At 62.4% G+C, this 115,343-nt stretch carries 88 protein-coding genes, 4 tRNA genes and 1 pseudogene (2 of these 93 only partly in view); 35 read left to right on the forward strand and 58 right to left on the reverse strand.

Going from position 1 to position 115,343, the window contains the following annotated elements:
- Positions 1-1,758 carry the 3' portion of a 5-methyltetrahydropteroyltriglutamate--homocysteine S-methyltransferase gene (metE, locus tag PG898_RS02545; protein WP_270823462.1) on the forward strand. Its footprint begins 507 nt before the window's first position, so only the last 1,758 of its 2,265 coding nucleotides appear in the window; its start codon lies off the left edge, out of view; it ends in the stop codon at positions 1,756-1,758.
- A gap of 369 nt (positions 1,759-2,127) precedes the next feature.
- Positions 2,128-3,264, forward strand: coding sequence for an HPP family protein (locus tag PG898_RS02550; protein WP_043129811.1), 1,137 nt, complete (start codon positions 2,128-2,130; stop codon positions 3,262-3,264).
- 30 nt (positions 3,265-3,294) lie between these two features.
- On the opposite strand, the gene PG898_RS02555 is transcribed toward PG898_RS02550, so the two are convergent.
- Positions 3,295-5,226: an amidohydrolase gene (locus tag PG898_RS02555; RefSeq protein WP_270823464.1), complete on the reverse strand. Its 1,932-nt coding sequence runs from the start codon at positions 5,224-5,226 to the stop codon at positions 3,295-3,297.
- A gap of 167 nt (positions 5,227-5,393) precedes the next feature.
- Between PG898_RS02555 and PG898_RS02560 the strand changes: the two genes are divergently transcribed.
- A complete protein-coding gene (locus PG898_RS02560; protein ID WP_270823466.1) occupies positions 5,394-6,068 on the forward strand; it encodes a TetR/AcrR family transcriptional regulator in 675 nt (224 codons plus the stop codon).
- Between the two features lie 71 nt (positions 6,069-6,139).
- On the opposite strand, the gene PG898_RS02565 is transcribed toward PG898_RS02560, so the two are convergent.
- From PG898_RS02565 to nrfA, 12 genes are all read right to left on the reverse strand, one after another.
- Positions 6,140-7,393, reverse strand: coding sequence for a D-amino acid dehydrogenase (locus PG898_RS02565; RefSeq protein ID WP_270823467.1), 1,254 nt, complete (start codon positions 7,391-7,393; stop codon positions 6,140-6,142).
- A 153-nt stretch (positions 7,394-7,546) separates the two neighbouring features.
- Entirely contained in the window at positions 7,547-9,067 is a 1,521-nt protein-coding gene (locus PG898_RS02570) for a cryptochrome/photolyase family protein (protein ID WP_270823468.1), read from the reverse strand.
- Positions 9,067-9,210 (reverse strand): DUF2256 domain-containing protein, encoded by a 144-nt coding sequence (locus tag PG898_RS02575; RefSeq protein WP_081934443.1) that lies wholly within the window; start codon positions 9,208-9,210, stop codon positions 9,067-9,069. Before PG898_RS02575 ends, PG898_RS02570 begins: the two co-directional genes overlap by 1 nt.
- 171 nt (positions 9,211-9,381) lie before the next feature.
- Positions 9,382-10,302, reverse strand: a complete 921-nt coding sequence (locus PG898_RS02580) for a serine hydrolase (protein WP_042649767.1) — start codon at positions 10,300-10,302, stop codon at positions 9,382-9,384.
- 353 nt (positions 10,303-10,655) lie between these two features.
- On the reverse strand, positions 10,656-11,108 hold the full coding sequence (locus PG898_RS02585) for an NUDIX hydrolase (RefSeq protein WP_042649768.1): 453 nt from the start codon (positions 11,106-11,108) through the stop codon (positions 10,656-10,658).
- 137 nt (positions 11,109-11,245) lie between these two features.
- Complete coding sequence (nrfF, locus tag PG898_RS02590; protein ID WP_270823469.1) at positions 11,246-12,436, reverse strand: heme lyase NrfEFG subunit NrfF; 1,191 nt, start codon at positions 12,434-12,436, stop codon at positions 11,246-11,248.
- Positions 12,433-13,020, reverse strand: a complete 588-nt coding sequence (locus PG898_RS02595; RefSeq protein ID WP_270823470.1) for a DsbE family thiol:disulfide interchange protein — start codon at positions 13,018-13,020, stop codon at positions 12,433-12,435. Before PG898_RS02595 ends, nrfF begins: the two co-directional genes overlap by 4 nt.
- Positions 13,017-14,978, reverse strand: a complete 1,962-nt coding sequence (gene nrfE, locus PG898_RS02600) for a heme lyase NrfEFG subunit NrfE (RefSeq protein WP_270823472.1) — start codon at positions 14,976-14,978, stop codon at positions 13,017-13,019. Before nrfE ends, PG898_RS02595 begins: the two co-directional genes overlap by 4 nt.
- Before the next feature lie 174 nt (positions 14,979-15,152).
- Positions 15,153-16,106 (reverse strand): cytochrome c nitrite reductase subunit NrfD, encoded by a 954-nt coding sequence (gene nrfD, locus PG898_RS02605; protein WP_270823564.1) that lies wholly within the window; start codon positions 16,104-16,106, stop codon positions 15,153-15,155.
- Positions 16,107-16,196: 90 nt separating this feature from the next.
- The gene (gene nrfC / locus PG898_RS02610) at positions 16,197-16,877 is read right to left on the reverse strand and encodes a cytochrome c nitrite reductase Fe-S protein (RefSeq protein ID WP_270823473.1); all 681 of its coding nucleotides are present in this window, start codon (positions 16,875-16,877) and stop codon (positions 16,197-16,199) included.
- Complete coding sequence (gene nrfB / locus PG898_RS02615) at positions 16,874-17,512, reverse strand: cytochrome c nitrite reductase pentaheme subunit (protein WP_270823474.1); 639 nt, start codon at positions 17,510-17,512, stop codon at positions 16,874-16,876. The genes nrfC and nrfB overlap by 4 nt, the downstream gene beginning before the upstream one ends.
- 51 nt (positions 17,513-17,563) lie before the next feature.
- Positions 17,564-19,006: an ammonia-forming nitrite reductase cytochrome c552 subunit gene (nrfA, locus tag PG898_RS02620; RefSeq protein WP_268424133.1), complete on the reverse strand. Its 1,443-nt coding sequence runs from the start codon at positions 19,004-19,006 to the stop codon at positions 17,564-17,566.
- A gap of 802 nt (positions 19,007-19,808) precedes the next feature.
- Here nrfA and PG898_RS02625 point away from each other — a divergent pair.
- Both PG898_RS02625 and PG898_RS02630 read left to right on the forward strand, forming a co-directional pair.
- Positions 19,809-21,023: pseudogene (locus PG898_RS02625) on the forward strand (retention module-containing protein); the annotation flags it as partial.
- Between the two features lie 1,220 nt (positions 21,024-22,243).
- A complete protein-coding gene (locus PG898_RS02630) occupies positions 22,244-30,313 on the forward strand; it encodes a T1SS-143 repeat domain-containing protein (protein ID WP_270823476.1) in 8,070 nt (2,689 codons plus the stop codon).
- Positions 30,314-30,435: 122 nt separating this feature from the next.
- Here the strand turns inward: PG898_RS02630 and glpC are convergent, their stop codons facing one another.
- The 4 genes from glpC to PG898_RS02650 all read right to left on the reverse strand — a co-directional run bounded on the left by glpC (position 30,436) and on the right by PG898_RS02650 (position 35,340).
- Entirely contained in the window at positions 30,436-31,638 is a 1,203-nt protein-coding gene (gene glpC, locus PG898_RS02635; RefSeq protein WP_270823478.1) for an anaerobic glycerol-3-phosphate dehydrogenase subunit GlpC, read from the reverse strand.
- A 103-nt stretch (positions 31,639-31,741) separates the two neighbouring features.
- Positions 31,742-33,019 (reverse strand): glycerol-3-phosphate dehydrogenase subunit GlpB, encoded by a 1,278-nt coding sequence (gene glpB, locus PG898_RS02640; RefSeq protein ID WP_270823480.1) that lies wholly within the window; start codon positions 33,017-33,019, stop codon positions 31,742-31,744.
- Positions 33,009-34,691, reverse strand: a complete 1,683-nt coding sequence (gene glpA, locus PG898_RS02645) for an anaerobic glycerol-3-phosphate dehydrogenase subunit A (RefSeq protein WP_270823481.1) — start codon at positions 34,689-34,691, stop codon at positions 33,009-33,011. The genes glpB and glpA overlap by 11 nt, the downstream gene beginning before the upstream one ends.
- A gap of 193 nt (positions 34,692-34,884) precedes the next feature.
- Entirely contained in the window at positions 34,885-35,340 is a 456-nt protein-coding gene (locus PG898_RS02650) for a YchJ family protein (protein WP_270823482.1), read from the reverse strand.
- A gap of 129 nt (positions 35,341-35,469) precedes the next feature.
- On the opposite strand from PG898_RS02650, the gene PG898_RS02655 reads away from it, so the two are divergent.
- From PG898_RS02655 to PG898_RS02670, 4 genes are all read left to right on the forward strand, one after another.
- On the forward strand, positions 35,470-37,137 hold the full coding sequence (locus PG898_RS02655) for a methyl-accepting chemotaxis protein (protein ID WP_270823483.1): 1,668 nt from the start codon (positions 35,470-35,472) through the stop codon (positions 37,135-37,137).
- A 104-nt stretch (positions 37,138-37,241) separates the two neighbouring features.
- A complete protein-coding gene (locus tag PG898_RS02660) occupies positions 37,242-38,453 on the forward strand; it encodes an ROK family protein (RefSeq protein WP_218409883.1) in 1,212 nt (403 codons plus the stop codon).
- Positions 38,450-40,033 (forward strand): ATP-binding protein, encoded by a 1,584-nt coding sequence (locus PG898_RS02665; protein ID WP_270823485.1) that lies wholly within the window; start codon positions 38,450-38,452, stop codon positions 40,031-40,033. Before PG898_RS02660 ends, PG898_RS02665 begins: the two co-directional genes overlap by 4 nt.
- Positions 40,034-40,699 carry a response regulator gene (locus PG898_RS02670; RefSeq protein WP_043129832.1) on the forward strand — a complete coding sequence of 222 codons (666 nt, stop codon included), beginning with the start codon at positions 40,034-40,036 and terminating at the stop codon, positions 40,697-40,699.
- A 60-nt stretch (positions 40,700-40,759) separates the two neighbouring features.
- On the opposite strand, the gene PG898_RS02675 is transcribed toward PG898_RS02670, so the two are convergent.
- The 5 genes from PG898_RS02675 to PG898_RS02695 form a co-directional block, all read right to left on the reverse strand.
- On the reverse strand, positions 40,760-42,292 hold the full coding sequence (locus tag PG898_RS02675) for a tripartite tricarboxylate transporter permease (protein WP_043129833.1): 1,533 nt from the start codon (positions 42,290-42,292) through the stop codon (positions 40,760-40,762).
- A 9-nt stretch (positions 42,293-42,301) separates the two neighbouring features.
- On the reverse strand, positions 42,302-42,763 hold the full coding sequence (locus PG898_RS02680) for a tripartite tricarboxylate transporter TctB family protein (protein WP_042649899.1): 462 nt from the start codon (positions 42,761-42,763) through the stop codon (positions 42,302-42,304).
- Between the two features lie 42 nt (positions 42,764-42,805).
- Positions 42,806-43,771 (reverse strand): tripartite tricarboxylate transporter substrate binding protein, encoded by a 966-nt coding sequence (locus tag PG898_RS02685; RefSeq protein WP_270823489.1) that lies wholly within the window; start codon positions 43,769-43,771, stop codon positions 42,806-42,808.
- A gap of 222 nt (positions 43,772-43,993) precedes the next feature.
- Positions 43,994-45,511 (reverse strand): lytic transglycosylase F, encoded by a 1,518-nt coding sequence (locus tag PG898_RS02690; RefSeq protein WP_270823490.1) that lies wholly within the window; start codon positions 45,509-45,511, stop codon positions 43,994-43,996.
- Positions 45,512-45,715: 204 nt separating this feature from the next.
- The gene (locus PG898_RS02695) at positions 45,716-47,401 is read right to left on the reverse strand and encodes an aspartate:alanine antiporter (protein WP_005327876.1); all 1,686 of its coding nucleotides are present in this window, start codon (positions 47,399-47,401) and stop codon (positions 45,716-45,718) included.
- A 427-nt stretch (positions 47,402-47,828) separates the two neighbouring features.
- Between PG898_RS02695 and PG898_RS02700 the strand changes: the two genes are divergently transcribed.
- Complete coding sequence (locus PG898_RS02700) at positions 47,829-48,035, forward strand: hypothetical protein (RefSeq protein WP_005327874.1); 207 nt, start codon at positions 47,829-47,831, stop codon at positions 48,033-48,035.
- A gap of 138 nt (positions 48,036-48,173) precedes the next feature.
- Here PG898_RS02700 and PG898_RS02705 read toward each other — a convergent pair.
- Positions 48,174-48,249, reverse strand: a tRNA-Asn gene (locus PG898_RS02705).
- A gap of 132 nt (positions 48,250-48,381) precedes the next feature.
- On the opposite strand from PG898_RS02705, the gene uvrB reads away from it, so the two are divergent.
- The 3 genes from uvrB (at position 48,382) to PG898_RS02720 (ending at position 51,379) form a co-directional block, all read left to right on the forward strand.
- Positions 48,382-50,394: an excinuclease ABC subunit UvrB gene (uvrB, locus tag PG898_RS02710; RefSeq protein WP_171273767.1), complete on the forward strand. Its 2,013-nt coding sequence runs from the start codon at positions 48,382-48,384 to the stop codon at positions 50,392-50,394.
- Positions 50,391-50,648, forward strand: a complete 258-nt coding sequence (locus PG898_RS02715) for a YkvA family protein (protein WP_043129838.1) — start codon at positions 50,391-50,393, stop codon at positions 50,646-50,648. Before uvrB ends, PG898_RS02715 begins: the two co-directional genes overlap by 4 nt.
- Positions 50,649-50,728: 80 nt before the next feature.
- Positions 50,729-51,379, forward strand: a complete 651-nt coding sequence (locus PG898_RS02720) for a DedA family protein (RefSeq protein WP_171273768.1) — start codon at positions 50,729-50,731, stop codon at positions 51,377-51,379.
- Between the two features lie 319 nt (positions 51,380-51,698).
- Here PG898_RS02720 and dsbB read toward each other — a convergent pair whose 3' ends face one another.
- Positions 51,699-52,220: a disulfide bond formation protein DsbB gene (dsbB, locus tag PG898_RS02725; RefSeq protein WP_270823493.1), complete on the reverse strand. Its 522-nt coding sequence runs from the start codon at positions 52,218-52,220 to the stop codon at positions 51,699-51,701.
- Between the two features lie 86 nt (positions 52,221-52,306).
- The gene (nhaB, locus tag PG898_RS02730) at positions 52,307-53,881 is read right to left on the reverse strand and encodes a Na(+)/H(+) antiporter NhaB (protein WP_270823494.1); all 1,575 of its coding nucleotides are present in this window, start codon (positions 53,879-53,881) and stop codon (positions 52,307-52,309) included.
- A gap of 333 nt (positions 53,882-54,214) precedes the next feature.
- Between nhaB and fadR the strand changes: the two genes are divergently transcribed.
- The gene (fadR, locus tag PG898_RS02735) at positions 54,215-54,928 is read left to right on the forward strand and encodes a fatty acid metabolism transcriptional regulator FadR (protein ID WP_041205666.1); all 714 of its coding nucleotides are present in this window, start codon (positions 54,215-54,217) and stop codon (positions 54,926-54,928) included.
- 60 nt (positions 54,929-54,988) lie between these two features.
- Here the strand turns inward: fadR and PG898_RS02740 are convergent, their stop codons facing one another.
- The 4 genes from PG898_RS02740 to PG898_RS02755 all read right to left on the reverse strand — a co-directional run bounded on the left by PG898_RS02740 (position 54,989) and on the right by PG898_RS02755 (position 62,222).
- Positions 54,989-56,509 (reverse strand): SpoVR family protein, encoded by a 1,521-nt coding sequence (locus PG898_RS02740; RefSeq protein WP_270823495.1) that lies wholly within the window; start codon positions 56,507-56,509, stop codon positions 54,989-54,991.
- 10 nt (positions 56,510-56,519) lie between these two features.
- A complete protein-coding gene (locus PG898_RS02745) occupies positions 56,520-57,791 on the reverse strand; it encodes a YeaH/YhbH family protein (RefSeq protein WP_043129845.1) in 1,272 nt (423 codons plus the stop codon).
- 24 nt (positions 57,792-57,815) lie between these two features.
- A complete protein-coding gene (locus PG898_RS02750) occupies positions 57,816-59,738 on the reverse strand; it encodes a PrkA family serine protein kinase (RefSeq protein ID WP_042649892.1) in 1,923 nt (640 codons plus the stop codon).
- A 561-nt stretch (positions 59,739-60,299) separates the two neighbouring features.
- Positions 60,300-62,222 (reverse strand): RecQ family ATP-dependent DNA helicase, encoded by a 1,923-nt coding sequence (locus PG898_RS02755; protein WP_270823497.1) that lies wholly within the window; start codon positions 62,220-62,222, stop codon positions 60,300-60,302.
- Positions 62,223-62,559: 337 nt separating this feature from the next.
- Between PG898_RS02755 and sstT the strand changes: the two genes are divergently transcribed.
- On the forward strand, positions 62,560-63,810 hold the full coding sequence (sstT, locus tag PG898_RS02760) for a serine/threonine transporter SstT (RefSeq protein ID WP_041205671.1): 1,251 nt from the start codon (positions 62,560-62,562) through the stop codon (positions 63,808-63,810).
- A 760-nt stretch (positions 63,811-64,570) separates the two neighbouring features.
- Here sstT and PG898_RS02765 read toward each other — a convergent pair.
- From PG898_RS02765 to pabB, 3 genes are all read right to left on the reverse strand, one after another.
- A complete protein-coding gene (locus PG898_RS02765) occupies positions 64,571-65,869 on the reverse strand; it encodes an HAAAP family serine/threonine permease (protein ID WP_042649889.1) in 1,299 nt (432 codons plus the stop codon).
- A 191-nt stretch (positions 65,870-66,060) separates the two neighbouring features.
- Positions 66,061-66,651 (reverse strand): CoA pyrophosphatase, encoded by a 591-nt coding sequence (locus tag PG898_RS02770; RefSeq protein WP_270823565.1) that lies wholly within the window; start codon positions 66,649-66,651, stop codon positions 66,061-66,063.
- A 55-nt stretch (positions 66,652-66,706) separates the two neighbouring features.
- Positions 66,707-68,083, reverse strand: coding sequence for an aminodeoxychorismate synthase component I (gene pabB, locus PG898_RS02775; protein ID WP_270823499.1), 1,377 nt, complete (start codon positions 68,081-68,083; stop codon positions 66,707-66,709).
- 209 nt (positions 68,084-68,292) lie between these two features.
- Between pabB and PG898_RS02780 the strand changes: the two genes are divergently transcribed.
- Positions 68,293-69,816: a fumarate hydratase gene (locus PG898_RS02780; protein ID WP_270823500.1), complete on the forward strand. Its 1,524-nt coding sequence runs from the start codon at positions 68,293-68,295 to the stop codon at positions 69,814-69,816.
- A 160-nt stretch (positions 69,817-69,976) separates the two neighbouring features.
- Here PG898_RS02780 and PG898_RS02785 read toward each other — a convergent pair whose 3' ends face one another.
- A complete protein-coding gene (locus PG898_RS02785; protein WP_270823501.1) occupies positions 69,977-70,456 on the reverse strand; it encodes a cell division inhibitor in 480 nt (159 codons plus the stop codon).
- Positions 70,457-70,689: 233 nt separating this feature from the next.
- On the opposite strand from PG898_RS02785, the gene PG898_RS02790 reads away from it, so the two are divergent.
- On the forward strand, positions 70,690-70,887 hold the full coding sequence (locus PG898_RS02790; RefSeq protein ID WP_005323525.1) for a DUF4250 domain-containing protein: 198 nt from the start codon (positions 70,690-70,692) through the stop codon (positions 70,885-70,887).
- Positions 70,888-71,283: 396 nt separating this feature from the next.
- The gene (locus PG898_RS02795) at positions 71,284-73,758 is read left to right on the forward strand and encodes a glycogen/starch/alpha-glucan phosphorylase (RefSeq protein ID WP_171276242.1); all 2,475 of its coding nucleotides are present in this window, start codon (positions 71,284-71,286) and stop codon (positions 73,756-73,758) included.
- Positions 73,759-73,822: 64 nt separating this feature from the next.
- On the opposite strand, the gene PG898_RS02800 is transcribed toward PG898_RS02795, so the two are convergent.
- The 3 genes from PG898_RS02800 to trxC all read right to left on the reverse strand — a co-directional run bounded on the left by PG898_RS02800 (position 73,823) and on the right by trxC (position 76,659).
- Positions 73,823-74,377: a cytochrome b/b6 domain-containing protein gene (locus PG898_RS02800; RefSeq protein WP_005323528.1), complete on the reverse strand. Its 555-nt coding sequence runs from the start codon at positions 74,375-74,377 to the stop codon at positions 73,823-73,825.
- Positions 74,378-74,678: 301 nt separating this feature from the next.
- The gene (locus tag PG898_RS02805) at positions 74,679-76,064 is read right to left on the reverse strand and encodes an SLC13 family permease (protein ID WP_005323530.1); all 1,386 of its coding nucleotides are present in this window, start codon (positions 76,062-76,064) and stop codon (positions 74,679-74,681) included.
- A 154-nt stretch (positions 76,065-76,218) separates the two neighbouring features.
- Positions 76,219-76,659, reverse strand: coding sequence for a thioredoxin TrxC (trxC, locus tag PG898_RS02810; RefSeq protein WP_270823502.1), 441 nt, complete (start codon positions 76,657-76,659; stop codon positions 76,219-76,221).
- A 154-nt stretch (positions 76,660-76,813) separates the two neighbouring features.
- Between trxC and PG898_RS02815 the strand changes: the two genes are divergently transcribed.
- From PG898_RS02815 to PG898_RS02825, 3 genes are all read left to right on the forward strand, one after another.
- Complete coding sequence (locus tag PG898_RS02815) at positions 76,814-79,612, forward strand: response regulator (RefSeq protein ID WP_270823503.1); 2,799 nt, start codon at positions 76,814-76,816, stop codon at positions 79,610-79,612.
- Between the two features lie 143 nt (positions 79,613-79,755).
- The gene (locus PG898_RS02820) at positions 79,756-81,492 is read left to right on the forward strand and encodes an ABC transporter transmembrane domain-containing protein (RefSeq protein ID WP_270823504.1); all 1,737 of its coding nucleotides are present in this window, start codon (positions 79,756-79,758) and stop codon (positions 81,490-81,492) included.
- Positions 81,493-81,601: 109 nt separating this feature from the next.
- Entirely contained in the window at positions 81,602-83,353 is a 1,752-nt protein-coding gene (locus PG898_RS02825; RefSeq protein WP_270823505.1) for an ABC transporter transmembrane domain-containing protein, read from the forward strand.
- 60 nt (positions 83,354-83,413) lie between these two features.
- Here the strand turns inward: PG898_RS02825 and PG898_RS02830 are convergent, their stop codons facing one another.
- A complete protein-coding gene (locus PG898_RS02830; protein ID WP_270823506.1) occupies positions 83,414-84,595 on the reverse strand; it encodes a hypothetical protein in 1,182 nt (393 codons plus the stop codon).
- A gap of 427 nt (positions 84,596-85,022) precedes the next feature.
- Here PG898_RS02830 and PG898_RS02835 point away from each other — a divergent pair, with 427 nt between their 5' ends.
- Positions 85,023-85,496 (forward strand): DUF4442 domain-containing protein, encoded by a 474-nt coding sequence (locus PG898_RS02835; RefSeq protein WP_025327111.1) that lies wholly within the window; start codon positions 85,023-85,025, stop codon positions 85,494-85,496.
- A gap of 72 nt (positions 85,497-85,568) precedes the next feature.
- Here the strand turns inward: PG898_RS02835 and ybcJ are convergent, their stop codons facing one another.
- From ybcJ to PG898_RS02855, 4 genes are all read right to left on the reverse strand, one after another.
- On the reverse strand, positions 85,569-85,802 hold the full coding sequence (gene ybcJ / locus PG898_RS02840) for a ribosome-associated protein YbcJ (RefSeq protein ID WP_005324920.1): 234 nt from the start codon (positions 85,800-85,802) through the stop codon (positions 85,569-85,571).
- 173 nt (positions 85,803-85,975) lie between these two features.
- Positions 85,976-86,380 carry a MaoC family dehydratase gene (locus PG898_RS02845; RefSeq protein ID WP_270823507.1) on the reverse strand — a complete coding sequence of 135 codons (405 nt, stop codon included), beginning with the start codon at positions 86,378-86,380 and terminating at the stop codon, positions 85,976-85,978.
- A complete protein-coding gene (locus PG898_RS02850; protein WP_270823508.1) occupies positions 86,377-88,161 on the reverse strand; it encodes a class I poly(R)-hydroxyalkanoic acid synthase in 1,785 nt (594 codons plus the stop codon). The genes PG898_RS02845 and PG898_RS02850 overlap by 4 nt, the downstream gene beginning before the upstream one ends.
- Before the next feature lie 92 nt (positions 88,162-88,253).
- Positions 88,254-88,604 carry a phasin family protein gene (locus PG898_RS02855; protein WP_270823509.1) on the reverse strand — a complete coding sequence of 117 codons (351 nt, stop codon included), beginning with the start codon at positions 88,602-88,604 and terminating at the stop codon, positions 88,254-88,256.
- Between the two features lie 300 nt (positions 88,605-88,904).
- On the opposite strand from PG898_RS02855, the gene PG898_RS02860 reads away from it, so the two are divergent.
- The 3 genes from PG898_RS02860 (at position 88,905) to pdxY (ending at position 91,512) form a co-directional block, all read left to right on the forward strand.
- The gene (locus tag PG898_RS02860; protein WP_005324927.1) at positions 88,905-89,468 is read left to right on the forward strand and encodes a VC2662 family protein; all 564 of its coding nucleotides are present in this window, start codon (positions 88,905-88,907) and stop codon (positions 89,466-89,468) included.
- A gap of 78 nt (positions 89,469-89,546) precedes the next feature.
- Positions 89,547-90,302, forward strand: coding sequence for a DUF429 domain-containing protein (locus PG898_RS02865; RefSeq protein WP_270823510.1), 756 nt, complete (start codon positions 89,547-89,549; stop codon positions 90,300-90,302).
- Between the two features lie 334 nt (positions 90,303-90,636).
- Entirely contained in the window at positions 90,637-91,512 is an 876-nt protein-coding gene (gene pdxY / locus PG898_RS02870) for a pyridoxal kinase PdxY (RefSeq protein ID WP_270823511.1), read from the forward strand.
- 38 nt (positions 91,513-91,550) lie between these two features.
- Here the strand turns inward: pdxY and PG898_RS02875 are convergent, their stop codons facing one another.
- Complete coding sequence (locus PG898_RS02875) at positions 91,551-91,844, reverse strand: antibiotic biosynthesis monooxygenase family protein (protein ID WP_218409860.1); 294 nt, start codon at positions 91,842-91,844, stop codon at positions 91,551-91,553.
- Between the two features lie 686 nt (positions 91,845-92,530).
- On the opposite strand from PG898_RS02875, the gene nfo reads away from it, so the two are divergent.
- Both nfo and PG898_RS02885 read left to right on the forward strand, forming a co-directional pair.
- Entirely contained in the window at positions 92,531-93,376 is an 846-nt protein-coding gene (gene nfo, locus PG898_RS02880) for a deoxyribonuclease IV (RefSeq protein ID WP_005324932.1), read from the forward strand.
- Positions 93,377-93,450: 74 nt separating this feature from the next.
- The gene (locus PG898_RS02885; protein WP_270823512.1) at positions 93,451-94,440 is read left to right on the forward strand and encodes a Gfo/Idh/MocA family protein; all 990 of its coding nucleotides are present in this window, start codon (positions 93,451-93,453) and stop codon (positions 94,438-94,440) included.
- Positions 94,441-94,518: 78 nt separating this feature from the next.
- On the opposite strand, the gene PG898_RS02890 is transcribed toward PG898_RS02885, so the two are convergent.
- A complete protein-coding gene (locus tag PG898_RS02890; RefSeq protein ID WP_268424160.1) occupies positions 94,519-95,409 on the reverse strand; it encodes a LysR substrate-binding domain-containing protein in 891 nt (296 codons plus the stop codon).
- Between the two features lie 103 nt (positions 95,410-95,512).
- Here PG898_RS02890 and PG898_RS02895 point away from each other — a divergent pair, with 103 nt between their 5' ends.
- The 4 genes from PG898_RS02895 (at position 95,513) to PG898_RS02910 (ending at position 99,901) form a co-directional block, all read left to right on the forward strand.
- Positions 95,513-96,493, forward strand: a complete 981-nt coding sequence (locus PG898_RS02895) for a TDT family transporter (protein WP_270823513.1) — start codon at positions 95,513-95,515, stop codon at positions 96,491-96,493.
- A gap of 225 nt (positions 96,494-96,718) precedes the next feature.
- Positions 96,719-97,708 carry a lauroyl-Kdo(2)-lipid IV(A) myristoyltransferase gene (gene lpxM / locus PG898_RS02900; protein WP_041205691.1) on the forward strand — a complete coding sequence of 330 codons (990 nt, stop codon included), beginning with the start codon at positions 96,719-96,721 and terminating at the stop codon, positions 97,706-97,708.
- 152 nt (positions 97,709-97,860) lie between these two features.
- Entirely contained in the window at positions 97,861-98,856 is a 996-nt protein-coding gene (locus tag PG898_RS02905; protein WP_270823566.1) for an LpxL/LpxP family acyltransferase, read from the forward strand.
- A 184-nt stretch (positions 98,857-99,040) separates the two neighbouring features.
- The gene (locus PG898_RS02910) at positions 99,041-99,901 is read left to right on the forward strand and encodes a PA4780 family RIO1-like protein kinase (protein WP_005324946.1); all 861 of its coding nucleotides are present in this window, start codon (positions 99,041-99,043) and stop codon (positions 99,899-99,901) included.
- A 602-nt stretch (positions 99,902-100,503) separates the two neighbouring features.
- Here the strand turns inward: PG898_RS02910 and PG898_RS02915 are convergent.
- Positions 100,504-101,382 (reverse strand): pirin family protein, encoded by an 879-nt coding sequence (locus PG898_RS02915; protein WP_270823514.1) that lies wholly within the window; start codon positions 101,380-101,382, stop codon positions 100,504-100,506.
- A 43-nt stretch (positions 101,383-101,425) separates the two neighbouring features.
- On the reverse strand, positions 101,426-102,076 hold the full coding sequence (locus tag PG898_RS02920) for a hypothetical protein (RefSeq protein ID WP_270823515.1): 651 nt from the start codon (positions 102,074-102,076) through the stop codon (positions 101,426-101,428).
- Positions 102,077-102,258: 182 nt separating this feature from the next.
- Here PG898_RS02920 and PG898_RS02925 point away from each other — a divergent pair, with 182 nt between their 5' ends.
- Entirely contained in the window at positions 102,259-104,688 is a 2,430-nt protein-coding gene (locus PG898_RS02925; protein ID WP_270823516.1) for a DNA polymerase II, read from the forward strand.
- A 104-nt stretch (positions 104,689-104,792) separates the two neighbouring features.
- On the opposite strand, the gene PG898_RS02930 is transcribed toward PG898_RS02925, so the two are convergent.
- The 5 genes from PG898_RS02930 to PG898_RS02950 all read right to left on the reverse strand — a co-directional run bounded on the left by PG898_RS02930 (position 104,793) and on the right by PG898_RS02950 (position 106,958).
- Positions 104,793-104,869: transfer RNA gene (locus PG898_RS02930), tRNA-Val, on the reverse strand.
- Positions 104,870-104,884: 15 nt separating this feature from the next.
- A tRNA-Val gene (locus tag PG898_RS02935) sits at positions 104,885-104,961 on the reverse strand.
- Between the two features lie 12 nt (positions 104,962-104,973).
- Positions 104,974-105,050 (reverse strand) — tRNA-Val (locus PG898_RS02940).
- Between the two features lie 170 nt (positions 105,051-105,220).
- Positions 105,221-106,600 (reverse strand): MATE family efflux transporter, encoded by a 1,380-nt coding sequence (locus PG898_RS02945; RefSeq protein WP_268434563.1) that lies wholly within the window; start codon positions 106,598-106,600, stop codon positions 105,221-105,223.
- A 151-nt stretch (positions 106,601-106,751) separates the two neighbouring features.
- A complete protein-coding gene (locus PG898_RS02950; RefSeq protein ID WP_005324956.1) occupies positions 106,752-106,958 on the reverse strand; it encodes a YaeP family protein in 207 nt (68 codons plus the stop codon).
- 136 nt (positions 106,959-107,094) lie between these two features.
- Between PG898_RS02950 and PG898_RS02955 the strand changes: the two genes are divergently transcribed.
- On the forward strand, positions 107,095-107,712 hold the full coding sequence (locus tag PG898_RS02955; protein WP_005324958.1) for a riboflavin synthase: 618 nt from the start codon (positions 107,095-107,097) through the stop codon (positions 107,710-107,712).
- Between the two features lie 554 nt (positions 107,713-108,266).
- On the opposite strand, the gene PG898_RS02960 is transcribed toward PG898_RS02955, so the two are convergent.
- The 4 genes from PG898_RS02960 to PG898_RS02975 form a co-directional block, all read right to left on the reverse strand.
- Positions 108,267-108,470, reverse strand: coding sequence for a CPXCG motif-containing cysteine-rich protein (locus PG898_RS02960; RefSeq protein ID WP_005324812.1), 204 nt, complete (start codon positions 108,468-108,470; stop codon positions 108,267-108,269).
- A gap of 154 nt (positions 108,471-108,624) precedes the next feature.
- Positions 108,625-109,284: a hexitol phosphatase HxpB gene (gene hxpB / locus PG898_RS02965; RefSeq protein WP_270823520.1), complete on the reverse strand. Its 660-nt coding sequence runs from the start codon at positions 109,282-109,284 to the stop codon at positions 108,625-108,627.
- Between the two features lie 128 nt (positions 109,285-109,412).
- The gene (purT, locus tag PG898_RS02970) at positions 109,413-110,591 is read right to left on the reverse strand and encodes a formate-dependent phosphoribosylglycinamide formyltransferase (protein ID WP_226172718.1); all 1,179 of its coding nucleotides are present in this window, start codon (positions 110,589-110,591) and stop codon (positions 109,413-109,415) included.
- Positions 110,592-110,665: 74 nt separating this feature from the next.
- Complete coding sequence (locus tag PG898_RS02975) at positions 110,666-111,556, reverse strand: DMT family transporter (protein WP_270823521.1); 891 nt, start codon at positions 111,554-111,556, stop codon at positions 110,666-110,668.
- Positions 111,557-111,782: 226 nt separating this feature from the next.
- On the opposite strand from PG898_RS02975, the gene PG898_RS02980 reads away from it, so the two are divergent.
- Positions 111,783-112,370 carry an FMN-dependent NADH-azoreductase gene (locus PG898_RS02980; protein ID WP_270823522.1) on the forward strand — a complete coding sequence of 196 codons (588 nt, stop codon included), beginning with the start codon at positions 111,783-111,785 and terminating at the stop codon, positions 112,368-112,370.
- Positions 112,371-112,460: 90 nt separating this feature from the next.
- Here the strand turns inward: PG898_RS02980 and PG898_RS02985 are convergent, their stop codons facing one another.
- From PG898_RS02985 to PG898_RS03000, 4 genes are all read right to left on the reverse strand, one after another.
- Positions 112,461-112,637 (reverse strand): hypothetical protein, encoded by a 177-nt coding sequence (locus tag PG898_RS02985; RefSeq protein WP_005331648.1) that lies wholly within the window; start codon positions 112,635-112,637, stop codon positions 112,461-112,463.
- Between the two features lie 160 nt (positions 112,638-112,797).
- On the reverse strand, positions 112,798-112,986 hold the full coding sequence (locus PG898_RS02990; RefSeq protein WP_005331650.1) for a DUF4250 domain-containing protein: 189 nt from the start codon (positions 112,984-112,986) through the stop codon (positions 112,798-112,800).
- A complete protein-coding gene (locus tag PG898_RS02995; protein WP_005331665.1) occupies positions 112,983-113,453 on the reverse strand; it encodes a MarR family winged helix-turn-helix transcriptional regulator in 471 nt (156 codons plus the stop codon). The genes PG898_RS02990 and PG898_RS02995 overlap by 4 nt, the downstream gene beginning before the upstream one ends.
- Positions 113,454-113,603: 150 nt before the next feature.
- Entirely contained in the window at positions 113,604-114,836 is a 1,233-nt protein-coding gene (locus tag PG898_RS03000) for a UPF0149 family protein (protein ID WP_043129884.1), read from the reverse strand.
- Between the two features lie 271 nt (positions 114,837-115,107).
- Between PG898_RS03000 and PG898_RS03005 the strand changes: the two genes are divergently transcribed.
- Positions 115,108-115,343, forward strand: the 5' portion of a protein-coding gene (locus tag PG898_RS03005; RefSeq protein ID WP_043129885.1) for a CvfB family protein. It continues 640 nt past the right edge of the window; only the first 236 of its 876 coding nucleotides appear in the window; the start codon lies at positions 115,108-115,110; the stop codon falls past the right edge of the window.

Genomic DNA, 115,343 nt, shown 5'->3' on the forward strand with positions numbered 1-115,343 from the left:
GAGAAAGAGAGCTGCTTCTCTCGTCTGGAATTGCTCGATCGCCTGCTCATCGTCTACCAGGAGATCCTGGGGAGGCTCTCGGCCCAGGGAGTTGAGTGGGTGCAGATTGACGAGCCGGCCCTGACGCTGGACCTGCCGGACGAGTGGCGTCTGGCCTACCTCAACGCCTATGAGCGCCTGGCCGGCCCTTGCAAGCTGTTGCTCACCACCTATTTCGGCTCTGTCGCCCATCAGCGCGACATCATCACCAGCCTCAAGGTGGATGGCCTGCACCTGGATCTGGTGGCCGCCCCCGAGCAGCTCGAGACGCTCGTTCCTCATTTGCCGGCCCAGTGGGTGCTCTCGGCGGGGGTCATCAACGGCCGCAACGTCTGGCGTGCCAACCTGGGCAAGCTGGCACCGACTCTGAAAGCGCTGAAGGAGAAGCTCGGCGAGCGCCTCTGGGTGGCCTCCTCCTGCTCATTGCTGCACAGCCCGGTGGATTTGACCCTGGAGCACGAGCTGGATCCCCAGACCCGCAGCTGGTTCGCCTTCGCCCTGCAAAAGTGCTACGAGCTGGGGCTGCTGGCGGACTACCTGGATGGGGGCGAGCTCGACAAGATCACTGCATACAGTCAGCCTATCGTCGATCGGGCGTCCGACAGCCGGGTTCACAAGAAGGCGGTGCAGTCGCGGCTCGCCAGCCTCACCAACAGCGACTTCGATCGCCAGAGCGCCTACCCGGTGCGTGCCGACGCGCAGCGCACCGATCTCAAGCTGCCGCTGCTGCCCACCACCACCATAGGCTCCTTCCCGCAGACCTCCGACATCCGGTTGCTGCGCCAGGAGTGGCGTGCCGGTCGCATCGACGACGCAGCTTACGAGGCGGGCATCCAGGCCCAGATCAAGGACGCAATTGAGCGCCAGGAAGCCATAGGGCTGGACGTGCTGGTGCACGGCGAAGCCGAGCGCAACGACATGGTGGAGTATTTCGGTGAGCTGCTGGATGGCTTTGCCATCACCCGCTTCGGCTGGGTACAGAGCTATGGCTCCCGCTGCGTCAAGCCGCCGGTGATCACCCGGGATATCGACAGACCCACCCCGATGACGCTCGAGTGGACCCAGTTTGCCCAGAGCCTGACCGACAAGCCGGTCAAGGGCATGCTGACCGGCCCGGTGACCATCCTCTGCTGGTCTTTCCCGCGTGAAGACGTGAGCCGGGAGCAGTCCGCTCTGCAGATTGGTCTCGCCATTCGTGACGAGGTGGCGGATCTGGAAGCCGCCGGCATCAAGATCATCCAGATCGACGAGCCGGCGATCCGTGAAGGGCTGCCCCTGCGCAAGCAGGATCACCAGGCGTATCTGGACTGGGCGGTGCGCGCCTTCCGCCTGAGCGCAAGCCCTGTGGTGGACAGCACCCAGATCCACACCCACATGTGTTATAGCGATTTCAATCTCATCATAGAGGCGGTGGCGGCGCTGGATGCGGACGTGATCACCATAGAGACGAGCCGTAGCCAGATGCAGTTGCTCGAAGCGTTCGAGCGCTTCAACTACCCCAACGAGATCGGTCCGGGCGTGTATGACATCCACTCGCCGAACGTACCGAGCCAGGGCTGGATTGAGGATCTCATTCGCAAGGCGGCCAAGCAGATCCCGGCCGAGCGGCTGTGGGTCAACCCGGACTGCGGCCTCAAGACCCGCGGCTGGGAAGAGACCACGGCTGCCCTCAAGGTGATGGTCGATGCGACTCGGGCGCTGCGGGCCGAGCTGGCCTGATCCCCCAGCAAACAACAAGAGAGTACGGGCATAACGAGAGAGGGACGGCGCAAGCCTTCCCTCCTTTTTGCATGACGGCCTTGGGGACCTCAGGGGGAGCGGCAGGGGAGTGCCGGTTGGCAAGTATGGTGCCGGGCTTTGCGGCCGGTGACGCGCCTGCGATGACGCCTACCGCGCGAGCGCCTCGGCCAGCCAGCGCCGGTCGAGGGAAATGGTATTGCGACCCCCGATCACCGGATTGAGGTGTACCGCGTCCGGGGCGCCGGGATCCTGAGGCCGCAATGATGCCTGTGCTGGTGCTGGTGCTGGGGGGTGAGAATTGGCTAGAATCACGCATTTGAAATAAATGTTATCGTCGGCGGGAGCAGGATGCAGTTCAGGGATTTTTTACCGGTATCTACCAATACCAGCCTCAAAGAGAGTTGTTACGGCGCCCTTGGCGCCTTCGTCGGATTGCTGGGCACCGCCTTGCTGTGCCAGTGGGGGCTGGGACTCGAGGTGCACTGGTTGATCGCCCCCATGGGGGCCTCCGCCGTGCTGCTGTTTGCCGCCCCGGCGAGCCCTCTGGCTCAACCCTGGTCCATCTTGGTGGGCAACGGGGTATCGGCCCTGATGGGGGTGGTCAGTGCCAGCCTGGTGCCGGACATGGCGCTCGCCTCGGCCCTGGCGGTGATGCTGGCCATCGCCGCCATGTTCCTCACCCGCAGTCTGCATCCCCCCGGCGGCGCCGTGGCCCTGACCGCCGTCATCGGCGGTGAGGGGATCCGGGCGCTGGGGGTGGGTTATGTGTTGCTGCCGGTGCTGCTCAACTCCCTGCTGTTGCTGACTCTGGGGTTGCTATACAACCGCGCCTTGGGGCGCCGTTATCCCCATGGCGGCAAGGTGGCGCCCAATCGCCACCAAACGGCAGATCCCCAGCCGAGTGCCCGGCTGGCCACCCAGGACATCGACTTTGCCCTGGAAAAGCATGAGGAGCTGCTGGACATCAGCCGCCAGGATCTGCAGGAGCTGCTGCAGGAGGCCCAGTTGCACGCCCTGCGGGGGCGAGTGGGCACGGTGCGCTGCCAGGAGGTGATGTCGCGGGATCTCGTCGTCACGGCGCCGCAAGCGCTCGCCATGGAGGCCTGGCACCTGCTCTCCCACCACCAGATCAAGGCGCTGCCGGTGGTGGACGAGGGAGACAAGCTGGTCGGCATCATCACACTGCATGATCTGATGATCGACCGGGTGGGCCGCCAGCCCAGGGCTCGAGCGGAGCTCGAGCAACTGACAGTGGCGGATCTGATGACCCGGGAGGTACACAAGGCGCGGCGCTACCAGCCCCTCTACGATCTGGTGGAAGCCTTCTCAGACGGCGGCCTTCACCACATGCCGGTGGTGGAAGGGGATCAGCTGGTGGGTATCATCACCCAGTCCGACATGGTGGCGGCGCTCTTCACCCTGGCCCTGAAACCCGGGCTGACGGAGGACGAGGTGCCCCCTGTGAGCCATAAGAATGAGCCATAAGAAACGGGCCCCTCGCGGGGCCCGTGTCGTTCAGGGTTTGCGGTAGACGGTCTCCCCCATGAAGACCGTCTGCTCGACCCGGGTCTGTGCGATCTGCTCCGGCGTGCCGGCCTTGACCAGGGCGAACAGATCCCGGTCCAGCACGATGAAGTCCGCCGACTTGCCCGCCTCGATGGAGCCGGTGATCGCCTCCTGGCGTACCGCCCTGGCGCCGTTGATGGTGTAGGCGGCCAGCATCTCGGCCAGCGAGGTGCGCTGACTGGCGCGGAAGTCGTCGCCGCTGCCGGCCGCCTTCATGATGCCGGCGGCCATGTTCTCGAACGGGCGCGGATCCCGGCTGTCTACCGGGGCGTCGCTGCCCGCCACCAGCACGGCGCCGGCCTGGCGTGAATGCTCTACCGGGTAGAGCGCATCATGGAGATAGCCCATGGGATCGTAGATGGCTTCGCTCAGGGACTGTCCAACCCTGGTTGGCTGGATGAAGGGGCTGACCAGCATGTCATAGGCGAGCTGGGGCGTGGTCCAGGCATAGGTAAAGGTGAGGTAGAGGCCAAGCTCGCCGAGGCGTTTCTGATCGTCCGGGTGCACCACCTGCAGATGGGCTAGGGTGTGGGGGATGTGGCTCTCCCCGTTGCTGGCTCGGGCCGCCTCCAGGGCATCGAGGGCCACTCGCGTGCTGCGATCGCCGATGCTGTGCATGTGAATGCCAAACCCGGCCCCATCCAGCGCCGTGACGTAGCGCGCCAGATCCGCCTCCTTGTAGTTGACGATGCCGTTGCTGCCCGCATCCTCGCTGTCCGCTGTGATGCTCACCTCGCCGCTGGCAGGATCCAGGGCCAGATGCGGGTTCTGGTAATTCTCCAGCATGCCGGCATTGGGCAGGAAGGGAGGGCTGGTGAAGGGATCTCCCTCCAGCACACCGTCGAGGAAGATCTTCACCGTATCGGCCTTGATGAGGGGGTTGCCTGCGAAGGCGTCGCGCACCTGGCTCGCCTTGGCCAGGTGGCCGGCGATGTCCAGCTTGCCGCTGTAGTCATCCTGGTGGAAGCAGGTGGCGGCGGTGACGCGCATGTGCAGCAGATCCTGGTCCTGCATGTTGAGCAGGCGCTGTCGGATGAAGTCGTTGGCGCAGGCATCCTGCACGCCCGTGATGCCGCGGGACGCCATCAGCGCCGAGATGGCGGGGAGTATCTTGTCATACTGGGCCGCCGCCTGCTCGCCCTCCGCGCTCAGCACACCGGTGTCGGGGACCGCAATGGCGCTGCGTGCCGCGTCCCGGATCACGCCGCTCGCCAGATCCACATAGGGGATGAAGGCCTCGAACACGCCGCCAGGGGCCAGGGTGGTGGCATTGAAACCGACCACATTGCCGTCTTTGTCCTGTGCCTGCGCCAGTGCCTGGGAGTTGTAGCCGCCGGCATGGCCGTCGACCCCGGCCAGCATCACGGGGTTGTTCGGCGCCGCCGCATCCAGGGCCGCCAGCAGGGTGGCATGGGTGGCGGTCGGGGTGTTGCCGTCATAGGGCGACCATTGGTTGACCACCAGCCAGTCCCCGGACGCCGGGGCGTAGCGGGGCAGGCACTCCCTGACCTTGGCCGCGAGTTGATCCAGGTTGACGCTCTGGCCGTCCAGATCGCACATGTCCAGCGCCACTGTGCCGAGCAGGTGGATGTGGTTGTCGTGCAGCCCAGGCAGCACCATCCTGCCTTGCAGATCCACCACCCGGGTCGCCCCGTTCTTCAGGGCCTCGGCCCCCTCGCGGGTGCCCACGTAGGTGAACTTGCCGCCTTGCACCACCATGGCCTCGGCCTGGCTGCGTGTCCCATCCTGGGTGTGGATCTTGCCGTTGAGATAGAGGGTATTGTCCTGTGGTGCTTCACTGCTGTCCTGCTGGCAGCCGAGCAGGCCAGTCACCAGCAGGGCGATGGCGCCCAGCCTGAGACGGGGATGTTTGCTATCCATAGCGCGCTCTCCTTGGGTTAATTGCAGTTTTTACTGCAGATATGAGCACCTATGGTTATTGCAGCTATTCTGAAAAATGCCAGTTATTGCTGCACTTTTTTTGACTTGTGTTTATCTTGTCTCATCATGTAGTTATGAAAAACAGTCACCATGGCGGGAGAAACGGGATGGCGGAACATTGTTTGCCGGATGGACTCTGCATGCGGCGTCAACCCAGGCAGCAGCGCAGTCAGGAGGTGGTGAGCCGCATCGAGCAGGCCACCCTGGCCCTGTTGCGGGAACAGGGGTTTGCGGCCCTCAACACCAATGCCATCGCCGCCCGCGCCGGGGTGGGCATCAAGTCCCTCTATCACCTCTACCCCAACAAGGAGGCGATCATCTGCCAGCTGGCCATGGCGTGGCTGGCGGCGGTGTGCGAGGCGCAGGAGGCCATCCGCGAGCAGGCCGACAGCTGGCCGCAGACGCTCCTGCTGCTGGATGAGGCACTGGAGGCGCTGGACGATCGCTTCGTCGGCTATGGGGCGCTGTGGCAGGCGATGGATCTGATCCCCGCCCTGCACGGGGTCGAGCAGGAGCACGAGGGACGCCAGATAGCCTTCTGGTCCGAGCGGCTGCGCCACTTTGGCTGTCGCTGGCCCGAGCCCGATCTCACCACCCTGGTACGCTACTTCTACCGCACCGCAGACGTGGCCAAGCAGTGCACCAAGGGGCAGGGGGAGGCGGGGAGTGCGCTGTGGCAACTGCACCGGCGCTGGAGCGAGCAACTGATGATGGCGGCCATCGAGGAGGCGGATCCCGCCCGGGTCTGGCATGCCCTGCCCGGGTTGGTGCCCGCGGCCTGACAAGGCTTGGAGAAACGAGAGAGGGAGTGCCTGGCACTCCCTCTCTTACATTGGGTGCTGCGCCATTCGGGCTAGCCGTAACGCGCCAGGGTCAGCCCCTCGTCGCTGATGGCGGGGGCGCTGCCCGAGATGAGATCGCTGAGCAGCTGGCCCGACCCCGCGGCCATGGTCCAGCCCAGGGTGCCGTGGCCGGTGTTGAGCCACAGACCCGGGATGGGGCTGGGGCCCACCAGGGGGGTGCCATCCGGCGTCATGGGGCGCAGCCCGGTCCAGAACTCGGCGCGGGAAAGATCGCCCCCCTCGGGGAAGAGATCCCTCACCACCATGGCCAGGGTGTCGTGACGTTTGGGGTTGAGCGCCAGATTGAAGCCAGACAGCTCGGCCATGCCGCCGACCCGGATCCGCTCATCGAAACGGGTGATGGCGACCTTGTAGGTTTCATCCAGCACAGTGCTGCGAGGAGCACCATCGGCGTCCGTCATCGGCAGGGTGAGGGAGTAGCCCTTGACCGGGTAGACGGGGAGCGCTATTCCCAAGGGCTTCAGGAAGCCGGTGCCATAGCTCCCCAGCGCACAGACGATGGCGTCGGCCTGGAAGCGCTGCTCGCCCGCGCGCACCGCCACGGCGCGCCCTTTGGCGAGCTCGATTTCGTCGATGGGGCAGTTGAAGACGACGGTCACCCCGAGTTTCTGTGCCTCGGCGGCCAGGGCCTGGGTGAAGCGGAAGCAGTCCCCCGTCTCGTCCCCCGGCAGGCGCAGGCCCCCCACCACCTTGCCGCGTACCCGGGCCAGGGCGGGCTCCACCTCTTCACAGCCGCCTGCATCCAGGGACTGGTAGGGGACGCCGTACTCTTCCAGCACCTCGATATCGCGCTGGCTGGCGTCCCGCTGAGCCTGGCTTCGGAACAGCTGCAGGGTGCCGAGCTGGCGCCCCTCGTAGTCCAGGGCCAGCTCGTCCCTGAGCACCTTCATGCAGTCGCGGCTGTATTCGGCCAGCCGCACCATGCGCCCCTTGTTGACCGCATAGGCCGCCGGGGTGCAGTTGGCGAACATCTTCAGCATCCAGCTCAGCTGGAAGGGATCCGCGGTGGGGCGGACCGTGAAGGGAGCGTGCTTTTGCAGCAGCCACTTGGCGGCCTTGAGGGGAATGCCTGGGGCAGCCCAGGGGGAAGCATAACCCGGGGAGATCTGACCCGCATTGGCATGGCTGGTTTCAAGCGCCACCCCGTCACGTCGCTCCAGCAGGGTCACCTTGTGACCGGCCTTGGCCAGATACCAAGCGCTGGTCACACCGACCACGCCACCACCGAGTACCACTATGTCCATCTTGTCTCTCCTTGACTGGGGCCTTCACCTTAATCAGCCGCCACAGGATATTCAACTGGTGTCGATGTCATTGGTGGTTATCGCTGTTTACATTTTGTTAACTGGCTCTCAATGTTGTGATTTTCTCTAGTGTTGGCATGAAATCCTGCCACCTCAGAGGCGCTCCAGGTGGAGCAGATGGTGCTCCGCCGTCGCCAGCATGGCCTGCCGCTGCGCCTCGGGTTGGTCGTCCCAGTTGGCGTAGGGGAGGGCGAGGCGGGGATTGGCTCCCAGCTTGTCCCGATGGCGCCATAAAAAGTGCCAGTAGAGGCTGTTGAACGGGCAGCTGTCCGGACCGCTGCGTGCCTTCACCTCATAATGACACCCCTTGCAGTAGTGGCCCATGCGCGCCAGATAGGCACCGCTGCTGGCGTAGGGCTTGCTGCCCATCAGGCCGCCGTCGGCGAACTGGCTCATGCCGCGGGTGTTGGGCAGCTCCACCCACTCGATGGCATCCACGTAGATGCCGAGATACCAGGCGTCCACCTCGTCCGGATCTATCCCCGCCAGCAGGGCAAAGTTACCGGTCACCATCAGCCGCTGGATGTGGTGGGCGTAGCCGTGCTCGAGGGACTGGCGAATGGCGTGGCGCATGCACGCCATTCTGGTTTCACCGCTCCAGAAGAAGCCGGGCAGGGGGCGGTCGGCACCCAGGAAATTGACGCGGCCATAGGCGGGCATCTGCTCCCAGTAGAGGGCGCGGACAAACTCGCGCCAGCCGAGGATCTGGCGAATGAAGCCCTCCACCTGAGAGAGCGAAATGGTGGCCTGGTTGGCCCGCCAACGGGACTCGGCGGCGCGGATCACCTCGAGGGGGTGGAGCATCTTGCTGTTGAGCGAAAATGACAAGCGGCTGTGAAACAGGCTCCAGCCCCGCTCACTCAGGGCATCTTGATAGCGGCCGAAGTGGGGCAGGCAGTGCACCAGAAAATACTCGAGCAGTGCGCGGCTCTGGCGCCGGGTGACCGGCCAGGGCAGGGCGCTGGCATCGGCATGGCCAATGGTGCTGACCCCGTGGCGAGTCAGCATGGCGTCGATCTCGCTCACCTCGTTGGCAAAGGTGAGGGGCGCCGGGATGGGCTGGTTGTCCGGCAGTCTGGCGCGGTTCTCGGCATCGAAGTTCCAGCGCCCGCCAAGGGGTTGGCCGCCTTCATCCAGCAGCACCCCGTATTGTTTTCTCAGGGCGCGGTAGAAGAACTCCATCCGGCTGTGGGGGTAGCGGCGCCAGCCATCCCTGGGGGTCAGAAAATGCTCGCTCTCCACCTCTTGGGCCGGGATGGCAAGGTCCGCCGCCCACTGCGCAAGTTGATGGGCGAGGCGCCACTCGTCCGGGCTCTGCCAGGCAAAGCGCTCGGCCTGATGCGCTTCGAGCTGGGCCGTCAGCAAGCTGGGCAGGTCGGGCCAGGGGGCGCTCTCGTCGAGGGTCAGGTAGCAGACCCGGTGGCCCGCCTGGGTGAGGGCGGCGGCGAAGGCGCGCATGGCGGCAAAGAAGGCGAGCACCTTCTGGCGATGGTGGCGGCAGTAGTCCGTCTCCTGGCGCAGCTCTGCCAGCAGGTAGCAGACAGCCGGATCCGGGGTGCGAAACCAGCTGTGGCCGGCGTTCAGCTGATCGCCGAGGATGAGCCGCAGCTCCATCAGACCGACTCTCCCTGATGACGGCGGCAACGCTCGCTGCAATAGCGCACCTCGTGCCAGCAGCGCGCCCACTTGCGCCGCCAGGCGAACGGGCGCAGGCAGACGGGGCAGACTTTCTCGGGTAGATGGGGTTTGCGGTGCATGTTCCGCCTCGTTCACTGGGTTGGCCGATCTCTGCCTGCATAACGAAGCGCAGTCAGGATGGGATCACAGTGCGATGGGAAAGGGGGCGTTCCGGGTTGCGTCAAGGGAGAGGCGCAATGAGAAGGCCCCCGCACCTGTCGGTGCGGGGGCCTCGTTGCTTGCCCGTATGATCACTGGTTGCTGAACAACTTGGCGGGGGGCGTGGACTGGGCGGTCAGGGTCATGCGGCCCGAGGTTTCCAGCCAGCTCTTGATCTTTCTGGCATCGGCCACCCGCTCATTGGTGGTGTTGGCGTGGAGCAGCACCATGACCACGGGCTCATTGTTGACCCGGGTTCCCATGACCAGGCAGCGACCTGCCTCGCGGATGTAGCCGGTCTTGGAGACCAGGATAGGCCATTCGCCTTCCCGGACCAGGCGGTTGGAGTTGAGATAGTGCAGCTGGCGCTTGCCGTTGCGTACCAGGCGCTGTTCGGAGGAGGTGTATTGGCGGATCAGCGGGTAGGTGGACGCTGCGGCGGCCAGTTTGGCGAGGTCGTGGGCGGTGGAGACGTTGCGCGGGTTGAGCCCGGTGCTATCGGCGAAATGGGTACTCCACATGCCGAGCATGCGGGCCTTGGCATTCATCGCCTCGATAAAGGCCTTGCGGCCCCCCGGGTAGTGCCGTCCCAATGCCGAGGCGGCGCGGTTTTCCGACGACATCAGGGCGATGTGCAGCATGTCGGCCCGACTCAGGCGCGAACCGACGGCCAGGCGGGAGCCGGTGCCCTTGAGCCTGTCCACATCGTCCATGGTGACGGTGAGGGTCTCGTTGAGGCGCTGGTTGCCGTCCAGCACCACCAGCGCCGTCATCAGCTTGGTGATGGAGGCGATGGACATCACCCGGTTGGCGTTGCGTTCAGCCAGGATCTCGCCGGTTCGTGGATTGGCGACCACGAAGGCATCGGATCTCAGGGCGAGATTGGTGCGAGGTTCGAGCAGGCTGTTGGTGGAGGAAGAGGTCGCAGAAAACGGGTTGGCATGGGCGCTTTCCATGCTGGCGGGAAGGAGGAAGGCGCCGAGCAGCAGGGGAAGAAAAGGACGAAGGTTCATGGTTTGGCTCTACTACGACAGACAGGGACATTTGGCTAAGTTATATGACGGTAATTGACGCTTCACAACGTCCGTGGGCCCGATATTTCAATTTTATGGGTTGGCGCACCTTGAAATAGCCGAATTCACGGCTATGGCGCCCTTTCACGGGATTCATAATGAACCACACCTGGCGCGCACATTGGCCGGGTTCAGCCCGTCATGGGGCGCACTATATGCCCTTTCTGACCCATCATTGCTACTCTTTTTGTGCCTTCCGGTGCGGCATCGGGTCGAACGCACCATTAATCCTCTTTGTGTCGGTGAAGATGGGCGCCGTCAGGGGCTTCGAGGGAGGTGTCAGCCGACCCGGATCAGCGCAGTGCCACCCTCATCAGCGGCGAGGGGCGGCGCGCCACAAAATGGTGCCAGACATGGTCATAGAGCGCCTGCTGCCCGGGAAAGCTCACCAGCGCCTTGGCCTCGGTGAGCGAACACCAGCGATACTCGGTGTGCTCATCATTGAGGGTGACCGTTTGATTGGGCGGGCAATAGACCACAAATACCGGCACTACCTCCACCGTATTTGAAGCGCTTTCGTAAAATTGTTCCAGATAATGGGCTGTGTATAACTCGCAAACCGATATACCCGTCTCTTCGCCAAACTCGCGAATAATGGTCTGCCAGCCGGTTTCCCCCGCCTCAACCGTGCCCGCCACATGGCACCAGAAACCGCCCTTGACCCGTTTCATCACCAGCAGCTTTGTTTCGCCATCAATCGTTGAGAGGGCGACACCGGAGACGGCTTTACAGCGAATGGGGATCATGGGGGAGGCTCCAAAAAAAGGTTCAATAGACGCCTATTGTTCGGCCGCCGACGGGAGGCTGGCAAGTGATTTCCCTGCCATCGGCGCTTGTGCGGGCCAAACGTGACAGGGGCATTCAGCCCCCATCATGTGTGTAGTCAGCCCCCCATCATGCGGGCTGTCTGGATCGCCTCGATCAGCGCGGCCCGGTTGATGCGGGGGCGCTCGCTGTCGAGCAACTGCTGCCAGAGGGCGATGGCCTGGGAGTAGCGGCCGTGCAGGAAGTGATCGGAGGCGAGCAGCATCAGGGCGCTCACCTCACCCTTGTCCTGCTTGAGTGCGCTACCCAGCAGGCGCTGCGCCTCCGGGGTGAGCTGCTGGCCTGCCTGATAGTAGAGCACGGTGGCCTGGGCGGCCTGGGTCGCCGCGCTGGCGCCCCCTTCTTGCAGGGCGAGGCGCTGGTAGGCGAGCAGGGCGTTGTCGTACTCGTCCCGATAGAGATAGAGCTGGCCGAGCGCCGCCCAGCCGTCGAGATCGGCGGGGTTGGCTTGCAGGCGCTGGTGCAGGGCGCCCAACTCCTTGTCTTGCAGATCCCGCGGGCTCAATCCCGCCAGCGGATCGGGGCGCGACTGATAAGCCTGCCATGCCTGATAGCGGCCGGTGCCGGCATAAATACCGGCAATCAGCGCCAGCAGCAAGGCCCCAAGCAGTATCCAAGAGCGCAGCCTAAGCAGCGGACGGGCGGTGCGGTCCTTGGCCAGCCGATCGCGCAGGGCCTGTTCGGCAGGTGGGGTGGCGTTGGCGAGGCGGGCCAGCTCCAGCTCCCGGTAGAGGCGGCTGTGAGGGGCAAGCCCCGCTTGCTGCTCGGCCATGATCAGCCGATTCAGCTCGGCCCTGGGGTCGTGGGCGATCGCCCCCTCGGCTCTGTCGCCGACAAGCGGCACCCGCGCCGGTTGCCGGCGATGCAGGCTCCTGCGCAGGCGATTGAGCGCCAGCAGCAGCAAGAGGGCGGGGCCGCCCCACAGCAGCGCCGTGCTGCTCTTGAAGGGGGGATCGTAGCGCACGAAATCGCCGAAGCGCTCCGTCATGCGGGCAATCACCTGCTCATCAGACTGCCCCTCGTCCACCCAGCGGTAGACCTCGAGCCGCAGATCCCGCGCGATGGGGGAGTTGGACTCCACCAGGTTCTGGTTCTGGCACTGGGGGCAGCGCAGGGCGCGGGCCAGCTCTTGCGCCCGATTTTGCCGCTCGGGGTGGCGAAACTGATAGGTATCGACCCCGCTGGCAAGGACCCCGAGGCTCAATGCCAGCAATAGCGGCGCGATCAGGGCGTGGCCGAGACGGCTCATGGCTTGCTCTCCTGCACTTGTCTCTCCACTTCTCTCTCCACTTCGGGCTGGCTAGCGGTGTTGCTGCGGGCCTTTGCAAGCAGGGGGGCAAACTGGCGTTGCCAGACTTCCCGGGTGAGCAGGCCGGTATGGCGGGTCAGCAGGGTGCCGTTGCTGGCAAAAAGATAGGTCTCCGGCGTGCCGTAGACGCCGAGCTCCAGTGCGAGTCGGCCGTCGGGGTCGGCCAGCACGGCGCGATAGGGGTTGCCCGCCTCGGTGAGCCAGGCGCGGGCGGCGTCCCCCTTGTCCCGGTAGTTGAGGCCATAGAGGGGCACGGCGCTGGCCAGCTCACCCAGCAGCGGATGCTCGGCGCGGCAGTTGGGGCACCAGCTGGCCCAGACGTTGAGCACGAAGGGCTCCCCCTTGAGCGCCGCGGTGTGGATGGGGGCGCCACCAAACAGATTGTCATTCTGCCAGGCAGGCAGGGTGCGCCCGGCGACGGCCTCATCCTGGCTGTAGGGGTTGTTGCCAAGGCCGAGCCAGAGCAGGGCACCGAGTCCCAGGGTGAGCACGAGCGGCACGAACAGGCGCAGACGGGCGTTCATAAGGACTCCTGTTCAAGCCGAGGGTAGGGGGTGGGCGCTGGCGCAGGATGGTTAGCCAGCAGCGGTCGGCGGGCGAGCAGGCGCAGGGCGCCGCCCGCCATCATCAACAGGCCGCCGAGCCAGATCCAGCGCACCAGCGGCTTGTAGTGCAGCCGCATGGCATAGGCGCCGGGCCCCATCTTCTCGCCGAGCACCACGTAGAGATCGCCGAGCATTCCCCACCCGATGCCGGGCTCGTTCATGTTCATGGTGCGCACGCTGTAGTGACGCCGCTCCGGCGTCAGCCGCGCCACCTCTTTACCGTCCTTATGCACGCTGAGAGTGATGCGCTCGGCGGTGTAGTTGGGGCCGATGATCGGCTCGCTCCCCTCATAGCGAAACTCGAAGGCGCCGAGCCGATAGGGCTGGCCTGCGGCGAGTACCGCGCCCCCCTCCTGACTGTGATGACTCACCTGCGCAATGCCGAGGGCGCACACCGCCACCCCGAGGTGGGCCAGCAGGCTGCCGAGTCGATTGAGGGTGAGCTCACGCTGCGACGTCGGTTGCAAGAGCGGGAGCAGCAGGCTGGCCATGAGCCAGAGGCTGAGCACGTTGGCCGCAAGCCCGAACCAGCTTGCCCGCAGCGGCTCGGGATAGGCGAGGCTCAGCAAGGCGCCCCCCAGCAGGCCGAACAGGCATGGGAGCAGCACCTTGATGCGGCGCTGGGCTGCCAGATGCTGCCAGCGCAGGCGCGGCAGCTGGGTCATCAGCGCCATCAGGCAGAGGGCCAGCGGCACGAAGATGGTATTGAAATAGGGTGCGCCCACCGAGAGCGAGCCCAGATGAAGCGACTGGAACACCATGGGGTAGAAGGTGCCGAGCAGCACGCTGGCGCAGGCCACGCAAAGCAGCAGGATGGCGGCGCCGAGCAGTCCCTCTTTTGACAGCAAGCCAAAGCGGGCATAGGGGGCGCGAATGTCCGCCCGCAGGGCAAACAGGGTGAGGGCGCAGGTCAATAGCAAGCCGAGCAGCAACAAGAGAGTGAGGCCGCGGCTGGGGTCCACCGCAAAGGCGTGCACCGAGGTAAGCACCCCCGAGCGCACCACGAAGGTGCCGAGCAGGCTCAGCGAAAAGGTGAAGATGGAGAGGAGCAGCACGGCGTGGCCGTAAGCGCCGCGCTTCTCGCACACCACCAGGGCGTGCAGCAGGGCGGTGCCGAGCAGCCAGGGTAAGAGGGAGGCATTTTCCACCGGATCCCAGAACCACCAGCCGCCCCAGCCGAGTTCGTAATAGGCCCACCAGGAACCCAGCACGATGCCGGCGGTGAGAAACACCCAGGAGCCGAGCGCCCAGGGGCGGCTCCAGTGGGCCACGGCGCCATCGAGCCGACCCGAGTGCAGCGCCGCCATGGCGAAGGCGAAGTTGACCGCAAAGCCGACGTAACCGAGATAGAGCAGGGGCGGGTGAATGATGAGGCCGATATCCTGCAGCATGGGATTGAGATCGCGCCCCTCCAGCGGCCCCGGGAACTGGCGGTCAAACGGGCTGGAGAAGATCAGGGTATAGAGGCCGAACAACCCGACGATCAGCCCCATGATGGCCAATACCCGGGTGCGGATCAGCGGATCGACCCGCCTGGAGCAAAGGGCCACCAGCGCGCCCCACAGCCCCAGCGCAAAGACGAAGAAGAGCATGGAGCCCTCGTGGCCGCCCCACACGGCCGCCAGCTTGAAGCCCAGCGGCAGGGCGCTGTTGGCGTGCTGGGCCACATAGACCAGGGTGAAGTCATCCTGGCCAAAACAGCTGGCGAGCAGCAGCAGGGCGGCCCCGAGCAGGAGCGCGATCAGGAGGGCCAGCGGTGTTGCGCAGCCGAGCAGCGGGCGTGAGGCGAGCCGCAGCCCCAGCCAGGGCAGGGTGCCTTGCAGCAGGGCGAGCCCGGTCGCCAGCAACAGTGAGAGATAGCCGAGCTCCGCCAGCACACAACCTCCGGTTCAATCTTTGGATGTCATTCATGTCATGACACACACGCCGCATCTCCTCCCTTTGGTGGAGAGCATTGCCAAGCAACGGGTGTGGCATCACCAGAAATTCATTGGGCCAGCAACAAACCAGCGCCAGTCACCCGAGGGTGGCTGGCGCTGGTGATCATACCTTTAAACTACCGTCATCTGGCCGGCATAGAGCACGAAGTAGCGGAGCAGCAGGATCCCCACCAGGGTCAGGCTGCAGACCAGCACCAGATAGCCGTTTTTGGCCCGCAGCGGCGCGGGAGCCAGCAGGGCCAGCAACTGGGGCAGCAGCATGCCGATGCCCACCACCCCGAGCCAGAACACCTGAGCCCAGAAGCCGCTGCCGATGGCGGCCCACATGGCGGCCTCCTTCTGGCCGCCACCGAAGTAGAGGCCGGTAAAGAAGCAGACCAGCAGCAGCACCTCCACCGCGAGCACCGGTCGCTCGAAGCGATGGACGAAGCTCACCCCCTGGCTGTGATGGTTCTCCTTGAACAGGGTGACCGCCAGCAAGATGGTGGAAGCGATGCCGGAGCTGACGCCGGAGATGAGGAACAGCACCGGCAGCACCGGGTTGTTCAACAGCGGATAGGTCTTGAGCGCCGACAGCAGAAAGCCGGTGTAGGCCCCCAAGAGCACGGCAAGCAGCAGCAAGAGCGGCGCCAGCAGCCGCTCGATGCGGGCAATCCAAGCGATGAGATCATCCACAAAGGCGAACTTCTCTTGCAGCAGGTGACTGCGCAAGGTCTCGATCTCGGCCCGAAACACCACCGCCAGCCAGGCGAACAGCACCGCCATGTAGACCTGGAACAGCATGACCCCCATCGACATCACGGAGTCGAACTGGTAGTGGAACATCAGCTTCCAGAAGGTCCAGGGGCGGGCCAGATGGAAGATGAGGATCAGTAACCCCAGCACCACGCTCACCGGCGCCAGGATGGCGGTCGCCTTGATGATGCCGCTCTCGCTGCCGGCCCCCTTGCGGCGCAGCAGCACCGAGAGGCTGGTGGCCCCGGCGGAGATGCCGAGCAGAAAGAGATAGATGGCGATCGGCCAGTCCCAGACGAGTGAAGGGAAGTGAAATGCGTCATACCACATGGTCATTCCCTCCATTGGCTATTGCCGTGGTAGATGGCGATCGGACAAATCCCCAGACAAGGGAAGGGAAGTGAAACGCCTCTTGCATCGTCATGACTTTATCTCCCCTTTGGGCACGCGGTACATCTTGGGCGAGGTGCCGAGTGCCTGCTTGTAGCGATAGGTGGTCTCCTTCACCAGCAGTTTGGCGATGGGGCTGCCCGGATCATCCAGATTGCCGAACACCAGCGCCTTGGTGGGGCAGGATTCCACGCATGCCGGCTCCTTGCCTGCCGCCAGGTTGGTCTTGCGGCAAAAGTCGCACTTATCGGCAACCTTGGTCACAGGGTTGATAAAGCGCACCTGATAGGGGCAGGCGGCGAGACAGTACATGCAGCCGACGCAGAGATCCGGGTCCACGTCGACGATGCCATCCTCCTTGCGGATATGGGAGGCACCGGTCGGGCAGACGTGCACGCAGGGAGCGTTGTCGCAGTGCTGGCAGGACTTGCGAAAGAAGTGATAGTCGGCGTCGGGAAATTCTCCGATGGGGCCCGTGCGGATGATCTCGAGGCGCGAGACTCCTTCCGGCACCTTGTTCACCTCCCGGCAGGCATCCATGCAGGCGGTGCAGCCGATGCAGGCCGTCTCGTCATGGAGCATGCCATAGCGAACCCCGTTGATGGTCTGGCTGTGGGCGAGGATGGCCGTGCCGGCGCGCACCGGGCCCGTCATCATGATGAGGGCTCCCGCGCTCATCCCCGCCATGAAGTCACGACGAGAACAGCTCATGGTGCCTCCTTGCCCGCATTGTTCGGCAGGCCGGCCACCTTGGCTTGATGCTGCTTGCTGTGGCAGTCGACGCAGAGCTTGATGCGGGACTTTTCCGGGATTTCCGCCATGGGTTCCTTGACCGGGTGCAACTGGTGGCAGCTGGTACAGGTGAGCTTGGTGGCGTGCACGTCGTGGGCCCAGAGCGCCTCGCGCAGCGGTTTGGGCTCGTGGCAGCTCATGCAGACCCCGTTCTGCTCGGTGATGGGGTAGCTCTCGGTGCTCTGCTTCTCTGCCAAGCCGCTTTGCTTGTCTGCCAGGGCGCTTTGCTTGTCATTGAAGCTGTCGCTAAAGCGCATCACGTCCTTGACCCCTTCCCGGTGCTGGGAGGAGGGCTGACCGTGGCAGTTGGTGCAGGTGACCGGCGCCAGGTTGTTGGGGTTGGTCGCCTGGCCGTGCTTGCCGTGCATCCCCTCGGTCTGCTCCTTGTGACAGTCGGTGCAGGCCTTGTCGGGGCTGCGCAAAAATTCCACCTCGTGTGTGGCAGGGAGGGCCGCAGGGGCATTCGCCGCATCGGCGGCCTGGCCCTGCAGGCTGGTCAGCAGCATGGCCGCCATCAGCATCAGTCGTAAGAAATCCATCGTTAAATCACCCATAGGAAGCCTCCATCCGATTGCGGGCCCGACTCGGCGGGCCCGCAAATCTCGTCATTGTGCGAGCCGTCCGGCCGCTTTGGCCTCGGCATCCCAGGCGGGGACTGTGGTCTTGAGGAACTGGGCCTTGTCGGCATTCATCTGTTTCATGTCCATGCCAAGGGCGGCCTGGGCCTTCTCCTTGCTGGAGATGTCAGGAATGGCGATCTCGTGGCTGATCCCCTTGGCGGCCAAGAGGCGTGCCAGCTTGGTGCGGGCATCGGCGGCCTTGTCCAGGGCGGTGCCCAGCATGCGCAGCGCCACTTCCGGGGCGTGCATCTGTACCCCGTGGGAGGCGATGGAGAAGTCCCAGCGCCATTGGGCGTGGCGGATGTCCTGCTGAATGTCCTTCATCTCGGCTTCGGTGGCGCCGGCATCCCAGGCGGCCTTGGCTTCAAAGTGGGCGTGCACCAGCTGTTTCTCGACTTTGAGCTTGATCTCGGTCACCGCATCCTTGCGCTGCTGGACTATGCCTTGCAGCATCTCCTTGCTCTGGGTGTGGCAGTTGCGGCAGGTCTGATCGAAGCGATCGAAGGGGTTACCCACCTTGTGATCGGTGTAGACCTTGCCCTGCTCGTTCTGCACCTTGGGCATATGGCAGTCGACGCAGGCGACGTTGTTCTGGCCGTGAATGCCGGCGCGCCAGGTCTCGTATTCGGGGTGCTGGGCTTTGAGCATGGGGGTCTTGGAGAGGGCATGGGTCCAGTCGGCGAAACCGATCTCGTCGTAGTACTCTTCCATCTGCTCCACGGTGGTGCCCTTGTCCCAGGGGAATTTCACCGCCTTGGTGGGGCCGCTGAAGTAGTACTCCACGTGGCACTGGCCGCACACCTGGGACTGCTGATCGAAACGTCCCTGCTCCTTAAACGGCTTGCCGATGGCGGTCATGGCCCGGTCGGCATAGGGACGGGAGAGGTGCAGGGCAGGTTTGCCTTCCTTGAACTCTTTCGAGGCGGTGTCGTGGCAGTCGGCGCAGCCGATGGTGTTGACGATCTCGGGACCGCCTTTTGCCCACATCCCCTTGAAGTAACCATCCTCACCCTTCTCGTCGATGACGCGGGCCACGTCCGGGCCTTTGCAGCTCCAGCAGGCCATGGGCAGGGGGCCATCTTCGGCGGTCTTGGGGGCGCCGGTGCGCAGGGTTTCCCGCACGTCGGTCAGCGCATAGAAGTGGCCGCGCGGCTTGTTGTAATCCTTGGAGAAGGGGTAGCCGGCCCAGAGCACCACCATCTGCGGATCGTCCGCCAGGGCGTCGGTACGCTCGCGGCTCTCGCTGGTGCCTTTCCAGCTGCTGAACTGATCGGCGTGATCCTTGGCGAACAGCTCGCTGCGTGCCTCGATCTTGCCTTCGGGGGCTGTCTCGTCTGCCTGCGCCAGCATGCTGGCGCCCAGCAGGGCAGTCAGCAGCAGGGCGGCCAGACCCGGCCGAAATGGCTTGTTGTGTGAACCCACGGTCATCACTCCCAGATAAATTGTCCATGCCGAGCCTGACCGTTCCATCTTGGTGCGTGGACATCTGTGCCCATGGTCGATGGGCATGGCAGGCTGATTAATTGTTATGACTGCATATAAAATGATTTTTATGCACTTGCTCGTGGAGATAATACCAAATGGGTAAAATGGATAATCATTTATCCCTCCGGGAGTTGCGCTAGATCAATTGGCATGGACGGCTAATGCAAAAAGTGAGATCCAGGTTGAATTATTGAGCCCAATCTAGCGGTTATCCCCATCCTTATCCTTTGATGACGCACTGCGACGAGCCAGCATCTCGGGATGGAAGAGGAGTGTCTGGGTGAGGGCGGGTAGGGGGTCAGCCCCTATGGTGCGGAGAGGCTTCAAGTAGAAGTGAATATATATTCTTTTTTCGTGATGGGGATGGGGGGCTGACGTTCGCCTGGTGAAATAGTGGTAAACCCTGAACGGATGGGTGCCTGTCAGAAGCTGTCGTATGAACGGGGAGAAGAAGAGCCATGTTTGTCATCTGAGGCGTGAAAAAAAGCGTTATATCTCGATTATCTCCGTGGTTCACAGCGTTTAATTGAATTAAATAGGATGTTTTGCGGCATTTACTTTCGATATTTTCGAAAATGGCGAAGGGTTGCACGGGTGGGTGGCGGTAAAATGTCCGCCTGTCACGGTGGTTTTCCTTACGCTTCATCTCTGGGAAAGCCTGTGTTTACCCGTTGGAGGATATATGGCCGAGCTGCGAATCGAGAAACCGACTCTTGTTACCCAGGTGGAGGGCGCCGTGTTTGTGATGGATGCCGACGGCACCTTGCGCCGTGCCACCCCTGGCATGCAACTGGAGCCGGGGATGCGCCTGCTCACCGAGTCCGACGGGCGATTCGAGCTGGCTGACCCTGCCGGTGAGGCCCCCGATGCCAGCCAACCCGAACAGGGGGGAGTGGGTCCTGTCGGGGCCATGAATCCCGAGCTGGCCACTCTGCAGGAGGCCATCCGTCAGGGTGCCGACCCGACCGAGTTGTTTGAGGAGACCGCGGCCGGTGACGCGGCCGCCGGCACTGCGGGTGGTGTGGTCGGCTCCAGCGCCGGCGGCTTCGTGGTGGTGGATCGCATCAATGATGCGACCCTGGCGGAGGCTGGCTTTGAAACCGATCATCAGGGAGCCCTGCCAGGGGAAGAGCTGCTCTATTCGGAAGATCAGGATCTGCTGGCGGCCATCACCATCACCGAGCCCCAGACCGCCGACAACATCATCAACGGCGACGAGGCGACCGGCGTCATCATTCGCGGCGTCGTCGAGGACGTCGAGGTAGGCCAGACGGTGACTGTCACCCTGATTGATCAGGAGGGCAACCGCCTCACCACCACCACAGTGGTGCTGCCGGGCTTCGTCTGGGAGGCCAACTTCGGCGACGTCACCGGCAAGCTGGTGGATGGCCCGCTCAGTATCCAGGCCGATACCCAGGATGCGGCCGGCAACCGGGCCAGCGACACCGGCCAGACCCTGCTCGACACCATCACCACCATTACCCTCGATCTCAGCGACGAGAGCGACACCGGCGCCAGTCAGGTGGACGATCTCACCCGCGACACCAGGCCGCTGCTGCAGGGCAAGGGGGAGCCCGGCGCCACCGTCACCCTGAGCCTGGAGGGCAAGGTGCTGGCCGTGCTCACCGTGGATGGCAACGGCAACTGGCAATACCCCATCCCCGATACCCTGACCGACGGCGCCCATGATTTTCGGGTCGACTCGGTCGACATCGCCGGCAACCGGGCCAGCGACATCCTGACCGTCACCGTCGACACCCGGGCCGCCATCGACATCGATGATCTCGACACCGGCAGCATCCTGGGTCGTGACAACGTGACCCTGAGCGGCAGCACCAGCGAGGTGGAGGCGGGCCAGCGCGTCACCATCACCCTCATCGACCAGAGTGGCCAGATCCTCCATAGCGGCAGCGCCCTGGTGGGCAGCGACGGTCGCTGGCAACTCAGCGGCCTGGATCTCTCCGGCATCGAAGGCCCCTACGAGGTGCGCGCCGAGGTGACGGATCTCGCGGGCAACCGGGTGATCGACGGGGCTCCCCTCATCGGGCAGAGCGACGTGTTGACCCTGTCCGAGGCGGATCTGGCCAAGGGCCTGGTCACTGCCAGCGGCTCTCTCCATACCGGCGCCGGCATGGACGGCAACCTGCAGGTGAGCTTCGGCGCCGATCAGAGCGCCCTTGAGCAGATGAACCTCAGCAGCCAGGGTTTGCCTCTGAACTATCAGATCAGCGGTCAGACCCTCAGTGCCAGCGCGGGGGGCGTCACCGTCTTCACTTTGACCCTGGCCAATGACGGCAGCTATCGCATCGTCTGGCACCAGAGCCTGGATCACGGCCAGGAGAGTCTGAGCCTGCCCTTTGCCCTGGAGTACCGTGACAGCGACGGGGATCTGGTACACGCCAACCTCAGCGTCGAGCTGGTGGACAGCACACCGCCGGACTCCCTTGCCTTTGCCGATCAGGCAGCGACCCTCACTCGTCTGAACGGCAGCGGCCTTGGCAGCGACGGCCATGTGCTGAGCTTCGAATTCAGCGGTGACCGTCTGCTCACCGGCTATTACCAGGATGGCAACGGCAACAGGGTCGAGGTATTGAAGGCCGAGCTGACGGCCAGTCAACATGGCAGCGACATCAAGGGCACCGTGACCGTCTCTCTCAATGGGCCCCTCGACCATCAGGGCAGCGACCGGCTCTCCCTCGGCCTCTCCATCTCCGCCAGGGAGATAGACGGCGACGAGACCCGCGCCGACCTTCAGATTGCCATCAATGACGGCACCGATCCCAGCCTCGGACTCGACGTCGGCGTCAGCCTGCAGGAGGGCGGGGCTGGCCAGACCCTGGACGGCCAGCTGCCGGTTAACGTGGGCAGCGATCGCCTGGTGTCCCTCAACTTCGAGGCCAATCAGCCCGGCCTGAACGGTCTCACCAGCAGCGGCCAGCCGACCCGCTATCAGGTCAGCGGCAACCAGGTCACCCTGCTGGATGCGGGTGGCAAGACGGTGCTGACCGTCACCCTGGATCTGGACGGCAAGTACCATGTGAAGCTCGACGGCGTGCTGGATCAACCGGTGGGCACCAACAGTGTCAACCTGGGGCTGCAGGTCAGGGCACCGATTTCGACGGTGACAAGAGCAAGCTCGGCACCCTCAATATCGCCATCACCGACGGCGCCTTGCCGCAGGTGGACCCGGTTTCCCTCACTCTGGTGGAAGACAGCGACTGGAGTACGGTCCAGACCCTCATCGGGGATCTTGCCATCACCGCAGGTGCCGACCCCCTGGTCAACATCGCATTCGATGCCAGCCAGCCGGGCCTGCAGGGCCTCACCAGCGGTGGCGCACCCGTGGTCATCAGTGTCAGCGGCAACAGCATCAGCGGCACGGTCAACGGCCAGAACGTCTTTACGCTGGCGCTGGATCAAGCCGGCCACTACGTCTTCACCCTGAACCAGCCGCTGGATCAGGGCGCGGAGAACAGCCTGCTGAAGGCGGGCTTTACCCTGACCGATTCCGATGGAGACAAAGTCTCCTCCACCCTGAGCGTCGCCATCGGCGATGGCGCCAATCCGGTGATCAGCGCCGTGACCGGCACCGAGATGACTGAGGCGAACCAGGGGGATGGCGCCGTGGTGAGCAATATGAGCTTCACCGTGAGCCACGGGGCTGATGCCCTGGCGCCCGATAGTCTGAAGTTCGATATCGCGGCCATTCAGCAGAGCCTGGATGGCAAATACAGCAGCCACGGCAGCAAGGTCACCTTCACCCTGGATGCCAACGGGGATCTGGTTGGGACCAGCGCGGACGGCCGCGAGGTGCTGCGGGCCGAGCTGAGCCTAGTGGAGAGCAACGGCAACTGGAGTGTGACAACCAAGGTCACCTTGCTCGGCGAGCTGGATCACCAGGGGAGCGAGTCCCTCGACCTGCCGCTCGATGTGACGCTGAGCGACAAGGACGGGGACAGGGTCTCCACCCGGCTGCCGCTGACCATCAAAGACGGTAATGCGCCCGTCTTCGTGGCGGGCAGCGGGGTGAGCCTGGATGAGGGCAACCTCGATGGCAGCAACCCCCTGACCGGCACCGGCCACTTCCAGATCGATGCGGGCTCGGATCGGGTGAGTGAGGTGTCGTTCGCCGATCCCGCCGAGCAACCGACCCTGAGCGCCCTGGGCCAGAGTGTCAAATACGAACTGGTGGGCGGGGATCCCGCCATCCCGGGCAACCAGATCCTCAAAGGCTATGTGGAAGTGAACGGCGTGCGCGTCGAGGTGCTCCAGGTAGAACTGGTGGGCAAGCTCGACAATGCCGCCAGCAACAGCTTTGACTACAAGGTGACCCTGTTCGAGGGGGTTCACCAGCGCGGTGACAGTACCACCGAGCTGCCGTTCAAGATCAATGTCGTCGACAGCGACAAGGGCAGCGGCAACAACGACAGCACCACGGGCACCCTCAACGTCAGCCTCGTCGAGGGCTACAACCCGACCATCACCCTGACCGGGGTGACGCTCAGTGAAGGCCGCTTCGATGGCGCCGGCAACAACCAGACCGGCGATGATCAGCAGGCCACCGGCACCCTGACCATCACGGCGGATTCCGATCCCGTGGTGGATGTGCGGCTGACCCTCTTTGGCCTGGTGGTGGATGGGAGCGGCAACCCCATTACCTACAACGGCGAGACGCTGGCCTGGCAGGAGGTGCCGGGCAGCAATGGCCACGGCTTCCAGGCGGTCACGGCGAGCGGCACCCTGGTGCTGAGCATCACCCTGCCGAGCGTGCCGGGCCGTATCGAAGCGCATACCGACGCGACCCTCGACTACCAGGTGAAGGTGCACACCAACCTGGATCACGGGGCGAGCGACAGCCTCACCCTGACCCTGCCGGTCAAGGTGACCGACAGCGATGGCTCGGTGATCACCGGCAGCACCACGGCGGTGATCACCGATGCGGCTGACCCCGTGATCTCGGCCATAGAATCCGTGCGGGTCGAGGAGGCGGATCTGGATGCGAGCGGCAGCCAGCATCCGGGAACCACCCCCACCGAGAACGGGGAGAGGGCAGGTGGCCAGGTGACCATAGGCGCCGGCTCGGACAGGGTGGCCTCCCTCGAGCTGGATGTGGCGGCCTTCAATCAGGCGAATCACCTCACCTCGGGTGGCAAAGAGGTGACCCTGGCGGCCCATAGCCCTGGCTGGTATCTGGCGAGTGCGGAGGGTGGCAAGCCGGTGTTCTGGGTCCATCTCGACGTCAATGGCAGCTACAGCGTCCACCTGGTGGGCCAGCTCGATCACGGCGCCCAGGGCAAGGATGAACTGGGTATCGAAATACCGCTGTTCGTGACCGACTCTGACGGGGATCGCAGCCCCAATGTGACGGTGGAAGTGAAGGTGCAGGATGACATGCCCATCGGCACGCATCTGACTCATCACCTGAACGAGACCGGCAGTGCCGTGAGCGGCGATCTGCTGCCCCCCGCCAACGAGGGGGCCGATGGCGCCAGAGTTGCCTCGGTCACCGTGAACGGCCAGCTGCATGCCATCAACGGCAGCCTGACCCTGGATGTGATGAGCCCGGACGGCAAGCAGGTGATGGGATCCCTGACCATAGGGCAGGAAGGCAACTACAGCTTCACGCCGAGGCCCGGCTTCGATCACGATGCCGCCTCCCTTAGCCAGGTCATCAGCGCCCAGTTGGTCGACGGTGACGGCGATATCGCCGAGAGCACCCTGACCCTCAATCTGCAGGATGAGGCGGTGAGTTTCACCGTGAAGGCGGTCACCGGGCAGGAAGATCAGGGAGCCCAGGATCCGGGCCATGGCATTGCCATCGACATGCGCCTCGATATCGGCGATTTCGACCGGGGAGAACACGTGGATCAACTGCTGATCCAGGCGCCGGTCAACGCCCACGGTACCTTCTACTACCACGGGGTGGCCCTCACCACCACGGCCGATGGCAAGTGGTTCATCGTGCCGCCGGCGGCCATGGTGACCACGGACAACGTCAACTACCAGACCCAGGGTCTCACCTTCGTGCCGGCGGATGACTGGTCCAGCTGGAGCAACAACAAGCAGCCACTGCACTTCCAGGTGCAACTGCAGGTCGGGGTAAGCGAGGGAACGCCACCGCCCGCCGTGACCGGCGATCTCGCCATCACGGTGCAGGGCATTGCCGACAAGCCGTTGTGGGACGCCGGCAGCACCCATCAGCACTACAGCACGGACGAGGACAGCAGCGGCATCGCCCTCAACGTCAAGGCCAGCCTCACCGACACGGACGGCTCCGAGGCCCTGAGCTACCAGATAGAGTGGGCGTCCGGTGAGGGCTCTCTGACCCTGAACGGCAAGGTGCTCACCCCGGGGGCGAACGGCCTCTATACGGTGGCCGGTGGCGACATCAACAAGGTGACCGTAGTGCCCGGCAAGGACTACGGCGGTGACATCAGGCTCATTGTGACGCCGGTGAGCACGGAGAAGACCCCGGTAGTGACCGGCAAGGAGACTGCCCTCGGCGATCCGCTGGAGGTGATTGTCAACGTGAACCCGCAGGCGGATGACGCCAAGCTCACCGTGCGCGAGATCCAGGGCAAGGAAGACACCCTGATCGATCTGGGCAGCAAGATAGGGCTCGCCCATCTGGGAGACACCACTGATGGCTCCGAGCAGCTGTTCGTGCGCATCAGCGGCCTGCCCGCCGGTGCCAGCCTGTTGCTGGGCGGGGTAGCGGTCACCCTGGATGCCAACGGGTACTACGAGGTGCCCTATGACCGCATCAATGACCTCAAGCTCGAGCCGCCTAAGAACAGCAACGTCGACTTCGAGCTCACCATCAAGGGCGTCGTGAAGGACAGCGCCACCCTGACCGACGCCAATGGTCAGACCCACACAGTGGTGAATGAGAAGGAGACCGGCTCCCAGAGCCTGCACGTGGATCTGGTGGGGGTGGTGGACGAGCCCCATTTCGATCTCAATACCAGCGACTGGACCCAGGATGGCAACGGCTACAGCATCACCATCCAGGAGGATGGCCGGGCACCGCTGGACTTCAAGCTCACCTCGGGGGAGTGGACGGATACCCCGCTCGATCACTCGGAAACCCTGAACCTGGTGCTGGAAGGCCTGCCCGAAGGGGCCAGGGTGTTCGATGGCAACGGCAAGGAGCTGACCCTGACCTTCGCCGGGCTCGATGGCAAGGGCAACCCCCTCTATCAGGTCGACGTGTCGAGCCTTGGCAACCTGCAGATCCAGCCGCCCCCCAACAGCACAGCCGATCTGCACCTGGTCGGCCACGTGGTGGTGACCGAGAATGACGGCGATCACAAGAGCTTCGACGTGCCCCTCACCATCAAGGTGGAGCCCGCGATCGACGCCACCGACTATGCCAGGACCAGCCATGGCCTGGAGGATCAGTTCACCGTGCTGGACTGGCAGCCGGACCTGACCGACGGCGCCGAGCAGGTGACGCACCTCGGCCTCTCCGGCATAGCGCCGGGTTACGAGATCTGGATCCGGGTCGGGGGAGTGGATACCCAGCTGGCGGTCACCGGCGGCGCCGTGGACTTGAGCGACGCCGAGCTGCAGAGCCTGCTCAGCGGCGGCCAGCTGCTGGTGAAGGGCCTGGAAGACAGCGATCGGGACACCACTCTTCAGAGCCATGTGACCGTAACCCAGCATGATGTGGATTCGGGCACCGTTGCCGAGAAGGTGATCGACGGCACCCTGCATGTGGATATTCAGGCGGTGGTGGAGCCCGATGGCAACCTGGTGCAGACCGGTCAGCTGGAGAGCCCGGACGGGCACGCCATCCCGCTGGACGGCGTCTTCGTGTTCCAGGATCTGGACCCCAGCAGCGTCGAGACCATCGACTACCTGGTCATCAGCGATCTGCCCCCCGGCTTCGTGGTGGTGGGCGGGATCCACGATGGCCAGGGCAACTGGACTGTTCCCCACGATGCCCTCGGCAGCTATGCCCTGCGCTCCCCGGACGGCTTCACCGGCACCGTCATCTTCAAGGTCAGCGCCAGGGTGATCGACCTTGGCGACAACAACGAGGGGGATGTGAGCGCGCCGGCCTATCGAGAGATGACCGCCAGTGCCGATTTCCAGGGGGCAACCCACTCGGGCCAGGTGGCCGCCGATGTCGATTTTGACAACAGCGCCCCCATCACCGGGGTGGAGGATCAGGGCGTCAACTTCGGCAGCCAGTTCAAGGACATGGTGACCCTGGGCACGGCGGATATCGGGGACGACGAGCTCAGCATCGTCATCACCGGCTTGCCCCCCGGCGTGAACGTGCAGGGGCTCACCTATGACTTCGTCAACGGCGAGTACCTGATCAAGCTGCCGGGGGGGCTCGATGACCTCGACAAGTTGACCCTGACCCTGCCTGACGACTATGCCGGCGACGGCCTGGGCTTCAAGGTGCGCCTGGTCAATACCGACACCGTGAGTGGTGACACCAAGCAGGTGGAGAAGGATATCAGACTCTCCATCACCCCCGAAGTGGACATCAACGGCGGGCCGGACGGTCAGCCCGAGCTGCAGCTGAACGTGAAGGATGTGAACGGCGACGGCCAGCCGGACAATCTGGAAGACACCGAAATCCACCTCGATCTCTCGGTCAAGCTCGCGGACATCAGCCCCTCGGTGGCCGATGGCGGTCTCGAGACCGTGGAGCGGGTGGTCGTGACCGTGGATCCCCAATATGGTCACTTCCTCGACAAGAACGGCCAGCCGGTCTTCACCCTCACGGTGAACGACCCGGCGGCGCTCAAGGATCTGGTGTTCGTACCCAAGGAGCACTTCAGCGGCAAGGTGCCGCTGGCGGTGACGGTGGATATTCTCGACACCGCCACCACGGGCACGGATCGGGGGAGCTGGAGCGGTCAGGTGGGCTTCGAGGTGCTGCCGGTCAACGATCCGGCCAAGCTCACGGTGCAGAACGTGAGCGGCGACGACGATGGTAGCATCAGCCTTGGCGGGCTGGGGGCCAGCCTCATCGACACCGACGGCTCCGAGCAGATAGTGGGGCTGCAGATCAGGGGGGTACCGGACGGCTTCACCCTGTCCGCCCCTGCGGTCAACAACGGCGGTGGGGTGTGGCAGGTGCCGGTGGGCACCGATTTCACCAGACTGGCCCTGATCCCGCCTGCCGATTTCAGCGGCACCGTGGATCTGACCCTGAGCGCGTTTACCCTGGACAAGGGGCTGACCCTGCCGCTTGAAACCAGTGCGGGCTTCACCGTCACCGTCAATCCGGTGGGGGATGTCATCATCGCCGACATAGAAAGCAAGGCGAGCGGCGCCGAGGGAGATGTGATCACCCTGAACCTAGGGCTGGAGACGCGGGATACCCAGGCCACCGGCGGCAGTGCCGGCAACGTGCATGAAAATGGCCCCGAGCAGGTGCGCGTCACCCTGGAAGGGGTACCGGACGGGGCAGAAATTCGCCTGCCGAACGGGGTCAGAGGCACTGTGGTGGACTTGGGCGGCGGCCGCTGGCAGGTCACCACGGACGGTGGCAGGCTCGATGCGGTGGAGCTGGTGACCAACGACGCCAATGGCGCCCTGGAGATCAAGGTGACGGCCCAGAGTCTGGATCATGGTGCCCTTGGCCCCGAGGTGGGTGGCAGCATCCAGGTGGATGTGAGCCCGGTGAACGATGCCCCCGTCAACGTGCTGCCAGGGGAGCCCCAGGTGGCCCAGGAGGATCAACCCTTCGTCATTCACGGTCTGCAGGTGAGCGATGTGGATGCAGGCAGCAGCACCATGGAGGTGACCCTGTCCGTACTGCACGGCACCCTGAACCTGCCGGTCGGCAGCGGGGTGACAGTGACCGGCAATGGCACCGGCTCCCTGGTGTTGAGCGGCTCCCAGGATGCCATCAATGCGCTGCTCTCTGGCGGGGTGACCTATCAGGGCGAGCAGGACTTCAATGGTCAGGATGCCCTGACCATGGTGACCAACGACAAGGGCAACACCGGCAGTGGCGGCGCCCTGAGTGACACCGATGTGCTGTCCATCGAGGTGCAACCGGTCAACGACGCCCCGATCAACCAGGTGCCGGACGCCATGGCGGTGAAGGAAGACGGTTCATTGTCCCTCTCCGGGATCAGTGTCAAGGACGTGGATGCGGGCAGTGCGCCCATGTCCATGGTGCTGCGGGTCGAGCATGGCGCACTGACCCTGCTCGGGGCAGCGGGCGCCGTCTCGGTGCAGGGGGTGGGCAGCAACGAGATCACCCTGGTAGGGCCGCTCGATGATCTCAACAGCCTGCTCAACGGTAATCTGCACTACGAGCCGGCCAAGGACTTCTGGGGCGAGGACAACCTCACCATCACCACCTCGGATCGGGGCAATACCGGGGCGGGCGGTGCGCTCACCGATACCACCCAAGTCGGCATCACTGTCACCGCCGAGGCGGACGCTCCCCAGCTCGGTCTGGGCACCCACGACATCCACGCCCTGCAAGGGGCCTGGGTGCCGCTCAACCTGAGCGCCAGCGTGGTCAATCCGGCACCGGGCGAGCTGTCGGTGCGGATCCAGAATCTGGGCGGTGCTCAGGTGGTGGACGAACACGGCCAGAGCGTGGGTCATGCCGACAACAACGGCGACTGGCTGCTGCCCATGGAACACTCGGTCCCACTCTATGTGAAAGATCTGGCGGCCGGGGATCACAGCCTGATCCTGACCGCCGAGTCGAGTGCGGGTGGCAGCACCCTGAGCTCGGCCGAGGAGACCCTCACCATCCACAGCCAGAGCGGCCACAATCTGCTGGGCTCGGATCGGGGAGACTGGCTGTTCGGCTCCACCGGTGACGATCGCATTCTGGGCGGCCTAGGGGACGACATGCTCCGGGGCGGCCAGGGCAATGACATCCTGAGCGGCGGCGCCGGCAGCGATCTCTTCGTGTGGGGCAGCGGCGATGAGGGAACCGCGACGCAGCCTGCCATCGACACCGTCACCGACTTCCACCCGGAGGAGGGGGACAGGATCGATCTGGCGGACTTGCTCAAGGGGGTGACCGACAACAGCGTGGATGGCTTGCTGGGCCACCTCTCTGCGTCTGTGACCACGGGCAGCGCGGGCCTGAGCGATGTGAATATCTCGGTCTCTCCGGCGGGGGATGGTCAGGTGACCCAGCAGATCACCCTGAAGGACGTGGATCTGAGCGGCTGGAACCTGAGCGGCGGCTCCTCCTCTCACGACATCCTGCAATCCATGCTGGATCAGCACAGCCTGATCATCCAGCACCCTTGATGGGACAGATGGCGGGACAAGCTGAATGAAAAGAGCCGGCAATTGCCGGCTCTTCCTTTATCTGGTTTTTGCCCATCGACCCCTTTGCCGAGCGGGCCATCCGGCCTGGCGTTGCAAGGGGATCAGGCCAAGGCCTGGGCCAGCAGATGGATCGGGTGTTCACAGGGGAATGGCGTACTCATCTCGATCTGCCACTTGCAGGTCTCGCAGTCGGTGATGACCAGATCGGGCTTGAGCCGGTTTATCTGATCAAAGAGCCCCTCGCCGATGGCCTGGCTTGTCTGGTAGTTCTCCGACTTGAAGCCATAGGTGCCGGCGATGCCGCAGCACTGGGAGTCCAGCACCGTCACCTTGACCCCGGGAATGGCACGCAAGAGTTCCAGGGTGTAGATGACGCCCCCCATCTTCTCCATGTGGCAGGGGGTGTGGTAGGCGATGTGCAGATTGAGCGGCTTCATCGCCGGCTTGTTGCCCTGGTAAAACTCGTTCCACAGAAAGCGGGTCACCAGCGAGATGCGATCTCGCACCTTGTGGTTGTCCTGCTCCAGCAGGTGGGGATATTCGTCGCGCAGGGTAAAGCCGCAGGTGGAGGAGGTGGCCAGCAGTGGCATCTCGTTGCCGAGCAGGGTGTTCTCCAGCTGCTTGATGTTGAAGGCCGCCTGCTGCTTGGCCTTGTCCATGAAGCCGTTGGCAATCAGCGGCACGCCGCAGCACTTCTCCCGCTCCAGCAGTTGCATGCCGATGTTCATGGCGTTGAGCACCTGCATCAGCTCCTTGCCGAGCTGCGGGTGGTTGTAGTTGACGTAACAGCCGTGGAAATAGGCTATCTGACGTTCGAAGCGGGCCTGACTGGCTTTCTGTTTCTTGTACCAGCCGCGGAAGGTGCCTTGCGAATACTTGGGCAGATCGCGGTGGGAGGAGACCCCCAGCGCCTTGTCCAGTACCAGCTTCATCGGCTTGAGGCTTGTGGTGAAGTTGACCACAGGGGCCATCAGGGTAGACATGCTGCCCATCAGATCCGTGTGGGAGAGCACGAACTCGCGTACTCCCGGTTTGAAGCCGCCGTACTGGTGCTTGGCCTTGGCGATGATGTCGCCGATGCGCACCCCGCTCGGGCAGGCAACTTCGCAGCGCTTGCAGTTGGTGCAGTGCTTGAGGGCGCTGTCAAAGAGCTCGGGGTTCTTGATCCGTAGCCGCTCCCCATCCGGGCCCGCCTGTTTCGGGCCGGGATAGGCGGGGTTGGCCTTGGCCACCGGGCAGTAGGCGGTACAGACGGTGCATTTGATGCACTGATCGAAGGTTTGGTTGGCATGATCCAGTAGCATGATTTACTCCTCCCGGGCCGGATGAAAAGCGTAAGGGACGCGGCAATGGGATTGTCGAACGGGCAGTTGGCTGCCCGCAGTCAGGAAGTGAAGGGGAGGCATCTCAGCCCTCCGCCAGAATATGGCCGGCGGCCTGCCAGCCGGTGGCGACGGCGACCCCGGAGCCCGAGCCCTCTTTGACAGGGTCGTAGTGGGCCAGCACGCTGCCCGCGCCATAGAGGTTGGCGAGGGGGTTGCCGCCGCGCAGCACCCGCAGCTGGTTATCCGTCTTGACCCCGAAGCCCATGAAGGGGTGGTGGTCGAACAGTCGGCGACCGGCCCAGGCGTCACGCTCGGGGAGGCTCAAGACGTCGGCGTCGAAGATGGGCTCGCGAATGCCCCCAAGGCGGGACTCCAGCCCGCGGCTGAAGAAGCTGCCGGAGGCGAGCACAAAGTGGTCCGCCTCGAACAGCTGATCGTCGCCATTCTGGCTATGAACACCGATCACCCTATCGCCGTCGTAGCGGGCGCCCAGCACCCGCTCGCTGGTGAGGAAGGTGCCGCCGAGGGCCAGGAAACGGCGCTTTAGGGCCTCCTGCATCCGCATCCCGATGAGGGACGGTGGCATGGTGGCCACCTCCTTGATGGTGCAGCCGGTGCGCTGCTCAAGCTCCGCCAGACGGGGGCCGACCAGCCCCAGCGACAGGCAGGCGGGCAGTACGATATGGCGGCAGCCCGGCTCGCCGCACTCCTGCACCATGCGGCCTATCTCGCGGGCCAGGTCCGTCAGCAGGTCCTGCTTGTCGTGCTGCTGTTTGTCAAACAGGCGGGCGATGTCCGCAGAGCGAAACTCGTGGGGATTGCGGCTGAACGCAGCGAGCTGGGGCAGGCGAATTTCACCAGTCAGGATACGGCTGTGGGCGAAGCGCGAGTGGGTCGCCAGATTGGCTGCCGCCAGCGCCGGGTGAAAGTCACGAAAACCCTCGAGCGTCGCCAGCAGCAGGACGTCCGGTGTGGGCGCCTCCGTGACGCAGGCGCAGGTCTCGGGGGAGAGCCAGGTGGATTTCAGGGTGCCTATGGGGGTCAGGCGCTGGTGGTTGCGCTCCTGGCGAAACAGGGGCAAGCCCTGCAGGGCGCAGTGGCGCTGCAGATCCGCGAGGCTCGCCTCTATGCTGGCAAGACCCACCTTGCTGTAGGGATGATCGGGGTGCTCGGCCATAAAGGCGGGCAGGGCGGCGCGAGGGTCGCCTTCGCTCTCCAGCAGATCCACCGAGCCGGAGGAGAAGTGCAGGGCGCTCTGGCCCGAGGCCATCAGCAGCGTCTTCTGACCCGCCTCGGCCAGACGCAGCGCCGCCGAGAGGCCCGCCATGCCGCCACCTATCACGATACTGTCAAATTTCATGGCTGCACTCCTTGGTGGGGTTGGCTGCGGTGCTGGCATCGAGCGGGAAGGGCGGCTCGGCCACCAGGTGGGGGGCCGTCCACTCGCCAAGGCCGAACAGCCCTTCGTAGATCCAGTAGGTAAATTCCGCTTCGCGCAGGGCATCGCCCCAGAGCACCGGACGGGTGCCCTTGTAGCGCTCCTCCAGGAACTGGCGCAGCATGACGCAGGCCTGACGACCGTCGGCCTTGCCGTACTCCTGCATCAGACCGGCGGCGCGATAGGCGCACAGCTCTCCCTGGCAGGGGCCCATGCCCAGACGGGTGCGGCGGCGCAGATCCACCAGGTTGTCCACATCCAGCTCCCGCAGGGCGTATTCAATCTCCCCGGCTGTGACCATCTCGCACTCGCAGATAAGTGCGTTGGCCTTGGGGTTGTCGCGGAAAAAGGCGATGACCCGCTCGCCGTGGCGGTACTGGGCCGAGCCTTCGGCCGGCACAGAGAGACCGGGGGCTGAGACCTTTTCCGGATCCCGCGAGCCGGGCAGGCTCAGTTCGGCGGTGCGGCAGGGCCTGTTGTTGCCGAGTTTGTTGGCGACGAGATCCGTGGCCCACTCAGCCATCAGGCGGTAGGTCATCAGCTTGCCGCCGGTGATGGTGTTGAAGCCCTTGAGGCCATCACGCTCGGCATGATCCAGCAGCACTATGCCGCGACTGATGTTGCGGCCACTCTCGTCGCCATCCACCGCCACCAGGGGGCGCACGCCGGCGTAGGCCCTCAGCAAGCGGGTGCGGGCCATGATGGGGGCCAGTTTTATCCCCTCGCGCAGCAACACCTCTACCTCTTCGGGGTCGACGGTGAGCTGATCAATCTTGTGGTAGTCGATGCGACTCGAGGTGGTGCCGATGAGGGAGATGGTATCGCCAGGCACCAGGATGTCCGCATCTGCCGGCTTGCGGGCGCGGTTGAGCACCAGCTGGTTGATGCGGTAATCCATGATGAGCAATGAGCCCTTGGCGGGGAACATGCGGATGCCGAGATCGGCGTATTCGCAGATCTGCTGGCCCCAGATGCCGGCGGCGTTGATCACCTCCTGACACTCCACCTCGAACGCTTCGCCGGTGCGGGTGTTGATCGCCTTGACCCCGTGCACCCTATCCTGAGTGCGGAGCAGCCCCAGCACCTTGCTGTGGGTGAAGATTCGGGCGCCGTGTTCCTTGGCGTCCAAGACGTTTGCGGCGGCGAGGCGGAAGGGATCGACCGTGCCGTCCGGCACCTGGATGGCACCGATCAGCGCCGGGTTGGCGTTGGGTTCGAGGCGCAGCGCCTCGCGGGGATCCAGCTGCCGGGTCTCGATCCCCGCCAGGGCGCAGGCCTCCATGAAGGTGCCTTGAAAGTTGATGTCATCTTCCGGCAGGGTGACGAAGAGGCCGCCGGTCGCTTCCACGCAGTGGCTGGCGATCCGCTTGAGGATGCGGTTCTCCTGAATGCACTCGCGGGCGGACTCCGGATCCGTCACCGCGTAGCGTGCCCCCGAATGGAGCAGGCCGTGGTTGCGCCCGGTGGTGCCTGCGGCGATGTCGTCCCGCTCCAGCAGGATGCAGTCGATGCCGCGCAGCGCGCAGTCGCGCATGATGCCGGCCCCGGTGGCGCCACCCCCTATGATGACGACTTCTGTGGTGATTCTTTTCATTCTTGCCCGTCTCATCTCTTCCAGATGAGGCCAGTGTGGCGCCTGTCTGGTGGAAAATGTTTGATATGGGCCAAGTTAATGTTCGCAAACGCTCATCAAAGGGGGCGTTAATGAGCAAATCGTGATTGTTGTCACACTCCAGCAACAGCAGAGGGGGCCACCGGGCCCCCTCTGTCGACATGAGTCACGGTATTCAGCCGCAGCACTTCTTGAACTTCTTGCCGCTGCCGCAGGGGCAGGGATCGTTGCGCCCCACCCGCAGCGGCGCCGGATCCTGCTCGCCGTCGGTGTAGACCCAGCGCCCCTGGTGGCGCATGAAGCGGGAGCGCTCATGCAGGCAGTGACGTTCTTCGCCCTCCAGAAACCAGGCTTTGAATTCCACCATGCCAGCTTCATCCGTAGGACCGCCCTGGCTGGCGATGATCTCGAGTCCGTCCCATTGGGTGTCGGTCTGGGAGAGCGCCTCTGCGGTCAGAGGGCCCAGATAGTCCGGGTGCCAGCTGTGGACCAGGTACTCCCCCAAGCCCAGCACGAAGGCGCTGTAGCGGGAGCGCATCAGTTGCTCTGTGGTGGTGGCGGCCTGGCCGGCGTGAAGCACGCCGCAGCATTGGGTGAGAGAAAGAGAGGAACCGCAAGGACATTGGCTCATGGGTCAGTTCATCGGGTCGATAATAGAAGGTGGCGGGATTGTAGCGAAAGCGGCCCCCCCTCGGCCAGCATCCCATGCCGATGCAGCAGGAACGGAACATCAAGAATAAACAGCAGAAAGGATTACACAATGACACTAAAGCAGAAGATCCTGTTACTGGGGGCTATCCCCGTGCTGCTGATGGCCCTGGTGGTCAACCTCAGCAACTACCTGGTGGCCAAGAGCGATCTGGAGTCCGATCTGGTGGTGGCGAGGGACAAAGCGGTCAAGGAGCGCAAGGCCCTGCTCAGCAGCTACCTGATGCTCGCCAAGACCGCCATCGAGAAAGAGTATGCTGCGCCGGACAGCCCGGAGGCGCGTGCCCGGGTGAAGGAGCTGCTGCGCCCCTTGCGTTATGGCAGTGACGGCTACTTCTTCGTCTACGACTTCCAGGGCAATACCTTGCTGCTGCCCACCCGCCCCGAGGTGGAGGGCAAGAACCGCTGGCAGGACAAGGATACCAAGGGCACCTTCCTCATTCAGGAGATCGTCAAGGCGGCCCGCGAGGGGGATGGCTACTCGGAGTACTGGACCAACAAGCCCTCCATCGGGCGGGATGCGCCCAAGCTCTCCTTCAACCTGGTGCTCGACAAGTATCAGTGGGTAGTGGGCACCGGCTTCTACATCGATGATATCGACACCGAGCTGGCGGCCCTGCGCAGCGAGCGCGAGGAGAACATGCACGGCTCCTTGCAGGGCAGCGTGCTGCTCATTCTGGTGATCCTGGGGGTGACCCTGGCAGTGACAGTGGTGCTCGGCAACCGGGTCACCCGGCCGCTGGCGGATGCGGTCGCGGCCCTCAATGACATCGCCGACGGGGAGGGGGATCTGACCCGGCGCCTCAAGGTGCAGAGCGAGGACGAGGTGGGCCAGCTGGCCAGCGCCTTCAACCGCTTCGTGGAGCGGATCCAGTCGGTGGTGAGCCAGGTCGGGGAGACCAGCCATCAGCTGCTGGGGGCCGTGGATCGCCTGCACAGCTTAAGCGAGCACGCCGACCGGCAGATGCAGGGCCATGGCCGGGAGACGGATCAGGTGGTCACCGCCGTGACCGAGATGAGCTCCACCGCTCAGGAAGTGGCGGCCAGCGCCTCCAACGCGGCCACCGCCACCAGCGACGCGGCGCGGGAATCCGATGCGGCTCGCGAGGTGGTGGGCAGCGCCATCGGCAGCATCAACCGTCTGGTGGAGGAGGTGCACACCGCCTCCGGGGTCATCGAGCAGCTGGCTCAGGAGACCGGCAAGATAGGGTCCGTGGTGGAGGTGATCCGCGGCATCGCCGATCAGACCAACCTGCTGGCGCTCAATGCCGCCATCGAGGCGGCCCGGGCCGGTGAGCAGGGGCGCGGCTTTGCGGTGGTGGCGGACGAGGTCCGTTCGCTGGCCGGTCGCACCCAGCAGAGCACCAAGGAGATCAATGAGATGCTGCAACGGCTGCAGGGCGGCGTGCGACAGGCGGTGGAGGTGATGCAGGCGAGCGAATCGCGCAGCCAGGAGACGGTGCAGGAGGCGAGCCACATCGCCAGCTCCCTCGACAGCATGGTGACGGCGGTCAGCACCATCAACGACATGAACATCCAGATAGCGACCGCCGCCGAGGAGCAGCACGCGGTCTCCGAGGAGATCAACAAGAACCTGGTGGCCATACAGCAGATCGTCAGCGAGCTGACCGAGGCCGCCGGGGAGTCCAACACCACCACCCGGGCCCTGGCCGGCACGGGTGACAAATTGCGCCAACTCGTCTCCCGCTTCCGTTACTAGTCACATTTTTGCCGTCTGGACGTCATTTCCAGACGGCAAATTTGGGGATCGGCGCAGAATGTGGGAAAATCGCGCCATTCGTTCCTTTCGTTAGCCCCAACCCTATGAATGAGATCGTGAAAGGCAGTATCGATTTGATCCGTCAGCTCAACTACGGCCTGGTCTATGCCGGCCTGGAAGAGCACAAGGAACTGTCCCGTACCGATCTGTCCCGTTTGACCGGCCTCTCACCGGCCAGCATCACCAAGATCACCCGCGAACTGCTCGATGGCGGTCTGGTGGTCACCTGTGGTGAGAGCTCGGTGGGCCGTGGCCGTCGTCAGACCTTGCTTCGCATCAACGAGCGCCGCTTCCAGTTTCTCTCCATGCGTCTCGGCCGCGGCTATGTGGACATGGCCCTGTTCGATCTCGCCGGTCACTCCCTGGCGCGTCATCGCCATCTGTTCAGCGAGACCGAGCGCGGCGACCTGCTGGCCAGCCTGGTGCGGGCCATCGAGGTTTTCTTGCCGAAGAAGGCCCTGCGGCTGGCCTGCATCGCCCTCTGTCTGCCCGGGCAGGTGGAGCGCCACTCCGGCATGGTCAAGCACTTCCCCTTCTATGATCTGCGCAACTGGCCGCTCGGGCCCACCCTGCAGCAGGCCTTCGCGGTGCCCGTGCTGGTGAGCGGCGACGTGCGCACCTGGATCCAGGCCGAGCGGGAGTGGGGCGCCGCCAGGAACTGCGCCGATGCGGTGCTGGTGTTTGTCCACAACGACATAGGTGTGGGCATGGTGGTCAACGGCCAGCTCATCGAGAGCGAGTCGGCCCTGCTCGGGGATCTCAGCCACCTGCAGCTGGAGCCCTATGGCCAGCGCTGTTACTGCGGTGGCTTCGGTTGCGCCTGCACGCTCGTGACTAATCAAGCGCTGGAGGCCCAGTACCGGGACCTGCGCGAGCGGATGCAGGAGCACGATCTGCCGGCGAGCGTCAACATCCGCGAGCTGTGCGAGCTGGCGCTGGCGGGCAACAGCCTGTGCCAGGACATACTGCATCAGGCGGCGGGCCGGCTCTCCCGGGTGCTTGCCAACCTCATCTGCCTGCTCAACCCGGGCAAGCTGCTGCTGGGGGGGGAGATCACCCGGGCCGATCGGCTGCTGTTCCCCATGCTGCATCAGTCCCTGGCGAGCCAGTTGCCGGCGGAATATCTGGTCCGCCTGCAGATCGAGTCCACCCATTTTTACGAAGATCCCACCAAGCCCACCTCGGTGCAGGTGCACAAGGCCCTGCGGGACGGCAGCCTGCTGCTCGACCTGTTGCGAGGTGACAGGGAGGCATGAAGCTGGGGTTGCAAGGACGCATCCTGCTCATGCTCTGCCTGGTCAGCCTGCTGCAACTGGTGCTGCTGAGCGGGGCCAGCTACTACTACGTCTCCGAGCAGCGCTACCGGGAGGTGGGGGATCAGGCCCTCGACGTGGCCCGGCTGGTGGCCCGTGAGCCCGGCGTCATCGCCGGGGTGAAGCGGGCCGATACCGCGCGGCTCAACGTGCTGGTGGAGCGGATGCGCGCCGAGGTCGGCGCCAGCTACATCGTCATCGGTGATGGCGAGGCGCGCCGCCTGGTGCACCCCAATGCGGACAGGATAGGCAAACCCATGATGGGGGATGATCCCGGGCGCGCTCTGCAAGGGGAGTTCTACATCTCTCGCGCCCAGGGCTCCCTCGGGGTCTCGGTGCGCGGCAAGGGGCCCATCCGGGATGAGATGGGCAGGGTCATCGGTGTGGTCTCAGTCGGTTATCTGGTGCGGGACATAGAGGCAGACCTGCAGGGTTTCCTGCGCTTCGGTCTCGCCATGACCCTGCTCATCGTGCTGCTCAACAGCGCCGCCGCAGCCTGGTTGGCCAAGCGCTACAAGCGGGCCCTGCTGGGATTTGAGCCCGAGCAGATAGGGCGCCTCTATGCGGAGCTCGACTGCACCCTGCGCACCGTGCGCGAGGGGATCCTTACCATAGACGAGCAGGGCAGGCTCACCTCCCTCAATCCCAACGGCATCCGGCTGCTGCGCCTCGATGAGCGGGCCGCGCAGGCCGCCATCGGCCAGCCCGTCGGTCAACTGCTGCCGGGTAGCCGCATGCTCTCCATCTTGCAAGAGCAGAGCCCCCAGTTTGACGAGGAGATAGTGCTCAACGGCCAGTCTCTCATCGTCAACCGGCTGCCGCTGGTGCGCGAGGGCAAGCTGATCGGCGCCGTGTCGAGCTTTCGGCGCAAGGACGAGCTGGCCGAGCTCAGTGCCCAGCTCTCCCAGGTGCAGGCCTACAGCGATCTGCTGCGGGTGCAGACCCACGAACACAACAACCAGCTTGGCACCATCGCCGGTCTCATCGAGTTAGGGGCCACCCGAGAGGCGCTCGCCTTCATCGGCCGGGAGGCGGCCACCGAACAGACCCTGCTCAGTTTTTTGATGGGTGCCATCGCCAAGCCCAAGGTGGCGGGTCTGCTGCTTGGCAAGTACCACAGGGCCCACGAGCTGGGACTGGTGTTGGAGGTGGACCCGAATTCCCGCCTGCACGACATCCCCGCCCGGGTCAGCGGCTCCCAGCTGGTGACCCTGCTTGGCAACCTCATTGACAACGCCTTCGAGGCGACCCGCCGCCACGGTGCCCCCTATCAGCCGATCCGGGTCTCTTTGAGCGATCTCGGCCAGGATCTCATCCTGGAGGTGGAGGACGGGGCCGGTGGGGTGGATCCCGCTTTGGCGGACACCTTGTTCGAGCGCGGGGTGAGCAGCAAGGCCGAACCCGGCCACGGCATAGGCCTCGCCCTGGTGCGCAAGACCCTGGATGCCCTGCAGGGGACCATCACCATCGAAGCCACGGCGCAGGGGAGTTGCGTCGTCTGTTACATTCCCAAGGAGGTGTGAGTGATCAAGATCCTGATCGTCGAGGATGATCCGGCCATTGCCGAGATCCACCGTCGCTTCGTGCAGCGGCTGGCGGGGTTCGAGGTGCTGGGGGTGGCGCTCACCCTGTTCGATGCAAGAGAGCAGATAGCAATCCTCAAGCCGGATCTGGTGCTGCTGGATGTGTGGCTGCCGGACGGGGAGGGTTTCTCCCTGCTGCGGGAGCTGCGCCAGTGCGGGGCCCATCTCGACGTCATCCTGCTCACCGCCGCCCGTGAGGCCGCGGCCCTGCAGGAGGCGATGCGCCTCGGGGTGGTGGATTTCATCTTGAAACCCGTGGTGTTCGAGCGACTGCGCGACACCCTCGACAAATACTGCCAGAGCCGCGCCGCCCTGGCGGCTCTGGCGGACATCGATCAACAGGCGGTGGATGCGCTCTTTGGCACCCCGCTGCAGCAGGTGGCGGCGGGCGGCCTGCCGAAAGGAATAGATGCCCTCACCCTGCAAAGGGTGCTGGCAGCCCTCAATCAGCAGGGGGCCAGCGCCGAGGAGATAGGCAGCCGGGTCGGGGTGAGTCGCACCACGGCGCGCCGCTACCTGGAGTTTCTGGTGGGCCAGCAGCTCGCGAGCCCCGAGCTCGAATACGGCACCGTCGGGCGGCCGGAGCGGCGCTACCGCCAGCGTTGAGTGGCCGGTTCCAACCCAAAAAAAGAGCGCCTGTTGGCGCTCTTTTTGTGATGTCTCGGATCAGGTCGGGTCGGATTGCAGGGTTGCCACCGGCGTACGACGGGCCTGCCACCACTGCCAGAGCGGCAACAGCAGCATCACCAGGGTGACCAGGGTGAAACCCAGTGTGATGGGGCGCTCCCACAGGAAGCTCAGGGAGCCGTCGTTGATCACCAGGGCCCGGCGCAGGTTGTCTTCCAGCATGCCCCCCAGGATGAAGCCGAGCAGCATGGGGGCCATGGGGAAGTCCAGCAGGCGCAGCCCTATGGCCACCAGGGCCACCAGCACCATCACATAGATGTCCATGGTGTTGAAGGAGACCAGATAGACCCCGATGAGCGAAAACAGCAGCACCATGGGGATGAGCACGGGGCGAGGTACCTGCAGTACCTTGGCCAGGTAGGGAATGAGCGGCAGGTTGAGGATCAAGAGCACCACGTTGCCCAGATACATGGAGATGATCACCGACCAGAATACATCCGGGTGCTCCATGAAGAGGCGCGGGCCGGGCTGGATGCCATAGGCGATGAGGGCCCCCAGCATCAGGGCCGTGGTACCTGAACCCGGGATCCCCAGGGTCAGCAACGGCACGAAGGCCCCGCTGGAGGCGGCGTTGTTGGCCGCTTCCGGCGCGGCTATGCCGGTCAGGCTGCCCTTGCCAAACTCGTCCCGCTTGCCCTTGCGGGCGAAGTTGCGCTCGGCCCCATAGGCCATGAAGGAGGCGATGGTGGCACCGGCCCCCGGCAGTACGCCGATGAGGAAACCCAGCACAGAGGAGCGGGCGATGGGGGGCGCTATCTCCTTCACCTCGTCCCGGCTCAGCTTGAGGGAGCCGAGCTGTTGCATCTTGCTCGCCTCCTCCTTGCTGGTGTCTTTGCCCGGGCGCAGCACCGTCATCAGGATCTCCGCGAGGGCGAAGGTGGCCATAGCCAGCAGCAGGAAGGAGAAGCCATCGCGCAAGTCCGGCAGACCGAAGGTGAATCTGTCCACCCCGACGCTGCGATCGATGCCGACGGTGGAGATCATGATGCCAAACAGCGCCATGATCAGTGCCTTTAGCACCTGGCCCTTGCCGGCGAAGGCCGCCACCGCAGAGAGCCCGAGCACCATGAGGGCGAAGTAGTCCGCCGACTGGAAGGCGAGGGAGACTTTGGCGAGCAGCGGCGCCGCCACCATCAGGAAGATGGCCGACAGGGTGCCACCGACGAAGGAGGCGTAGGCGGCGATGGCCAGTGCCTTGCCTGCATACCCCTTGCAGGCCAGCGGATAGCCGTCGATGGCGGTGATCATGCTGGCGGAGCAGCCCGGGGTGTTGATCAGGATGGAGGCGGTGGAGCCGCCGAACATGGAGCCGTAATAGACCCCGGCCATCAGGATGATGCCGGAGGCCGGATCCAGCCCGTAGGTGATGGGGATCATCAGGGCGATGGCGGTGACCGGCCCCAGCCCTGGCAGCATGCCGATGAAGGTGCCGACGAAGCAGCCGACCACCACCATGAAGAGGTTGATGGGCATCATGGCGGTGCCGAGCCCTTGCAGGATTCCGTCTAACATGGGTTCTCCTTATCCCAGCAACTGGGTGAACAGCCGACCCGGCTCGAGGTAGACATTGAGCCCCTTGGTGAGCAGGGCCCAGAAAATGAGGGTGAAAGGGATGCTCACCTTGCAGGCAAAGGCGAGGCTCTGTTCGCCCATCAGCAGGATCCCCCCGATCAGGAACAAGATGGTGGCGACGAGGAAGCCGAGCCAGCCGAGGGCGAGGCCGTAGACCAGCATCAGCCCCAGCAGGGCGAATACCAGCCGCCAGTTGCCGGACTCCTTGCCCAGTGGTTCTCCCCCCGCTGAGCAGATCAGCAACAGGGAGAGCAGGACCCCGGCTCCGGCCAGGGCATAGGGCAGGGTGCTGGCGGTAAAGGGTTCATATTCGTCCCCCGGGTAGCCGGGGATCTGGGTGGCGTGATAGCCGTAGGCGAGGGAGAGCAGCAAAAACAGCAGCCCCCCGAACCGTTCCTTGGTCAGTCGCATGATGACTCCGATGGGCGGGCCTGGCCCGCCACAGGCTGAGGGTTACTTGATGAAGCCGAGCTCGCGCATCAGGCCGCCAATTTGTTGCTCCTGGCTGTTGAGAAAAGCCGTGAACTCGGGGCCGGATTGATACTGGTTGATCCAGCTATTGCGCGCCCGCACCGCTTCCCACTCCGGTTTGTCGTACATCTGCTTGAGCAGGGCGGCGAACTCGGCGGATTTCTCCGGGCTGATGCCGGGGGAGGCGAAGTAGCCGCGCCAGTTGGCAAACACCGTGGGGTTGCCCTGCTCGGAGAAGGTGGGTACCTGGCTGGCATCCGGCATGCGCTCGGGGGCGGTGACGCCGAGGATCCGCATCTGACCGGACTTGACCGCCTCCATCGCCTCGCCAAAGCCGGTGGAGAGCACCTGGGTTTCCCCCGCCAGTACCGCCGCCATGGCGCTGCCACCGGCGTCATAGGCCACGTAGCGCAGCTTGCCGGCATCGGCCCCCGCATTCTTGAAGGTCATGGCGGCCACCAGGTGATCCAGACTGCCACGGGCGGAGCCACCGGCAATCTTCACCTTGGCTGGGTTCGCCTCATAGGCGGCCAGCAACTGGGCCCAGTTCTGATAGGGGGAGTCCAGCGGTACCGCCAGCGCCTGATAGTCGGCGATGATGGCGGCCACCGGGGTAAGATCCCGGAAGGATTGCGGCAGTTCCTTGGAGAGGGATTTGACGATGATGGGGGTGGAGTTGACCATCAGGGTCTCGTCGGACTGGGCCGAGGTTTCGATCAGATGGGCGATGGCCTTGGCACCGCTACCGGCCGAGATGTTCTGGTAGGAGGCGGTGGTGATGAGGCCGGACTTGGTCAGTGCCTCGCCGGTGCCACGGGCCGTGTTGTCCCAGCCGCCGCCGGCGCCACCCGGGATCAGGAAGTGGACTTCGTCTATCTTGGCCTGGACGCCGAGGCTGGCGCCCAGCAGGCAGCAGAGCAGAGTGTGCTTGAAGGTTCCTTGCAACATGATGTTCTCCTTGTGATTGTTGCAAAGAGGTTAATTAATGGTGTGTGGTTGGAAAACAATCTGGCCGTAATGGCTATTAAGGCTGTTGTGCCCATTCTGTTCATTCTGGTCATGGGGAGGGAGGGAACCCGCCGCCAAGAGGGAGGGGTGCTGAACTAGACGCGGGGCTCGCCTCTGGTGAAGAGAGGGGCCCCGCCCGTGGTTGGTGCTGGCCTGAGTCGCTTATGATTTCTTTGCCGCCGAGACCTTCTCTTGCTGCTGGAGGGCTTCGCTGGCCTTCTGTCTCAGTTGCATCTGTTCCATCACCAGCTTGTAGGCGATGTAGTACTTGTAGATATTGCCCACATAGGTGACTGTCTCGGGGCCAATTTTCTCCGCCGCCACGTATTCGACATTGTGGAACCAGACGTTGGGATCCATGCCCCGTTTCTTGGTCTCGGCTCTCAGTCTGGCGACCCGGGCGGGGCCGGCGTTGTAGGACGCGAAGGAGAAGAGGGCCTTGTCGAGGGCGGTCATGGGCTCGTCGGCATAATAGTGATCGATCATCCAGCGCATGTATTTGGCGCCCCCGTGGATGTTGGGCTCGAGTTGGCGAATGTCGCCCACCTTCAGCCCCTTGCCGGTGGCGGGCATGATCTGCATGATGCCGATGGCGCCGACATGACTGCGCGCCTTCTGGTTCAGGGCCGACTCCTGATAACCCTGAGCCGCCATCAACAGCCAGTCCACGTCATAGCGGTCGCCATACTCGCGAAACAGCTCCACTACCTGCAGGAACTTCTTGCGTTCGGCGGCGGCGTCAGCGCTCTTGACGAACTTGTTCTGCTTGAGATAGCGGGCCAGGATCTCTTCCCCCGTTGCCTTGCCCCGTATCGCCTTGATCTGCTGATTGAGCATGGCGAGCAGCTTGGGACTCTCCTTGCGCACTGCCCAGGCGATGACGCCCCCTTCCCGGAACACCGGGGTCTCATGGATGGTTATCTTGGGGAAGATCTTCTGCCAGAAGCGGGCCTTGTGTTCATCCATGACGATGAAGGGCAGCAGACCCGCATTGACCATCTCCACCAGATCTTCATCTTCGAGCACCTCCGAGGCTGGCTGGATGTCGATGAGGGGCTCTCCCGCCTCCTTGCGAGCCTGGTTATAGGCCATCAGGCTCTCGAAATAGCTGGAAGAGGGTCGTACGAAGATGGTTTTGCCCCCCAGATCGGCGGCGCTCTCCACCTTGGGAGAGTGGGGACCGGAGATCAGCAGTTCGCGCACGTTTTCAAGCAAAGGGTCGGTGAACTCCACCCCCTGTTGCTTGCGCTTGTCCGTGATGGTGAGGTTGGCGGCGGCGATATCGCCCTTGCCTTCGATGAGGGAGGCCAGCAGGGCTTCCCGGGCCACGGGAATGAAGACGATATGAACCTTGAGGTGGCGCTTGATGGCCTTGTCCTTGCGCAACTGCTCGTTGAGGCGTTTCTCCACCTGGATAAAGGCATCATAGGTGACGCCCCGCTGCACCCCCTTGTGGATGAAGTAACCGGTCTTGTTGTAGGTGGTCAGCACCCGAATGGTGCGCCTCTCCAGCATGGCGTCGAAATCCCCCAGCATGGGTTTGGCGAGCTCAGCGCTGTCAAAAGCCAGGGCGCTGCGCTCCTCTTCTTCCTCGACGGTGGCCTTTTTCTCTGGCTCGGCGCTCCAGACCGGTGCCAGAGAACAAAGCACCCAGACCATGACAATCCATAGGCGTTTCATGATGTTCACCTCACTCGTTTTACTGAGTGTAAGTGGGGCGCAAGGGACGCTTTAGCTCTTTGAGTTTCAACGGAGCCAGCCGATAGCACGATTGTTACTATCCAGAGGCACGTGTCATTTGAGGGTGAAAGGACGGTCAGCCCTGTAATGGAAGAGGGAGCCCTCGGGCTCCCTCTGTGAGGATTGCATCGGTCTTATGAGTGGCTAGAACCAGAAGCCGATGATGAAGGAGCCTGCCAGAGTCAGCATCACGTTGGCCACCGCATAGGTGCCGGCGTAGCCGAGCGCCGGAATCGAGCTGTTGGCGGCCTCGTTGACCACATCCATCGCCGGGGCGCAGGTACGGGCACCCGTGATGGCCCCGAGCAGCAGGGCTGGGTTCATTTTGAGCACCCAGACCCCGAACAGATAGCCCACCAGCACCGGCAAGGTGGTCACCAGCATGCCGGAGAAGAGCACCACCATCCCCACCTCGCTCAGGTGGTCGAGGATGCCGCCACCGGCTTTGAGGCCCGTGCTCACCATGAAGACGGCGAGGCCGAGATCCTTGGCCAGGCGCAGCGCGCCCGGCGGCACATAGCCGACGGTGGGGTGGTTGGCCCTCAGGTAACCCATCAGTATCCCTGCCAGCAAGAGGCCGACGGCGTTGCCGAGGCCGAACTCTATCTGGCCGAACACCAGGGAGACGGAACCGATGAGCAGACCGAGCACGAAGAAGGTGGTGAAGGCCACCAAATCTGTGGTCTGACTGTGGATGCTGATGAAGCCGATCTTGTTGGCCAGCAGCTTGACTCTCTGCTTCTCGCCGCTGATCTGCAGCACGTCGCCTTTTTGCAACATGATGTTGCGATCGAACGGCATCTCGATCTGGGAGCGCACCACACGGTTGAGGAAGCAGCCTTTCTCGGTCAGGTTGAGCTCCACCAGATGGCGGCCCACCACGGCGTCGTTCTTCACCACTATCTCTTCGGTGACGATCTGCAGGTCGAGCAGGTTGCGGTCAAACACCTCCTTGCCGTTGCGGTAGTTGACGTCGAGCTTCTCGTGGCTCTCCGGATAGCCGACCAGGGCGATCTCGTCCCCCTCCTGGATGACGGCGTCGCCGTCCGGGCTCGCCAGAATGCCGTTGCGGCGGATCCGCTCCACGTAACAACCGGTGTGGGGGTAGATGCCGGTTTCGCGCAGGGTGCGACCGCCGATCCAGGCGGCGAGCTCCGGACCGACGCGATAGGCGCGAATGATGGGCAGATAGGTCTTGCGGCTCTCGCTGTCGGAGAGTCCCCGCTCGCGGGCTATCTTTTGCGCCTCTGTATTGAGATCGAGCCGCGCCATTGAGGGGAGATAGCGCACCACCAGCATCAACCCCACCAGGCCCACCAGGTAGGTCAGGGCGTAGCCTATCCCCATGTTGTCGAGCACGGGTTGCATGTCGGTGCCGTGGGGCAGATTGAGCAGGCCGCTGCGCAGGGCATCCTGGGCCCCCACCAGTGCCGGGGTCGAAGTCAGCGACCCCGCCAGTATCCCCGCCGCCATGCCGGGTCCCAGGTTGAAGAACTTGGCCAGTCCCACTGTCAGCAGCAAGGCGGTCAGCAGGATCACCAGGGTCAGGGTGATGTAGTGGATGCCGTCGCGCAGGAAGACGCTGAAGAAGTGAGGGCCCGCCTCGATCCCCACACAGAAAATGAACAGCATGAAGCCGACGTTCTCGGTGGAGGTGGAGAACTGGAACCCCATCTGGCCAAACAGCAGGGCGGTGAACAGCACCCCTATGGTGTTGCCAATCTGGAAGTTGCCGATGCGTACCTTGCCCAGCAGCAGGCCGAAGGCCAGCACCACGAACAGCAGCAGAGAGTCGCTTTGATGTAGCAGTGTCACGAAATCTATGGTCATGCCCGGAAAAACCGAGGAAAAAAGTGGGGCAGATATTGTGCCGGATCCCTCACCAAGAAAGAAGCGCGAAAGCGGATTAACAGCCAGTTAAGTGCTGGTCTCTCCGGGGCGGGGAGCGATGCGCGGGCGACTTGGGGAAAATACCTCTATTTTGCGCTGCTTTTCCCGCTGTCAATGAGTGATTTCTGCTGTCGGCGGGGGAGGGCGTGACAGCCCTGTGGACAATTTATTACCTGCTGCGCAGGAGGCGATTGAGCATGATTTTCAGCATTTTTGACTGGGGTGGTTATAGGGATGCAAAGGAATCCTTTTTTCCGTTCGGTTGAGGCTGACCCATGGCACGGGGCATGGCGAAAAAAAAGCGGGAGAAAGAGGATGTCTCGCCCCCGCCCGACCCATTTAGGGGGGAGGGCAAAAACAGGAGAAAATGGGGGGTGAGGAGTTTTACCTTGCCAAAGCGGAGACAATTGCTGCCAACCTAGGCCTGCATTGGGTTTGGCACACTTACCCACAGAAACTGTGGATAACCCTGTTCATGAAACTTGGTGATCAGCCTGCAAGCCGCGCCAATACTGGGGTGCAAGCGCTGTTCAAAAAATACCGGCAAAAAAATGTTTCTATAAAAATCAAATAGTTATACGCAGCAGAACAAAACGCTGCTGGTCAGGAACCGGGGATCAAAGGGGGAGTGCGCCGCGAGGGACGGCTTGTGCATTAAAATTGGCAGAGGAAAGCACTAAAGTGGATAACTTGCACCGAGATGGTGAGGAATTGGCTCCCCCGACTGGACTTGAACCAGTGACATACGGATTAACAGTCCGCCGTTCTACCGACTGAACTACGGGGGAACATCAGGCAAGGAGGAGCATCATACAGAGGTCGCATTTCGGGGTCAATAGCCGTCAGGGCAGGAGAGCGGATACCCAGGCCTGCCAACTCGGGGTACACTGCTCTCTTGCCGTTTTTTGTCGGGAGTCGTCATGAATAAGCCTTTCAAGCTGGCCAGCCAGTTTCAACCCGCGGGGGATCAGCCTGCGGCCATCGCCCGCCTGCTCGATGGCATCGAGTCCGGCCTCGCTCACCAGACTCTGCTCGGGGTGACCGGGTCGGGCAAGACCTTCACCATGGCCAACGTTATCGCCACCCTGAATCGCCCGACCATGATACTGGCTCCCAACAAGACCCTGGCCGCCCAGCTCTATGGGGAGATGAAGGAGTTCTTCCCCGAGAACTCGGTGGAGTACTTCGTCTCCTATTACGACTACTACCAGCCGGAAGCCTATGTGCCGACCACGGACACCTTCATCGAGAAGGATGCCTCCATCAACGATCACATCGAGCAGATGCGGTTGTCAGCCACCAAGGCGCTGCTGGAGCGGCGCGACGTGGTGATTGTCGCCTCGGTATCGGCCATCTACGGTCTGGGGGACCCTCAGGCCTACCTCAGCATGATGCTGCACCTGAAGGTGGGGGATGTGATCAACCAGCGGGATATCCTGCGCCGCCTCGCCGAGCTGCAATACACCCGCAACGACATGGCCTTCCAGCGCGGCACCTTCCGGGTGCGGGGGGAGGTGATCGACATCTATCCGGCGGAGTCGGACAAGCTGGCACTGCGGGTGGAGCTGTTTGACGAGGAGGTGGAGCGGCTCTCCCAGTTCGATCCCCTGACCGGTGCCATCGAGCAGACCGTGGTGCGCTACACCATCTACCCCAAGACCCACTACGCCACGCCGCGCGAGACCATTCTGGGTGCCATCGATCACATCAAGGAAGAGCTCAAGGGACGCCGCGAGCAGTTGCTCTCCCTCAACAAGCTGGTGGAGGAGCAGCGCATCAGCCAGCGCACCCAGTTCGACATCGAGATGATGCAGGAGCTGGGGTACTGCTCCGGTATCGAGAACTACAGCCGCTATCTGTCGGGGCGTGCCCCCGGCGAGCCGCCGCCCACCCTGTTTGACTACCTGCCGGGGGATGGTCTGCTCATCATCGACGAGTCCCACGTTACTGTGCCGCAGATAGGCGCCATGTTCAAAGGGGATAGATCCCGCAAGGAGACCCTGGTGGAGTACGGCTTCCGGCTCCCCTCGGCGCTGGACAACAGACCGTTGAAGTTTGACGAGTTCGAGGCCCTGATGCCCCAGACAGTGTTCGTCTCGGCGACCCCCGGCCCCTACGAGCTGGAGAAGTCCGGCGGCGACGTGGTGCAACAGGTGGTGCGTCCCACCGGCCTGCTGGATCCCGAAATCGAGGTGCGCCCCGTCACCACCCAGGTGGACGATCTGCTCTCCGAGATCCGGCTACGGGTGGCGGTGGAGGAGCGGGTGCTGGTCACCACCCTCACCAAGCGGATGGCGGAAGACTTGACCGAATACCTGGCGGATCACGACGTGCGGGTGCGTTACCTGCATTCGGACATCGACACAGTGGAGCGGGTGGAGATCATCCGTGATCTGCGCCTCGGCAAGTTCGACGTGCTGGTGGGCATCAACCTGCTGCGAGAAGGGCTCGACATGCCGGAGGTCTCCCTGGTGGCCATCCTGGATGCGGACAAGGAGGGCTTCCTGCGCTCCACCCGTTCCCTCATTCAGACCATAGGCCGCGCGGCACGCAACCTCAACGGCAAGGTGATCCTCTACGGCGACACCATCACCAACTCCATGAAGGTGGCCATCGAGGAGACCGAACGGCGCCGTGCCCTGCAGCATGCCCACAACCTTGAACACGGCATCACGCCTATGGGCCTCAACAAGTCGGTGGGGGACATGATGGACATGGGTGGCAGCCGCACCGCTGGCAAACCCGGCAGAGGCAGTCGCAAGGCGGCCGAGCCGCAAGGGGAGTACCATGCCCGCTCCGCCAGCGAGATCGCCAAAGAGATCAAGCGGATGGAAGAGCAGATGTTCCAGCATGCCCGGGATCTGGAGTTCGAGCAGGCCGCGGCCATGCGGGATCAGATCCAGCGGTTGCGCGGCGAGTTGATCGAGTCATGAGTGGCAAGCGTTGGTTGATCTGGCGGCGCCTGCGCCGCCTCTATGCCGGTTTTCGCCACCCGGACACCCCCTGGTGGGCCAAGGGACTGGTGATCCTCATCCTCGTCTATGGCATCAGCCCGGTGGATCTCATTCCGGATCTGGTGCCCTTCGTGGGTTGGCTAGACGACGTCAGCCTGCTGCTGTTGCTGCTCTGGGGGTGGGAGTCCTGCCTGCCCGCAACGGTCAGGCAGGGGCTGGATACCCTGGAATGAAGGGCGAAGCGATACCGCAGATTGTCGGTTGCAAGGCATTGGCGTAGACTCCACGCCGTTCACTTCATGGGTATGAGAAAATGGATCTGATCCTGTTTGCAATCGACTTTATTCTGCACGTTGACGTGCACCTGAAAGAGCTGTTCGAGCACTATGGCATCTGGGTTTACGCCATCCTGTTCCTCATCATCTTCTGTGAGACCGGCCTGGTGGTGACCCCCTTCCTGCCCGGCGACTCCCTGCTGTTTGCCGCAGGCGCCCTCACCGTGGGCAGCGTGCTGGATGTGCATACCCTGGCGGGGGTGCTGATCATCGCAGCCGTGCTCGGCAACGTGGTGAACTACACCATAGGCCACTTCTTCGGGGATCAACTGTTCCGCAATCCCGATTCGAAGATCTTCCGTCGCGACTATCTGGTCAAGACCCACGCCTTCTATGCCAAGCACGGCGGCAAGACCATCATCATCACCCGTTTCCTGCCCATAGTGCGTACCTTTGCCCCCTTCGTGGCGGGCATGGGAGCCATGACCTACCCGCGCTTCTTGGCGTTCAACCTGATTGGCGGCTTGCTGTGGGTATTGTCGTTCGTCTATGCGGGCCACTTCTTCGGCAACCTGCCGGTGGTGCGTCACAACTTCACTCTGCTCATCTTCGGCATCATTGCCATCTCGCTGCTGCCCATGGTCGTTGGCATGGTGAAGGCCAGGATGAGCACTGCCAAGGCAGGATGAAGGTGTGTTAAAGAAGGTCGCGTGCTGCAGAGTCTGCGATCACAAGAAAGGGGAGCCATTATGGCTCCCCTTTTCGTTATCCGAGTTTGTCTCTGTCTGAACCCGGCATTGCTGGTTTGACTGCGACAACGGTACTCAAACCGCGACCACTACAAACATCAGCAGGCGGCGACGCTGGTCACCAACCCGATGAAGAGATCATGGAGGCGCGGGAGCAGGGGTTGGGCAAGGACTGGGTGCAGCTGATCGGGCATCAGATGAAAAGGGAGCCGATGGCTCCCTTTTTGATGCGTCTTATATGGCATTGTCAGCGTCAGCGTCAGTTGCAGCAGCGGCCCTTGACCAGGTTGCCGATGGCGACCACGACGAACACCAGCAGGTAGGCGGCGAAGATGAGTACCAGCCACTGCGGCATGGAGAAACTCAGGAACTGCCAGCTGATCTCGCTGCAATCGCCGTCCGGGAAGAAGAGCCAGGGCACCCACTGATCGAGGGGCGCCCAGCTTGGGAAGTCGACAAAGCCTTCGCACACATTGAAGGGGGAGGGGTTCACCTGGTAATCCACATGCTTGAGCGCCAGTTTCAGGCCCCAGAAGGCACTGTAGCCCCACAGCAGCATGGCGCTCCAACGGAGATACCACTTCTCTGGCGCCACCATGCCGAGCAGGCCGGCAGCGAACACCCCGAGGATGGCGATCCGCTCATAGATGCACATCACGCAAGGGTGCAGACCCAGCACGTGCTGAAAGAAGAGGGCACACAGCTCGAAGCAGAGAGCCGACGCGGCCAACGAGCCCCAGGCCAGACGATGGCTGGCAATACGGCGAAGAAACTCGATCATCTGATTGATCTCACAGAGAAAAATAGTGGCTGAATTAGAGCAGAGCCCCATTTAAAAAGAAAGGGGCCTTATGGCCCCTCGCGTCATCAGTGTGCCGCCGGTACCAGGGTTGGCACGGCGCCACCCTGCGTCAGCCAGCCGGCCTGGTAGAACCATTCGGTGGCAGGGGCGAGCAGTTGTTCCACCGCAAAGAAACCCACCAGCCCCAGCACCAGGGTGTAGGGCAGAGCCATCCACACCATGCGGCCATAGGAGAGGCGCAGCAGCGGCGCCAGCGCCGAGGTGAGCATGAACAGGAAGGCCGCCTGGCCATTGGGGGTGGCCACCGACGGCAGATTGGTCCCCGTGTTGATGGCCACCGCCAGCAGATCGAAATGTTCGCGGCTGATGGCGCCATTGAGCAGGGCGGTCTTCACCTCGTTGATGTAGACGGTGCCGACGAAGACGTTGTCGCTCACCATGGAAAGCAAGCCGTTGGCCAGATAGAAGAGGGCGAGCTGATCCTCGGGTTTGGCAGCCAGCACCCACTGGATCACCGGCTTGAACAGCTGTTGATCGATGATCACCGCCACCACGCTGAAGAAAACGGTGAGCAGGGCGGTGAAGGGCAGCGCCTCATGGAAGGCCTTGCCGAGAGAATGCTCTTCGGTGACGCCGGTGAAGGACGTCGCGAGCACAATGACAGTCAGGCCGATCAGGCCCACCGCCGCCAGATGCAGAGCCAGACCAGTGATCAGCCAGATGGCGATAGCCGCCTGGACCAGCAGCTTGGCCTTCTCTTGCGGGCTGCGCTCGGCATCTTCATCGCGCTCATAGGCTTCCATGATATGGCGCACGGGCTCTGGCAACTTGGTGCCATAACCGAACCAGCGGAATTTCTCCACCAGGATGCAGGTGAGCAGACCGCAGAAGAAGACGGGGATGGTGACTGGGGCCATGCGAATGGCAAATTCACCGAAATGCCAGCCCGCCTGCTCACCGATGATGAGGTTCTGGGGCTCGCCGACCAGGGTGCAGACGCCCCCCAGGGCGGTGCCGATGGCGGCGTGCATCATCAGGCTGCGCAAAAAGGCACGAAACTCGTTCAGGTGCTGGCGAGACAGCTCATCGATCCCTTCGTCATCCTGATGCAGATTTCCGGACTCATCGCTCGAGGCCACCTTGTGGTAGATGGCGTAGAAACCGGTGGCGACGCTGATCACCACGGCGATCACGGTCAGGGCGTCGAGGAAGGCGGACAAGAAGGCCGAGACCAGGCAGAAGGCGAGGGAGAGCAACGTCTTGGAATGGATGCGGACCAGCATCTTGGTGAAAACGTAGAGCAGCAGCTGTTTCATGAAATAGATGCCAGCCACCATGAACACCAGCAACAACAGCACTTCGATGTTGGCAACCAGCTCATGCTTGATCTGGTTCGCCGAGGTCATGCCGATGAGCACGGCCTCTATGGCCAGCAGGCCACCGGGTTGCAGCGGGTAACACTTGAGCGCCATGGCCAGGGTGAAGATGAACTCGACGACCAGCAACCAGCCAGCCAGGAAGGGATCCACATGGAAGACGATCGGATTGATCAGCAGGAATATGACGATGGCAATCTTGTACCACCGTGGAGCATTGCCCAAAAAATTCTTTGCAAAAGCGCGCCCTAGGCTGATTGGCATAATGATGGTTCTCTGTTTTGTTGTTGGTATCTGCGTCTATGCAGTCGAGCCCGACTCGACCCGAACATCCGGATATTCACCTTTATCAAATTGATTGCACATGATTTTAATCAAGGGAGCGCTAACTATAAATAACGCCACGATGCTTGCCCAGTGGCGAGGCGCCGATATCACCATCATTTGGTCTTGGTTGGCTCCAGTCATGTTATCGCATACATATTTTTAACAAAAAGATCCGGTTAATGTGAGCAGAGGACTGACCTTCTGCTTGCCAGCATGACCGGCTTTGCTATTATTCGTGAGCCTTTTTACGTACTACAACAGAGTCACTACATGGTCATAAAAGCGCAAAGCCCTGCCGGGTTTGCCGAGGAATACATCATCGAGTCCATCTGGAACAATCGCTTTCCTCCAGGATCCATTCTACCGGCGGAACGCGAACTGTCCGAGCTGATTGGCGTGACTCGCACTACCTTGCGCGAAGTGCTGCAGCGCCTTGCCCGCGATGGCTGGCTCACCATCCAGCATGGCAAACCGACCAAGGTCAACAACTTCTGGGAAACCTCGGGCCTCAACATCCTGGAGACCCTGGCACGGCTCGATCAGGACAAGGTGCCGGATCTGGTGGCCCAACTGCTGTCGGCTCGCACCAACATCTGCACCATCTTCATCCGTGGCGCCATTCGCAACAACCCGGAGCAAGCCGCCGAGATCCTGCGCGGGGCCGATGAGGTCGACAATTCGGCTGAAGCCTATGCCGAGTTCGATTACCGCCTGCATCACCAGCTCTCGTTTGCTTCCGGTAATCCTATCTATGCCTTGATCCTCAACGGGTTCAAGGGGTTGTACAGCAGGGTCGGACGCTATTACTTCTCCGACAAGCAGGCGCGCGAGACAGCGGATGCCTACTACAAGACGCTGCTGGGCTTGGCCGAGACCAAGAATCACGAGGCCGTGTTCATGACGGTGCGTCAGTACGGTATCGAATCGGGCAAGTTGTGGACTCGTCTGCGCCAGGACATGCCGAGCAACCTGTGCGATAACTGATGAAGATCACCAGAAAAAACGCGCCGAATGGCGCGTTTTTTTATGCTTTTTGTCTGCCTATCAGGTCAGACTTTTGCGATCCGGGCAGCGCCCTATGATGTCTGCGGTGAGCTCGCCGTTATCCTGCTCCAGCACCACATCGAATCCCCACAGCTGGTGCAGATGCTTGAGCACCTCGTGCCGCGACTCGCCAAGGGGGATACGGTTGTGGGGGACATAACGCAGGGTGAGTGAGCGATCTCCCTTCACCGCCACGTTGTAGACCTGAATGTTGGGCTCCAGATTGCTCAGGTTGTATTGGGCAGACAGGGTGTTGCGTACCAGACGGTAACCCTCCTCGTTGTGGATGGCGGAGACCTTGAGGTAGTTCTTCAGATCGTCGTCATCAATGGCAAACAGCTTCATGTCACGCATCACCTTGGGACTGAGGAATTGGCTGATAAAGCTCTCGTCCTTGAAGTTCTGCATGGCGAAGTGCAGGGTGTCGACCCAGTTGGTGCCGGCGTAATCGGGGAACCAGTATCTGTCCTCCTCGGTCGGGTGTTCGCAGATGCGGCGCAGGTCGGTGAACATGGCAAAGCCGAGGGCATAGGGGTTGATCCCCGAGTAGTAGCGGCTGTTATAGGGGGGTTGGTACACCACGTTGGTGTGGCTGTGCAGCACCTCTATCATGAAGCGATCGCTGATCTTCCCTTCGTCATACAGGTGATTGAGGATGGTGTAGTGCCAGAAGGTGGCCCACCCCTCGTTCATCACCTGAGTCTGTTTCTGCGGGTAGAAGTACTGACTGATCTTGCGCACGATGCGCACCACTTCTCGCTGCCAGGGCTCCAGCAGAGGGGCGTTCTTCTCGATGAAGTAGAGGATGTTTTCCTGAGGTTCGGCTGGATAGCGTCTGTCCTCGATACCGGTTGCCTTGTGCTGCTTGGGCAGGGTGCGCCACAGTTCGTTAACCTGGGTTTGCAGGTAATCTTCCCGTGCCTTCTGGCGACGTTTCTCCTCTGCCAGGGAGATCTTCTGGGGCCGCTTGTAGCGATCCACCCCGAAGTTCATCAGGGCATGGCAGGAGTCAAGCAGGCGCTCGACGGCATCGATACCGTGTTTTTCCTCGCATTCGGTGATGTAGTTCTTGGCAAACAGCAGGTAGTCGATGATGGAGGAGGCATCGGTCCAGGCCTTGAACAGGTAGTTGTTCTTGAAAAAAGAGTTGTGGCCGTAGCAGGCGTGGGCCATCACCAGGGCCTGCATCGGCATGGTGTTCTCTTCCATCAGGTAGGCGATGCAGGGATCGGAGTTGATGACAATTTCATAAGCCAACCCCATCTGGCCGCGCTTGTAGTTGCGCTCGGTGTGGATGAAGCGTTTGCCGAATGACCAGTGCTGGTAGCCGATGGGCATACCGACGCTGGAGTAGGCATCCATCATCTGCTCGGCGGTGATCACCTCGATCTGGTTGGGATAGGTATCCAGCCGATAAAACTTGGCAACCCGGGCAATCTCCTGGTGATAGGTCTCCAGCAGATCGAAGTTCCAGTCAGGCCCATCGTCCAGCGGCGCTATTTTTCTCGCGGTTTCTACCATATGTGATCCCTCAAGCCGCTTGCTTCTTGAACAACTCCCGGAACACCGGATAGATGTCCTCAACCTTGCGAATATGTTCCATCGCGAAGTGGGGGTATTGGTCGGCCACCGACTCATACTCGTGCCACAGAGTCTGGTGAGCGCGGGTGGTGATCTCGATGTAGGAGTAGTAGCGCACCCGCGGCATGATGTCGCGCATCAGGATCTCCCGGCATTGCGGTGAGTCATCCGCCCAGTTGTCACCATCTGATGCCTGCGCCGCATAGATATTCCACTGGTTGGCCGGATAACGCTCGTTGATGATGTCGTTCATCATCTTGAGCGCGCTGGAGACGATGGTGCCGCCGGTCTCCTGGGAGTAGAAGAACTCGTGTTCATCCACCTCCTTGGCCTGGGTGTGGTGGCGAATGTAGACTACCTCGACGTTCTTGTAGGTCCGGCTCAGGAACAGATAGAGCAGGATATAGAAGCGCTTGGCCATCTCCTTGGTGGCCTGATCCATGGAGCCGGAGACATCCATCAGGCAGAACATCACCGCCTGACTGGAGGGCACGGGCCGTTTGACGAAGTTGTTGAACTTGAGATCGAAGGTGTCGATGAAGGGCACTGCCTCGATCCGCCGTTTCAGCTCCCTGATCTCTTTTTCGAGCTGTGCCATCTCGGCAAAATGTTCGTTGGGATCGACAGCCAGCAGGGCCAGCCGCTCCTCCAGCTCGTGCATCTGGCGCTTCTTGCCCGCCTGCAGCGCCATGCGCCGCGCCAGCGAGTTTTGCAGCGAGCGCACCACATTGATGTTGGCGGGCACCCCGTTGGAGGTGTAGCCAGCTCGGTAGGTCTTCATCTCCATCAGCTGGTTGAGCTGGGTCTTCTGCAACCGTGGCAGCTCCAGATCCTCAAACAGCAGATCAAGATACTCATCCTTGGAGATCTGGAACACGAAGTCGTCAGCGCCCTCTCCCTGATCCGAGGCCTGGCCTTCGCCTCCACCCTGACCGCTGCCCCCTCCCTTGGGGCGGTCAATCTTGTCACCGGAGACGAACTGATCGTTGCCCGGGTGCACCATCTCCCGTTTGCCGCCTTGGCCTTGATGGAAATGGGGTTCACCGATGTCCTTGGTCGGGATGCTGATGCTCTCGCCCTTGTCCACGTCCTGAATGCTGCGCTTGGAGACAGCATCCGAGACCGCTTGTTTGATCTGCTTCTTGTAGCGGCGGATGAAGCGCTGCCGATTGACAGCGCTTTTGTTTTTGCCGTTGAGCCTGCGGTCGATAAAATGCGCCATAACTCCCCCTTGAACACGGCAGGGTCAGGATGACTTGCGTACCCTGAGATACCATTCGGAGAGCAGACGCACCTGTTTGCGGGTGTAGCCTTTCTCCATCATCCGTTCGACAAAGTTATCGTGCTTCTTCTGCTCCTCGGCCGAGGTTTTGCTGTTGAAGGAGATAACCGGCAGCAGCTCTTCCGTGTTGGAGAACATCTTCTTCTCGATCACGGTGCGCAGCTTCTCGTAACTGGTCCAGTTGGGGTTACGGCCTGCATTGTTGGCCCGTGCACGCAGCACGAAGTTGACGATCTCGTTGCGAAAATCCTTCGGGTTGCTGATCCCGGCGGGTTTCTCAATTTTCTCCAGCTCACTGTTGAGCGACGACCGATCAAAGAGCTGGCCGGTCTCGGGATCACGGTACTCCTGATCCTGGATCCAGAAGTCGGCGTAGGTGACGTAGCGATCGAAGATGTTCTGCCCGTACTCTGAATACGACTCGAGATAGGCGGTCTGGATCTCCTTGCCGATGAACTCCACGTAGCGCGGGGTCAGATAGCCCTTGATGAACTCAAGGTAGCGATCGTGCAGCTCCTGCGGGAACTGCTCGCGCTCGATCTGCTGCTCCAGCACATAGAAGAGGTGGACAGGGTTGGCCGCCACTTCCGCATGGTCGAAGTTGAAGACACGGGAGAGGATCTTGAACGCAAAGCGGGTGGAGAGGCCGTTCATGCCCTCGTCGACACCGGCGTAGTCGCGGTACTCCTGATAGCTCTTCGCCTTGGGATCCGTATCCTTGAGGCTCTCGCCGTCATAGACCCGCATCTTGGAGTAGAGGCTGGAGTTTTCCGGCTCCTTGAGCCGTGACAATACCGAGAACTGGCCCAGCAGCTCCAGGGTGCCCGGGGCGCACTTGGCCTCGGTCAGCTCGCTGTTGAACAGCAGTTTCTCGTAGATCTTCACCTCTTCCGAGACTCGCAGGCAGTAGGGCACCTTGACGATGTATACCCGGTCGAGGAAGGCCTCGTTGTTCTTGTTGTTGCGGAACTGCTGCCACTCGGATTCGTTGGAGTGGGCAAGCAGGATGCCGTCGAAGGGGAGGGCGGAGAGCCCCTCGGTGCCGTTGTAGTTTCCTTCCTGGGTCGCGGTCAGCAAGGGGTGCAGTACCTTGATGGGGGCCTTGAACATCTCTACGAATTCCATCATCCCCTGGTTCGCCTTGCACAGCGCGCCTGAGTAAGAGTAGGCATCGGCATCATCCTGGGCATAGTGCTCCAGCATGCGGATGTCGACCTTGCCCACCAGGGAGGAGATGTCCTGGTTGTTGTCATCGCCAGGTTCTGTCTTGGCGATGGCAATCTGATCCAGGATGGAAGGGTTGACCTTCTCCACTTTGAATTTGGTGATGTCGCCGCCAAACTCATGCAGCCGCTTGGCCGCCCAAGGGGACATGATGGGCCTCAGGTAGCGGCGTGGGATACCGTACTCTTTTTCCAGGATCTCGCCGTCCTCCTCGATGTCGAACAGGCAGAAGGGGTGGTCGTTGACCGGCGATCCTTTGATGCGATAGATGGGCACTTTTTGCATCAGGGACTTGAGTTTCTCGGCCAGCGAAGATTTGCCGCCGCCAACGGGGCCGAGCAGATAGAGGATCTGCTTCTTTTCTTCCAGTCCCTGTGCGGAGTGTTTGAGGTAGGAGACGATCTGCTCGATGGCCTCTTCCATGCCATAGAAGTCTTTGAAAGCGGGATAGCGTGCGACGACGCGGTTGGAAAAGAGGCGGCTGAGGCGCGGATTGACGGAGGTGTCGATCATTTCCGGTTCGCCGATGGCAACCAGCAGTCGTTCGGCTGCGGAGGCGTAGCAGGATTTGTCCTGTTTGCACATATCCAGAAACTCCTGGATGCTGTACTCCTCCTCTCTGGCCTTCTCATACCGCTGTTGATAGTGCTCGAAGATGCCCATAACTTAGCCCTCGTTATAGTCGCTTACCCTGAAAAAGAGTGGATCACTACTTTTGTTCTGTTTACCTCTTAAGCCTAGTCAACAGCCCCCAGTAATCCATCGCATCATTGGTTTAAGTTTGTACGGGAGCTTCCCGATCCTCATGCGGGAAGAGGCAGCCAATGACATCTCTATGTTACTGACTGTTAAATTATTTTTGCCACGACAGTGATGCAAATGTCAAAGACATAAAAAATAAATGTTTGTGTGGCAGGTGCAGAAAATGATGGCTCCCGGGTTTGTGGAATCGAAGTGCAGGCGGGGCAAGGGTGGCAGGGGAGATGGGATGAATTTTCATTACGCTTACGTTAACGTAATGCTTGTTGTTTGGTGTTTAAGCTCTAATTTTTACATTGACGCTACATTCTGGCTGCTCTAGATTGGCCCTGTGTCGAGCAGTCATCGCTTTAGCAAGAGAGTGGGTGATTGTGCAGATACTAAGCTCTGTTTAAGCACGTTTCCGTTGGCTTGACCCTCGCATCCGCGAGGGTCTTATTTTTTCAGCGTCCGGCAAGCGGGTGATCAAGCGTCGGCAGGATAGATCGCCGACACCGCCGCCAGCACCTCGGCGAAGGGATGGGCCGCCAGCTGGCCAAAACCGGCCAGGTTTCTCGCCTTGATCCGGGTGGTCAGTGGGGTGGCGATACCGCACAGGAAGCGGGTCAGGATCCTGGGATGGCGCTGGTGACACAGGGCAATCAGAGGATCGCACCAGGCGCGCAAGCCGTGCTCGTTGGGCAAGCCCGGAGATGGCAGCGGCGGTAGCACGGCTATCTCCCCCCGGCAGACGGAGCAGTGACCACAGCGCTCGGGCGCCTCTTGATCGGCAAAATAGCGGGCCAGCTCATGGCTCAGGCAACGGGTCGAGGTAAAGAACCCCAGCAGGGCCTGCAGGCGTGCCAGCTCGCTCTGCTCTTTCTTTTCAAACAGTCCATGCAGCTCTTCGGCCAGTGCCGCCGGGTCGATATGCTGGTGCACGACTCGATACACCTCCGTCATCTGTTTGCTCTCCAGCTCGATCCAGCCCTGCTGCTGCAGATAGTCCAGCGCCGCCGCGGCGCGCTGTCGTTCCCCCTGATAACCCTGCCACAGTGCATCGAAGTCCATGGTGCACCAACTGCGCGCCTGGGGCGCACAGGCAAACAGCTGCTCCAGGAACTGACGGCGATCGGGATTGAAGCGGGCCAGGATCTCCCTTTTTTCCAGTACGAACTTGAAACGGTACTCGGCAAAGTAGCTGTAGGCCGGGGCAATGATCCCCGCCATCTCCAGATAGACCAGCAGGGTCTTGAGGGGCAGTTGGCGAATGTTGGTCTCGTTGGAGAGGCGCAGCAGGCTGAATTCCCACTCGGCACCGCTCTGTTGCAGGATCTGGAGCAAGCTCAGGATGGCCTCCCTGTCAGGGGTGTCCCCATAGACGAAGTTTTCCAGCACAGGCAACTGGGCGCGGCTCGCCAGCACCATGCAGCGGGAGGGGAGTCCGTCACGTCCGGCACGGCCTATCTCCTGGCTGTAGTTCTCGATGGATTTGGGCAGATCGTAGTGAATGACCCGGCGGATATCGGCCTTGTCGATGCCCATGCCAAAGGCGATGGTGGCGACGATGCAGTCGAGTCGGCCGGCCATGAAGTCGTGCTGGATCTGGCTGCGCAGGGCGGGATCCAGCCCCGCATGATAGGCACAGGCGCGGATGCCGATGGCCTGCAGCTGATCGGCGCACTGCTGCGCACTCTGTTGCAGGGTGACGTAGACGATGGTGGGGGCTGCGGGATCGCGGCGCAATTCGTCACGCAGCCAACCATCGCGGGCATTGCCGGCCAGCGGAATGACGGCGAGATCCAGATTGGGGCGATAGAAACCCGTCACCACCAGATCCTCGGCCTCGATGGCGAATTTGGCCTGCATGTCTGCCATGACCACCGGGGTGGCGGTGGCGGTGAGCAGCAGTACCTGGGGAATGGCGAGATCGCGGCGATGGTCCGGCAGCTTCAGGTAGTCGGGCCGAAAGTTGTGGCCCCATTCCGAGATGCAGTGCGCCTCGTCCACCACCAGCAGAGAGAGCGGCACCTGGGCGATGAAGCGGCGAAAACGCTCGTTCTTGAGGCGCTCCACCGAGATCATCAGGATCTTGAGCTGGCCGTCACTGGCCTGCTGCATCACCCGCCGACTCTCCTCGGGGGTCTGGCTGGAGTCCAGGGTGGCGGCGGCGATCCCCTTGCGTTGCAAGAAGGCGAGCTGATCGTGCATCAACGCGAGCAGGGGGGATATGACCAGGGTCAGATGGGGCAGTGCCAGCGCGGGCAACTGGTAGCAGAGGGACTTGCCTGCGCCGGTCGGGAAGATGGCCGCCGCACTCTTGCCGGCCAGCAGGCGGCTGATCACCGCTTCCTGGCCGGGTCGCAGCTGATCGAAGCCGAAGTGTCGGGTCAATAAAGAGGTGATCATGGCAACAGGCTCCAGTGCAAAGTGAGCGGCATGATACCACTCTCGCCCCCACATCGGCCGATGATAGGACTGGTTTGGTGACAATTTGACCGCGGTTGATATTGTGTTATCACATTGTTGTAGATTTTTTGTGAGGTAACCCTGATATTTTTCAGTGATTATGTGGAAAAAAACGGTGGCAGATGGGATATTCCTTGTCCGCAGCCCCACGCGTACTGGACAAACCCAGAAGAAGGTTTGCCAACGGCACCACCGTCCACAGGCCGGTGTCAATGCGCGCGGCAGGTTGCCAACAGGACTAATGATTCACGCACCATGAGTGCACAGGGACTATTTGATGACACAACAACACCCCCTCATAAAACTGGTCAACAGCACCAGTCTGGTTAGCCAGATCCTGGTCGGTCTGGTATTCGGTATCCTCCTTGCTATGTTCATGCCCGAATGGGCCAAGGCGGCGGGTCTGCTTGGCAGCCTGTTCGTCGGTGCCCTGAAGGCGGTCGCTCCGCTGCTGGTCTTCGTGCTGGTGATGTCGGCAATCATTGGTCACAAGCAGGGCCAGAAGACCAACATGAAGCCGATCTTGCTGCTCTATGTGCTGGGGACCTTCCTGGCCGCCGTGGTGGCCGTGATGGCGAGCTTCCTGTTCCCCTCCAACCTGCACTTGGTTGCCAGCACTGCCGAGATCACCCCGCCGGGCGGCATCACCGAGGTACTGCAGACCCTGCTGTTCAACGTGGTGACCAACCCGGTGAAGGCGCTGCTGGATGCCAACTACATCGGTATCCTGGCCTGGGCTATCGGCCTTGGCATCGCTATGCGTCACGCCAATGAGAGTACCAAGGCGCTGATTTCCGATGTGTCCCACGGGGTCTCTGCCATCGTCAAGGCGGTGATCCGCTGTGCCCCGCTCGGCATCCTGGGTCTGGTTGCCTCCACCCTGGCGGAAACCGGCTTCGATGCCCTGTTTGGCTATGCCCAACTGCTGGTGGTGCTGATCGGCTGCATGCTGTTCATCGCCTTCGTGGTCAACCCGCTCATCGTGTTCTGGAAGATCAAGCGCAATCCCTATCCGCTGGTGCTGACCTGCCTGAAAGAGAGTGGCGTGACCGCCTTCTTCACCCGCAGCTCTGCCGCCAACATCCCGGTCAACATGGCGCTGGCCGAGAAACTGCGTCTGCCGGAAGACACCTATGCGGTCTCCATCCCGCTGGGCGCCACCATCAACATGGCCGGCGCCGCCATCACCATCACCGTGCTCTCCATGGCGGCGGTGCACACTTTGGGGATGGAAGTGGATATGGCCACCGCCATTCTGCTCTCCGTGGTCGCCACCGTCAGTGCCTGTGGCGCCTCCGGCGTGGCTGGTGGCTCCCTGCTGCTGATCCCGTTGGCGTGCAGCCTGTTTGGCATCAGCAACGACATTGCCATGCAGGTCGTTGCCGTGGGCTTCATCATTGGGGTGCTGCAGGACTCCGCCGAAACGGCCCTCAACAGCTCCACCGACGTGCTGTTCACCGCGGCCGCCTGCATGGCCGAGGATGAGAGCCTGCTGGAAGCGGCCCCGCTGCCCAGCCGCGAAGCCTGATCCTCTTAGCTTTTCCCTAAATGCTGGCGCCCTCTTCGGAGGGCGCTTTTTATTGCCTGCGATTTCAGGCCAGCAACACTGGCTCCTTCCTGCTTCCCATCTGCCCGTTGCCGCCGTGGTGTCTCTCGTTCATGGGAGTATCGGCGCCTGCCTGCTAGGGCGGTCGCGCTATCCCTCTGGAAAGGAAGGGCAGCAGGGGCGGCGGGGTCCCTAGGCTCAGGCGCTGATGGGCAGCCAGCCGCCGTGCCGCTATCGCGGCAAGGCCTCAAGGCTCGTCAGCGGGCATATGGGCGCCGATCTGGAGCATCAGAGATTCTGCTCGCCACCGTTGCATCTGAGAGCGGGGCTGGCGAGCGACGGTATCCCGCGTATCGGATGCAAACCCAGACCCCTGCGGGGAGGCCCGAGGTGCCCGATGTAGGCGCGGTATAGCGCCCATCCTCTTGCACGGGAACCCGGCAAAGGGCTGGGGAAGGTCAGAAGGGAACATGGGTGGGGGCTCACTCGGCAGCATGGGGCAGCCAGGCTGCCATCCCTTTTGCCCACGGGCGGGATGTGAGGAAAGGGGCAGATTGCACGGGCGGCAACGCAGCAGGTGGCCGGTTGGGAAAGGTGGCTGATAGGGAAGATGGCCTTATCCAGGCCCTTGCCGAACCCGGTGCCCCGCAATGAAAACAGCCCGGCAAGCTGAGCCTGCCGGGCTGTGGGTCTCTGGCAGGGTCAACCGGCGATCCGGTTGACCCTGGCTATCGCAGGCGGGTTAGCCGACCAGTTGATAGAGGATGGCAGAGATGGCGATGAGGCCCATGGTTGCCACGAACACGTTGCTGATCTGGCCCTGGTATTTCGCCATGGCCGGGACGCGCTTGATGGCGTACATCGGCATCAGGAACAGGATGGTGGCGATGATGGGACCACCCAGGGATTCGATCATGCCGAGGATGGAGGGGTTGATCACGGCCACGCCCCACAGGGTCAGGATGAAGAAGGCAATGATGAACAGTTCGATCTTCTTGTGGTTCGGTTCCTTGCCGGAGGAGCGCATCTGCTGCATTACCATGCCCTTCAGACCTTCACGGGCACCCAGATAGTGGCCGAAGAAGGAGGAGACGATGGCCACGAAGGCAACCAGCGGACCGAAGTAGGAAATGATGGGGCTCGCATGCTGGTTGGCCAGGTAGGAGAGCACGGCAATGTTCTGGGACTTGGCTTCTGCCAGTTGGGCCGGTGTCAGGCTCATCACGCAGGAGAAGACGAAGAACATCACGAAGCCGAGCAGGATGAGCGCGGTGCGCTTCAAGATGGCATCGGACTTGGCGACGGCGTTGTCACCGTGATCACGGCGCTGGGCCAGGGCGAAGCTGGAGATGGCCGGGCTGTGGTTGAAGGAGAACACCAGCACCGGGATGGTCAGCCACAGGGTGGTGGCGAAATCCTTGGCAGAAGGCACCTGGGCCAGGGCGGCACCGGTCCAGTCCGGGATGAGGTAGAGGGAGATGCCCGCCAGAATGGCGATGAGCGGGTACACCAGGAACTCGGTGACCTTCAGCATCAGCTTCTCACCGGCCAGCATGACCGACATCATGGCCATGATCAGCACGATGGAGAGGATCCAGCGCGGCGGCGCCGTCATCTGCAGCTGGTTGACCAGGAAGCTCTCGACGGTATTGGTGATGCCCACGCCGTAGATCAGCACTATGGGGTAGATGGCAAAGAAGTAGAGCAGGGTGATTAATTTGCCAGCGCCTACGCCGAAATGCTCTTCCACCACTTCGGTGATGTCCGCATTTGGCTTCTTGGAGGAAAGCACGAAGCGCGCCAAGCCGCGGTGGGCCAGGTAGGTCATGGGGCCGACCAGCAGCGCCATCACCACCAGTGGCCAGAAGCCACCCATGCCAGCGTTGATGGGCAGGAACAGGATGCCGGCGCCGACGGCGGTGCCGAACAGGCTGATAACCCAGGTGGTGTCTTGTTTGCTCCAACCGCGTGATTGGACCGAGCTGATTCCTTGCTCCTGTGCGGCTGCAACGTCCTGTGCGCCAGTGACAGTATTGGACATGTGTCTCACCCCGAATGTGTGGTTTTAATTAGTCGGCGCAAGAATACTTTTTTTTTAATCAAAAATGTTGATCAGATTCACCTTTATGAGGCCGAAACCCGCACTTTCTTATGGAAATGTGATCAAAAGAATAAAAAATCAAAATTTATTTATCATATGCAGTGTTAGTTGAATGTTAATTGGATAATTTCTCACCTTGAAAGGTTATCAATATGTTGTCCTGACAGGTGCTGGGCCAGCTGGCGGATCATGCTGGCGGTGGCCCCCCAGATGAAGGAGTGTTGCCAGGGGATCCAATAGATGGTGTGGCGCTTGCCCGCCCTTGGGAGGGTCAGGGCGATGTGGTGGGCCGGATCCAGCACATGGCTGAGGGGCACTTCGAAGGCCTGCGCCACCTCATCGGGGCTGAGAGCAAGCCGATAGTCGGGGTCTATCATGGCCAGCACAGGCAGGACGTCATACAGGGAGATGGTGTTGAGCGGGGTGAGGCTGCCGATGACCCGGATCTGGGAGGCGGGGATCCCGAGCTCTTCATGGGTCTCTCGCAGGGCGGTGTGGATCAGGCTCTTATCTTCCGGATCCTGGCGTCCGCCGGGGAAGCTTATCTGCCCCGGGTGGTGGCGCAGGGTGGTGCTGCGGCGGGTCAGCAACAGGTGCAGCCCCTGGGGGCGCTCCACCAGGGGGATCAGCACAGCCGCCGGCTTGAGCCCCGCCAGCATCAGACGGTGGGCGGGGGCGGGGCGCTGCAACAGGAAGCGGGTCAGCAGCTCGGCGCGGTTCATCTCGATATCCATCTCGGTCCTGGTCTCCTTGGGGCGGGCGAGGGCAGTCACAGGCTCATTGGCGCAAGGCATCCAGCAGCGGCAGGATGCGGGCCACCTTGTCGTAGGTCTCCTGATATTCGGCGTCCGGGTCTGAGTCGGCGATGATGCCCCCTCCTGCCCAGCAATGGAGCCGGCCGGCTTCGGCTATCAGGGTGCGAATGCAGATGCTGGTGTCCATCCGGCCGTGCTGGCTCAGATAGCCGATGCTGCCGCAATAGGCGTTTCGGCGCACCGGCTCCAGCTCCTCGATGATCTCCATCGCCCGGATCTTGGGGGCCCCCGTGATGGAGCCGCCAGGGAAACAGGCCCGCAGCAGATCCACCCCCTGCCAGCGCGCATCCAGCTCCCCGTGAATGGTGGAGACCAGGTGATGCACGGCGGGGAAGGACTCCACCGCAAACAGGCTCGGCACGCTGACGGAGCCCGGGCGGCTGACCCGGCCTATGTCGTTGCGCAGCAGATCCACGATCATCAGGTTCTCCGATCTGTCCTTGTCGGCACTGGCGAGCGACTCGGCCACCTGTTTGTCGATAGCGGGATCCGGATGGCGAGGTCGGGTGCCCTTGATGGGCTTGGTCTCGATGTGGCGGCCATCGAGCAGCAGGAAGCGCTCGGGGGAGAGGCTCAAAATGGCGCTACGGGGCAGCCGGACAAAGGCGGAGAAGGGGGCCTTGTTGGCGGCACTGAGGGCGAGATAGGCGGACCACTCGTCCCCTCCATAGGGGGCGCTGAAGCGCTGGGTCAGGTTGATTTGATAGCAATCCCCTGCCGCCAGATAGGCCTGGATGCGGGCGAACTTTTCGCCGTATTCGGCCCGGCTCATGTTGCTCTGCCACTCGCCCTGCAAGGCGAAGGGGGCGCAGGGCTGAGGGGCTTGTGCAGCCAGCCACTGCAGGCGTCTGGCGAGCCCGGCCTCATCTCCCCAGTGCACCAGCTGCCAGCGACCGGTTGCGACATTCCGCAGCAGTGCCCAGTCGTAGATCCCCACCGCCATGTCGGGTACCTGGATATCCGCACTGGCCTGGGCGGGCAGACGCTCGAATCGCCGGCCCAGATCGTAGCCAAAGAGCCCCAGGGCGCCCCCGATGAAGGGCAGGTCATGCTCATCTTGCACCAGCTCGCCCAGCAGGGCTCGTTGGGTCTCGGCGAGCAGGGCGAGGGGATCGTCGTCATGATGGCTCTGGTGACCAGCCTGGGTGAGGCAGGTGCTGGCACCCCGGGTCTCCAGGGTGGCGAGCGGATCGGCGCTGATGATGTCAACGCGATTGTCGGCGCCCGTTGGGCCTGCCGATTCCAGCAGGATGGCCCAGGCCTGGTGTTGCAAGCGGGCAAACAGGGCGTGAAGCGATGCTTGCGGGTCGAAATGGTGGATATGCAGTCTTGGTTTCATTTTTTGTTACACAGGCAACAGTTTGCACCCAGCTCCCTAGCCGGTTCGGGTGCTCAAGCGTATCATGGCCGCCGGCATTTTTAAGAAAAACACCGTTATAAAAACACGCCGTAGTCGCCGGCTCTGTGCGCATTCGCCGCCTGCCGAAGGCCCGGCTCATATGGAAGCCCTTGCTCGCGCAAGCGACGACAAGGACCAGTGAGGATGATATGAGCATCATTAGAAAACAGGACTTTATCGATTCCATTGCTGACGCCCTGCAGTACATCTCTTTCTACCACCCCCTCGATTTTGTCCAAGCCGCCAAGGCTGCCTATGACCGCGAGATCAACCCGGCCGCCAAGGATGCCCTGGCCCAGATCCTGATCAACTCCCGCATGTCCGCCGAAGGGCATCGCCCCCTGTGCCAGGACACCGGCATCGTCACCTGCTTCGTCAAGATCGGCATGCAGGTGCAGTGGGACAGTGACATGACGGTGCAGGAGATGGTGGACGAGGGTACCCGCCGCGCCTACACCAATCCGGACAACCCGCTGCGCGCCTCCGTGCTCGCCGATCCGGCCGGCAGTCGCAAGAACACCAAGGACAACGCCCCTGCCGTGGTGCACATCGACATGATTCCGGGGGACAAGGTGGAAGTGAGCATTGCGGCCAAAGGTGGCGGCTCCGAGAACAAGTCCAAGATGGTGATGCTCAACCCCTCCGACGACGTGGTCGAATGGGTGCTCAAAACCGTGCCGACCATGGGCGCAGGCTGGTGCCCGCCTGGCATGCTGGGGATCGGCATCGGCGGTACCGCCGAGAAGGCGGCCGTGCTCGCCAAGGAAGCCCTGATGGAGCACATCGACATTCAGGAGCTGATCGCCCGGGGTCCAGAGACCACAGAAGAGAAGCTGAGGGTCGAGCTCTATGACAAGGTCAACCGGCTGGGGATTGGTGCCCAGGGGCTGGGGGGCCTCACCACAGTGCTGGACGTGAAGGTCAAGTCCGCCCCGACTCATGCCGCCTCCAAGCCGGTGGTGATGATCCCCAACTGCGCCGCCACCCGTCACGTTCACTTCGAGCTCGATGGCTCTGGCCCCGCCGAGTTGACTCCGCCCAAGCTGAGCGACTGGCCGGAAATCACCCGTGAAGCGGGCGGCAACGTGCGCCGGGTCAATGTCGACGGCATCACCAAGGCCGAACTCGCCAGCTGGAAGAGCGGCGATACAGTGCTGCTCTCCGGCAAGATCCTCACCGGCCGTGACGCCGCCCACAAGCGCATTGCCGACATGCTGAAAAATGGTGAAGGCTTGCCGGAAGGGGTGGACTTCACCAACCGTTTCATCTACTACGTCGGCCCGGTCGATGCGGTACGTGACGAAGTGGTCGGCCCGGCCGGCCCCACCACCTCCACCCGGATGGACAAGTTCACCGACATGATGCTGGGTGAAACCGGCCTCATCGGCATGATAGGCAAGTCCGAGCGCGGTCCGAAAACCGTCGAGAGCATCAAGCAGCATAAGGCGGTCTACCTGATGGCCGTCGGTGGCGCCGCCTATCTGGTGGCCAAGGCCATCAAGAAGGCGCGCGTCGTGGCCTTCGCCGATCTGGGCATGGAAGCCATCTATGAGTTCGAGGTGGAAGACATGCCGGTAACAGTGGCGGTCGACTCTCAGGGCAACAACATCCATGAAACCGGCCCGGCCTACTGGTCTGCCAAAATCGCCGAGCTGGATACCAAGCTCGCCTGATCCGGTGCAAGCCCTCGCGGGGCGCCGGGCAGATGGCAGCTCATCACAGCCCATATGACAGAAGGCGACCTCAGGGTCGCCTTTCTCGTCTTCGTTGATGCCGTGTCAGACTGACGCGCGGGGCGGGGAGCCCTGCCAGCCCGGGTCGGCACGATATGACTCAATGGTTCAGGTAGACGTCCTGCCCACCGTAACAGAGGGGGGCCCCCTGGGCAGGGGTGGGCTCGAAGAAGCGAGTCAGGACACCGGCACGCTGCCCCAGGGTGCTGAGGCGGCTGCGATCCAGGGCAACCCGTTCGGGCAACCAGGTCAAGACGGCGGCACAATGACCGTTGGCCAGGCTCTGCTCCAGCAGACGTTGCCAGTTCTTGATCTTGGGGCCGTGAACCACCAGTACCCGAGCGGGGTTGATCCCCTGCGCTTGTAGTTGCTTGGCCACGGGCAGCCCTGGCGGAGCTATGAGCAAAATCCAGCCGCTGTCGCTTTGGCTCAATCTTCCCAGCGCATCCAGCAACGGGGCTTCATGGAGATCCATGGCCAGTCGATGCTCATGCTCCGCCTTGTTCTGATGGCGGGTGGGCCAGGTGGTGATCACACCGGCAGAGGAGGAGAGTAGGCGGTGACTCAGGGGCTGGCTCATATGTGTGTCCTGTATGAATAACCATGCTGTATGTGTATACAGTAGTTCTATCTCATGCCAGTGACAAGGCGTTTGTGATTAAAAATGTGAGCCGACTAACAGGGATTTTTATTAACTTATTGAATTTAAATGCTATTTATATCGATGACGGGGCGGGTGTTTTTTAACCTGTAGACAAAGCGCGGGCCGGCGCTCATGGTTATACAGTATGTATGGCAAGAGGAGGGACCAAGATGGATGTGAGCACCTTGCAACGGCTGGACGCCAATATTCTGCTCGGGATCATCAACGAGAAGCTGCGGCTGGAGTGCGATGGTCTGGAAGAGTTGCTGGCTTACTACGACATGACAGAGGATCAGCTGGCCACCCGTCTGCAGCAGATTGGTTATCACTACGACCCCATGAGTAACCAGTTCAAGGCCCATGGTTAATTCAGCTCGGGAAGCTGCCCCAATTGGGGCAGCTTCCTTTTATTGCCGCGCTGAGACACCAAACATTGAAAGCGATTTCATCGCCGGCCTAGTTGGCGCTTATTTTCACGTATTTTCAGCCGCTGGCAATCATTGAAAACCTATTCATGAATCCATCTTTTTTAATTTCACTCAATGTTTTGATTTTTAAGGTTATTTTTATTTTGTTCAGGCGAGATATAGGAAAGGGTTTTCATGGTGAAACTGTCATTTTTATGCGTTAAAGTGTGACTCACGTTAACTTTTAAACCCCCGGCTTTAGCTAGTATGCCCACGCCGGAACATATTCTGAGATAACAACAGCGCCGGTCCCTCAAGGGGATAACATTTTTTATTTGTAACGAAGGAAAATGGTTTATGGCTACCAAGAAGAAGACAGACCAGGATCTCCAACTGGATAAAGATCAGCTCAAGGCGAGTATCGTGCGTCACCTGCGTTCTACCTTGGGTACAAGCGAACAGAAAGCCTCTCCCGAAGCATGGTGGAAAGCGACCGCTGCCGCCGTCAACGAACAGGTGTACGAGCGCCTTACCCGCACTCAGCAGACTCACTTCAAGAAAGATACTCGTGCGATTCACTATCTCTCTGCTGAATTCCTGATGGGGCGTTTGACCTCCAACAACCTGCACAACCTCTCCCTGTACAAGATCTGCGAAGAGGCCCTGGGTGAACTCGGTCTGGAATTGACCGATCTGTGCGAACAAGAGCCGGACATGGCCCTTGGCAACGGCGGCCTGGGTCGTCTGGCCGCCTGCTTCATCGACTCCCTGGCCACCCTGAATTACCCGGCGGTGGGCTATGGCATCCACTACGAGCACGGCCTGTTCCGTCAGGAGATCCAGGATGGCCGCCAGATCGAGCGCCCGGACTCCTGGCGTGAATATGGCAACCCCTGGGAGATCTGCCGCCCCGAGTCGGTGCAGGAGATCCCGCTCTACGGCTACGTGGAGACCGTGTTCGGTGACAAGGGCGGCCTGAAGAAGGTGTGGCACGCCGGCCGCAAGATCAAAGGGGTGCCTTGGGACATTCCTGTGGTCGGCTTTGGCGGTCACACCGTCAACATCCTGCGCCTGTGGGAATCCCGCGCCTCCGAGTTCTTCGACTGGGACGTGTTCAACGCCGGTGGTTACATCGACTCCCAGGCCGAGAAGGCCCAGGCCGAGACCATCTCCAAGGTGCTCTACCCGAATGACGAGACAGATGCAGGCAAAGAGCTGCGCCTGATCCAGCAGTACTTCTTCTGTGCCTGCTCCATCAAGGACATCATGCGCCGCTACAAGCGGGTCCATGGTTCGGACTTCCGCAACTTTGCCGCGCAAATTGCCATCCAGCTCAACGATACCCACCCGACCGTGGCCATCCCCGAGTTGATGCGGGTGCTGGTGGACGAGGAAGACTTGAACTGGGATACCGCCTGGGCCATCTGCTACCAGGTCTTCTCCTACACCAACCACACCCTGCTGCCGGAAGCACTGGAGAAGTGGTCCGTCAGCCTGTTCGAGAAGGTGCTGCCCCGTCATCTCGAGATCATCTACGAGATCAACGCCCGCTTCCTGAACGAGCTGGTGGAGCCCAAGTGGCCGGGTAACGACGCCATCAAGGCCAAGCTCTCCATCATCGAAGAAGGGGACGTGCGCAAGGTGCGCATGGGCAACCTGTGCGTCATCGGCTCCTGCAAGGTGAACGGCGTGGCCGAGATCCACTCCAAGCTGGTGAAAGAGGATCTCTTCCCCGAGTATGCCGAGTTGTGGCCCGAGAAGATGTGCAACGTCACCAACGGCGTGACACCCCGTCGCTGGCTGCTGGCCTGCAACCCCGAGCTCGCCGCTCTCTACAACGAGGTGGTGGGCAAGGAGTGGCCGCTGCAGCTGGACAAGCTGCGCAGCGTGACCAAGTTTGCCGACGACAAGGCGTTCCAGCAGCAGTTCATGACCATCAAGCGTCACAACAAGGAGAAGCTGGTCAAGGTCATCAAGGCGGAAACCGGCATCGATGTCTCGGCCGAGGCGATCTTCGACGTCCAGATCAAGCGTCTGCACGAGTACAAGCGTCAGCAGCTGAACCTCATCCACATCATGGCGCTCTACCGTCGTCTGCTGGCGAACCCCGACTATGACATGCACCCGCGGGTGTTCATCTTCGGCTCCAAGGCGGCGCCCGGTTACAAGCTGGCCAAGGACATCATCTACGCCATCAACAAGCTGGCTGAGCGGGTCAACAACGACGCCCGCATCCAGGGCAAGCTGAAAGTGGTGTTCATGCCGAACTACCGCGTGAGCCTGGCCGAGAAGCTGATCCCGGCGGCGGATGTCTCCGAGCAGATCTCCACCGCAGGTTATGAAGCCTCAGGTACCGGCAACATGAAGATGGCACTGAACGGCGCCATCACCATAGGCACCCTGGACGGCGCCAACATCGAGATCGCCGAAGAGGCGGGGGCCGAGAACTGCGCCATCTTCGGCCTGAACGTGGACGAGGTGAAGTCCCTGAAGGCGCGCGGTTACAACCCCTACGACTTCTACTACGCCAACTCCGAGCTCAAGGCGGTGCTGGACTGGTTCGACACCGACTACTTCACGCCGGGTCGTCCGGGCGAACTCGCCTCCATCAAGCGCTCCTTGCTGGAAGGAGGGGATCCCTACCTGACCCTGGCCGATTTCGCCTCCTACTCGGAAGCGCACAAGTTGATCGATACCTGGTATCGGGATCCGGCGCTGTGGGCGAAGAAGGCCATCATCAACTCGGCCACCATGGGCAAGTTCAACTCCGACCGCTCCATCCAGGACTACGTGGACCGGATCTGGAAATTGAAGAGCTGCAACGTCGGCTGAGCACACCCAATATAAAAAAACCCCGCATCGCGGGGTTTTTTTATGTCATCTGGTCGAGGAGGCCTCAACGCTTGTCGACGATCTCGGTGCCGGCTGGCACGCGCTTCCTGCCGGTGATCATGGCCCTGATGAGATCGCCCCGGGTCAGGCGATCGAGGACGATGACCGCCAACACATGGATGAAGATGGCTATCTGCAGCGCCTTGGCAAAGAACTCGTGGAGCTCTTCCATGAGGTCTTCATCAAACAGCTGCTCGTACCCCGTCATGATCCCGGTGACCGCTGTCCCCACCAGGCAGGTCAACATCATCAGTATCATCAAGGCGCCCAGCGGATTGTGGCCGGCATGATAGGGGTGTTTGCCCTGCCAGCTGGCCTGCAGGTAGCGGCCCAGGCGGGCCGGAGTCGGAAACCACTGGGCAAACCTGGCGTAGTCGGAGCCGACCAATCCCCACAGGATGCGCAGCACCAGCAATCCGGCCAAGGCGTACCCGACATAGCGGTGATTGCGTCTGCCTTCCTCCAGGATGAACAGGTTGAGCACGCACAGCAGGACGGTGGCCCAGTGAAACACCCTGATCAGGGGATCCCAGACCCTGATGGCCTTGCTGCTTCCCATCGCTTTCTCCATGATGTTTTCCTCTCGTTGTGATCCATCCCGGCTTTCCATGCGCCGATTGCCGGAGTGCCATTGTCCGCATCATGGAGGCACTTTCTTAAGGCCGTGTTAATGACCTGAGGTGCGCCACAGGGGCAGGGCCAGTGGCAAGGAGAGAGCGAGAGGCTGGGGGAATCACCAGAGGGAGGAATAAACAGAGCCCCGACGGTGCGGGGCTCTGGTGTGTCAACAGACTTGGGGTGTTCGACGGCTCAGGGGCTTGCTCCGTCAGCATCCACAGGCCCATCAGCCTGGCCGGGGATCAGTGCAGGATATCGCCGAAGAAATAGGCCAGCAGGGTCAGGATGAGGGTAAACACCAGGTTCAGCACCAGACCGGCTCGCATCATCTCCCGTTGCTGGATATGACCGCTGGCGAAGACGATGGCGTTGGGCGGGGTTGCCACCGGCAGCATGAAGGCGCAGGAGGCGCCGACTGCGATCAGCACAGACACCACTATGGGGGAGACCCCCAGCGCCTCGGCCACACCGGCGAACAGCGGCACCAGCAGGGCGGCGGTGGCGGTGTTGGAGACCAGCTCGGTCAGGAACACCACGAAGGCGGCCAGGCAGAGCAGGATGATGAAGATGGGCATGGTGGAGAGCGCACTGGAGAGGTGCTCCGCCAGGAAGGCATTGGCCCCGGTTTGCTTGAGGACGGCGCTTAAGGTAAGACCACCCCCGAACAGCAGCAGCACACCCCAGTCGGTGTTCTGGTTGATGTCATCCCAGCTGGCGACCCGGCTGACGGCGATGGCCAGGATGGCACCCATGGCGATCAGGGTATCGAACTGGGGAATGCCCCCCAGGGCCGCGGCTATGGGTTGGGAGCCAATCCACAGCAGCACTGTGGTCAGGAAGATGAGCAAGGTGGTCTTGCGCTGGCCGGTCCACTCTATGGTGACCTGCTCGGTGCTGACCTGGTGCGACAGGTTGGGGCGCGTTACCCAGTAGAGCAGGCCTATGCCCACCGGCATGAAGATGAGCACCACCGGGATGCCGAACTTCAGCCAGTCGGTGAAGCCCAGTCCCATCTGGGCGGCAGCGATGGCATTGGGGGGGCTGCCCACCAGGGTGCCGATCCCGCCGATGCTGGCGCTGTAGGCGACGCCAAGCAGGACGAAGACCAAAGTGCGACGCTCCTTGTGAACGTCGAGGCCCTTGAGCATGCCGAGGGCCAGCGGCATCATCATGGCGGCGGTGGCGGTGTTGCTGATCCACATGGAGAGCGCAGCCGTGATGGTGAACAGCACTATGGCTGCCCAGCCAAGGTGACCCTTGGCAAGCTGCATCACCTTGGCGGCGATCTGGGTATCGAGTCCCTGCTTGGAGAGGGCCGCCGCCAGGGCAAAGCCGCCGAAGAAGAGGAACAGGACCGGGTTGGCGAAGTCGGTCAGCGACTTGCTCATGTCAAACACCCCGAGCAGGGTGGCGAGCACCGGGATGGACAAGGCCGTGATGGTGATGTTCACCGCTTCGGTCAGCCAGAGGATGGCGATGAAGATCAGGATGCCGAGGCCTTTGTTGACCATGGGATCAAACGGAAGCCAGGCGAGCATGGCACAGAGCAGCAGGAGATCCAGGATAACGATCCCGGCCTTGATGTCCAGCCAGCGTGTAGGGGCGGAAGGGACTGCAGAGGTATTCATGTTGTTCTCTCGGTTAATTTATGGTTGTTGTTGTGTTGCCGAGATTACATTTATCCCCCTGTTTGAAACAGGGGGATGTGGTCAAAGCATGTGGCGACTCACAGAGTCAAGTGAAAATGGATCTGACATTAAACAGAAATTAAACATTCTGTTTTCATTTGGGCGCTGCCGCGGTGGAGAGCAGCCACTCCTTGAACAGGCTCTTGGGCAGGGAGCCGCTGCGCTGAGCCAGGATCTGTCCCCCTCTGAAGAACATCAGGGTCGGTATGCTGCGAATGGCGTAGCGGCTGGCGATGGCGGCTTCCTGTTCGGTGTCAAGCTTCACGAAGCGGATGCGGGGTTCGAGTTCAAGCGCTATCTCCTGAAAGACGGGGGCGAACTGCAGACAGGGACCGCACCAGCTGGCCCAGAAGTCGACCACTACCGGAATGTCAGACTGGATCACGGCATCAAAGTTGGTCTGTCGGCCCGCCACCGGGGAGTGGGAAAACAGGGGTTGGTGGCAGCGACCACACTTCGCGTTTGAGTCTGTTTTTTCGGCGGGCAGGCGATTGCGGGTGAAGCAATGGCTACAATAGGTAGTGACAAGTGACATAATTGGTTCCTTTATTCATGGCCCGGCAACATCTTTATTGCATTCACAGAGCAGACTAACGGTAACATAGCGCTCAGTTGTTTTTCACACTCGGCTGTCTGGTCGTGACCCTGAGTCACCGGATGGCTGACCATGACATGAGAATCGTGACGGGATGAAGAGTGTTGCACGGGTCAATCGTGTTGTCTTTGGCCTTATCATCGTATCGCTGCTGGCGTTTTCTGCCTATTGCTGGCAGTTGCTGAGCCAGCAACAACGCGCCTCCGATCTGAGCGTGGCCGCAGAGCTGGTCCTCAACCGGGTCAATACCGACACCGTGTATCTGCTGGGGCGAGAGAAGGCCAGCGATGGCAGCGTACAGCAGCGCCTCAGCCTGCTGTCGAGCAGCCTGGATCGCTTCGTGAGCCAGGTGCGCGAAGACCCGGGCTCGGTGGATGATCCCACTTCCCAGGCGCTGCAACGGGACATCGATGGCTATCTGCTGGATCTCGCCAGGTTCTACACCATGGAGATGACCATCGAATACCTGGCGCCTCGTTTCCAAAGCCAGCTCAAGGCACTGCTGGCAACGCTGCCGGCCGGGGCCGAGCAATCCCGCGATCTCACCGAGCTTGCCCGGTTGAGCCACTACCTCAGGCGCAGCTGGGACACAAGCGAACAGCGTCAACTGCAGCAACTGCAGCAGCGGCTGATGGAGACCTCCCTCGGGCAGCCCAAGGTCATGGCCCTCACCCGACTCAGCCAGGAGCTCAATCAGCAGGTGATGGAGTACCATCGCCTGCGTAACCAGATCGTCGAGATGAAGGGACTGTCCTCGCTGCCGGCGTGGAAACAGAGCAAGCTGGATCAGGCCTCGTCCCTCAAGAGCCGTTTCTATCTGATGGTGCTGGGGGGGGCGCTGCTCTGCTTCTCGCTGGTGGCCGCGACCCTGTGGCGCCGCAACCAGAAACTGAGCGAGCTGTCCCGCCACGCCGCCTTGCTGGCCCAGGCGAAAAGCGATTTTCTGGCGAACATGAGCCACGAGATCCGCACCCCCATGAATGCCATCATCGGCTTCAGTGCCCTGGCGCTGCAGACCAATCTCGATCAGCAGCAGCGGGACTATCTCAACAAAATAAAGTCCTCGTCTGACACCTTGTTGTTGCTCATCAACGACATCCTGGATTTGACCAAGGTGGAGTCTGGCAAGCTGACGCTCGAGGAGATCGACTTCGATCTCAGCGAGCAGCTCGACTCCCTGGCCGCCATGTTTGCGGATCTGGCGGAGCGCAAGCAGATCGAGGTCATCATCAACAAGTCGCCTGCGGTGCCCGATTTTCTGCGCGGCGATCCGCTGCGCCTCGGCCAGGTGCTGGTCAACCTGGTCAACAACGCCATCAAGTTCACCGAGCGGGGGGAGGTGGAGGTGGCCATCACCCTGACCAACCAGCATCCCATGCGAGTGTGCTTCAGCGTGCGGGATACCGGCATCGGCATAGCGCCGGAGAAGCAGGCGCAGCTGTTCCAGCCCTTTACCCAGCTGGAGGCGGGCAACACCCGCAAATATGGTGGCTCAGGGCTTGGGCTCAACATCTCCCAGCGGCTGGTGGGGCTGATGGGGGGGGAGATCAGGGTGCAGAGCAAGCCAGGGGTGGGTTCCACCTTCCAGTTCGAGATCCCCCTGTCTCAGGCCGTCTATGGTGTCTCCGGACGCCGTGTCTTCTTCGATCACCAGCCTCTTATTTTGATGATGGATGACAACGAACTGGTGCTGGAGCTGGCCAAGGACATACTGGGCCGGGCCGGCGCCTCCGTGATCGCGGTCGACAGCCTCTCCCGTGCCCGCCAGGTGCTGCGGGAGGAGGGCCACCACATCCGGCTCGCCATCCTCGACTGGCGCATGGGACAGGAGGACGGTCTGGATCTCGCCCTCGAAATGTATCAGCACAGCCAGTGGCGGCGCCTGCCCATACTGATGACTAGCGCCTGGTCCAGGGAGGGGCTGCACGGGCGCATGGAGAGCATGGGGCTGACCCACTTCCTGGCCAAGCCCATGACAGAGAATACCCTGCTAGCCAAGGTCGATGAGCTGCTCAACGGCAGCTCCCACGACAGCAAGGTCCGTCAGGCCGAGGCGCAGGGGGATCAGCAGCACTTCAAGGAGCTGCTGCACGGGACCCGGGTGCTGCTGGCCGAAGACAACCGCGTCAACCAGCAGCTCATCATGGAGTACCTGCGCCGGGTCGAGGCCGTGGTCACTGTGGTGGACAACGGGCGCGAGGCGGTGGAGCAGGTGGCGGAGCAGCCCTTTGACGTCATCCTGATGGATCTGCAGATGCCGGTGCTCGATGGCCTGGATGCCACCCGCCAGATCCGCAAGATGGTGGACAAGCACGACGTCCCCATCATAGCGCTCACCGCCAGCGCCATGCCGGGGGACAGGGAGCGTTGCCTCGGGGTCGGCATGAACGGTTATGTCACCAAGCCGGTCAGCAAGCTGGATCTCTACAACAACCTGCTGCAGTGGGTGAAGAGCGCCAGCGGCGAGCGGCGAGTGCCGCTCGAGGTCAAGCCGCCGGATCTGATGGGGGTGCTGGATCTGGAGGATGCGCTGCGCCGGCTGGAGCAGGACAGGGAGGCGCTGCAGATCCTGTTCAAGCTGTTCCTCTCCGAACACAAGGACGATCTGTGGGACATTCGCTCCGCCCTGCGCCGCCAGCAGCCCGAAGTGGCCTGCCGCCTGCTGCACACCTTGAAGGGGGTGTCGGCCAACATCTCCGCCTCCCGGCTGCAACTGCTGGCCGGCGAGCTGGAGTGGCGGCTGCGGTTGCAAGAGGAGCTGAGCGAGGGGGAACTGACCCAGTTGCAGCAGGTCTTCATCCAGACCCGGGAGGAGGTCTCCCACTTCCTGCTGACCGGCGAGCAGCAGGAGTCGGTCGCCTTCCCGTTCTCGCCCCCCGACAAGCGGCTGTGAACCGGTGAGATAGCAATCGTTCTCAAGTCGTCCGCTTCAGGCTATGATGACCCACTCCCATCGCCCCCACCTCGGGGGCGATTGTATTGAGCTTCTCTCTATGACCACGCGGCGCCGGCTGTGCCGCGAGCAAGGACTTTACTGTGAGCGTATTTTTGCGGCTTGGCTGGTTTTTCAAGGATCAGTGGCGGCGTTATCTGATGGCCATCTCCCTGCTGATGATGGTGGCCCTGTTGACCGTGATCCCCCCCAAGGTGGTGGGCTGGGTAGTGGATGGCATCGCCAGGGGGGAGCTCGATGACGGTACCCTGATGGGCTATCTGGCGGGGCTCTTTGGCCTCGGCCTGCTCATCTATCTGCTGCGTTATGTGTGGCGGGTCATGCTGTTCGGGGCCTCCTACCGGCTCGCCTATGTGCTGCGCAACCGCCTCTTTACCCACTTCACCCGCATGAGCCCGGATTTCTATCAGCGCCACCGCACCGGCGATCTGATGGCCCATGCCACCAACGACATCCAGGCGGTGGAGATGACGGCCGGAGAGGGGGTACTGACCCTGGTGGATTCCTTCATCGTCGGGATCCTGGTGCTCTCCATCATGTGCAGCCAGTACTCCTGGCAGCTGACCCTGCTCTCCCTGTTGCCGCTGCCGGTGATGGCCTTCTTCATGAACCGCTTTGGTACCCAGATCTACAAGGAGTTCAAGGCGGCGCAGGGGGCTTTCTCCCGGCTCAACAACAAGACCCAGGAGGCCCTCTCGGGGGTGCGGGTGCTCAAGTCCTATGCGGTGGAGTCCCTCGAGGATCAGGGCTTCGCCGAGCTGACCCGCCAGGCGGGGGAGCGCAACATGGCGGTGGCCCGCATCGATGCCAAGTTCGATCCCGTGATCTATCTGTGCATCGGCTGCTCCTATTTCCTGGCGGTGGCCGGCGGCAGCGCCCTGGTGCTGCAAGACAAGCTGACCCTGGGGGAGCTCACCAGCTTCACCATGTACCTGGGTCAGCTCATCTGGCCCATGTTCGCCATCGCCTGGTTGTTCAACATCATAGAGCGGGGCAGCGCCGCCTACTCCCGTATCGAGAGCATGCTGAGTGAGCGCAGCGACATCGAAGAGCCCGCCCGGCCTGCGGCCTTTGTCTCGGCTCTGCCCCTTGAGGTCAGGGGCCTGGGCTATCGGCTGGAGCAGCGTACCCTGCTGCAGGATATCGACTTTACCCTCAAGCAAGGGGGCATGCTGGGGGTGGTGGGACGCACTGGGGCGGGCAAGAGCTCCCTGCTCAAGCTCCTGATGCGGCTGGCCAATCCCACGGCCGGTGCCATTACCATGGGGGGCGTGCCCATCGATCAGCTGCCCCTGGGCACCCTGCGCAACCAGTTTGCCTATGTGCCCCAGGAGCCCTTCCTCTTCTCCACCACCATCGCCGCCAACATCGCCCTCGGCAAGCCGGAGGCCAGCCAGGAGGAGATAGAGCGGGTGGCGCGCATCGCCTGCGTCCACGACGACATCGTTCGTTTCCCCAGAGGCTATGAGACCGAGGTGGGGGAGAAGGGGGTGACCCTCTCCGGCGGCCAGAAGCAGCGCCTCGCCATTGCCCGCGCCCTGCTGCTGGATGCCCCCATCCTGGTACTGGATGACGCCCTGTCGGCGGTGGATGCTCACACAGAGCAGCAGATCTTGCTGGCGCTCAAGGCCCACAGACGGACCCTCATACTGGTGAGCCACCGCATGACGGCGGTGGAGCAGGCCAACGAGATCCTGGTGCTGGAGCAGGGAGCCATCAGCGAGCGCGGTGCCCACGGTGCCCTGATGGCCCACAACGGCTGGTACGCGGATATGGTGCGCTATCAGCGCCTGGAGCAAGACGTGGAGGAGAGCCTGTGAGTTCGATGATGAGACGAGTGGTTCCCCTCATCCCCAACCCTTCTCCCGCAAGGGGAGAAGGGTGCAAAGAGAGTCAACTCCCTGAGAGTGCTGTGCTGGAGGCAAGTCTGTGAACCCGACCATCAAACGGCTGCTCGCCTATTGCGCCCGTTACCCGCGCTGGCTGGTGCAGGCGGGCATCTGCCTGCTGCTGGCCACCGGCGCCGAAGTGGCCGGGCCCCTGCTCATCAAGCTCTTCATCGACGACTATCTGGCGCCGCGCCAGCTGGTGTGGCCCGACATCGCCGCTCTTGCCGCCGGTTATCTCGGCCTTCAGGTGCTCTCGGCGGCGGGTTTTTACCTGCAATCCCTGCGCTTCAACCGCATCGCCCAGGCAGTGGTGCAGACCCTTCGCGAGCAGGTGTTTGCCACCGCCATCCGGCTGCCGGCCCGCTATTTCGACAAGCATCGCTCGGGCTCCCTCATCTCCCGCATCACCAACGACACCGAGGCGATCATGAACCTCTATGTGCAGGTGATTGGGCTGCTGGTGCAAAAAGTGGTGCTGCTATGCGGCATCCTCATCTCCATGGCGCTGCTGGATCTGCGCCTGATGCTGGTGTGCGCCACCCTGCTGCCGGCGGTGGGGGCCGTGATGTGGCTCTACCAGAAATTGAGCGTACCCGTGGTGCGGGCGACCCGCAGCCTGCTCTCCGACATCAACAGCCGGCTCAACGAGTCCCTGCAGGGGATGCCGGTCATTCAGGCCATGGTGCAGGAGCGCCACTTCGCCAATGCCTTTGCCGAGGTGAACCAGCAGCACTGGCAGGCCAGGATCAAGAGCCTCAAGATCAACGGTATATTGCTGCGCCCCCTCATCGATCTCTTCTACATGATGGTGCTCATCGGCCTGCTGGCGCTGTTTGCCCACGAGGGGTTGAGCACGGGCAGCGCCATCCAGGTGGGGGTGCTCTACGCCTTCATCAGCTATCTGGGGAGGATGATCGAGCCCCTCATCGAGATGACCAACCAGCTCAACCAGTTGCAGCAGGCCATGGTGGCGGGGGAGCGGGTCTTCGCCCTGCTGGACGAATCCCGGGAGAGCACGCAAGGGGAGAGCCCTGCGTTGCAGGGGCGGGTCAGCTTCGAGGGGGTGAGTTTCTCCTACGATGGCCAGCAACCGGTGCTGCAGGAGGTGAGCTTTGCCACCCGTCCCGGCCAGATGCTGGCGCTGGTGGGCCACACCGGCAGCGGCAAGTCCACCATCATCAGCCTGCTGATGGGCTTCTACCCCCTGGATCAGGGCTGCATCCGTTTCGATGATCACCCCATGAGCGCGCTGTCGCTCTCGGCGGTGCGCCGCAGCATAGGCCTGGTGCAGCAGGATCCCTTCATCTTCGTCGGGACCCTGGCGGAAAATCTGCGTCTTGGCCGTGACGGCATCCTTGATGCGACGCTCTGGCGAGCACTGGAGGAGGTGCAGCTGGCCGCCTTCGTGCGCCACCTGCCAAAGGGGCTGGAGACCCTGATGGAGGAGGGGGGCAAGAACCTCTCCGCCGGTCAGCGCCAGTTGCTTTCGTTTGCCCGCGCCCTGGTGGGGGATCCGCGCATCCTCATCCTGGACGAGGCGACCGCGAGCGTGGACTCTCAGACCGAGCTCGCGCTCTCCCAGGCGCTCTCGGCGGCGCGCCGTGGCCGCACCACCATCGCCATCGCCCACCGGCTCTCCACCATAGTGGATGCGGACGAGATCCTGCTGCTCTCCCGCGGTCAGGTCAGCGAGCGCGGCACCCACGGCGAGCTGATGGCGCTGGGGGGCCACTACGCCCAGCTGTTCGAGATGCAGAGCCAGGGGGCCTGGCTCGAAGAGAAGCGGGCCTGAAAACCCGCATAAAAAACAGCCGGCAGATGCCGGCTGTGTTGTTTCTTGGATTGGGGAGGATCAGACCGTGGCCTTGTGCCGTGCGATCAGCTTGGGCGCCAGGGGCGGGAAGTCGTCGTTGAAGAAGGTGTCGGCTTCCTCGATCTGGGCCTTGCGCTGCTTCTGGATGAAGCTGTCGAAGTCGCGCTTGATCTCCGGATCCTTCAAGGCCTCGTAGTCGAACACGTTGGCGGCGTAGAGGTAGTTGAAATGGATGTCGACGAATTCGGCGCTGGCACAGGCGGAGGTGAACTTGCTGTTCTGGCGGTCGAAGTTGACGCGGTACTGCTTGATCTTCGGCACATAGACCAGCTCGTTGCCCACCTTGAACACTTCCACCGTGACCCCCACGGTGATGGTCTTGTAGAAGTCCTTGTTGTTCTCCACCCCGAAGCGGATGGCATCCCCCTGCTTTTGCAGGAACTTGTTGAAGCTGGCCAGCGCCGTGGTGCCCTGGCTCACCACCACATCCATGATGAAGTTGATGAAGTCGGTAGCGATGCTGAGCCCCTTGATGTGGCGGCTGTAGCTCTGCTGATCGATCTTGCTCGGCCCCATCAGAGGGATCTTGGAGAGGGCCCTGGCCCAGAGATCCGCGTCCGTCTTGTACTGCTCGCCATAGGCTTCGGCGTAGCGGTTGATGTAGGCGGTGACCACGGAGGTGATGGCGATGAGGTAGGCCTTCTGCTCCGCCAGCTTGGCCATGACGGCGGGATCGTCCAGCAGCTCGTTGGCCACGATGAACTCCACCAGGCCGTCCTTGTCGGCATAGGGATCATTGCCCACCGCCCGGACGGTGTCGGGCAGATTGACGTCGTTGAAGAAGGCCTCGGCCTCGGCGAACTGATCATGGTTGCTCAGGCGGTTGGCCGGTGCCTCGCGCACCAGCTGGCAGAGCACTATCTCGGCCTCGTAGTCCGACTCGCGCCACAGGGGAGCCTGGGCCTGGTTGCCGAAGGTTTTCTTGTAGGCGAGGTTGAAGTCGAACAGCACAGAGTTGCATCCGCAATCCATGGCGAAGTCGACGGTGTAGCTGAGCGGCCCGGTGGGCAGCGGCTTGCTCATCTTGCCCTTGGCGCTGAGGTTGGCATAGCACTTGAGGTACTCCCGGCCAAACAGCTCAAAGGCACGGTTGTTGTTGAAGTTGAGCAGGAAAGTACCGGCGCTCTCGCCCCCGTTGAACAACTGTTGCACGTGACTCATCTCTCTATCCTTATGGTGAGATTGGTAAACGGGTTGACCCGGTGCCGAGTGGCTACTTCCGGGCCAGCAACAGCCTAGCGAGGGGGGAGGCATTTCGTTACTGCGATTATTCTCAGTGGCGCTGGCGAGAGGGTGAACTAGCGCCTGGGCAATCCCATTTATCGTTAGCTTTCATCCGGCTAGGGGTGTAATGAAAGTGCCATATGGATTCTTAATGAAAAAAATGTCTGGCACGAAGAGAGAATGGCACCCCTTAGGCGAGGATGTCAGGGTCAGTCTCTCCCCATCGAATGCAGCGGCGCCCATCATTTGAATGACAAAGAGGTCCGGGAGCCGATCGTCCTCACAGCGATGGCAACGGAGGCTTGTCTATTGGGGAGTTGGCTGGCAACATTTCGTTCACACTAACTCATCGGATCAGTTCGCAATGGACCTGCAACGCTTCAAAGCCAATCTCGCCCTGCGCCTGTTTGCCTGGCGCTATATTCCGGTCATCGGTTTTTGCGCCCCCGTCATCGAAGAGATGAACGCCAAGGCGCTGCGCATCCGCATTCCGCTGGGCTGGCGCACCCGCAATCACCTGGGCAGCATGTATTTCGGGGCGCTCGCCACCGGCGCCGATCTGGTGGGTGGCTTGCTGGTGATGGAGAAGGGGCGGGCACGGCGCAAGAAGGTGCATTTTGCTTTCAAGGATGTGCAGGGGGAGTTTCTGAAGCGCCCCGAGGGGGATGTGCAGTTTGACTGCGCGGCCGGGGAGGCCATAGACGCCATGATAGACGAGTCCCTGGCGACGGGGCAGCGCATCAACCGCCCCATCCAGGTGGTGGCCACCTGCCCGTCGCTCAACGGGGATGAGGCGATGGCGCGCTTCGTGCTGACCCTGTCGATCAAGGCCAGTTAGGCAGCCCCTGCTGGGCGTCAGGGTTCGGCCGATGGCCGGGCTCTGGTGCCATTGAGGGTCAGGCCGCGAGACTTAAAGGATCTCGGGGCTGATACCTTCCTTTACCACAACTTTCATGCCGTTGAAGTTGACCACCTGCTCGGCCACTATCTTGCAGCGCTTGCGGGTCTCGACCTGACCGTCTACTTCCACCAGACCCTCTGCGACCAGCGCCTTGGCGGCACCGCCACAATCGGCCCAACCCTGATGCTTGATCAGGTCACACAAGGCAACGAAGGGGTGACCTTCGAGCAGAAACGTCTCCATGGGAAATCCTCTAGCTGGATGAATGCCTACACGGCAGGGCGGCCATTTTAGGCAGTTAGGCGGGGCAGGGAAAGGGCCAGGGCCCAATTGCCTCGAAAAAGGGGATGAATGGAGCGGGGCAAACAATCAGCCCGGCGGGGGCCGGGCTGATTGTGTCTGTGTGCCGTCGGTGCTCAAGGCAGCTTGACCACGGCTTCCCCCGTCACGGCGAGGGCGCCGCCTTGGGTGAAGATGCGGGTGGCCAGGGTGGCGATGGGCTTGTCGTCCCGCATGGCAATCACCTCCACCTCAGCCGTCGCCTCGTCCCCGACAAAGACCGGCAGCTTGAAACTGAGGCTCTGGCCCAGATAGATGCTCCCCTTGCCCGGCAACTGCTGGCCCAGCAGCCCGGAGAAGAGGCTGGCGAGCAACATGCCGTGGACGATGGGGCGCTCGAACGCCGTGGTGGCGGCGAAGGCCGGATCCAGGTGCAGGGGGTTGAAATCCTCCGAGAGCGCGGCGAAGGCGGCCACCTCCGTCGCCCCGAACCGCTTGGTCAGGCGAGCCTTCTGGCCTATTTCAAGGGATTGTGGGCTCATGCGGCGTCCTCCTCGGTAGCGCTGGCAAACACGGGGTTGAGCCGCACCTTGACATAGTGGCCGGGGGCGGGGGCCAGCCCTTCGTCTGGTACCCGCGCGAGGACGGGCTCCGCCCCTTCGTCACGGCTCTGGATAAAGCCCATCATCTCGGGCCACCAGGATCCGCCCTGGTGCGTCGCTCCAGCAAGCCAGCTCTCCGGACTCTCGGCCCCGGCCTCGCTCTGCCAGAAGCCGTACTTGTTGGCGGCCGGCGGGTTGATGATGCCGGCGATGTGGCCCGATTCCGCCAGGAGGAAGCGCTGCTCCCCGCCGAACAGCTTCATGCCCTGCCAGGTGCCCTGCCAGAGGGCGATGTGATCGTCCACCGCCGAGACCAGCAGCACAGGGGTCTTCACCTTGGCGAGATCGATGCGGGTGTTGCGGATCTTGAGCTCCCCCTTCACCAGCTGGTTCTCCAGATAGAGACGACGCAGCAGGCTGTTGTGGGTCTTGCCCGCCACATGGGTGCTGTCGCTGTTCCAGTGCAGCAGATCGAAGGCCACCGGGCTCTGCCCCTTGAGGTAGCTGTCGATGTAATAGTTCCAGTAGAGGCTGTTCTCCCGCAGCAGGCTGAAGGAGACCGCCAGCTGGCGCCCGTCCATGATGCCCTTGGCCTCATTTTGCGCCTCGAGCGCCGCTATGATGGGCTCGTGGATGAAGATGCCAAGCTCCCCGGGCTGGGAGAAGTCCAGCAGGGTGGTGAACAGGGTGGCGGTGCGCACCCGCTGCTTCTGGCGCCGCGCCGCCAGCCAGCCCATGGCGAGCGACAGGGCAGTGCCGCCTATGCAGTAGCCGATGCCGTGCACCTCCCGCTCGCCAGTGGCCGCCTCCACGGCGTCCAGGGCGGCGATGACGCCATCCACCACGTAGTCGTCGAGATCGACCTGCGCCTGTGCCACCCCCGGGTTGCGCCAGGAGATCATGAACACCGTCTGGCCCTGGGCGACCAGCCAGGCGACCAGGGAGTTCTGGGGCCGCATGTCCATGATGTAGTACTTGTTGATGAAGGGGGGCACGATCAGTACCGGCGTCTTGCCCACCGTCTCCGTGCTCGGGCTGTACTGGATGAGCTCATAGAGCTCGGTGCGCTGCACCACCCGGCCCGGGGTGGTCGCCAGATCCCGGCCGAGCTCGAAGGCGGACTCGTCGGTCAGGCGTATGTTGAGCTGATCGGCGCTGCGCTCCAGATCCTCGGCCAGCAGAGCCAGTCCGCGTACCAGATTCTGGCCGTCGGACTCCAGGGTCAGCTTGAGCAGCTCCGGGTTGGTCGCCAGGAAGTTGCTGGGGGCCATGGCGTTGACGTACTGACGGGTGAAGAAACGCAGCCGCTCCCGGCTCTTCTGGGGTACGCCGTCTAGGGCATCCACCGAGGCCAGCAGGTGCCGGGCGGTGAGCAGATAGGACTGTTTGAGGTAGTCATAGATGGGTTGTTCGCTCCAGGCCTCGGCCTTGAAGCGGCGATCGCTGCGCTCCGGGGTGATCACCGGCTCGCTCTGCTGGCCTGCGCTCTTGAGCAGGGTGTGCTGCATCAGCTTGAGCTGATCCTGCCACCAGTTCATCTGAGACTGGATCAGTTGCCAGGGTTGCTGGCTGCCTTGCTCCAGCACCTGGCCCAGATCGTCCAGATTGGTCTGCAGCAGGGCCTGGGCGGTGCGCTCTGTCTGGGCCTTGGCCATGGCCAGCAGCTTCTCGTTGTAGTGGGCCAGGGCCTCGAACAGCGGGCCATAAGATGGTTGGCTCATGTGCTCTCCTTCACCCACACCCGCGGCGGGAACGAGCCCGTCCTGTCGAGTCGTGGGGAGATGTGGCTGCCCGAACGGGCAGCCAGGGGTTATCAGGCCTTGCCCGTGCTCTTCTTGATGCCGTCCGCAGTCAGGGCGTCCAGCTCTTCCTTGAACTGCTGGCCGAGGGCGCTCAGCTTCTGGATATCGTCCAGCATCTGGCGGGAGAGCTGGCTGGCGGTCTCCAGTTGCACTGTGCCGAGCGCTGCCAGGCTCTGGGTATCCTGCACCTTGCTCACGGCCTGCAACTGGTTGAGGCCCAGTTCGGCGTAGGCGTTGGCGGAGGCGAGCTGCAACCGGGTCAGCTGTTCAATATTGCTGGCCAGCAACTGGTTGTAGCGGGTGAGGGGGGAGGCAAAGCCTTGCATCTGCTCGGTAAAGCTCTTGAGTATGTCCATATTCATCATGCGTCTCCATTTCGGCTGAACTGTATTGTTATGAGCCAACTGGCCCAGAGTGGGTACAACTCGTCATCCATGTTCACGTGTTGTTTGCTCTGTTCAAACACACGTTTGAGCATTCTGCAATCAAATGCGGTTTGGTGTAAATGACATAAATGTTAATTTCTGTTTGAATTTTTTTGTCAGCGTTCCTCGCCGGGAGTGGGGTCAGACGAGAGGTGACGCACGGGGCCTGGTGCACGCTCGTCCCGCCAGCGCCGCGCTGGTAGTCTGGCATGTCACTCAGACTGCCAAGGAATCCCGATGAACCCTCTCGCCCTGCTGCTCGGTTGCTCCGCGCTGGCCCTCGCCGGCACCGCTCAGGCCAGCACTCCGGTCCAGATCTCCCTGCCCGGCATCAACCTGCCTTCGTCCCACCAGGTGGAAGGGGCGCGCGCCTCCTTCCTGTATGGCCGCACCGGCCAGGTGAAGGGCATTGACCTGCCGGTGTTCGCACTCTCCGACGTGGATCAGTTCACCGGTCTGCAGCTCGGCATCTTCTTCGGCGCTGGTCGGGTGCGCCATCAGTTCGGCGGGGTCGCCATCAACGCCGTCAACTGGCATGAGGGGCAGGACACCGGGGTCAACCTGGGCTTCGTCAACCTGACCAACAATGTGCAGGGGCTGAACTGGGGGGCGGTCAACATCGCCCAAGGCAATGCCTTGGCCAACGTCGGCTTTGTCAATTATGCCGAGCGCACCACCTTCCAGCTTGGTTTCATCAATGCCACAAAACACCTTGATGGTCTGCAGATAGGCCTCGCCAACTACGCCGAGAACGGCATCTTCCCCATCTTGCCCCTCATCAATTTCAAGAAATCCTTCTAGGAGGGGAGCCTGACCTTGCTTTAGGAGGCGCAGCCATTACCCTGTGCTCCATCAATAGTGCGCAAAGGTGACAGGGGCATGACAACGGAACACATGGATGCGATCGGCATCGGTTGGGATGTAAGGGGCTGGCAGGGCAATGCCCAGGCGGTGGCCGTGGTGGGCTGGCAGAGCCGCACGCAGCAGTTGCACTGGCTCGGGGTCTCCCCTCTGTTTCGGTTGAGCTCCAGGGTGGCGCCGGATCTGGATGCCTTGCTGCGTCCGGCGCTGCAAGACGAGATGGCGCTGATGCAGGCGCTGGCCTGCCCGCGACTGGCACTCGGCATCGACGCCCCGCTGGCATTTCCCCGTGCCCTCGGCGAGCTGCTGGCGGGGAGGGGCGTCGAATGCGCCGTGCCCCAGCGGGAGATAGACAACCCCTATGCCTATCGGGACTGCGAGCGCTGGTTGCATCAGCAATACGGCAAGAAGCCGCTATCGGCCACCTTCGACAGACTCGGCAACAACGCCACTCTGGCGCTCTCCATGCTGCCGCGCCTTGGGGGTCTGCAGCTTGTGCCCAGGTTACAGCCCCGGGCCGAGCGCGCCGTGCTGGAGGTCTATCCGGCTCTTGCCAAGGTGGCAGGCAAGGCTTCACCGGCCAGGGAGGAGATAGTGGCCTCCTTGCCGGCTGATGTGGTGGCCGGGATGGATCGCTACGACGCCGCCCTCTGCGCCCTGATGGCGCTGCAATATGCTGCCGGGGGGGCGGTCGTCTCCCTGCCGGATCTTGTCTCTGCGCCCTCCGACTTCCCCCTGGACGAAGGCTGGGTCTATCACTTCGCGAGGCCCTAAGCCTTAAGTACAAAGCCCGAGGCCATCGGCCTCGGGCTCAGTGCCATCCACGCCTCGTCGCTCTTACTCGATGCTGTCTCCCGCCATCCGCCTGCCTGCATTAAAAATGCCCTCATATGCCATCAAACAAGAGTATGAAGAGCCCGTGTCACACCGACGAGACCGAGACGGTTCTGGTTTGCCAGGTTAACAAGGATGGGGGCGTTGGCGTAACACTCCATGGAATGGTCATTTCGCCGCATAAATGGTGAGTGTTGCCGGGAATCACTGGCAGAGCCCACTCTGCATCCGATATATTGCCCGCTTTCCTCATGCTTCTTCAGTGGTGGTGTCGATGAAACGCATTCTCTCTATCCAGTCCCACGTGGTATTTGGCTGTGCCGGCAACAGCGCCGCCGTCTTCCCCATGCGCCGTCTCGGCATGGAGGTCTGGCCCGTCAACACGGTGCAGTTTTCCAATCATACCCAGTACGCGTCGGGCTGGCAGGGAATGGCAATGCCCGCCGGCCATATCAGCGCCCTCTGTCAGGGGCTGATGGATATCGAAGTGCTGGGGCGGTGCGATGCGGTGCTGAGCGGCTATCTGGGCTCGGCGGAGCAGGGGAGCGAGATCCTGACCGTGGTGGCTGCGGTCAAGGCGGCCAATCCGGCGGCTATCTATTTTTGCGATCCCGTCATGGGCCATCCGGAGAAGGGGTGTATCGTCGCCCCCGGCGTGACCCGTTTCCTCACCGAGCAAGCGCTGCCGGTGGCGGACATAATGGCCCCCAACCTGCTGGAGCTGGAGACTCTGTGTGATACCCACCTGGCGGATCTGGTCCAGACGCGCGCCGCGGCGCATCAGCTGCTGGCCCGAGGAGTGAAGATGGTGCTGGTCAAGCATCTGGGGCGTGCCGCCCGCGAACCGGGTCGCTTCGAGATGCTCTTGGCTACCCCCCAAGGGGATTACCTGATCGCCCGTCCGCTCTATGAATTTGCCCGTCAACCGGTGGGGGTGGGGGATCTCATCAGCGCCCTGATGCTGGCCAACCTGCAGGCGGGGTTTGATGCGGTGGCCGCCTTCGAGCGCACCAACGCTGCGGTCGATGCGGTGTTGCGGCATACCTGGCAGGCGGAGGCCTACGAGTTGCAGCTGATCGCGGCCCAGTCCGCCTTCGCCGAGCCGCAGATCGCACACAGGGCCGAGCGGCTGGCCGACGGGGTGGTGTGATGCCGCAACCGTGATCGGCCAAGCTCATCCTTGGCTGATCACGGTTGTACGGCCTGAAAATGCTCCACAGTGGGGAAAGGATCGTAGAAGTGGTGGAGCAGCGCCTTCCACTGCTGGTATTGAGGGGAGCCGCGAAATCCCTGGGTATGATCCTCGAGCCGTTGCCAGTTCACCAGCAGCAGGTAGCGGTGGGGATCGGTCAGTGAACGTTGCAACTGGTGACCGGCGTAACCGGGCTGGGTGCTGATGATGCGCTGGGCCTGCTCGAATGCCTGCTCGAAGGCGGCAGCCTGGCCCGGGATGATCTGCAGCGGGGCGACTTCCAATATCATGATGGATCCTTGCCATTTCTCGATGAAGGGGGCCATTTCAGCAGCGAATGCACCAATAAACAAGGCCAGCCTCGGGGTCTGTCTCTTGTACGCAAGCTCCCGAACATCACTCAGATTTCTTGAGCTCTTGTTCCCGCCCGTGGGCGCCATCTTTTGTTATCGACCCAGGGCAATTTCACATGCCACTCACCAACCCCATCCAATGAGCACAGGCACAATCTGCTCAGGTTGAACGCCATGACCCGCAGCCTTGCCCTGTTCCCGCCGAGATGGAAGGTGTCTACTGGTTCACGGCTGCGCATGCAAAACAACATGCGCTGTTACTGGTGCTGGCAGAGAGGTTCATGCTCTCCTTTGGTCATCGGAGCGTGCGCATACCAGCCAGTTATTGCTGTTGGCGGCCACAGACCAGCCGGTGGTCGGGTTGATGGCACAGAAAACATGGGCCAGTGATATTCGTCAGCAAAGCCAGCGGTACCTGCATGCCACAAGGCCTAACCAGGAGAAGGAGAGCGACAAGTGGGAGGGGAGATCAAGAGAGGTGGCCGAGATGGCCAGGGTCATCTCGACAACCCCGGTTTGGCGCAAGGGGCGGGCTTGGGCATAATGACGCCCAATCACCATGTACCTTGTCCCGCGCCTACAACGTTCGGGGAGGGGACATGGCAACGCGCAGAGGAGACAAGATGAAATTTATCGGCGCCCACGTCAGTGCGGCTGGCGGGGTGGAGAACACCATAGCCCGTGCCCAGGCTATCGGGGCCAACGCCTTCGCCCTGTTCACCAAGAATCAGCGCCAGTGGCAGGCGGCGCCTCTGTCGCAGGCCAGCATCCGCGCCTTCAAGCAGGCTTGCGACAAGGGGGGCTTTCGCCCCGAGCAGATCCTGCCCCACGACAGTTATCTCATCAACCTGGGCCACCCCGATCCCGATGCCCTGGCCAAGTCACGGGATGCATTTTTGGACGAGATAAAACGCTGCGAGCAGCTCGGGCTCTGCTATCTGAACTTTCACCCCGGCAGCCACCTCAAGCAGATCCCCGAGGCGGCGAGCCTGAAACTGGTGAGCGAGTCCATCAACTGGGCGCTGGAACGCAGCGAAGGGGTTACCGCGGTGATCGAGAACACCGCCGGCCAGGGCACCAACCTCGGCTGGTCGTTCGAGCACCTGGCCACCCTGATTGAGGGGGTGGAGGACAAGAGCCGGGTCGGCGTCTGCTTTGACACCTGCCACGCCTTCGCCGCCGGCTACGATCTGCGCACCCCGGAGTCCTGCGTCGCCGTGTTCGCCGACTTTGACCGCATCGTGGGCTTTGAGTACCTCAAGGGGATGCATATCAACGGGGCCAAGTGTACCTTCGGTAGTCGGGTCGATCGCCACCACAGCCTGCGGGAGGGGAATCTCGGGGAGGCGGTATTCCACCACATCATGAACGACCACCGTTTCGATGGCATTCCGCTTATCCTCGAGACCATAGACGAGACGATCTGGAGTGACGAGATAAGCTGGCTGCGCAGCCTGGCCAGGGCCTGAGCCGCAGGGACAGCCCGAACAGATGGTGCTGTCCCGTCCGATGGCCGGGGCCATTACCCACACGAGGAGACAAGATGCAATCACAGGGAACCGCGCCACTGCTGCGCTGGGGGATCGCCGGGGCGGGTGCCATCGCCAGGCGTTTTTGCCGCGACGTCAATCAGTACGCCAGGGGCGGGCGTGTGGTGGCGATCGCCGCCCGGGATCAGGGGCGGGCCGACGAGTTCGCCCGTGAGCAGGGGCTGGAGTTTGCCTATGGCAGCTATCAGGCCCTGGCCGAGAGCCCCGAGGTGGAGGCCGTCTATGTGGCGGTGATCCACCCACAGCACGCCGCCCTGATCAGGCAGATGCTGCTGGCGGGCAAGCACGTGCTGGTGGAGAAACCGGCGGTGACCCGGTTGAGGGATTGGGACGCCCTGGTGGCACTCGCCCATGAGCGCGGCCTGTTGCTGCTGGAAGCCATGAAGGTGATGTGTTTCCCCGCCATGCGTGCCCTGCTGCAGCGGCTGCCTCTGCTGCCCGCGCCCCGCAACCTGCGCGCGGCGTTTGGCTCGGCCCCGCCCCGGGTCGGCAAACTGTTCGATCCTGCCCTGGACGGCGGCGCCGCCTGGGATGTGGGGGTCTACCCGCTGTGGCTCTATGCCGCCCTCTGCGAGCGACTGGGGCTCGCGACCAAGGCCCCCGAGGTGGTGCTGGAACGGGCACCGGGGGAGGTGGATCTCGCGGCCCGCTTCAACTTCGGTGACCCCTTCTCGGCCGAGCTAGGCGCCTCCATCGCCGAAGATCTCGACAGAGAAGCCTGGCTCTCGGGGGAGGAGTGGACCCTGGTCATCGAGGGCAAGTGGTGGAACCCCCAGCACATTCGCTGGCAGGGCGGTACGCCGCCGGCCGCCTGGCCGGAGGACATCTACCTGCCGGTGCAGGGGGGCGGCATGCAACACGAGGCGGATCATTTCACCGACTGTATCCGCCACCGGCTGCTGGACTCTCCCTGGCTGCCCCATGCCCTGACGCGGCGGGTGCTGGGCTGGGTCGAGACGGGGCTGCATGGTGCGGGCCGATAGCGCCACTCTTTTTCCCGCACTCCAGAGGACGCCACGGCGTCCTCTGGGTTTTTGGTGCTGTTCCTGAGCCGGGGCGGCTCAGGGGGCAGGCAGGGTCTGGGCGCGGCAGAAGGCCAGGAAGCGGCGCAGGGCCGCGGAGTGGAACTTCTGCTTGTGCCAGACGAGGGAGAGCTGGCGAGGGAAGGTCTGGCTCGGGGTGAGCGCCACCAGGCGGCCGCTGTGCAGCCGATCGGAGACCGCGAGGCGGGAAATAAAGGAGATGCCGAGCCCCTTCTCCACCGCCAGCATCACCGCCTCCAGGGTGTTGAGCTCGAGCCCCGCCTGCCAGCGCGGCAGCCTGGGCTGAATCTGCTGCTCGAACTGCTCGCGGCTCCCTGATTGGGGTTCGCGCAGCACCCAGGTTTCGCCTGCGAGCAGGGAAAGGGGCAGATCCCGCTGCCCCGCCAGGGGGTGCTGGGGCGGGGCTATGATAAGCATCTCGTCTTCAAGCCAGAACTCGCTCACCAGCTCCGGGTGATGGTTCTCCCCCTCGATGAGAGCCAGATCCAGCTCGAAGTGGGCGAGGGAGTGGCACAGCAGGTGGGTGTTGGCGATGGTCACTCTGGGGGCGGAGCCCAGCTCCTGGGCGCCGCCCGCCAGCAGACTGGGCAGCAGGTAGTTGCCTATGGTCTGGCTGGCCCCCAGGCGCAACTGGCCGCTCGGCTCGGCATCCGGACTGAACAACTGCTCTATCTCCTGCATCCGGGTCAGCAGCTCCTCGGCGGCCGGTTGCAGCAGGCGCCCCTCGTTGTTGAGCTGGAGCCTGGGGTGTACCCGATCGAACAGCGGGGTGGCGAGCTGGCGCTCCAGCTCCTGCAACGACTGGGAGACGGCCCCCTTGCTGAGGCAAAGCTCGCCCGCTGCGCCACCCAGGTTGCCGTGGCGGGCTATGGTGGCGAACACCTTGAGTTGTTGCAGGGTCAGTTTCATGTTGTTTGATTTTCCTAAACGCTTGGTTCAATTCATTTAGATATCGTAAACGATAGACCCTCTTTATCCTATGCACATCGTCATCCACAAGAGGGTACCAGTCATGATCGCACGCACCCGTCGCTCCCTTGCCGCCGCCCCGACCCCCATGGCCGGGCTGGCACTCGGGATCGCCAGCCTCGGCTGGTGTTGGGAAAATGCCGGTCAGTTCGATGGCCGCTTGCAGCTGCTGGGGGCCGCTATCGCCGCCGTGCTGCTCCTCGTTCTCACCTTCAAGTTCCTGCTGCACCCGCGTCTGCTGTGGCAGGATCTCGCTCACCCCGTGGTGGGCAGCGTGGTGCCCACCTATGCCATGGGAACCATGGTGGTCTCCAAGGCGGTCGGGCTGCTGGCCCCGACCCTGGGTCAGGGGCTCTGGCTGTTTGCGGTGATCCTTCACCTGGTGTTCCTCGCCACCTTCGTCTGGCACAGGGCCAAGGCGTTTGAAATTCACCACATGGTGCCGAGCTGGTTCGTGCCGCCGGTGGGGATCATCGTGGCCGACGTCGCCTACCCGGGTGGCCCCTTCGCGGCCCTGGCCAATGGCCTGCTCTGGTTCGGCATGGCCTGCTACGGCCTGATGCTGCCGCTGATGCTCTATCGCCTCATCTTCAGCCACGAGGTGCCGGATGCTGCCAAGCCCACCATCGCCATCCTGGCGGCTCCTGCCAGCCTGTCGCTCGCCGGCTACCTGACCGTGAGCCAGGATCCCTCCCTGCTGCTGGTGGCCGTGCTGCTGGGGATAGCCGTGCTGATGACAGGCATCATCTACCTGGCCTTCATCAAGCTGCTGCGCCTGCCGTTCTCTCCGGGTTATGCCGCCTTCACCTTTCCCCTGGTGATCGGCGCCACCGCCCTGTTCAAGGTGGGTCAGCTACTGTCGCAGTGGCCAGAGGCGGTCGACTATGTTGCGCAGATCAATCAGCTGGCCTATCTGGAACTTGGTGCTGCGACCCTGATCGTCGGCTATGTGGCGCTGCGTTACCTGATGTTTTTCCTGCCGCTGGGCCAGGTCGGCATGCTGGATCAGCCCGTGCGTCGCTAAGGTGCAGCCGGTCTCATCAACGAGCAGACCCCGCCTCGCGGGGTCTGCTGCATAAGGGCTTGGCTCAAGGAGTGAGCGGCAGTCACCGACAGGGTGACAGGAGCCTGCAGTCAATTCGTGAAAAGGCTCAAATAGTCGCTCATTCAGGTGATATTAAGGTGGTTTTCACTGGTATTACCTGTCAGGATGGCCGCAATTGCCCACTTTCACCGTTTGATAGTACCCATGCCCTCCCAAGATCCCGTGTTTGATTCTGCCTTCCAGACCCGTTTGCTGCACCCGCGTTACTGGCTGAGCTGGCTCGCCCTCGGTGTGCTCGGCGTGCTCGCCTATGTGCCGCCCCGTTTGCGTGACAAGCTGGCTGACGCCTTGGCTCCCCTGGTGCTCAAGATCTCGAAGAAGCAGGTCTACATCGCCAGAACCAACCTTGCCATCTGCTTCAAGGAGCAGAGCGAGGCAGAGCGGGACGCCATTCTGATGACCTCGATCCGGGTTGGCCTCAAGAGCCTGCTGGGGTTCGGCGAGTTCACGGTGCGCAGCCCCGAGTACCTGATGAAGCGCATCCAGGTGAGCGGATGGGAACACATTGATGCCGAGCAAGCCGCCGGCCGTCCGGTGATCCTGGTGGTGCCCCACAGCTGGCCCATCGATGCGGCGGGCTACTACTTCTCCCAGCGGGGCCTGCCCATGTGCACCATGATGAAGAGCGCCCGCAACCCGGTGTTCGACTGGCACATCAACCGCGAGCGGGCCAAGAATGGCTGCCGCGTCTATGAACGCAGCGCCGGCATCAAGCCGGTGATCAAGGCGGTCAAGTCCGGTCTGAGCTTCTTCTATCTGCCGGATCAGGATCATGGCCGCGAGGCGAGCCTGTTCGTGCCCTTCTTCAAGCATCCCAAGGCGACCCTGCCGGCCCTGCCACGGCTGGTCAAGCTGACCGGTGCCCGCGCCGTGCCGGTGCTGGCCTGCTATGACGAGGCGGCGCACTGCTACCGGCTGGAGATCGAGGCCCCCTTCGCCGACTACCCGAGCGATGACCTGATGGCCGATACCTGCCGCATGAACGATTGCGTGGAGCGGCAGCTGACTCGCCACCCGGGACAGTACATGTGGTTCCTCAAGATTTTCGATACTCGCGAGGATCAAGAGGGGGAGGACGGCCTCTATGAAGAGGGGATCCGTCGTATCCGCAAGGGACTCAGCCCCCATTCCTGAACCGCAGCTTGATACACATTTCCAAGTGGCCCCATGTGGGCCACTTTTTATTTCTAACTAGTCGGATCAGTGACTTGGAAACCCCGCTTGGGGGATACCGGGTAGAAAAAAATGTCAGGATCACTAAAATGACGGTCTGTTTTGATGATTCGATGGCGACCATGTCCGCACAAGATCCGGTGTTTGACACCTCCTTTCATCTGCGTCTGCTGCACCCCCGTCTGTGGGGTAGTTGGCTGGCGCTTGCCCTGCTCTCCCTGCTGGCCTGGATCCCGGCCAGCTACAGAGACAAGCTGGCCGATGCCCTGGCGCCCCTGTTGCTGCGCTTCTCCAGGAAGCAGGCCTACATCGCCGAGACCAACCTCAAGATCTGTTTCCCCGCGCTGGATGCGGCCGGGCGCGAGCGGTTGCTGCTCAAGTCCATCCGGGTCGGCCTCAAGACCTTCATGGGCTTTGGCGAGCTCACCTGGCGCAGCCCCGCCTTCCTCAAACGGCGGATCAAGGTGCGTGGCTGGGAGCATATCGAAGCCGAGCTGGCCGCCGGGCGCCCCATGATCTTCGTGGTGCCCCACACCTGGGCGGTGGACATGATCGGCCGCTACCTGACCGATGAGGGGGTGCCCCTGTGCACCATGATGAAGAGCCCCAAGGATGCGGTGTTCGACTGGTATATCAACCGCGAGCGCAGCAAAGGCGGGCGTGTCTATGAGCGCAGCGTCGGCATCAAGCCGGCCATCAAGGCCCTGCGCGGCGGCGACAGCTTCTTCTATCTGCCGGATCAGGATCATGGCCGGGAGGCGAGCATCTTCGTGCCCTTCTTCGGCCACCCCAAGGCGACCCTGCCGGCCCTGCCCAAGCTGGTGAAGCTGACCGGTGCCCGGGCCATACCCATCCTGGCCTGCTATGACGAGGATGAGGGCTGCTACCGGCTCGAGGTGGAGCCGCCGTTCGACCCTTATCCCACCCTGGATCTGGAGGCGGACGTCAACGCCATGAACCGCACAGTGGAGCAGCAGCTCGGCCGCTTCCCCGAGCAGTACATGTGGTTTCTCAAGATTTTCGAGACCCAGGCGGATAACGAAGGGGAGGATGGTCTCTACGAAGAGGGGATCCGGCGCATCCGCCAGGGGCTGCCCCCCGAGCATTGAACCACAGGGCTCCCTTGCGGGTCGTTTTGACAACCAGGGAGAGGCGGTTGGCGCGGGGCACACCAGGCCACCCCCGGCAAGTGGCCGGTGGGGGACCAAAGCGGGGCCCTGTCTGGCCTCCCGTCATGTGCAAACAGGCGCAAACAAGGTGCAAACAAGGTGCAAATAAGGTAAAAGGGCGGTCATGAAAATTCCAAATCGAATCCAACCTCTGGTTGATGACGGCCTGGTCGACGATGTCATCAGCCGGCTGATGAGCGGCAAAGAAGCCGACGTCTATGTGGTGCGCTGCGGTGACGAGATCCGCTGCGCCAAAGTCTATAAAGAGGCCTCCAAACGCAGCTTCAAGCAGGCCGTGGTCTATCAGGAAGGGCGCAAGGTGCGGGGCAGCCGCGATGCTCGCGCCATGGAGAAGGGCTCCAAGTACGGTCGCAAGCAGCACGAAGAGGTATGGCAGAACACCGAGGTGGATGCCCTGTTCAAGCTGGCTGCCGCCGGCGTGCGGGTGCCCACCCCCTATGTCTGCCTGGACGGCGTGCTCTTGATGGAGCTCATCACTGACGCCGACGGCAACGTCGCGCCCCGCCTCAACGACGTGGCGCTCTCGCCCGAGCAGGCGCTCATCGATCACGGCAAGGTGATCCGCTACGTGGTGCGCATGCTCTGCGCCGGCCTCATCCACGGGGATCTCTCCGAGTTCAACGTGCTGGTGGACGAGCAGGGCCCGGTCATCATCGACCTGCCCCAGGTGGTGAATGCCGCCGCCAACAACCAGGCCAGGGCCATGCTGGAGCGGGACGTCAACAACATGCGCAACTACTACGGCATCTATGCCCCCGAGCTGCTCAAGACCCGTTATGCCAGGGAGATGTGGGCCCTGTTCGAAGATGGCAAGCTCGGCCCTGAAACCGAGCTGACCGGCCTGTTCGAGGAGAGTGCCGAGGCCATCGATGTGGATGGGGTGCTGCACGAGATCGAGAGTGCACAGGAAGAGGCCATGGCCCGTCGTGCCAGGCTGAAGGCCGAGCAGGAAGAGGAGTTCTGATGCGCACTTGAGGCGCGCCTCCTGTCTACTTTCCCTGTGTCAGGGCACCGACCTCTATCAGGCTGGTTGTGCAAAGGGGTTGCAATGACGAGAGGGGCTATGTGCCCCTCTTTGTTTAAGTGGTGGATCAGCCGGGAACATGGTTGCCACTTCACAAGCCGGCTCCGCAAGTCTGCCTGCTGGTTCGGCGTGCAACCACAAACACCAGTGTACACACGGCGATCGGCACCAGAAAATCCAGCACACTCCCCAGTTCCCAGACGCTGGGATCGAATCCTCCCCACCAAGGCATGTTAATCCTTCGCCCCTGCCCGAACAGCGCTATCCATCTATATTCTGCCTGTGTCTGCTCTCGTGCGACAAACCATATGCACCCCATGAGGCCGCCATATCCCCAGTGCCCAAAGCGGTATCCGAAGAGTATCTGGACGGAGACAGCTGCGCTGGCGTGATAGAAGGGTGATAAATCCATAAACAATCCTTGCTGCTCACCAAGAACGCCCGCTACCGGCCGTGTTGAAACGATCGATTCCACGTCTGGCAGGTCTGCAGGCAGCTCTCGATTCGATATGTGCCGTTACGGTAAGTCTGTCTTGTCGGGCTCAGAGCCCGGCAAGGGGCGGAGCGACTAGGCGCGGCCCAACGTAACCCACCACCTCGCCGAAGCGGGGGTGACCGCTCTCCCAATCCGCGGCGGCGGTGCGAATGGCCTCGGGGCTGAAGCTCACGAAGTTCCACCAGATCTGCAGCGGCTTGGCCAGGGGCTCGCCGCCGATGAGCAGCAGGCGGGTGTCTGGGCCGAGTGTCACCCTCAGTTCCCGGGTGCCCGGTGGCAGATAGAGGAGCTGCTCTGGGACGAGCGCTTCCCCTGCTATGGTCGCCTCTCCCTGCAAGGGGAAGAGCCCGTGCTCGAAGGCGGGATCCAGGGAGAGGGTGATTTCTCCCCCCTGTGGGGCGTGCAGATCCAGCCCCAGGATGGGGGAGAAGTGCAGGGTGGGGGCGCGCTGGCCGCTGTGCTCGCCGATGAGCAGGGTGAGATCGATTCCCTCTTGCTGCCAGCGGGGGAGTCTCGGATAGTGATCGAAGCGGGGCGGGGTGTGCTGATCCGCCTCGGGCAGAGCTATCCAGAGCTGGGCGGCGTGCAAGTCGGGGTGGCCGGCCAGGGACTCCTCGGTGTGGGCTATGCCCCGTCCGGCGGTCATCAGGTTCACCTGGCCCGGGCGGATCACCTGCTCGCTGCCCAGGCTGTCCCGGTGGAGGATCTCCCCCGCCAGCATCCAGGTGAAGGTCTGCAGGGCGATATGGGGATGGGGCCCCACGTCCAGCCCGGGGGCGTCGGGGGCGAAGCGGGTCGGCCCTATGTGGTCGAGAAAGCACCAGGGCCCTATGGTGCGTCGCTCCTTGACCGGGAGGGCGCGGGCCACCGGGATGCCGCCCACATCGGTGAGGCGGGAGGAAATACGTTGCCACTGTTGCGTCATGTCGTGCTCCTTGCAATGGGTTGATGGCGTATGGTTTTTCGCCCTAACGGCGGCGGATCGCCGGGAAGCTTCTCATGGGGGCGAAGCCGGGTCTTATCGCCGGTCTGACGGTGGGGGTGCGCACCGGCGTGGTCATGGTGCGAGGGAGGTGGGGTCTGGCATCCACCTTGGGCTGAGTGGAGGGGGTCAGCAAACTGTTGCCGGCCTTGGGCAGCGCCCCGGGGACTAGCAGGCCATTCTCGGTCCTGGGGAGAGTGCCGCCTCTGTCGTCCAGCGGTGAGCGGGGGGAGTTGTCCGGGTTGCTGATGCTGGGTCTGTTCTGCCGGTTGTCACGCAGCGCCTGTTGCTGCGCTGGCGTCATGGCATTCCAGCGGGTCGCCAGATCCCCTCGCAGGGCGGCCACGTCTGGCTGGCCAGGGTTCTCCTGCCAATCCTGATACTTCTCCCTGATCTCTTGCTGGCGCTCCGGATCGAGCCCGCTCCACCACTTCTTGATCAGCTCGTCGAACTCCCCCTGGTTGTCGCAGCACCAGGGGTAGTAGTCATCCCAATAGCCGTAATAGTCGTCATACCACCAGTAAGAGGCGCCATAGACGCCACCAGGGCTGGCCCCCGCATCGCCGCCTGATGAGGAGGTGTTGCTGCAGCCTGCAAGGCCCAGGGCCAGCAGGGGAATAAGGAGGGCGATGCGCATGATGCTCCCGGTGCCATGAAAGGACGCAATGGACGGATGATAGCCTGACTATGCACCAATCCGGCCGCAGATGGCAGACCCAACCCCCATAAGGCGCCAGGCCGCCCCATGACGCGGGGGAATTGCGGCCGGGCACTGTATGAACGTACAATATCCCATCCCAAGGCCGACCCCTATTCTTCATGACTGCGACCCAGCCCCCCGTGCCCGCCACCCCGCCGCTCGACGGTTTTATCCTGACCCGCCACGGTCGGGACGTGCGTGGCCGCAACGGGCAGGCTGCCACGACCGAAATCGTGATGTGGCTCTGGAGTGCCCAGGGGCCGGTGCGACTGGTGGTGCCGGGGCAGGAGCCGGTCTTCTTCCTGCCACAGAGCCACATGGCCGAAGCCGCCGAGTTGTTCAAGGGCGCCGGGGTGAGTGGGCGGTTTCGCCGCCTGCCCATGCACACCTTCGATGGCCGCCCTGTGGTGGGTTGCTATTTTGCCACCCTGAGCGCCTTTCACCGCGCCATCGAGCTGCTGCTCATTCGCGGGCTGGAGCACTTCGAGGCGGATATCCGGCTGCCGGAGCGCTTCCTGATGGAACGCTTCATCACCGCTGGCGTGCGCTTCGATGGCCGGGCGGTAAAAAAGGGGGGCAGGCAGGGCTACTGGGAGGTGAACGAGGCGCGCTGCGCGCCCCAGGCGGTGACGCCGACCCTCTCCTGGGTGTCGCTGGACGTGGAGTGTGCCATGGACGGGGCGCTTTTCTCGGTCGGTCTTTACAGCGAGCAGGATGCGCGGGTCATCATGATAGGCAACCCGGAGGCGGATGCCGACAGCTGGGGCACCCAGGTCGAGTGGGTGGCGGATGAAAGCGCCCTGCTCGGCGCGCTGGAGAGCTGGTTTCAACGGCACGACCCGGATCTGGTGATCGGCTGGAACGTGGTGAACTTTGACTTTCGCCTGCTGCTGCGCCGCGCCGAGCTGGGCAAGCGGCGGCTGCGGCTGGGGCGAGGGCGCGAGCTCTGCTTCTGGCGCTCGTCGCGGGGGGATCCCCAGACCGGCAACGTCATCATCCCTGGGCGCATGGTGCTCGATGGCATAGATACTCTCAAAAGCGCCACCTGGCAGTTTGCGAGCTACAGCCTGGATGCGGTGGCCAGCGAGTTGCTCGGTCGCGGCAAGGATATCGAGGACGTGGCGAACCGGGGGGAGAAGATCACCGAGCTGTTCCACTCCGACAAGGAGGCGCTGGCCCGCTACAACCTGGAAGACTGCAAGCTGGTGTGGGAGATCTTCGACTACTGCCACCTCATCCCCTTTGCCATAGAGCGCGCCTCCCTCACTGGTCTCGAACTGGACCGGGTGGGGGGCTCGGTGGCGGCCTTTACCAACCTCTACCTGCCGCGGCTGCATCGCGGCGGCTACGTGGCCCCCAATCTGCCCGCCGACGGGGGGCTGGCGAGCCCCGGCGGCTATGTGATGGACTCCAAGCCCGGCCTCTATCGCCACGTGCTGGTGCTCGATTTCAAGAGCCTTTACCCCAGCATCATCCGCACCTTCTGCATCGATCCCATGGGATTGGTGGAGGGGTTGCAGCACCCCGAACAGGCTATTCCCGGCTTTCGCGGCGCCCTCTTCTCCCGCGAGCGGCACTTCCTGCCTGACCTTATCGCCACCCTGTGGGCGGCGCGGGATAGGGCCAAGGCGGCCAGCAACAAGGCGCTCTCCCAGGCCATCAAGATCATCATGAACTCCTTCTACGGCGTGCTGGGATCGGGGGGCTGCCGCTTCTATGATCCCAGGCTGGCATCATCGATCACTTTGCGTGGTCACAGCATCATGCAGCAGACCCGGGAGTGGATAGAGGCGAAGGGGTTCGAGGTGATCTATGGCGACACCGACTCCACCTTCGTTCACCTGAACAGGGAGACGAGCCCGCAGCAGGCCGAACAGATTGGCCGCGAGCTGGCCACCATGATCAACGACAACTGGACGGCGCTGATCAGGCGCGAGTTCGATCTGCCCTGTTATCTCGAGATCGAATACGAGACCCACTACCGCCGCTTCCTGATGCCGACCATCCGCGGGCTGGAGAAGGGGAGCAAGAAGCGCTATGCCGGCCTGGTCGGCGGCGAGGGGCAGGAGGGGAGTGAGCAGCTGGTGTTCAAGGGGCTCGAATCGGTGCGCACCGACTGGACCATGCTGGCCAAGCAGTTTCAGACCCGCCTCTACGAGCTGGTGTTTCACGATGAAGATCCCAGCGGCTATGTGCGCACCATGGTGGATGAGACCCGTGCTGGCCTGCACGACGATCTGCTCATCTACCGCAAGCGGCTGCGCCAAAAACTCGAGGAGTATCAGAAGAATGTGCCGCCACACGTGCGGGCGGCGCGCCTGGCGGACGAAGAGAACCTGCGCCGCGGCTTGCCCCAGCGCTATCAGCACAGGGGCACCATCGCCTATCTGATGACCCTGAACGGCCCAGAGCCGCTGGAGTACAGGCGCAGCGCCATCGACTACGAGCACTACATCGACAAGCAGCTGAGGCCCATCGCCGACGCCATCCTCCCCTTCATCGGCGAGTCGTTCGACCGTATCTGCGGCCAGCAGCTGGATCTCTTCTAGCGAGCCAGCCCCCGCAGCCGGGGCTGATCCGGGTCAGGATGACCGGGAGGACAGGGCAACGTCAGAATGCAAAAAGCCCGCTCAAGGAGCGGGCTTTTCAAATTTGGTGCGTCCTAGTGGATTCGAACCACCGACCCCCACCATGTCAAGGTGATGCTCTAACCAGCTGAGCTAAGGACGCATAACAGTGTCGTGATGGTGCGTCCTAGTGGATTCGAACCACCGACCCCCACCATGTCAAGGTGGTGCTCTAACCAGCTGAGCTAAGGACGCATCACGGAAAAGTGGTGGGTTTAATTGGATTCGAACCAACGACCCCTACCATGTCAAGGTAGTGCTCTAACCAACTGAGCTATAAACCCGCTTTTCATCATGCAAGCGAACACGACGTCGCTTGCGTGGTCGGCATACTACCCATGCCCCCAAAGGCTGTCAACAAGGGACATGCACAAAGGAGACTGTTTGCCCAGTTCTTGCGCAGCCTGTTGATTTTGCAGGCGAGCAGCTCGATTGAGCGGCGTCGTGGCGCCCTTTATTGGGCCCGGGAAAGCGCGGTGCAGGCCTCCGGGCTCGCGAAGCGGCTATAGATGAACCTCAGCCGCGCCCCCAGCATCAGGGCGGCGCCGGTGAGGCCGACGATGAAGCCGACCCAGAAACCCTGCGGCCCCATGCGCGGCACCACCCAGTCGGTCAGCCCCAGGATCATGCCGGTGGGCAACCCCATGCCCCAGTAGGCGATGATGGTGATGTAAAAAATCGCCTGGGTGTCCTTGTAGCCGCGCAGGGCGGCGGCGGCCACCACCTGCACCGAATCGGAGATCTGGTAGATGGCGGCGAAGAACAGCAGGGTGGCGGCCAGCGTGATCACCTGGAGATCATCGGTATAGATGCCTGCGATGGGCTCGCGCAGCAGCACCGTCAGGGCGGCGGTACCGGCGGCCACCGCCATGCCGAGCATCAGACCGGTGCGGGCGGCGACCCGGGCTTGCTCCGGCTGGCCTTCCCCTATGCTGTGGCCGACTCTGATGGTCACGCCGACGCCAATGGAGAGCGGCAGCATGAACACCAGGCTGGAGAAGTTCAGCGCTATCTGGTGGCTTGCCACTGTTTCGGCGCCGAAGGGGGCCAGCATCAGTGCCACCACGGTGAACAGGGTTACCTCGCAGAAGATGGCCATGGCGATGGGGAACCCTAAGCGAAACAGCCGCCAGATCCGGCTGCCGTTGGGGCGTGCCAACTGGGCGAACAGGTTGATCTTCTTGAAGTGGGGGGAGAGCTTCACGTAGGCGATCATCGCCAGCAGCATGGCCCAGAGCACGATGGCGGTGGCCACGCCGCAGCCGACGCCGCCGAGTTTCGGCATGCCAAAGTGGCCGTGGATGAAGATGTAGTTGGCGGGGATGTTGACCGCCAGCCCGACAAACCCTATCACCATGGTGGGCATGGTGTGGGAGAGTCCCTCGCTGAAGTTGCGCAGTACCTGGAACAGCACGAAGGCGGGCAGGCCCCACAGGATGGCGTGCAGGTAACCGGCGGTCTTCTCCGCCATCACGGGATCCACATCCATGAACTGCAGCGCCAGCGGACTGAAGTAGAGTGCCAGCATGGCGATGGGGGTCACCATCAGCGCCAGCCAGAAGCCCTGGTGCACGGCCGGGCGGATCTCGTCCCGTTTGCGGGCCCCGTTGAGCTGGGAAACGATGGGGGTGAGCGCCATGATGATGCCCTGCACCAGCAAGATGATCGGCAGCCAGAAGCTGGAGGCCACCGACACGGCGGCGAGATCCACGGCACTGACCTGACCCGCCATCACGGTATCGACGAAGTTCATGGCGATCTGGGCCACCTGGGCCACCAGTATGGGGCTGGCTAGGCGAACGAGCTGCTTCGCCTCGGTCCAATAACGTTGCACTGACACCTCCGAGTGGATCAGATAAAAGAGAAAAGAACGGGTAAATGAGAGGGGCTTTTATCTCCTGCCGGGAGGAGACAAAACGCGGGGGTGTCATTCTAGCCTGAAAATCCGCCAACGGGGAAGGTTGGCGGTGCATTTCTACCCGAGATCAGGCGTCTTCGTGATCGCTGATCAGCAGGTTGGCGGCGGCGTAGGCGGCCTGCTCGCGCAGATCCGCAGGCACCCTATCGTCGCTCGCCACGGCGTTGAGCGCCCGTATGCTGGCGGCGATGGCCTGGGGCACATAGCCCTGCTCGCCGGAGCCTATCTGGTTGTAGGCGATGCGAATGGCTTCACAGCATTGATATACCTGCATTTTTGTTTCCTCGTTAAGCCTGGATTGAATGGGGTCACTATAACGATCGGGGCCCGCCTTGTCAGCCGGCACCCTTGTCTTGCACTGTGGCCGGGGGTAACCTGCCGACAATTTTATTACAGCGTGGAGACGAGACATGTTCACCGGCATAGTACAGGGAACCGCCGAACTGGTGGCCATCGAAGAGCTGCCCAACTTTCGCACCCATGTGATCCGCATGCCGAGCCCGGCCTGGGGTGAGGGGCTGGCGCTTGGCGCCTCCGTGGCCCACAACGGCTGCTGCCTGACGGTCACCCGGGTGGAGGGGGACCTGGTCAGCTTCGATCTGATGCAGGAGACCCTGCGCCTGACCAACCTCGGTGCGCTCGGGGTAGGGGACAAGGTCAACGTGGAGCGGGCCGCCCGCTTTGGCGACGAGATTGGCGGCCATGCCATGTCCGGCCACATCATGGGCACGGCCGAGGTCACCTCGGTCATCGACACCCCCAACAATCGCCAGGTGTGGTACCGCCTCGCCCCCGAACTGATGAAATACGTGCTGACCAAGGGCTACATCGGCATCGACGGTATCAGTCTGACCATAGGCGAGGTGCGCGGCAGCGAGTTTTGCGTCAACCTCATTCCCGAGACCCTGGCCCGCACCAACCTGGGCTGGATCAAGGCGGGCTGGCAGACCAATATCGAGATCGATCCCCAGACCCAGGCCATCGTCGACACGGTGGAGCGGGTGCTGGCGGCGCGCCAGTCAGCCTGATCCGCCTGCGTTCACCCCTCAAGCTGGGCCTGCATCATGGGGGCCTGTCCTATCCGTGGCTGTAAAGGCTTCAGTCAGCGCAGAACCCCGGCCGTCATGGGCCTGTGTCCGCATCTTGCAGCGGCTGAGCCAGAAGAAGCCCATCGAGATGACGGGCCCAAAGCGATTAACAGGAGAACCCTGTGGCGAGGATAAACACCATGCCCGGTGTGGCCGGCAACCCCTTGGCCTGCTGTGTCTCACGGAGCCTGGCTGTCTGACGCTGGCCGAAGGATGAAACCGGACCTACACTTCGAGTGTCTGGCACATCCATGAGCCGACAACCATCACATAAGCGACAAGGCCCCTTGGCGAACTTCAGGATGATTTGAGGTTCTCCGAGGGGCTTTTTTCTATGGGATCATTTTGAGGGGCTCAGGTACCTGAAGAGAAGCGAGCCTGGAATCGACAGCATGGCGTTGCTTCAGTCCTCATCCCCAGCGCAGGGTGACGCCATCACGTATGCACCCGATGACACAGGCTGCTTCATGCAGGCCAAGCCATCGAAACGGCAATCAGAACATCTGCTCGTCGTCCGCATCCACAAACAGCTGCAGGCAGTCGCGAGCGTCATCCCGGTGCAATCGCAGGTGGATCGGGTTGCAACAGGCCATGCAGTCCTCGTAGAACTCCTGATCCCCCTGGCTGGCATCCAGCTCGACCCGGGTGTGGTGGCCGCAGTGCGGGCAGACGATGCGCTTGCTGATGTATTCGATCATGGTGACCTCCTCGGGCCCTTGGGCCGCCTCTGTTCCCTGATTCTAGTCGGCAAGAGGCGGCCCAACCGCGAGCGGGCGCACGTTTATGACAGGGTTCAAGGGATGCACGGTGCCCCGATATTCTGATCCGACACGCCCTTGGCCCCGGATGGATTCAAGCCACCCAGCGGGTCAGTATGTCGGCATCCAGCTCAGCGAGCGAATGCAACTGGTGATCGGCGATGGCGAGGCGTGGATCGCCGACAAGGGCCGGGTCCGGCACAATCAGCGCCTTCATGGAGGCCGCCTTGGCCGCCAGCAGGCCGGTGAAGCTGTCCTCGATGGCCAGACAGTGCACGGGTTCGACGCCTAGCTTCTCGGCGGCGTGGATATAGACATCCGGGTGGGGCTTGCCAAAGCGCTCCACCTCGGCGGAGTGGACCGCCATGAAGCGATCCCGGATGCCGAGTTTGCCGAGCACCGCCTCCACCATGGTGAAGGGGGAAGAGGTAGCCAGGCCAATCTTGAGGCCACGGGCCTCGATGAGGTCGAGGGTTTCCAGCACGCCGGCCTTGGCCTGACCTTCCTGCAGGATGAGCGCTATCACCTGATCCAAGATGCGCTGGACCACCTCTTCCTGGGTCGGGCCGTTCCAGGGGCGCAGGCGATACCAGTGGGCCACCAGCTGATCGATGCGCACCCCTATGGTGGAGTTGCAGTCCTCCTCGGTGTGGAAGTGGCCCAGCTCGGAGAAGACGGCCATCTGGGCCCGTTGCCAAAAGGGTTCCGAGTCGATCAGAACACCATCCATATCGAAGATCACGGCAGTTAACATCTTGTACTCCTGACATAGGTGAAGGGGGGATTATAAGCCCGGCGCTTCAATGGAAAAGGGGCAGAAGCCTGCCCCTTGCGCCGGATCACGCAGATAAACGTTTGTTTTTACGTAACAAAGAGAGCGGTCTAGAAGAGCACCTCGACCCGGGCGGCGACCGCCTTGGCCTGTTCGACCGCTTCATTGCAATCTTCGCCCCGGGCCAGCGCCACGCCGAGACGGCGACGACCGGCGATCTCGGGTTTGCCGAACAGACGCAACTGGGCACCCGGTACCAGAGCCAGGGCCTCGCCAATGGCGCCATAGCGGATGTTCTGGCTGTGGCCTTCCCGCAACACCACGGCGGAGGCGCTCGGCCCGAACTGGGTGATGGTGCCGACCGGCAGCCCCAGAATGGCCCGTACGTGCAGGGCGAACTCGGAGAGATCCTGGGAGATCAGGGTTACCATGCCGGTGTCGTGGGGGCGGGGTGACACTTCGCTGAACCACACCTCGTCGCCCCTGATGAAGAGCTCCACCCCGAACAGGCCATGACCGCCGAGGGCCTCGACCACCTTGGCCGCGACCTCTTTGGCGCGGGCCAGCGCCAGCTCGCTCATGGCTTGCGGCTGCCAGGATTCGCGGTAGTCGCCATCTTCCTGCCGATGGCCTATGGGATCGCAGAAGTGAATGCCGTCCACGGCGCGCACCGTGAGCAGCGTTATCTCGTACTCGAAGGGCACGAAGCCTTCGACTATCACCTTGCCACGACCGGCGCGGCCACCCTCCTGGGCATAGGTCCAGCTCTCGTCCAGTTTGGCAAGATCGCGCAGCAGGCTCTGGCCCTTGCCGGAGGAGCTCATCACGGGTTTCACCACGCAGGGCAGGCCTATGGCCTCGACGGCGGCGACAAACTCCTCCTTGCTCTGGGCGAAGCGGTAGGAAGAGGTGGGAAGGCCCAGCTCTTCGGCGGCGAGGCGGCGGATCCCCTCCCTGTTCATGGTGAGCTGGGTGGCGCGGGCGTTGGGCACGACCCTGACCCCTTCCTGCTCAAGCTGCGCCAGGGTATCGGTGGCGATGGCTTCAATCTCGGGGATGATAAGGTCGGGCTTGACCTCGGCCACCAGGGCGCGCAGGGCGGCACCATCGAGCATGTCCAGCACGTGGGCTTTGTGGGCAACCTGCATGGCGGGAGCATTGGCGTAGCGGTCGGCGGCGATCACTTCTATGCCAAGGCGTTGCAGCTCGATGGCGACTTCCTTGCCGAGTTCGCCTGAACCGAGCAGCAGGGCACGGGTGGCAGCGGGGCGGGTGGCGGTTCCAAACATCTGATCTCTCCTGATGTCCATGGTCAGGGTTGCTGACCCGAGTGAGTAAAAAAAAGAGGCACGCATGGCGTACCTCAGGAAACGGATTTGTGGGCGCGCTGCTCCAGATGGGTCAGCAGCGTGATGGCGCCTATGATGATGGCGGCGCCGAGCCACAATCGGCCGGGAGGCGCCCAGCCAAACACCAGCCAGCCCGCCAGTACGTTCATGGGCAGCTTGGCAAAGTCAAAGGGTTGCACGAAGGAGGCCTCGGCCACGCTGTAGGCGCGGGCGATGGACATCTGGGCCAGGGCCGACAGCACCCCGGAGGCCGCCACCAGCAGCCACTGGATCTCGCTTGGCCACTGCCATTCCGGCAGGGCCAGCATGGCGTTGAAGGGGGTGCTGAAGATGAGCAGGTAGACCACTATGGTGTGGGACGATTCGCTCGCCGCCTGATAGCGCACCAGCAGGGAGTAACCGGCCCAGAACAGGGCGGCCACCACCGGCAGCAGGGAGGCCCAGCTGAAGTCATCGGTCCAGGGGGCCAGGATCAGCATGGCCCCGACAAAGCCCGCCAGGGTGGCCAGGATGCGTGCCCGGCTCACCTGCTCCTTGAGCAGTAAGGCGGAGCCGAGGGTGGCGAACAGGGGCGAGGTCATCAAGAGCGCTATGCCCTGCCAGATGGGCACGGGCACCGCCAGCGCCCAGAGCCAGAACTGGATGCCGATGACTGCCAGGGCGACGCGCAGCAGGTGCAGCCGCAGCTGGTTGGTCATCAGGGATTGGCGCAGGCCGTGACGAACGAGCCAGGGCAGCAGGCAGATCAGGGCGACCAGGTATTGGTGAAAGGCGACCTGGGTCGAGGGGAGGCCGAGCTTGAAGCTGACAAACTGGCTCAGGCTGTTGACGGCGGCAAAGCAGAGGCCTGCCACCATCATCCAGACTGCACCGGCAAAGGGGGAGTGCCTGCGGGAGGGTGCCATGGGATCCGGGTCACTTAAAAAAAGTGCGGCGGATCATAACGGCAATCGTTTGTTCTGCCAAGGCCGGGGTGCTTGGTGAGTACCCTGCTGGCGACTAAGTGTTCAAGCATCAAAATATTTGAATAACTTGAGCATCTATTTTCGCTATCCGCCTTGAAACTCAATCTTTATAGTGACCTCCATCGACAGCCAAGCTGTTCAACCGACAACCAAATGGAGTTTCACCATGGCCAATATCCTCGTTCTCAAGTCCAGCATCCTGGGCCAGTATTCCCAATCCAACGCCCTGATCGACGGCTACCTGGCCGAGCGCCAAGGTGACAGCGTCACTGTGCGTGATCTGGCAACCCTGAATCTGCCGGTGCTCGACGGCGAGCTGGCCATGGGCCTGCGCGGTGGCGAAAACCTGAATGAGCGTCAGCTGGCCGTGCTGGCCCAGTCCGACGAGCTGGTGGCCGAGCTCAAGGCGAGCGATCTGGTGATCATCGCAGCCCCCATGTACAACTTCAACATCCCGACCCAGCTGAAGAACTGGATCGATCTGGTGGCCCGTGCCGGCGTTACCTTCCGCTACACCGAGACCGGCCCGGTCGGCCTAGTGGAGAACACCCGCGCCCTGGTGGTCAGCCCCCGTGGTGGCATGCATGTGGGCAATGCCACCGATCTGGTGACCCCCTACATGCGCACCGTGCTGGGCTTCATCGGCATCAAGGAAGTGGACTTCATCTATGCCGAAGGCATGGGCATGGGTCCCGAGGCGCAGGCCAAGGGCATCGAGCAGGCCAAGGAGCAGCTGGAAACCCTGGCATACTGATGCCGTGACGGTTGCCTGCTCATCCGGGTCGTGAAACAACAACGCAGCCATCAGGCTGCGTTGTTGTTTTCAGATGGCGGACGCCACTCTTCAATCCCAGATAAAGCGACGGCAGCCGCTGCCGACCAGCAGGCAGACCACCACCAGGGATCCCAGCAGCAGGCTGCTGAGCCACTGCTCTGTACTCTGGGGCAGATGGGGGGAGAAGAGGCTGATCGTGAAGAGGGCGCTGATGATGATCAGGCTGGTCTGTCGGGTCAGGATCATGGGGTCGTCCTTGGCTGATGGTGAGCGAAATAAGGCTAACCGCCCTCTGTGACAGCCTGATGTATCCATACCTCAGGCCCATGGTCCAGCGGGGGTGCACTCACCTTAGCAGTTTTTGCCGCCACGGCCAGCGCCACGAGACAGCTTGTGATCCGGATCCCTATCTGAACTGCTTTTGATCAGGCTGGTAGTGGAAATCGCCGCCGGCCAGCCGTGCGATCAGGGCCTCCTTGTCGAGATCCTGCGCCCGGCAGAGATCGTCCAGATCAGCGTAATGATCACGAAGCTGCATGTTGACCACGCTCAGCAGCATGTTGATATCCATAGTGGCAAAGCGGGTCAGGTTCATGATTGTTGCTCGCTGTCCAGCAGGTGGAGTTGTTCGATGGCGTCGCTCACGCTTTGCAGGTGCAGCCGTATGCTCTGACGCGCCTCGGCGGGCAGATAGTCGGTGAGGGTGTGCTGCCAGCTGCCAGCTTCGGTCTTGAGCTGCTGGAACAGGGTGAGCCCCGCCGGGGTGAAGGAGACCAGACTGATGCGCTTGTCCTGGGCGCTGCTCTCGGTGAACAGAATACCCTTCTCCACCAGACGGTGGATCTCGCGGGAGATCCGCACCTTGTCCATCCCGCTCGCCTCCACCAGCTCTTTCTGGCTGATGGGATAGTGGGGGCCAAGCACCATCATCAGGCGCCATTGTGGCACCGTCAGCTGGTACCGCTGCTGGTAAAACTGTTCAAAGGTATCGCGCACCATTTCAGCGGCATGAACCAGCTGATAGGGAGGATAGTGCGCGAGCAGCTCTATGATCTTCGACATATGACATCCTGCTGTGGCGGCTGCATCGGGTGCAGTTTCTTTTGATACTTTGACCTTGATGATACGTAACACAAGGGCATTTGTCTGAACGGGCATCAGAAAAATGTGCGTTTGCGCACGTGTTGCGCTACGGATCCGGCAACCAGGGTCTCAACTGGCCTTGTTGTTTACACTTTTACGCAGCCAGATCAAGGCATTATGAGCAAGCCAGGCCTCGCGGCTCTGGAGCGCATAGAGCGCGGCCTCATCGCGGCTGCCCCCCTGCCAGTGGCGGGGCTCTTGCTTGGGTAGCCTGCGCTGGCCCAGCAGGGTGGCGGGTACATGGGGGTTGGCGTCAAGGGCGGCGACCAGATGGGGCTGCGCCGCCTGCTCGCCTTCGGTGGCAAACACCATCAGCGCCTTGTTGTAGCGCAGCCAGCAGGAGGCCTCATTGAAGCGCACCAGCAGCCCCTGCAGGGCGGTCCAATCCCCTTGCCAGGCGTAGAGACTGGAGAGGGGATGACGACAGCCGGGCTCGTCGGCCTGACAGAGGTCGAGCAGGGCCAGGTATGCGTGGCGCGCCTGCTCCTGCTGCCCCAGTCGCAGCAGGCAATCGGCCCGGCCCGCCTGGGCCGCGATCAGTGGGCGGGCCTTGGGGGCGCTCCAGCCGCGGCCTGCGTGTTGTTGCCAGAAGGCCTCGTCGAACAGGGGGCTGGCATCGGCAATGATGCGGTCAAACCAGGAGAGGCGGGCGAGGGGATCGCGGCACTGCGCCGCCTGCTCGAAGCACTGCTGCCACTGGCGGGTCTGTTCGTTGTCGAGAAGGGGTTCTTCTTCATGCTGTGCCTCGTCATGATCCAGGGTCAGCAGAAGGTTGAGGGCCGTCTTCATCTGCTGGCGCTGGCGCTTGCAAAAATCCAGGAAGGGCAGCTCGCTGGCCGCGGCCTGGTACAGCATCTGGGCCATGGGTCTGTCACGGAACAGGCAGAGCTCGGCCACCAGGCTGAAGCGGTAGCGAGTGGCGGGATCGTTCAGATCCGTCGGCGTGGGCCAGCGGGCCACCCCTTGACTGAAGCCGTAGCTCCATTGGCCGAGGGGATGACTCTGCTCGAATACCTGATCAGGATTGTCGGTGGAGAGGCGACACTGGCTCGGCAGGGCCAGCTGGGCGTCGTCGGCCTGGGCCTCCAGCTCGGCGATCAGATGGTGCAGCGCCTCGGCACTCTTCTCATCCAGCGTTGCGTCATGGGGCAGCAGCCCGGCCAGCGGATCTTGCCAATCAGGGGCGGTCGGCCCCGTCAGACGGGCGCAGAGGAAGCCGTGCAGGGCCGGGTAACTCATGTCCTGCTGGCTGTGACTCTGGAGCCATTGATTGAGATGACGAGTACGAGTGGCTGGGTTCATCGACGCTTCCTCTGGATTTGACGGCCGCGAAGTCTACCTAAAAGCGGGGTTATTTGCAGCCAAGGGGCGACCGAGTGCTGCTAATATCGCCAGGCCAGGGTCACACCGAGATGAAAATCCTGCGCGGGTGCGGGCAAGGGACTAGGTCCTGCCACGGCTCTGAGGTAACATGCGGGCCTGCATGAAAAACGCGAGCTTTTGTCCTCCCTCGGCCGACGACAGGAGCGATGCGCATCTATTACGGGCCATGAATTGCAGGCCCATCCGGATATTGAAAGAAGAGATCACCATGTTACAGATTGGCAAGATGAACACCCTCACCGTCGTTGAGCTCGAAGATCGCGGTGCCTGGCTGGCTGCGGGGGAATATGGCGAGCTGCTGTTGCCCAAGCGTCAGCTGCCGGAAGGCGTCGCCGAAGATGGCGAGGTGTCCGTCTTTCTCTATCTGGACGCGGATTGCGAGCCGGTGATCACCACCGACAAGCCCTTTGCCATGGTGGGTGACAT

The sequence above is a fragment of the Aeromonas sp. QDB31 genome (genome assembly GCF_027707605.1).
GTDB lineage: Bacteria > Pseudomonadota > Gammaproteobacteria > Enterobacterales > Aeromonadaceae > Aeromonas > Aeromonas media.

Coding starts and splice junctions, on each gene's coding strand:
- PG898_RS02770 (WP_270823565.1), bottom strand. CDS start 66,651: ATGAACCGCGCCGAGCTGCTGACCCGCTTCCTGTTGCAGCGCCCCGCC.
- PG898_RS02555 (WP_270823464.1), bottom strand. CDS start 5,226: ATGGATAGCAAACATCCCCGTCTCAGGCTGGGCGCCATCGCCCTGCTG.
- trxC (WP_270823502.1), bottom strand. CDS start 76,659: ATGTCACTTGTCACTACCTATTGTAGCCATTGCTTCACCCGCAATCGC.
- PG898_RS02560 (WP_270823466.1), top strand. CDS start 5,394: ATGGCGGAACATTGTTTGCCGGATGGACTCTGCATGCGGCGTCAACCC.
- PG898_RS02715 (WP_043129838.1), top strand. CDS start 50,391: ATGAGTGGCAAGCGTTGGTTGATCTGGCGGCGCCTGCGCCGCCTCTAT.
- PG898_RS02800 (WP_005323528.1), bottom strand. CDS start 74,377: ATGGGAAGCAGCAAGGCCATCAGGGTCTGGGATCCCCTGATCAGGGTG.
- PG898_RS02850 (WP_270823508.1), bottom strand. CDS start 88,161: ATGAGCCAACCATCTTATGGCCCGCTGTTCGAGGCCCTGGCCCACTAC.
- PG898_RS02755 (WP_270823497.1), bottom strand. CDS start 62,222: ATGATCACCTCTTTATTGACCCGACACTTCGGCTTCGATCAGCTGCGA.
- PG898_RS02860 (WP_005324927.1), top strand. CDS start 88,905: ATGAACCCTCTCGCCCTGCTGCTCGGTTGCTCCGCGCTGGCCCTCGCC.
- PG898_RS02895 (WP_270823513.1), top strand. CDS start 95,513: ATGATCGCACGCACCCGTCGCTCCCTTGCCGCCGCCCCGACCCCCATG.
- pdxY (WP_270823511.1), top strand. CDS start 90,637: ATGAAACGCATTCTCTCTATCCAGTCCCACGTGGTATTTGGCTGTGCC.
- hxpB (WP_270823520.1), bottom strand. CDS start 109,284: ATGTTAACTGCCGTGATCTTCGATATGGATGGTGTTCTGATCGACTCG.
- PG898_RS02655 (WP_270823483.1), top strand. CDS start 35,470: ATGACACTAAAGCAGAAGATCCTGTTACTGGGGGCTATCCCCGTGCTG.
- nrfD (WP_270823564.1), bottom strand. CDS start 16,106: ATGTGGTATGACGCATTTCACTTCCCTTCACTCGTCTGGGACTGGCCG.
- PG898_RS02955 (WP_005324958.1), top strand. CDS start 107,095: ATGTTCACCGGCATAGTACAGGGAACCGCCGAACTGGTGGCCATCGAA.
- PG898_RS02740 (WP_270823495.1), bottom strand. CDS start 56,509: ATGGTAGAAACCGCGAGAAAAATAGCGCCGCTGGACGATGGGCCTGAC.
- PG898_RS02830 (WP_270823506.1), bottom strand. CDS start 84,595: ATGAGTCACGTGCAACAGTTGTTCAACGGGGGCGAGAGCGCCGGTACT.
- PG898_RS02890 (WP_268424160.1), bottom strand. CDS start 95,409: ATGAAACTGACCCTGCAACAACTCAAGGTGTTCGCCACCATAGCCCGC.
- PG898_RS02960 (WP_005324812.1), bottom strand. CDS start 108,470: ATGATCGAATACATCAGCAAGCGCATCGTCTGCCCGCACTGCGGCCAC.
- PG898_RS02690 (WP_270823490.1), bottom strand. CDS start 45,511: ATGAAACGCCTATGGATTGTCATGGTCTGGGTGCTTTGTTCTCTGGCA.
- PG898_RS02750 (WP_042649892.1), bottom strand. CDS start 59,738: ATGGGCATCTTCGAGCACTATCAACAGCGGTATGAGAAGGCCAGAGAG.
- PG898_RS02805 (WP_005323530.1), bottom strand. CDS start 76,064: ATGAATACCTCTGCAGTCCCTTCCGCCCCTACACGCTGGCTGGACATC.
- dsbB (WP_270823493.1), bottom strand. CDS start 52,220: ATGATCGAGTTTCTTCGCCGTATTGCCAGCCATCGTCTGGCCTGGGGC.
- PG898_RS02720 (WP_171273768.1), top strand. CDS start 50,729: ATGGATCTGATCCTGTTTGCAATCGACTTTATTCTGCACGTTGACGTG.
- PG898_RS02815 (WP_270823503.1), top strand. CDS start 76,814: ATGAAGAGTGTTGCACGGGTCAATCGTGTTGTCTTTGGCCTTATCATC.
- PG898_RS02905 (WP_270823566.1), top strand. CDS start 97,861: ATGGCGACCATGTCCGCACAAGATCCGGTGTTTGACACCTCCTTTCAT.
- PG898_RS02585 (WP_042649768.1), bottom strand. CDS start 11,108: ATGATCCCCATTCGCTGTAAAGCCGTCTCCGGTGTCGCCCTCTCAACG.
- PG898_RS02550 (WP_043129811.1), top strand. CDS start 2,128: ATGCAGTTCAGGGATTTTTTACCGGTATCTACCAATACCAGCCTCAAA.
- glpC (WP_270823478.1), bottom strand. CDS start 31,638: ATGCTACTGGATCATGCCAACCAAACCTTCGATCAGTGCATCAAATGC.
- PG898_RS02855 (WP_270823509.1), bottom strand. CDS start 88,604: ATGAATATGGACATACTCAAGAGCTTTACCGAGCAGATGCAAGGCTTT.
- PG898_RS02665 (WP_270823485.1), top strand. CDS start 38,450: ATGAAGCTGGGGTTGCAAGGACGCATCCTGCTCATGCTCTGCCTGGTC.
- PG898_RS02700 (WP_005327874.1), top strand. CDS start 47,829: ATGGGGGGTGAGGAGTTTTACCTTGCCAAAGCGGAGACAATTGCTGCC.
- PG898_RS02795 (WP_171276242.1), top strand. CDS start 71,284: ATGGCTACCAAGAAGAAGACAGACCAGGATCTCCAACTGGATAAAGAT.
- PG898_RS02950 (WP_005324956.1), bottom strand. CDS start 106,958: ATGCAGGTATATCAATGCTGTGAAGCCATTCGCATCGCCTACAACCAG.
- PG898_RS02575 (WP_081934443.1), bottom strand. CDS start 9,210: ATGCACCGCAAACCCCATCTACCCGAGAAAGTCTGCCCCGTCTGCCTG.
- nrfF (WP_270823469.1), bottom strand. CDS start 12,436: ATGAGCCGTCTCGGCCACGCCCTGATCGCGCCGCTATTGCTGGCATTG.
- PG898_RS02765 (WP_042649889.1), bottom strand. CDS start 65,869: ATGTCCAATACTGTCACTGGCGCACAGGACGTTGCAGCCGCACAGGAG.
- PG898_RS02650 (WP_270823482.1), bottom strand. CDS start 35,340: ATGAGCCAATGTCCTTGCGGTTCCTCTCTTTCTCTCACCCAATGCTGC.
- PG898_RS02595 (WP_270823470.1), bottom strand. CDS start 13,020: ATGAACGCCCGTCTGCGCCTGTTCGTGCCGCTCGTGCTCACCCTGGGA.
- PG898_RS02695 (WP_005327876.1), bottom strand. CDS start 47,401: ATGACCATAGATTTCGTGACACTGCTACATCAAAGCGACTCTCTGCTG.
- PG898_RS02875 (WP_218409860.1), bottom strand. CDS start 91,844: ATGATATTGGAAGTCGCCCCGCTGCAGATCATCCCGGGCCAGGCTGCC.
- nrfC (WP_270823473.1), bottom strand. CDS start 16,877: ATGAGCTGTTCTCGTCGTGACTTCATGGCGGGGATGAGCGCGGGAGCC.
- PG898_RS02680 (WP_042649899.1), bottom strand. CDS start 42,763: ATGCGACTGACCAAGGAACGGTTCGGGGGGCTGCTGTTTTTGCTGCTC.
- PG898_RS02920 (WP_270823515.1), bottom strand. CDS start 102,076: ATGCGCATCGCCCTCCTTATTCCCCTGCTGGCCCTGGGCCTTGCAGGC.
- PG898_RS02685 (WP_270823489.1), bottom strand. CDS start 43,771: ATGTTGCAAGGAACCTTCAAGCACACTCTGCTCTGCTGCCTGCTGGGC.
- PG898_RS02995 (WP_005331665.1), bottom strand. CDS start 113,453: ATGTCGAAGATCATAGAGCTGCTCGCGCACTATCCTCCCTATCAGCTG.
- nrfA (WP_268424133.1), bottom strand. CDS start 19,006: ATGACCGTGGGTTCACACAACAAGCCATTTCGGCCGGGTCTGGCCGCC.
- PG898_RS02990 (WP_005331650.1), bottom strand. CDS start 112,986: ATGAACCTGACCCGCTTTGCCACTATGGATATCAACATGCTGCTGAGC.
- PG898_RS02785 (WP_270823501.1), bottom strand. CDS start 70,456: ATGAGCCAGCCCCTGAGTCACCGCCTACTCTCCTCCTCTGCCGGTGTG.
- pabB (WP_270823499.1), bottom strand. CDS start 68,083: ATGAAACCAAGACTGCATATCCACCATTTCGACCCGCAAGCATCGCTT.
- PG898_RS02980 (WP_270823522.1), top strand. CDS start 111,783: ATGGCCAATATCCTCGTTCTCAAGTCCAGCATCCTGGGCCAGTATTCC.
- PG898_RS02835 (WP_025327111.1), top strand. CDS start 85,023: ATGGACCTGCAACGCTTCAAAGCCAATCTCGCCCTGCGCCTGTTTGCC.
- sstT (WP_041205671.1), top strand. CDS start 62,560: ATGACACAACAACACCCCCTCATAAAACTGGTCAACAGCACCAGTCTG.
- PG898_RS02790 (WP_005323525.1), top strand. CDS start 70,690: ATGGATGTGAGCACCTTGCAACGGCTGGACGCCAATATTCTGCTCGGG.
- PG898_RS02885 (WP_270823512.1), top strand. CDS start 93,451: ATGCAATCACAGGGAACCGCGCCACTGCTGCGCTGGGGGATCGCCGGG.
- glpA (WP_270823481.1), bottom strand. CDS start 34,691: ATGAAAAGAATCACCACAGAAGTCGTCATCATAGGGGGTGGCGCCACC.
- PG898_RS03000 (WP_043129884.1), bottom strand. CDS start 114,836: ATGAACCCAGCCACTCGTACTCGTCATCTCAATCAATGGCTCCAGAGT.
- uvrB (WP_171273767.1), top strand. CDS start 48,382: ATGAATAAGCCTTTCAAGCTGGCCAGCCAGTTTCAACCCGCGGGGGAT.
- PG898_RS02660 (WP_218409883.1), top strand. CDS start 37,242: ATGAATGAGATCGTGAAAGGCAGTATCGATTTGATCCGTCAGCTCAAC.
- nrfB (WP_270823474.1), bottom strand. CDS start 17,512: ATGGGTGATTTAACGATGGATTTCTTACGACTGATGCTGATGGCGGCC.
- nfo (WP_005324932.1), top strand. CDS start 92,531: ATGAAATTTATCGGCGCCCACGTCAGTGCGGCTGGCGGGGTGGAGAAC.
- PG898_RS02565 (WP_270823467.1), bottom strand. CDS start 7,393: ATGGACATAGTGGTACTCGGTGGTGGCGTGGTCGGTGTGACCAGCGCT.
- lpxM (WP_041205691.1), top strand. CDS start 96,719: ATGCCCTCCCAAGATCCCGTGTTTGATTCTGCCTTCCAGACCCGTTTG.
- PG898_RS02910 (WP_005324946.1), top strand. CDS start 99,041: ATGAAAATTCCAAATCGAATCCAACCTCTGGTTGATGACGGCCTGGTC.
- PG898_RS02925 (WP_270823516.1), top strand. CDS start 102,259: ATGACTGCGACCCAGCCCCCCGTGCCCGCCACCCCGCCGCTCGACGGT.
- PG898_RS02865 (WP_270823510.1), top strand. CDS start 89,547: ATGACAACGGAACACATGGATGCGATCGGCATCGGTTGGGATGTAAGG.
- fadR (WP_041205666.1), top strand. CDS start 54,215: ATGGTCATAAAAGCGCAAAGCCCTGCCGGGTTTGCCGAGGAATACATC.
- PG898_RS02580 (WP_042649767.1), bottom strand. CDS start 10,302: ATGAACCTTCGTCCTTTTCTTCCCCTGCTGCTCGGCGCCTTCCTCCTT.
- PG898_RS02985 (WP_005331648.1), bottom strand. CDS start 112,637: ATGATCCTGACCCGACAGACCAGCCTGATCATCATCAGCGCCCTCTTC.
- nhaB (WP_270823494.1), bottom strand. CDS start 53,881: ATGCCAATCAGCCTAGGGCGCGCTTTTGCAAAGAATTTTTTGGGCAAT.
- PG898_RS02975 (WP_270823521.1), bottom strand. CDS start 111,556: ATGGCACCCTCCCGCAGGCACTCCCCCTTTGCCGGTGCAGTCTGGATG.
- PG898_RS02570 (WP_270823468.1), bottom strand. CDS start 9,067: ATGGAGCTGCGGCTCATCCTCGGCGATCAGCTGAACGCCGGCCACAGC.
- PG898_RS02845 (WP_270823507.1), bottom strand. CDS start 86,380: ATGAGCCCACAATCCCTTGAAATAGGCCAGAAGGCTCGCCTGACCAAG.
- purT (WP_226172718.1), bottom strand. CDS start 110,591: ATGTTTGGAACCGCCACCCGCCCCGCTGCCACCCGTGCCCTGCTGCTC.
- PG898_RS02675 (WP_043129833.1), bottom strand. CDS start 42,292: ATGTTAGACGGAATCCTGCAAGGGCTCGGCACCGCCATGATGCCCATC.
- glpB (WP_270823480.1), bottom strand. CDS start 33,019: ATGAAATTTGACAGTATCGTGATAGGTGGCGGCATGGCGGGCCTCTCG.
- ybcJ (WP_005324920.1), bottom strand. CDS start 85,802: ATGGAGACGTTTCTGCTCGAAGGTCACCCCTTCGTTGCCTTGTGTGAC.
- PG898_RS02915 (WP_270823514.1), bottom strand. CDS start 101,382: ATGACGCAACAGTGGCAACGTATTTCCTCCCGCCTCACCGATGTGGGC.
- PG898_RS02780 (WP_270823500.1), top strand. CDS start 68,293: ATGAGCATCATTAGAAAACAGGACTTTATCGATTCCATTGCTGACGCC.
- PG898_RS02745 (WP_043129845.1), bottom strand. CDS start 57,791: ATGGCGCATTTTATCGACCGCAGGCTCAACGGCAAAAACAAAAGCGCT.